This is a genomic window from Vibrio diabolicus (assembly GCF_011801455.1).
GTDB classification, from domain to species: domain Bacteria; phylum Pseudomonadota; class Gammaproteobacteria; order Enterobacterales; family Vibrionaceae; genus Vibrio; species Vibrio diabolicus.
Genome location: NZ_CP042452.1, coordinates 1,210,392 through 1,325,734, shown reverse-complemented (window position 1 = coordinate 1,325,734; position 115,343 = coordinate 1,210,392). Strand labels below are relative to the sequence as shown.

Annotated in this window: 107 protein-coding genes, 1 tRNA gene and 2 pseudogenes (1 of these 110 only partly in view); 61 read left to right on the top strand and 49 right to left on the bottom strand. The window is 44.0% G+C overall.

Annotated elements, in window-relative coordinates; translation table 11 throughout:
- Positions 1 to 75 precede the first annotated feature (75 nt).
- On the top strand, positions 76 to 423 hold the full coding sequence (locus FR741_RS21190) for a hypothetical protein (RefSeq protein WP_074189907.1): 348 nt from the start codon (positions 76 to 78) through the stop codon (positions 421 to 423).
- Between the two features lie 153 nt (positions 424 to 576).
- On the opposite strand, the gene FR741_RS21185 is transcribed toward FR741_RS21190, so the two are convergent.
- From FR741_RS21185 to FR741_RS21170, 4 genes are all read right to left on the bottom strand, one after another.
- A complete protein-coding gene (locus FR741_RS21185; RefSeq protein WP_048625268.1) occupies positions 577 to 2,448 on the bottom strand; it encodes a methyl-accepting chemotaxis protein in 1,872 nt (623 codons plus the stop codon).
- A gap of 448 nt (positions 2,449 to 2,896) precedes the next feature.
- A complete protein-coding gene (locus FR741_RS21180) occupies positions 2,897 to 4,261 on the bottom strand; it encodes a YjiH family protein (RefSeq protein WP_041853121.1) in 1,365 nt (454 codons plus the stop codon).
- 455 nt (positions 4,262 to 4,716) lie between these two features.
- A complete protein-coding gene (locus FR741_RS21175; protein WP_006742080.1) occupies positions 4,717 to 5,388 on the bottom strand; it encodes a YoaK family protein in 672 nt (223 codons plus the stop codon).
- 152 nt (positions 5,389 to 5,540) lie between these two features.
- Entirely contained in the window at positions 5,541 to 5,942 is a 402-nt protein-coding gene (locus FR741_RS21170) for a GFA family protein (RefSeq protein ID WP_080955925.1), read from the bottom strand.
- Between the two features lie 203 nt (positions 5,943 to 6,145).
- On the opposite strand from FR741_RS21170, the gene FR741_RS21165 reads away from it, so the two are divergent.
- Both FR741_RS21165 and FR741_RS21160 read left to right on the top strand, forming a co-directional pair.
- Positions 6,146 to 6,775 (top strand): hypothetical protein, encoded by a 630-nt coding sequence (locus FR741_RS21165; protein WP_167427647.1) that lies wholly within the window; start codon positions 6,146 to 6,148, stop codon positions 6,773 to 6,775.
- Positions 6,776 to 6,899: 124 nt separating this feature from the next.
- A complete protein-coding gene (locus FR741_RS21160) occupies positions 6,900 to 8,183 on the top strand; it encodes a peptidoglycan DD-metalloendopeptidase family protein (protein ID WP_074189911.1) in 1,284 nt (427 codons plus the stop codon).
- A 107-nt stretch (positions 8,184 to 8,290) separates the two neighbouring features.
- Here the strand turns inward: FR741_RS21160 and FR741_RS21155 are convergent, their stop codons facing one another.
- Entirely contained in the window at positions 8,291 to 10,111 is a 1,821-nt protein-coding gene (locus FR741_RS21155) for a putative bifunctional diguanylate cyclase/phosphodiesterase (RefSeq protein WP_006742077.1), read from the bottom strand.
- Positions 10,112 to 10,294: 183 nt separating this feature from the next.
- Positions 10,295 to 11,182, bottom strand: a complete 888-nt coding sequence (locus FR741_RS21150) for a LysR family transcriptional regulator (protein ID WP_005391202.1) — start codon at positions 11,180 to 11,182, stop codon at positions 10,295 to 10,297.
- A gap of 105 nt (positions 11,183 to 11,287) precedes the next feature.
- Here FR741_RS21150 and FR741_RS21145 point away from each other — a divergent pair, with 105 nt between their 5' ends.
- The 3 genes from FR741_RS21145 to FR741_RS23730 all read left to right on the top strand — a co-directional run bounded on the left by FR741_RS21145 (position 11,288) and on the right by FR741_RS23730 (position 13,275).
- Complete coding sequence (locus FR741_RS21145) at positions 11,288 to 12,481, top strand: multidrug effflux MFS transporter (protein ID WP_167427646.1); 1,194 nt, start codon at positions 11,288 to 11,290, stop codon at positions 12,479 to 12,481.
- 178 nt (positions 12,482 to 12,659) lie between these two features.
- Complete coding sequence (locus FR741_RS21140; protein WP_005391198.1) at positions 12,660 to 13,007, top strand: hypothetical protein; 348 nt, start codon at positions 12,660 to 12,662, stop codon at positions 13,005 to 13,007.
- Positions 13,008 to 13,140: 133 nt separating this feature from the next.
- Entirely contained in the window at positions 13,141 to 13,275 is a 135-nt protein-coding gene (locus tag FR741_RS23730) for a hypothetical protein (protein ID WP_005391196.1), read from the top strand.
- 126 nt (positions 13,276 to 13,401) lie between these two features.
- Here FR741_RS23730 and FR741_RS21135 read toward each other — a convergent pair whose 3' ends face one another.
- The 3 genes from FR741_RS21135 to FR741_RS21125 form a co-directional block, all read right to left on the bottom strand.
- Positions 13,402 to 14,016: a glutaredoxin domain-containing protein gene (locus tag FR741_RS21135; RefSeq protein WP_053809571.1), complete on the bottom strand. Its 615-nt coding sequence runs from the start codon at positions 14,014 to 14,016 to the stop codon at positions 13,402 to 13,404.
- A gap of 44 nt (positions 14,017 to 14,060) precedes the next feature.
- The gene (locus FR741_RS21130) at positions 14,061 to 14,918 is read right to left on the bottom strand and encodes a DMT family transporter (RefSeq protein WP_167427645.1); all 858 of its coding nucleotides are present in this window, start codon (positions 14,916 to 14,918) and stop codon (positions 14,061 to 14,063) included.
- Between the two features lie 465 nt (positions 14,919 to 15,383).
- Positions 15,384 to 16,355 carry a porin gene (locus FR741_RS21125; RefSeq protein WP_048625262.1) on the bottom strand — a complete coding sequence of 324 codons (972 nt, stop codon included), beginning with the start codon at positions 16,353 to 16,355 and terminating at the stop codon, positions 15,384 to 15,386.
- Between the two features lie 74 nt (positions 16,356 to 16,429).
- Between FR741_RS21125 and FR741_RS21120 the strand changes: the two genes are divergently transcribed.
- From FR741_RS21120 to FR741_RS21110, 3 genes are all read left to right on the top strand, one after another.
- The gene (locus FR741_RS21120; RefSeq protein WP_167427644.1) at positions 16,430 to 16,618 is read left to right on the top strand and encodes a hypothetical protein; all 189 of its coding nucleotides are present in this window, start codon (positions 16,430 to 16,432) and stop codon (positions 16,616 to 16,618) included.
- 348 nt (positions 16,619 to 16,966) lie between these two features.
- Positions 16,967 to 18,025 (top strand): porin, encoded by a 1,059-nt coding sequence (locus FR741_RS21115; RefSeq protein ID WP_046873713.1) that lies wholly within the window; start codon positions 16,967 to 16,969, stop codon positions 18,023 to 18,025.
- 221 nt (positions 18,026 to 18,246) lie between these two features.
- Positions 18,247 to 18,861, top strand: a complete 615-nt coding sequence (locus FR741_RS21110) for a fumarylacetoacetate hydrolase family protein (protein ID WP_005391187.1) — start codon at positions 18,247 to 18,249, stop codon at positions 18,859 to 18,861.
- Here FR741_RS21110 and FR741_RS21105 read toward each other — a convergent pair.
- The 3 genes from FR741_RS21105 to FR741_RS21095 all read right to left on the bottom strand — a co-directional run bounded on the left by FR741_RS21105 (position 18,858) and on the right by FR741_RS21095 (position 20,786).
- On the bottom strand, positions 18,858 to 19,169 hold the full coding sequence (locus FR741_RS21105; RefSeq protein WP_006742072.1) for an AzlD domain-containing protein: 312 nt from the start codon (positions 19,167 to 19,169) through the stop codon (positions 18,858 to 18,860). The two genes, FR741_RS21110 and FR741_RS21105, sit on opposite strands and share 4 nt — an antisense overlap.
- Entirely contained in the window at positions 19,169 to 19,879 is a 711-nt protein-coding gene (locus FR741_RS21100) for an AzlC family ABC transporter permease (RefSeq protein WP_046873712.1), read from the bottom strand. Before FR741_RS21100 ends, FR741_RS21105 begins: the two co-directional genes overlap by 1 nt.
- Positions 19,880 to 19,958: 79 nt before the next feature.
- Positions 19,959 to 20,786 (bottom strand): AraC family transcriptional regulator, encoded by an 828-nt coding sequence (locus FR741_RS21095; protein ID WP_006742070.1) that lies wholly within the window; start codon positions 20,784 to 20,786, stop codon positions 19,959 to 19,961.
- A 230-nt stretch (positions 20,787 to 21,016) separates the two neighbouring features.
- On the opposite strand from FR741_RS21095, the gene FR741_RS21090 reads away from it, so the two are divergent.
- Together FR741_RS21090 and FR741_RS21085 are read left to right on the top strand one after the other, a co-directional pair.
- A complete protein-coding gene (locus tag FR741_RS21090) occupies positions 21,017 to 21,649 on the top strand; it encodes a LysE family translocator (RefSeq protein ID WP_167427643.1) in 633 nt (210 codons plus the stop codon).
- Between the two features lie 79 nt (positions 21,650 to 21,728).
- Complete coding sequence (locus FR741_RS21085) at positions 21,729 to 22,151, top strand: GNAT family N-acetyltransferase (protein WP_104980822.1); 423 nt, start codon at positions 21,729 to 21,731, stop codon at positions 22,149 to 22,151.
- Positions 22,152 to 22,251: 100 nt separating this feature from the next.
- Here FR741_RS21085 and FR741_RS21080 read toward each other — a convergent pair whose 3' ends face one another.
- Positions 22,252 to 23,946, bottom strand: coding sequence for a phospho-sugar mutase (locus FR741_RS21080; protein WP_167427642.1), 1,695 nt, complete (start codon positions 23,944 to 23,946; stop codon positions 22,252 to 22,254).
- Between the two features lie 330 nt (positions 23,947 to 24,276).
- On the opposite strand from FR741_RS21080, the gene coxB reads away from it, so the two are divergent.
- The 4 genes from coxB to FR741_RS21060 are packed head-to-tail and all read left to right on the top strand — an operon-like array spanning position 24,277 to position 28,564.
- Positions 24,277 to 25,440 (top strand): cytochrome c oxidase subunit II, encoded by a 1,164-nt coding sequence (gene coxB, locus FR741_RS21075; protein WP_167427641.1) that lies wholly within the window; start codon positions 24,277 to 24,279, stop codon positions 25,438 to 25,440.
- Positions 25,437 to 27,068: a cytochrome c oxidase subunit I gene (gene ctaD, locus FR741_RS21070; RefSeq protein WP_085344326.1), complete on the top strand. Its 1,632-nt coding sequence runs from the start codon at positions 25,437 to 25,439 to the stop codon at positions 27,066 to 27,068. Before coxB ends, ctaD begins: the two co-directional genes overlap by 4 nt.
- Positions 27,069 to 27,088: 20 nt before the next feature.
- Positions 27,089 to 27,628, top strand: coding sequence for a cytochrome c oxidase assembly protein (locus tag FR741_RS21065; RefSeq protein ID WP_005391173.1), 540 nt, complete (start codon positions 27,089 to 27,091; stop codon positions 27,626 to 27,628).
- A 51-nt stretch (positions 27,629 to 27,679) separates the two neighbouring features.
- Positions 27,680 to 28,564: a cytochrome c oxidase subunit 3 gene (locus tag FR741_RS21060; RefSeq protein ID WP_085344324.1), complete on the top strand. Its 885-nt coding sequence runs from the start codon at positions 27,680 to 27,682 to the stop codon at positions 28,562 to 28,564.
- Between the two features lie 13 nt (positions 28,565 to 28,577).
- Here the strand turns inward: FR741_RS21060 and FR741_RS21055 are convergent, their stop codons facing one another.
- Positions 28,578 to 28,814 carry a DUF2909 family protein gene (locus tag FR741_RS21055; RefSeq protein WP_167427640.1) on the bottom strand — a complete coding sequence of 79 codons (237 nt, stop codon included), beginning with the start codon at positions 28,812 to 28,814 and terminating at the stop codon, positions 28,578 to 28,580.
- On the opposite strand from FR741_RS21055, the gene FR741_RS21050 reads away from it, so the two are divergent.
- Genes FR741_RS21050 through cyoE form a run of 4 tightly spaced genes read left to right on the top strand, consistent with a single transcriptional unit; the run spans position 28,762 to position 32,054 of the window.
- Entirely contained in the window at positions 28,762 to 29,604 is an 843-nt protein-coding gene (locus FR741_RS21050) for an SURF1 family protein (RefSeq protein WP_174856111.1), read from the top strand. The two genes, FR741_RS21055 and FR741_RS21050, sit on opposite strands and share 53 nt — an antisense overlap.
- Entirely contained in the window at positions 29,594 to 30,130 is a 537-nt protein-coding gene (locus tag FR741_RS21045) for a cytochrome oxidase biogenesis cluster protein (RefSeq protein ID WP_167427638.1), read from the top strand. The genes FR741_RS21050 and FR741_RS21045 overlap by 11 nt, the downstream gene beginning before the upstream one ends.
- Positions 30,131 to 30,142: 12 nt before the next feature.
- Positions 30,143 to 31,162 (top strand): COX15/CtaA family protein, encoded by a 1,020-nt coding sequence (locus FR741_RS21040; protein WP_104973833.1) that lies wholly within the window; start codon positions 30,143 to 30,145, stop codon positions 31,160 to 31,162.
- The gene (gene cyoE / locus FR741_RS21035; RefSeq protein ID WP_167427637.1) at positions 31,155 to 32,054 is read left to right on the top strand and encodes a heme o synthase; all 900 of its coding nucleotides are present in this window, start codon (positions 31,155 to 31,157) and stop codon (positions 32,052 to 32,054) included. The genes FR741_RS21040 and cyoE overlap by 8 nt, the downstream gene beginning before the upstream one ends.
- 81 nt (positions 32,055 to 32,135) lie before the next feature.
- Here cyoE and FR741_RS21030 read toward each other — a convergent pair whose 3' ends face one another.
- Together FR741_RS21030 and FR741_RS21025 are read right to left on the bottom strand one after the other, a co-directional pair.
- On the bottom strand, positions 32,136 to 32,609 hold the full coding sequence (locus FR741_RS21030) for an FKBP-type peptidyl-prolyl cis-trans isomerase (protein WP_005391162.1): 474 nt from the start codon (positions 32,607 to 32,609) through the stop codon (positions 32,136 to 32,138).
- A 13-nt stretch (positions 32,610 to 32,622) separates the two neighbouring features.
- The gene (locus FR741_RS21025; RefSeq protein WP_139060015.1) at positions 32,623 to 33,255 is read right to left on the bottom strand and encodes a thiol:disulfide interchange protein DsbA/DsbL; all 633 of its coding nucleotides are present in this window, start codon (positions 33,253 to 33,255) and stop codon (positions 32,623 to 32,625) included.
- 278 nt (positions 33,256 to 33,533) lie between these two features.
- Between FR741_RS21025 and FR741_RS21020 the strand changes: the two genes are divergently transcribed.
- Complete coding sequence (locus tag FR741_RS21020) at positions 33,534 to 34,160, top strand: OmpA family protein (protein WP_167427636.1); 627 nt, start codon at positions 33,534 to 33,536, stop codon at positions 34,158 to 34,160.
- 196 nt (positions 34,161 to 34,356) lie between these two features.
- On the opposite strand, the gene FR741_RS21015 is transcribed toward FR741_RS21020, so the two are convergent.
- The 4 genes from FR741_RS21015 to FR741_RS21000 form a co-directional block, all read right to left on the bottom strand.
- Positions 34,357 to 34,716, bottom strand: a complete 360-nt coding sequence (locus FR741_RS21015) for a glutaredoxin family protein (RefSeq protein ID WP_053809555.1) — start codon at positions 34,714 to 34,716, stop codon at positions 34,357 to 34,359.
- Positions 34,717 to 34,827: 111 nt separating this feature from the next.
- Positions 34,828 to 35,370, bottom strand: a complete 543-nt coding sequence (locus FR741_RS21010) for a hypothetical protein (RefSeq protein ID WP_124007598.1) — start codon at positions 35,368 to 35,370, stop codon at positions 34,828 to 34,830.
- Positions 35,357 to 35,902, bottom strand: a complete 546-nt coding sequence (locus FR741_RS21005; RefSeq protein WP_005391156.1) for a YaeQ family protein — start codon at positions 35,900 to 35,902, stop codon at positions 35,357 to 35,359. Before FR741_RS21005 ends, FR741_RS21010 begins: the two co-directional genes overlap by 14 nt.
- Positions 35,903 to 35,993: 91 nt before the next feature.
- Positions 35,994 to 36,203, bottom strand: coding sequence for a cold-shock protein (locus FR741_RS21000; RefSeq protein ID WP_005375625.1), 210 nt, complete (start codon positions 36,201 to 36,203; stop codon positions 35,994 to 35,996).
- 365 nt (positions 36,204 to 36,568) lie between these two features.
- On the opposite strand from FR741_RS21000, the gene FR741_RS20995 reads away from it, so the two are divergent.
- The 9 genes from FR741_RS20995 to FR741_RS20955 all read left to right on the top strand — a co-directional run bounded on the left by FR741_RS20995 (position 36,569) and on the right by FR741_RS20955 (position 46,688).
- Positions 36,569 to 36,910: an alternative ribosome-rescue factor A gene (locus FR741_RS20995; RefSeq protein ID WP_046873700.1), complete on the top strand. Its 342-nt coding sequence runs from the start codon at positions 36,569 to 36,571 to the stop codon at positions 36,908 to 36,910.
- A 142-nt stretch (positions 36,911 to 37,052) separates the two neighbouring features.
- Positions 37,053 to 38,495, top strand: a complete 1,443-nt coding sequence (locus tag FR741_RS20990) for a transporter substrate-binding domain-containing diguanylate cyclase (RefSeq protein WP_167427635.1) — start codon at positions 37,053 to 37,055, stop codon at positions 38,493 to 38,495.
- 117 nt (positions 38,496 to 38,612) lie between these two features.
- On the top strand, positions 38,613 to 39,359 hold the full coding sequence (locus FR741_RS20985; protein WP_167427634.1) for an outer membrane lipoprotein-sorting protein: 747 nt from the start codon (positions 38,613 to 38,615) through the stop codon (positions 39,357 to 39,359).
- Between the two features lie 35 nt (positions 39,360 to 39,394).
- A complete protein-coding gene (locus FR741_RS20980; RefSeq protein WP_005391149.1) occupies positions 39,395 to 40,624 on the top strand; it encodes an ABC transporter permease in 1,230 nt (409 codons plus the stop codon).
- Positions 40,614 to 41,849: an ABC transporter permease gene (locus tag FR741_RS20975; RefSeq protein WP_150917920.1), complete on the top strand. Its 1,236-nt coding sequence runs from the start codon at positions 40,614 to 40,616 to the stop codon at positions 41,847 to 41,849. Before FR741_RS20980 ends, FR741_RS20975 begins: the two co-directional genes overlap by 11 nt.
- Positions 41,849 to 42,565: an ABC transporter ATP-binding protein gene (locus tag FR741_RS20970; RefSeq protein WP_005391145.1), complete on the top strand. Its 717-nt coding sequence runs from the start codon at positions 41,849 to 41,851 to the stop codon at positions 42,563 to 42,565. Before FR741_RS20975 ends, FR741_RS20970 begins: the two co-directional genes overlap by 1 nt.
- A complete protein-coding gene (locus FR741_RS20965; RefSeq protein ID WP_167427633.1) occupies positions 42,555 to 43,763 on the top strand; it encodes a hypothetical protein in 1,209 nt (402 codons plus the stop codon). Before FR741_RS20970 ends, FR741_RS20965 begins: the two co-directional genes overlap by 11 nt.
- Positions 43,764 to 43,907: 144 nt before the next feature.
- Entirely contained in the window at positions 43,908 to 45,908 is a 2,001-nt protein-coding gene (locus FR741_RS20960; RefSeq protein WP_167427632.1) for a HAMP domain-containing methyl-accepting chemotaxis protein, read from the top strand.
- A 300-nt stretch (positions 45,909 to 46,208) separates the two neighbouring features.
- Positions 46,209 to 46,688, top strand: a complete 480-nt coding sequence (locus tag FR741_RS20955; RefSeq protein ID WP_167427631.1) for a Dps family protein — start codon at positions 46,209 to 46,211, stop codon at positions 46,686 to 46,688.
- Between the two features lie 99 nt (positions 46,689 to 46,787).
- Here the strand turns inward: FR741_RS20955 and FR741_RS20950 are convergent, their stop codons facing one another.
- The 5 genes from FR741_RS20950 to FR741_RS20930 all read right to left on the bottom strand — a co-directional run bounded on the left by FR741_RS20950 (position 46,788) and on the right by FR741_RS20930 (position 51,060).
- Positions 46,788 to 47,408: an HAD family hydrolase gene (locus tag FR741_RS20950; protein ID WP_046873693.1), complete on the bottom strand. Its 621-nt coding sequence runs from the start codon at positions 47,406 to 47,408 to the stop codon at positions 46,788 to 46,790.
- Between the two features lie 142 nt (positions 47,409 to 47,550).
- Positions 47,551 to 48,627, bottom strand: a complete 1,077-nt coding sequence (locus FR741_RS20945) for a PQQ-dependent sugar dehydrogenase (RefSeq protein ID WP_046873692.1) — start codon at positions 48,625 to 48,627, stop codon at positions 47,551 to 47,553.
- Positions 48,628 to 48,765: 138 nt separating this feature from the next.
- On the bottom strand, positions 48,766 to 49,914 hold the full coding sequence (gene yiaY / locus FR741_RS20940) for an L-threonine dehydrogenase (RefSeq protein WP_167427630.1): 1,149 nt from the start codon (positions 49,912 to 49,914) through the stop codon (positions 48,766 to 48,768).
- Between the two features lie 333 nt (positions 49,915 to 50,247).
- A complete protein-coding gene (elbB, locus tag FR741_RS20935) occupies positions 50,248 to 50,898 on the bottom strand; it encodes an isoprenoid biosynthesis glyoxalase ElbB (RefSeq protein ID WP_046873691.1) in 651 nt (216 codons plus the stop codon).
- A 12-nt stretch (positions 50,899 to 50,910) separates the two neighbouring features.
- Complete coding sequence (locus FR741_RS20930) at positions 50,911 to 51,060, bottom strand: hypothetical protein (protein ID WP_167427629.1); 150 nt, start codon at positions 51,058 to 51,060, stop codon at positions 50,911 to 50,913.
- Positions 51,061 to 51,180: 120 nt separating this feature from the next.
- Between FR741_RS20930 and yddG the strand changes: the two genes are divergently transcribed.
- Positions 51,181 to 52,083 carry an aromatic amino acid DMT transporter YddG gene (yddG, locus tag FR741_RS20925; RefSeq protein WP_167427628.1) on the top strand — a complete coding sequence of 301 codons (903 nt, stop codon included), beginning with the start codon at positions 51,181 to 51,183 and terminating at the stop codon, positions 52,081 to 52,083.
- 91 nt (positions 52,084 to 52,174) lie between these two features.
- On the opposite strand, the gene FR741_RS20920 is transcribed toward yddG, so the two are convergent.
- Together FR741_RS20920 and FR741_RS20915 are read right to left on the bottom strand one after the other, a co-directional pair.
- Positions 52,175 to 53,071 carry a cation diffusion facilitator family transporter gene (locus FR741_RS20920; RefSeq protein ID WP_046873689.1) on the bottom strand — a complete coding sequence of 299 codons (897 nt, stop codon included), beginning with the start codon at positions 53,069 to 53,071 and terminating at the stop codon, positions 52,175 to 52,177.
- Between the two features lie 176 nt (positions 53,072 to 53,247).
- A complete protein-coding gene (locus FR741_RS20915; RefSeq protein WP_006742040.1) occupies positions 53,248 to 54,126 on the bottom strand; it encodes a LysR family transcriptional regulator in 879 nt (292 codons plus the stop codon).
- 171 nt (positions 54,127 to 54,297) lie between these two features.
- On the opposite strand from FR741_RS20915, the gene FR741_RS20910 reads away from it, so the two are divergent.
- Positions 54,298 to 54,873: a class I SAM-dependent DNA methyltransferase gene (locus FR741_RS20910; protein WP_006742039.1), complete on the top strand. Its 576-nt coding sequence runs from the start codon at positions 54,298 to 54,300 to the stop codon at positions 54,871 to 54,873.
- Positions 54,874 to 55,028: 155 nt separating this feature from the next.
- On the opposite strand, the gene FR741_RS20905 is transcribed toward FR741_RS20910, so the two are convergent.
- Positions 55,029 to 57,002: an acetoacetate--CoA ligase gene (locus FR741_RS20905; RefSeq protein WP_167427627.1), complete on the bottom strand. Its 1,974-nt coding sequence runs from the start codon at positions 57,000 to 57,002 to the stop codon at positions 55,029 to 55,031.
- Between the two features lie 222 nt (positions 57,003 to 57,224).
- Here FR741_RS20905 and phhA point away from each other — a divergent pair, with 222 nt between their 5' ends.
- A complete protein-coding gene (phhA, locus tag FR741_RS20900) occupies positions 57,225 to 58,019 on the top strand; it encodes a phenylalanine 4-monooxygenase (RefSeq protein ID WP_005391119.1) in 795 nt (264 codons plus the stop codon).
- The gene (locus FR741_RS20895; protein ID WP_167427626.1) at positions 58,009 to 58,347 is read left to right on the top strand and encodes a 4a-hydroxytetrahydrobiopterin dehydratase; all 339 of its coding nucleotides are present in this window, start codon (positions 58,009 to 58,011) and stop codon (positions 58,345 to 58,347) included. Before phhA ends, FR741_RS20895 begins: the two co-directional genes overlap by 11 nt.
- A gap of 68 nt (positions 58,348 to 58,415) precedes the next feature.
- Here the strand turns inward: FR741_RS20895 and FR741_RS20890 are convergent, their stop codons facing one another.
- A complete protein-coding gene (locus FR741_RS20890; RefSeq protein WP_167427625.1) occupies positions 58,416 to 60,185 on the bottom strand; it encodes a choice-of-anchor I family protein in 1,770 nt (589 codons plus the stop codon).
- 199 nt (positions 60,186 to 60,384) lie between these two features.
- On the opposite strand from FR741_RS20890, the gene FR741_RS20885 reads away from it, so the two are divergent.
- A complete protein-coding gene (locus FR741_RS20885) occupies positions 60,385 to 60,729 on the top strand; it encodes a HopJ type III effector protein (protein ID WP_065646937.1) in 345 nt (114 codons plus the stop codon).
- A gap of 38 nt (positions 60,730 to 60,767) precedes the next feature.
- Here FR741_RS20885 and FR741_RS20880 read toward each other — a convergent pair whose 3' ends face one another.
- Positions 60,768 to 61,076 carry a cysteine-rich CWC family protein gene (locus FR741_RS20880; RefSeq protein ID WP_167427624.1) on the bottom strand — a complete coding sequence of 103 codons (309 nt, stop codon included), beginning with the start codon at positions 61,074 to 61,076 and terminating at the stop codon, positions 60,768 to 60,770.
- A gap of 143 nt (positions 61,077 to 61,219) precedes the next feature.
- On the opposite strand from FR741_RS20880, the gene FR741_RS20875 reads away from it, so the two are divergent.
- Both FR741_RS20875 and FR741_RS20870 read left to right on the top strand, forming a co-directional pair.
- Complete coding sequence (locus FR741_RS20875) at positions 61,220 to 61,435, top strand: DUF3820 family protein (RefSeq protein WP_167427623.1); 216 nt, start codon at positions 61,220 to 61,222, stop codon at positions 61,433 to 61,435.
- A 40-nt stretch (positions 61,436 to 61,475) separates the two neighbouring features.
- Positions 61,476 to 61,721 (top strand): hypothetical protein, encoded by a 246-nt coding sequence (locus FR741_RS20870; protein WP_046873683.1) that lies wholly within the window; start codon positions 61,476 to 61,478, stop codon positions 61,719 to 61,721.
- A 139-nt stretch (positions 61,722 to 61,860) separates the two neighbouring features.
- On the opposite strand, the gene FR741_RS20865 is transcribed toward FR741_RS20870, so the two are convergent.
- Positions 61,861 to 62,109 (bottom strand): hypothetical protein, encoded by a 249-nt coding sequence (locus FR741_RS20865; RefSeq protein ID WP_046873682.1) that lies wholly within the window; start codon positions 62,107 to 62,109, stop codon positions 61,861 to 61,863.
- 771 nt (positions 62,110 to 62,880) lie between these two features.
- Positions 62,881 to 64,485: a S8 family peptidase gene (locus tag FR741_RS20860; protein WP_167427622.1), complete on the bottom strand. Its 1,605-nt coding sequence runs from the start codon at positions 64,483 to 64,485 to the stop codon at positions 62,881 to 62,883.
- A gap of 421 nt (positions 64,486 to 64,906) precedes the next feature.
- Between FR741_RS20860 and FR741_RS23670 the strand changes: the two are divergent.
- From FR741_RS23670 to FR741_RS20820, 7 genes and pseudogenes are all read left to right on the top strand, one after another.
- Positions 64,907 to 65,213, top strand: a pseudogene (locus FR741_RS23670) (IS1-like element transposase); the annotation flags it as partial.
- Positions 65,214 to 65,701: 488 nt separating this feature from the next.
- Positions 65,702 to 65,956, top strand: coding sequence for a hypothetical protein (locus FR741_RS20850; protein ID WP_167427621.1), 255 nt, complete (start codon positions 65,702 to 65,704; stop codon positions 65,954 to 65,956).
- A 162-nt stretch (positions 65,957 to 66,118) separates the two neighbouring features.
- Positions 66,119 to 66,784 (top strand): SLATT domain-containing protein, encoded by a 666-nt coding sequence (locus FR741_RS20840; RefSeq protein WP_167427620.1) that lies wholly within the window; start codon positions 66,119 to 66,121, stop codon positions 66,782 to 66,784.
- A 131-nt stretch (positions 66,785 to 66,915) separates the two neighbouring features.
- Positions 66,916 to 67,665: a hypothetical protein gene (locus tag FR741_RS20835; RefSeq protein WP_167427619.1), complete on the top strand. Its 750-nt coding sequence runs from the start codon at positions 66,916 to 66,918 to the stop codon at positions 67,663 to 67,665.
- Between the two features lie 396 nt (positions 67,666 to 68,061).
- A complete protein-coding gene (locus FR741_RS20830) occupies positions 68,062 to 68,541 on the top strand; it encodes a YehS family protein (protein ID WP_015728478.1) in 480 nt (159 codons plus the stop codon).
- 576 nt (positions 68,542 to 69,117) lie between these two features.
- A complete protein-coding gene (locus tag FR741_RS20825) occupies positions 69,118 to 70,761 on the top strand; it encodes a P-loop NTPase family protein (protein WP_108678927.1) in 1,644 nt (547 codons plus the stop codon).
- A gap of 264 nt (positions 70,762 to 71,025) precedes the next feature.
- Positions 71,026 to 72,027, top strand: a complete 1,002-nt coding sequence (locus FR741_RS20820; RefSeq protein ID WP_233059812.1) for an alpha/beta hydrolase family protein — start codon at positions 71,026 to 71,028, stop codon at positions 72,025 to 72,027.
- A gap of 122 nt (positions 72,028 to 72,149) precedes the next feature.
- On the opposite strand, the gene FR741_RS20815 is transcribed toward FR741_RS20820, so the two are convergent.
- Positions 72,150 to 72,956, bottom strand: coding sequence for a sulfite exporter TauE/SafE family protein (locus tag FR741_RS20815; protein ID WP_104972747.1), 807 nt, complete (start codon positions 72,954 to 72,956; stop codon positions 72,150 to 72,152).
- Between the two features lie 122 nt (positions 72,957 to 73,078).
- On the opposite strand from FR741_RS20815, the gene FR741_RS20810 reads away from it, so the two are divergent.
- On the top strand, positions 73,079 to 73,873 hold the full coding sequence (locus tag FR741_RS20810) for an AraC family transcriptional regulator (protein ID WP_104972746.1): 795 nt from the start codon (positions 73,079 to 73,081) through the stop codon (positions 73,871 to 73,873).
- A 256-nt stretch (positions 73,874 to 74,129) separates the two neighbouring features.
- On the opposite strand, the gene yidZ is transcribed toward FR741_RS20810, so the two are convergent.
- Positions 74,130 to 75,086 (bottom strand): HTH-type transcriptional regulator YidZ, encoded by a 957-nt coding sequence (gene yidZ / locus FR741_RS20805; protein WP_167427617.1) that lies wholly within the window; start codon positions 75,084 to 75,086, stop codon positions 74,130 to 74,132.
- Positions 75,061 to 76,266 carry an MFS transporter gene (locus FR741_RS20800; RefSeq protein WP_167427616.1) on the bottom strand — a complete coding sequence of 402 codons (1,206 nt, stop codon included), beginning with the start codon at positions 76,264 to 76,266 and terminating at the stop codon, positions 75,061 to 75,063. Before FR741_RS20800 ends, yidZ begins: the two co-directional genes overlap by 26 nt.
- A gap of 568 nt (positions 76,267 to 76,834) precedes the next feature.
- Here FR741_RS20800 and FR741_RS20795 point away from each other — a divergent pair.
- The gene (locus FR741_RS20795) at positions 76,835 to 78,085 is read left to right on the top strand and encodes a DEAD/DEAH box helicase (RefSeq protein WP_167427615.1); all 1,251 of its coding nucleotides are present in this window, start codon (positions 76,835 to 76,837) and stop codon (positions 78,083 to 78,085) included.
- 150 nt (positions 78,086 to 78,235) lie between these two features.
- Here FR741_RS20795 and FR741_RS20790 read toward each other — a convergent pair whose 3' ends face one another.
- On the bottom strand, positions 78,236 to 78,649 hold the full coding sequence (locus tag FR741_RS20790; RefSeq protein WP_005391068.1) for a VF530 family protein: 414 nt from the start codon (positions 78,647 to 78,649) through the stop codon (positions 78,236 to 78,238).
- A 486-nt stretch (positions 78,650 to 79,135) separates the two neighbouring features.
- On the opposite strand from FR741_RS20790, the gene FR741_RS20785 reads away from it, so the two are divergent.
- Positions 79,136 to 80,593, top strand: coding sequence for a DUF3360 domain-containing protein (locus FR741_RS20785; protein WP_005391067.1), 1,458 nt, complete (start codon positions 79,136 to 79,138; stop codon positions 80,591 to 80,593).
- Between the two features lie 196 nt (positions 80,594 to 80,789).
- Here the strand turns inward: FR741_RS20785 and trpB are convergent, their stop codons facing one another.
- From trpB to FR741_RS20765, 4 genes are all read right to left on the bottom strand, one after another.
- Positions 80,790 to 82,013, bottom strand: coding sequence for a tryptophan synthase subunit beta (trpB, locus tag FR741_RS20780; protein ID WP_048625224.1), 1,224 nt, complete (start codon positions 82,011 to 82,013; stop codon positions 80,790 to 80,792).
- Between the two features lie 401 nt (positions 82,014 to 82,414).
- The gene (gene rnr / locus FR741_RS20775; RefSeq protein ID WP_167427614.1) at positions 82,415 to 84,661 is read right to left on the bottom strand and encodes a ribonuclease R; all 2,247 of its coding nucleotides are present in this window, start codon (positions 84,659 to 84,661) and stop codon (positions 82,415 to 82,417) included.
- A gap of 294 nt (positions 84,662 to 84,955) precedes the next feature.
- Positions 84,956 to 85,168: a cold-shock protein gene (locus FR741_RS20770; RefSeq protein WP_005375644.1), complete on the bottom strand. Its 213-nt coding sequence runs from the start codon at positions 85,166 to 85,168 to the stop codon at positions 84,956 to 84,958.
- A 307-nt stretch (positions 85,169 to 85,475) separates the two neighbouring features.
- The gene (locus FR741_RS20765; protein ID WP_005375646.1) at positions 85,476 to 85,724 is read right to left on the bottom strand and encodes a hypothetical protein; all 249 of its coding nucleotides are present in this window, start codon (positions 85,722 to 85,724) and stop codon (positions 85,476 to 85,478) included.
- A 288-nt stretch (positions 85,725 to 86,012) separates the two neighbouring features.
- Here FR741_RS20765 and pcp point away from each other — a divergent pair, with 288 nt between their 5' ends.
- From pcp to FR741_RS20745, 4 genes are all read left to right on the top strand, one after another.
- Positions 86,013 to 86,651, top strand: a complete 639-nt coding sequence (pcp, locus tag FR741_RS20760) for a pyroglutamyl-peptidase I (protein ID WP_167427613.1) — start codon at positions 86,013 to 86,015, stop codon at positions 86,649 to 86,651.
- A 197-nt stretch (positions 86,652 to 86,848) separates the two neighbouring features.
- Positions 86,849 to 87,112: a hypothetical protein gene (locus FR741_RS20755; RefSeq protein WP_005391057.1), complete on the top strand. Its 264-nt coding sequence runs from the start codon at positions 86,849 to 86,851 to the stop codon at positions 87,110 to 87,112.
- Positions 87,113 to 87,175: 63 nt separating this feature from the next.
- A complete protein-coding gene (locus tag FR741_RS20750; protein ID WP_085343608.1) occupies positions 87,176 to 88,162 on the top strand; it encodes a CobW family GTP-binding protein in 987 nt (328 codons plus the stop codon).
- 170 nt (positions 88,163 to 88,332) lie between these two features.
- Positions 88,333 to 89,625 (top strand): DEAD/DEAH box helicase, encoded by a 1,293-nt coding sequence (locus FR741_RS20745; protein WP_005386186.1) that lies wholly within the window; start codon positions 88,333 to 88,335, stop codon positions 89,623 to 89,625.
- Positions 89,626 to 89,690: 65 nt separating this feature from the next.
- Here the strand turns inward: FR741_RS20745 and FR741_RS20740 are convergent, their stop codons facing one another.
- The 3 genes from FR741_RS20740 to FR741_RS20730 all read right to left on the bottom strand — a co-directional run bounded on the left by FR741_RS20740 (position 89,691) and on the right by FR741_RS20730 (position 94,606).
- The gene (locus FR741_RS20740) at positions 89,691 to 92,717 is read right to left on the bottom strand and encodes a DUF6701 domain-containing protein (protein ID WP_167427612.1); all 3,027 of its coding nucleotides are present in this window, start codon (positions 92,715 to 92,717) and stop codon (positions 89,691 to 89,693) included.
- Between the two features lie 308 nt (positions 92,718 to 93,025).
- Positions 93,026 to 93,865 carry an arginase family protein gene (locus tag FR741_RS20735; protein ID WP_167427611.1) on the bottom strand — a complete coding sequence of 280 codons (840 nt, stop codon included), beginning with the start codon at positions 93,863 to 93,865 and terminating at the stop codon, positions 93,026 to 93,028.
- Positions 93,866 to 93,871: 6 nt separating this feature from the next.
- Positions 93,872 to 94,606 (bottom strand): IclR family transcriptional regulator, encoded by a 735-nt coding sequence (locus tag FR741_RS20730; RefSeq protein WP_005391048.1) that lies wholly within the window; start codon positions 94,604 to 94,606, stop codon positions 93,872 to 93,874.
- 348 nt (positions 94,607 to 94,954) lie between these two features.
- Between FR741_RS20730 and FR741_RS20725 the strand changes: the two genes are divergently transcribed.
- Positions 94,955 to 96,427, top strand: a complete 1,473-nt coding sequence (locus tag FR741_RS20725; protein WP_167427610.1) for an EAL domain-containing protein — start codon at positions 94,955 to 94,957, stop codon at positions 96,425 to 96,427.
- Here the strand turns inward: FR741_RS20725 and modF are convergent.
- Entirely contained in the window at positions 96,415 to 97,869 is a 1,455-nt protein-coding gene (modF, locus tag FR741_RS20720) for a molybdate ABC transporter ATP-binding protein ModF (RefSeq protein WP_167427609.1), read from the bottom strand. The genes FR741_RS20725 and modF overlap by 13 nt on opposite strands.
- A 284-nt stretch (positions 97,870 to 98,153) precedes the next feature.
- Between modF and FR741_RS20715 the strand changes: the two genes are divergently transcribed.
- Positions 98,154 to 99,704 (top strand): methyl-accepting chemotaxis protein, encoded by a 1,551-nt coding sequence (locus tag FR741_RS20715; protein ID WP_167427608.1) that lies wholly within the window; start codon positions 98,154 to 98,156, stop codon positions 99,702 to 99,704.
- A gap of 162 nt (positions 99,705 to 99,866) precedes the next feature.
- On the opposite strand, the gene FR741_RS20710 is transcribed toward FR741_RS20715, so the two are convergent.
- A tRNA-Ser gene (locus tag FR741_RS20710) sits at positions 99,867 to 99,957 on the bottom strand.
- Positions 99,958 to 100,286: 329 nt separating this feature from the next.
- Here FR741_RS20710 and FR741_RS20705 point away from each other — a divergent pair.
- Entirely contained in the window at positions 100,287 to 100,967 is a 681-nt protein-coding gene (locus FR741_RS20705) for a MaoC family dehydratase (RefSeq protein ID WP_114322926.1), read from the top strand.
- Positions 100,968 to 101,026: 59 nt separating this feature from the next.
- Here FR741_RS20705 and FR741_RS20700 read toward each other — a convergent pair whose 3' ends face one another.
- Positions 101,027 to 101,851, bottom strand: coding sequence for a phosphate ABC transporter substrate-binding protein (locus FR741_RS20700; protein ID WP_005391035.1), 825 nt, complete (start codon positions 101,849 to 101,851; stop codon positions 101,027 to 101,029).
- 266 nt (positions 101,852 to 102,117) lie between these two features.
- On the opposite strand from FR741_RS20700, the gene FR741_RS20695 reads away from it, so the two are divergent.
- Entirely contained in the window at positions 102,118 to 102,471 is a 354-nt protein-coding gene (locus tag FR741_RS20695; protein ID WP_167427607.1) for a DUF3024 domain-containing protein, read from the top strand.
- A gap of 40 nt (positions 102,472 to 102,511) precedes the next feature.
- Here the strand turns inward: FR741_RS20695 and FR741_RS20690 are convergent, their stop codons facing one another.
- Positions 102,512 to 103,321 carry an AraC family transcriptional regulator gene (locus FR741_RS20690; protein ID WP_084742270.1) on the bottom strand — a complete coding sequence of 270 codons (810 nt, stop codon included), beginning with the start codon at positions 103,319 to 103,321 and terminating at the stop codon, positions 102,512 to 102,514.
- A 72-nt stretch (positions 103,322 to 103,393) separates the two neighbouring features.
- The gene (rnb, locus tag FR741_RS20685; RefSeq protein WP_167427606.1) at positions 103,394 to 105,397 is read right to left on the bottom strand and encodes an exoribonuclease II; all 2,004 of its coding nucleotides are present in this window, start codon (positions 105,395 to 105,397) and stop codon (positions 103,394 to 103,396) included.
- A gap of 413 nt (positions 105,398 to 105,810) precedes the next feature.
- Between rnb and FR741_RS20680 the strand changes: the two genes are divergently transcribed.
- On the top strand, positions 105,811 to 107,745 hold the full coding sequence (locus FR741_RS20680) for a DEAD/DEAH box helicase (protein ID WP_047009310.1): 1,935 nt from the start codon (positions 105,811 to 105,813) through the stop codon (positions 107,743 to 107,745).
- Between the two features lie 73 nt (positions 107,746 to 107,818).
- Here FR741_RS20680 and FR741_RS20675 read toward each other — a convergent pair whose 3' ends face one another.
- Complete coding sequence (locus FR741_RS20675) at positions 107,819 to 109,357, bottom strand: putative bifunctional diguanylate cyclase/phosphodiesterase (protein ID WP_031780182.1); 1,539 nt, start codon at positions 109,355 to 109,357, stop codon at positions 107,819 to 107,821.
- A 363-nt stretch (positions 109,358 to 109,720) separates the two neighbouring features.
- On the opposite strand from FR741_RS20675, the gene FR741_RS20670 reads away from it, so the two are divergent.
- The 6 genes and pseudogenes from FR741_RS20670 to FR741_RS20650 form a co-directional block, all read left to right on the top strand.
- The gene (locus FR741_RS20670) at positions 109,721 to 110,914 is read left to right on the top strand and encodes an acetate/propionate family kinase (protein WP_006742422.1); all 1,194 of its coding nucleotides are present in this window, start codon (positions 109,721 to 109,723) and stop codon (positions 110,912 to 110,914) included.
- Positions 110,915 to 111,268: 354 nt separating this feature from the next.
- Positions 111,269 to 112,048, top strand: a pseudogene (locus FR741_RS23795) (PAS domain-containing protein); the annotation flags it as partial.
- Positions 112,046 to 112,582: a methyl-accepting chemotaxis protein gene (locus tag FR741_RS23790; RefSeq protein WP_370687804.1), complete on the top strand. Its 537-nt coding sequence runs from the start codon at positions 112,046 to 112,048 to the stop codon at positions 112,580 to 112,582. The pseudogene FR741_RS23795 and the gene FR741_RS23790, both read left to right, overlap by 3 nt.
- Positions 112,583 to 112,872: 290 nt before the next feature.
- Positions 112,873 to 113,475 (top strand): ABC transporter permease, encoded by a 603-nt coding sequence (locus tag FR741_RS20660; RefSeq protein ID WP_005391019.1) that lies wholly within the window; start codon positions 112,873 to 112,875, stop codon positions 113,473 to 113,475.
- 24 nt (positions 113,476 to 113,499) lie between these two features.
- The gene (locus tag FR741_RS20655) at positions 113,500 to 114,669 is read left to right on the top strand and encodes an ABC transporter ATP-binding protein (protein ID WP_167427605.1); all 1,170 of its coding nucleotides are present in this window, start codon (positions 113,500 to 113,502) and stop codon (positions 114,667 to 114,669) included.
- Positions 114,666 to 115,343 carry the 5' portion of an ABC transporter permease gene (locus FR741_RS20650; RefSeq protein ID WP_006742426.1) on the top strand. It continues 57 nt past the right edge of the window, so only the first 678 of its 735 coding nucleotides appear in the window; it begins with the start codon at positions 114,666 to 114,668; the stop codon falls past the right edge of the window. The genes FR741_RS20655 and FR741_RS20650 overlap by 4 nt, the downstream gene beginning before the upstream one ends.

The following is a 115,343-nucleotide window of genomic DNA, read 5'->3' as shown; positions in this document are numbered from 1 at the left end:
CTTGGCGTAAGACTGACATGTGCAGTGATTCACCTACCTATTATGTTGCTATTGATATGAATAAGAGGCTCTGTTGTGTCAAAGCAATTATCTTTTGCCATGGTTGGCGTTATATTGTCTTTAGGTGTGTTTAGTACAGAAGTGATGGCTGACCCGAAACATAGGCATGGTCATCGATATGATCACCATCATGAGCATCACCATCATCATAAACGCAAGCACAAGCATAAACATAAACATAAGTATAAACATCGTGACGTTATTTATGTGGAGTCTCGACGACCAAGACGCAGTTACTACTACCACGACCGAATTCCTCGTAATAGTACCTACATAAAGATTGGAGATTTCACCTATTTAAAAGTGGATGATCGTTTCTATCGTCGCTCCAATGACCGCTATATCCATGTTGAATTCAACTAGAGTGGGAAAGGCAGCATAGCAAGCGTGATAACAGTTTTGAGCCGAGTGGCGACAACACTAAAAACTAGGCGCTCTAAGTCTAGATACCACTGCGATAGAGGTCTAAAAACAAAAACAGCGAGCATTGGCTCGCTGTTTTTGTTTAGGCGAAGACTAGACTGTAAATCGGTTTAATATTTGATCTTGTTTATGCACATCTTCTTGCTGTGCCTGCATAGCATCGTTAGTTCGATTTGCAGATTCGGCGACTTGAGTCGATAGGTCTTTAATATTCACCGTATTGTTGTTGATCTCCTCCGCAACTAAGCTTTGTTCTTCCGCCGCTGAGGCGATTTGTAAGTTCATATCAGAAATACGCTGAATCGCATCACGAATACGTTGTAGCGCGTTGTTTGCCAAGTCTGCTTTTTCTACGGCTTCTACAGCGCTACCCTTGCTTTGATGCATAGCATTTGCCACAGATGATGCGCCAGATTGCAGCTGCTCAATCATAGTACGAATTTCTGTTGTTGATTCTTGAGTTCGTTGCGCCAGTGTACGAACTTCATCAGCAACGACGGCGAAGCCTCGGCCAGATTCTCCCGCACGTGCGGCCTCGATTGCGGCATTCAGCGCGAGTAAGTTCGTTTGGTCCGCAATATCGTTGATGACTTTTAGAATCGTTTCGATGTTGGCGGTTGCAGATTCAAGCACTTGCACTTCTTCGACAGCAAGGTCAATGCTATCGGAAAGCATGTTGATCGTTTGTGTCGATTCACCGACCACAGAAGAGCCCTCAACCGTTGCTTGATCAGCTTCTTTGGCTGCACTCGCTGCGCCTTGCGCATTATTGGCAACTTCAGTCGCGGTAACAGACATTTCGTGCATCGCGGTGGCTAATTGTTCTAGCTCTTGTAGCTGAGTTTGAATAGCACCTGCCGAATCTTTTGCACCCTCAGCGGTGATTTGAGTGCCATTCAAAATTTGATCAGAAATACTCTTCGACTCAATAATTTGCTGTTGCAAGTTTTCCATGAACGTATTGAAGTTTGTAGCAAGCTCTGAGAATTCTTGGTCAGTATCAGTTTCAAGGCGCTGTGTAAGATCGCCTTTCCCAGACGCAACACCTTTAATCGCGTTGTTTAAAGTGTCCAGCGGACGCATGAGTGTGCGAATGAGCAGAGTCAGTGCAATAACAGAAGCAATCACGGCAATGATTGAATAAATAATAGCGCTGTTGCGAAGCTCTCCTACGGCAGAGTAGGCGATAGCTTCATCAATAACTGAACCCACGTACCAGTTCTCGCCCGGGATGTGAGTCAAGTTAATCATATAACGATCGCCATCGATCTCAATGTGTTGCGTTGATTGTGTAAGATCGACCTGTGGTAGGTAGCTACCAACTTTTTCACCGTTGTATTTGCTTTGAGGGTGAGCAATAGTTGTTCCATCAGCGGTGACCAAAAATAAGTAACCAGCGTCAAACAGATTCACTTGGTTGACGAGGTCAGAAAGGGTAGTTAGCTCAAGGTCATAAAACATACCAGCTAAGAACTGGCCGTTTTCTTTTACTGGTGTACCAACAGAGATGATGACGTTTTTTGAAGACGCATCGACGTATGGGTCTGTTACGACCAAATCGCCTTTGTTTTTAGCTGCGATGAACCAAGGACGTTGACGCGGATCGTAGTCTGGTCCTGCTTCCCAGCCGTCGTCATTTTCAATCACGAAGCCATTGCTTTCATAACCAAAGCCAATCGCAAGAAAGCTGGCTTTTGGTGTTGGTCGCTCAAGAATGTTCTGAACGTAGTTGTGTGAACTTGGATTAAGTTCGATAACTTCAGTAATAGAACGAGCGAGATCCTTTTTAGCATTCATTTCTGATTGCACGGTATTGCCAACACTGGTCAATATCTCGTTCACACTCGAGTCAATGTGCTCCTGCGTTTGGGAGCGGATCGTCATAACTTGTTGCGTCGACAGTAGTGACACGGTAATTAGCAGCAAAAATGACGAGGCTGTGACAACCTTATGTCTAAATTTCATGAGCTTTCCTCTGATTCTCCCGGTTGGCTTCACTATGCTTTCACCTCTTTTTGAACGGGCGAATTCGGCATCAAGAGAAACCTATTGTGTTTGGTTATCTTTTTTATCGACATCTTTGTCAAAAACATGAGTCTATTTGTTGTCTTTTTTAACCAAATTTAAACAAAACGGTAAGTTACGACAAAAACCGTGAGTTTGATCAGATTTGTGCGCTCTGTTAATGAAAGCGTAATAATGAAAAGAATTGCGTAAAGCATAGTGTTTCAGGTTGGCGTTATTGGTGAGATGAGAGCGACTTAACTGTCGTAAAAGGGGGCGTGATTGGAGCTGTTCGTTGTAAGTTATGAGCGTTTGCTAATTAAGTGATCTGAATAGAGCTGTAGATAGAGTTTTAGACCTAAAAAAAGGCCCCGACAATGCGGAGCCTTTGTTGATTGATGCTTTGATTTTAGAAAATCAGATGAGCAACACCAGCAATCACAGGTAATGTGATTAGCGTACGCAGAATGAAAATAACGAACAGTTCTACAATGTTTACTGGAATTTTGCTGCCTAGTAGTAGGGCGCCAACTTCTGACATGTAGATAAGCTGAGTTACTGACATTGCTGCAATAACAAAACGTGTCATTTCATTATCAATTGATGCCGCTAAAATTGCCGGGATAAACATATCCGCAAAGCCAACAACAATAGTCTGTGATGCGGCGACAGCTTCTGGAATTTGCAGTAGCTCTAGGTATGGAATGAATGGCTGACCTAGAATTTCAAATACAGGAGTGTACTCTGCAATCACTAATGCCACGGTACCCAGACCCATAACCACAGGCAGTACACCAAACACCATGTCGATTGCGTTATGTACGCCCTCTTTAAATACCGACTGAACAGATGTTACCTGACCCGCGCGCTTAAGTGCTAGATCCATACCCCATGAGAATGTGGTGTGGCCTTCTGGTACGGCGTCAGCATCTTTATCTGGGTTGCTGCCATCAATGTAGCGATCTTTCTTCAGGCTTAGCGGCGGTAAGCGAGGAATGATAACCGCAGCGACAATACCTGCTAAACAGATTGCGCCGTAGAAAGGTAGGAACAGATGCTCTAACTGTACCTGAGCGATAACCACTAAGCTAAACGTGATCGATACTGCTGAGAACGTTGTCCCGACAACAGCGGCTTCACGCTGAGTATAGAATTTATTTTCGTACTGTTTGCTGGTTAGCAAGATACCAACACTGCCGTCGCCTAACCAAGACGCCATACAGTCAATTGCACTACGGCCAGGCAGGTTGAATACCGGGCGCATGATTTTACTCAGTAATGCGCCAAACAGCTCAAGAAGACCAAAGTTCAGAAGAAGCGGAAGGAGTAGGCCCGCAAAAATGAACACCGCAAACAAAGTTGGTAGAAGACCGGTAAGAACAAGGCCACCTGTGTTTTCTTCCCAAATCGCTTTTGGACCCACTTGGAAGAATGTCATTAATACGGCTGCACCGCCGATTAAGCGAACAACAAGCCAAAGTGGCGATGGATTGAAAAGACCGTTTAAAAATCCATTACGTAAAATCGCTGCAGGCTTGAAAATTTTGCAAAGAACAGAAGCGACTGCCATGAAAGCGATGATACTGGTGACGATAGCGATCAAGGTATCGCCTAATACTGCCGGGATGACTTTTGCCATAACCGCAACAGGGATAGTTAGGCCGCCATCGTATGAGATCGGAGCCATAAAGAGTAGAAGACCGATTAGGGAAGGGATGAAAAACATCCAAAAGTTGCCCTTAGGAGCTTCAGTAGCATTAGTGGTGTTATGCATAGTTGTCTCGTGTTACTACTAGTCAATACTTGCCATTTCCATGACATAAATATTCACTAAACATCCGTATTTAATCACAGTTTTGCGGAGGGTACCCGCAAACTGCATCCATTGCAATACTATTCATTAAATACATCTAGTTATTCAGCCGATTTGTCGGGTAATTGGTCAAATAACGTATAAGTGTATACGAATATGTTGCTTGTGTTAGAAAATTGTAGCACGGAGCGCGGGCAGCGCAGAGAATTATGGGGCGCATTGTGACTGGAATAATAAAACGGTAAACAAATGTGACTTTGATCTAACTAACTTTTTGCCGGGAGCCCTGTTAGCCCTAGCTGTTATAAGGTTTTTTAGCTGCGTTACAACACGATAAAACGTTTATTATGATGTGCAGTGGTGAGAGAGTTGATCTACAACCGATTGAAGCATTCGGCCTCAATCGGTTCGAGATTTTATGCTTTTTGTTGGCGACTAAGCATGTAAAGGTAACTCCAGTAGATCAGAGCCGTAGCGAAAGCCAATATTGCAGGGAAAACGAGCGTATATAATCCATATACCACGAAAAGTGCGGCTCCTGCGACACCGCCAAGCAAGAATCCGAAGAAAATGAATAGGAATAGCTTTGCTTTACGTCGATCAAATTGGCGACCTCTTAAGCTTTCTCCAATCATAATCCCCAGATCGGTGATGATCCCAGTCATATGTGTGGTTCTGACTACTGCGCCGCTGAATGTAGTGATCATTGCGTTTTGTAATCCACATGCTGCTGACGCTAGATATTGGCCGTACAAATCCCCTTGCACCAAAAAGCCCAAACTGAGTAGGAGCAAGCTCCCTTCTATGCACAGTGCAACACCATATCTTCGCCCTAGTTTTAACGCACTGCTCTCAATAAAAAAACCGCTAAAGGCAGCACCGATCAAAAAGCTAAATACGATGAAGAGCAGGTGAATGGAGCTATCCACACCTGTTAGCAAGCTGTTCCCTAGCTGAGTTACGGTTCCCGAAAGATGTGTTATCGCTTGATGTTGAAAGCCGAGAAGACCAACGGCATTGACGCAGCCCGCGAGAAGGGCAAGTAGAAACGCGCCATATTCCACCCAACGAGGAAGTCTGGAAATCACAATAAAACCCCACCAAATGTTAGGAGCCGATTATAACGCTCACACCGCGTTACGAAACCCCTTACAGTAAAACTCGGTTGATCATTCTCAAAAAAATCTCACTTATCGAGCTTTTGCTTTGACCATGATAACGACATAGAGGGGGATTTCCCCTACCTGATGTGTTCCATTGTACATTCGAAACTCACCCATCCATGTTTCCTCTGTTCATAGATTGAAACCGTTGGTTGGTGGAACTCTTTATCAGTAAAAAGACCGACGGGAATGATCATGATTTCAGGAAATGTAGAGACCAATAAGCGCATTGTCGTGCCGCAAGAAGGGCAAAACTCATACTGAACCTCGCTGCCATCATCCCCCATTCGGGTATAGCAGGTGACTTCACCGTTTAAGGTTACGTGCTCTTTATCAAAGCGAGCCTGTACCCCAAACACACTGCCTGTCCGCTTTTGGCATTCAAAACAATGGCAGACAGATGTACGGATGGGTTCTCCCTTACAACGGATCTCAACTAAACCGCAGGCGCATTCGCATGTATGAATGGTTGTTGTCATCGTGATTACCTATTCTTCCCAATACACCAATGAATTTGGAACACTGAGAGCAGTGTCAGTGGCCAGTTATGAAATCTGGGCTTGAAAATCATTTGGATACAGTCAGTTTAGTTTAATTTTGAAACCCTTGAAGGGATGAAATCATTTGGGTATACAATGCTATACTCGCTTTTTCATTTATACCTTTAAACAAGGAAGTCTTCATGGCTCACAAAAGAATCCTGCCGATACCACTTATTCTTCTTATTCCGATCGTATTATTGGTCGTGGTTGTGATCGCGGGTGTTTATCGCTTTAGTTTGTCTGATGAAGAGATCATGGCTAAGTTCCCTCAATCGGAAGCAGAAACCAATGTTATTGTGCAAGAGACGCTGGGAATTACTTCACGCAACCCATGGACGATTCAAGTACCAGAGCAGGGAGCGGTCACTTTTCTTGATGAGTGGGATAAAGAAAACGGCTATTTGATAGGCGATTATGATGCAGGTGCGACAAAAGGTCAGGTACTCGTTCCAACTGCGTTTATTAGTCAGCGTGAGATTGAGAGTGTTTCATGGATTGCTGCACCGATGATTGTAACGACACAAGGTAGCGGTTCGTTTAACTATGTTGGCTTGTTCAAGTTTGACCCCGTGCCGAGCCGAGTTGTCCTTTTAGACAGTATTTTTGTCGGTGACCGCGTTAAATTTACCCAAATTACATGGGAAAGTGATGCCATTATCACGCTTTCATATTTAGCGCATGGTGACGATCAAGCAATGGCAGATACGCCAAATCAATTAAATTCATCCACATTAAAGCGTGTAGGGAATAACTTACATATGCAACAGTGATGAATTTTTTTTGAGTTCTGTAAAAATTCAGTGTTTTCTGCGCTAGATCTCGAAATTTCATAGTGATTTCTTATACGGGAATGCATAAGCTATGAGCCTTGTTTGAAAGGAGATAGTAATTCCCGTGTCTACAAATGAAATTACAAGACGGTTGCCGAATCTGACAAGTCGTAGAGCGCTGCTGTTATACTCCTTGCCAGTTTTAGTTGCGATTGGTGTTTCTCACTCTCTCAAAGAGTCATCTTTAACCAAAACCATCGCATTGAACCTGCCTGAATCTCAGGTCGTTGAAAAAATTCTTGATGCGACAACTGCCGAAGTTGTCACTCCCCCGAACTTCGAATATCAAATCCAAGCAGGTGACAACCTAAGCACTATTTTTAGCCAGCTCGGTTTCGGTTACAGCTCGTTAATGAAAGTAATGGAAACGGATTTGAACTACCTTGCACTTGATACACTAAAGCCGGGCAATACGCTCCGTTTTTGGCGTGATGATGCGACAGGTGAGTTAGAGAAAATGGAACTGCAATTTTCTATTGCAGATAAAGTGGTCTACCAACTAAATAGTGATGGTAGCTATGACTTTACCGATATCTCGATTCCTGGCGTGTGGCGCCAAGAACCATTGGTTGGTGTTATTCAAGGCAGTTTCTCTTCTTCTGCAAGTCGACTAGGTCTAACGTCGGCAGAAGTGAGTCAAGTTGTGAGCTTACTCAAAGAACAGCTCAACTTTGGGCGTGATCTTCGTGCAGGTGATCGATTTGAAGTCGTTCGTCGTTCGCAAAGCATCAATGGTGTGCCAACGGGCAAGAACGAAATTGAGGCGATTAAGATCTACAATCGCGGACGTGAAATCACGGCTTACCTTCATACCGATGGTCAATTCTACAATGCTAAAGGCGAGAGCTTGCAACGCGCATTCCAGCGTTATCCTGTAAGTAGCCGTTGGCGTATCAGTTCTGGCTTCAATCCTAATCGTTTACATCCAGTAACGGGGCGTGTCGCACCGCACAACGGTACTGACTTTGCCGTGCCAACCGGTACACCAGTCGTTTCTACTGGTGACGGTACAGTAATCATGACTCGTAAACACCCTTATGCGGGTAACTACGTGGTTGTTGAGCACGGCAGCAAATACAAAACCCGTTACTTACACCTAAGTAAGATCCTGGTTAAGAAAGGGCAAAAGGTTTCTCGAGGCCAGCGTATCGGTCTTTCCGGTAAAACAGGTCGAGTGACAGGGCCACACCTTCACTATGAATTGATTGAATACGGCCGTCCAGTTAACGCTATGCGAGCAAACATCCCAATGGCGAGCTCTGTTCCTAAGAAAGAGATGGCAACCTTTGTCGCGAACAGAGATGAAATGGATAAGCTATTACGCGATAAAGAGAAAGCAGTGCTGTAACAAAGTACTTCGCTCAAAAAATAAAAAGAGACTAAGCATAGCTTGGTCTCTTTTACTTTGTGCATTAACTAGATTTACATTCCATGACCGTCGCTTGTTTAGAGCTCTTAGGCGCTCCGCACTTCACGTTCATTTATCAGGTGTACGATTTCATCAACACTGTGTGGGCGAGAGTAGAAATAGCCTTGAATGTAGTGGCAGCCCATTTCAATTAATTTTTGTAATGCTCTATCGTCTTCTACGCCTTCGGCAATCAAATCCACATCAAGCAGTTCTGCTAATTGTGCTATCAAAAACACCACTTGTTCAGAGGTTGTATTTGAGAGCATGTTTTGAACGAAGGTTGCATCGATTTTAATGCTATCAATCGGATAATTGTGTATATAGTTCAAGCTTGAGTAGCCAGTACCAAAATCATCCAACGCGACCTTAAAACCTAAGTACCGCAATGAGTTAAGTACCATCTGTTCACGGCCACTTTGCGAGAGTAAAACGGTCTCGGTGAGCTCTATAACAAAGTCTTTTGCTTCATGCTGATACTTTTCAACCATGTTAGTTAGGTGGTTAATATAGCGGTTAGAGTCGACCAGCTCATACGCAGAGCAATTGATAGAGAGTTTAACTTTGTATCCTAAGTTGGCCTCTAGCTCTTGTTTTGCGATACATGCGAGCTCAATAATACGTTCACCCAACTCGATAATCAGGCCTGATTGTTCGGCAGCTTCAATGAATTCCGCAGGGGAGATGTTTCCGTAAACATTGCTGTTCCAGCGGGCTAGGATTTCAAAGTAATTCCAGCGATCGCTTGTGATATCTACGATTGGCTGAACAACGACATACAACTCTTCGCTATCATGTATGTCAGCGCTAAGTTGAATGCGCATAGCTTCAATAAGCTGCGTTCTACGGTGATAAAGGGCGCTAAGGTGTGTGTCGTAATGCTGAATTCGTGTATCGCGATGTTTTTTACAGTCTTTGAGAGCGAGACTGGCATTCAAAATTAGCTCATCGCTGTTCAACATATGTACTGGTGCGCGCGCGATACCAATACTAACAGTGAAAGAAATTCGGTTAGATTTGTCGCTGTAGCCGCTTTCAATTTTGTCGAGTACTTCCTGACACACGGCGACAGGATCTTCGTCGTAAGTAATGAAGGCGAATTCATCTCCTGCTACACGAAAAGCGTTGTTTGGCGATGACAAGCTTTGTTGAATGGCGTTCGCCGTAAACTTAATGATTTGGTCGCCGATGTAGTTTCCGTTGATATCATTGATCGATTTAAAGTTATCGATGTCTAGGTAAGCCAAACTGAATGGACGAGTGGCCTGTTGCGTCAATGTCTCCAAGGTATCAGCTAAACAGCTACGGTTGAGCAGTCCAGTTAGGTTATCATGCGATACTTCATAGCTAAGCTGATTAAGAAGCTTATCTGAACGTTCACTGACCCACTTTTCACGTAAGCTGTGAATAATGACATTGGCATAAAAGCGGTGGAAGTCGAGGATATCTTGCGCTTCCTTAGCGTGGATGCTTCGGGTAAACGTAGACAATAAAATTCCCAGAACCTCGCCATTTTGTGTCTTCAATGGCAGGCCAATGTAAGCCTGAATGCCATCCTCTTGAAACATCTGATCTTCAGGAAAGCGTTTGTAAACTTGGTCCTGATAGAAAATATGTTCGCCAATGTCTTTTGCCACTTTTTCACAGGGGGTGCCTGAAAGGTGGTAGCTTAGATTGTCTGTAATTTTTCCATTGCTAGCGAAGGAGATGGTATGAGCCGAATGCTGAAGATGCGCAACTTCTACAACGCAAGTGCAATGGCTCTGCAATTGTTGATGAATATCTAACGTGACTCGGTTTAGCTGAGCCGTGCCGTTTAGCTTCAATATTTCATCAATTTTGTGGAAACTGATTTGTACCTGACCCATTGAGCATTTCACCTAGCGTTGTGATTACCATATCGTGTGAGACACGAAGAATTATTATTTGATATGCATCAAATAAACTATCGGTTACTAAGGCGAATTTTTCAAATTTTGTGAACGAACAAATCATTATTTTCATGTTTTTATGCTTGAACCTTTTAAAGGTATAGCGATAAAAACGCTAAGCTAGGCGCGCTTCTCCTCTTCTAATCGCGATTTGAGATAATCGAGGAACAGCTTAGTTCGGGTATGCTGATAATCCAGCTTTGGATAGTAGGCATATACAGTGGCTTTATCCGCTGTGATATCGGGCAAGATAGGCACTAAAGCTCCGGATTTGAGATCATCTTTGATCATGACGTTATTCGTCATCAGAATACCCATGCCTCTTTTGGCACCATGAAACAGCGCTTCTGGGTTGGTCGTGGCAAAGTTACCGGACAAGCTGATACGTTTGCCTCGATTGGTTTTGATTTCTCGTGAGGGCTTTTCACCCCAAATCAGGACATTATGCTCTGTCAGATCCTCAACGCATTGTGGGGTGCCATATTTTTTTAGGTAACTAGGCGCGGCGTAAAACTGGGCTTTATGTTCGAAAAGTGCGGTGGCTTTGAAACTTAGCGAATTAAGTTGCTCTAATTCCCGGCTAATAAACAGGTCTAAGCTTAGCTCTGGCAATTGGCCCGGTAGCGTTGTCGTTAATTGAAGCGTAATGTCTGGATATTTCTCAAGAAAATCATCTAGGTAATGCACCAAAAACTTAGAACCAACCGCCAGTGTCGCGCCAATTTTCAATAACCCCGCTGGTGATTGATTGACTGAGCGAGTTTCATCTAATACTGATTGCCATGAATCCAACTGATTTTTTGCTCGTTGATAAAACAGCGCACCAGCTTCGGTTTGGCTAATAGAGCGGGTCGTGCGTTTAAGTAGCTGAACGCCAATTTTATCTTCTAGCCATTGAACTCGTTTACTGATAGCTGAGCTGGTGGTATTGAGTTTCCGCGCTGCAGCATTAAAGCTACCTTCTTCGACCACACGAATATAACTCTTCACGCTTTGAATCCAGTCCATTGTGTCTCCTTGGGAATTAATTCCTTTCCAACTTAGCTGATTATCATCTTTGAGTATCAAATATACACTGTTTGCCATCAATCTGTCACAAAGTAGGAGGAACGTTTGCGTAAAACACCATTGTTATTAGCGATGATGATCATTGCCACAGGCCAAGTTGGCGTTAGTATTTATCTTCCTTCTTTACCATTGATTGGTCATGACTTGAATTTGCCGCAACATTCGATTCAGAATCTCGTCACACTATTTCTCGTTGGTTTCGGTATCTCTCAGCTTTTTTATGGCCCATTGTCTGATGCGATTGGTCGTCGACCAGTATTTATTCTGGGCCAAAGTGTGTACCTAGTTGGTACGGTTATTTGTATCGCCTTTTCGGACAACATTATTGCTCTTGAAGCGGGGCGGTTACTTCAAGGTTTGGGAGCGGGCAGTGCCTCGGTGCTTGGTCGCTCCGTATTGCGTGACAGTTATGACGGTATGCAATTAACCAAAGCGCTATCTTATATTTCAGTCACGGCATCTGTGATGCCAATTATTGCTCCGCTGTTTGGTGGTTGGATTGCTTTTCACCTGAGCTGGCATGCTGTCTTTGTGTTTGTGCTGATTTACTTAATGGCAATTTTTACGCTTGGTTTATTGGTGCTGCCAGAAACGCTGCCTTACCCGAAGCGAAAATTTAAAGTAGGCCAGGTGAGTGCAAATTATTTGCGCCTGTTAACGAATACTCAAGTGATTGGTAGTGCGAGCTACAACTGGCTTAGTTATTTGTCGGCTCTGGTAACGCTTTCCTTGTATCCATTTTTAATGCAACAAGAGTTAGGCTTAACGGCGGCAGATTACGGTTCTTTGATGATCATACCGTCAGTTGGTTTGCTGACGGGCAGCTTGGTGCTTAATTTGATCAACGCTCGTTACAAAGCTCAGCAAATCTTGCTGATGAGTTTCGCGATTGTTGCTATTGCTGGCTTCATATTGTTGGTTACACCCTTCAGTGTATTTTCATTACTAGTGGCATTTACGTGTTTAAGTTTTGCCCAAGGCATGTCGTTTCCGGTATCAATTAGTTTGTTGCTGTCGCCACATAAGCAACAGGCCGGAGCGGTTTCTGCGCTATCTGGATCAATTCAAATGTGTTTAGCCGGGTTGTTTGGCGGATACTTGGTAGATTCTTGCGTCACGAATCAAAGCCAACTCGGGGTGTTTTATTTGTTTATTGCGTTACTTTCTTGTTGTGTGCTTGCATTGAGTCAATTTCGTAAAGTACCCAAAGGGACGATTCAAGCAGAAACTTCCACCTGAATATACTTGCAACGAAAGAGGCAGCTTTCTAAAATGCGCTGCTAAATTAAGTCAGGATCATTGTGTATATTGAATGACTCAGTTTGAGAGGAAGAGGGCAATGCCTGATGCTCCTCTCAAGCTTGGGGATACATTTCTGCCCAAATGACTATCCGATCTCTAATCGTTAGGTGAAAGAATGCAACAAAACGAATTTGAAACACTGGTAAAAGAAATTACTCAGCAAGAAAGCATGCCAAAGGCACTCGAAGTCTTGAAGGCGTGTGAGGAAGAAGAAGTTGCACAAGCGGCACAATCCCTAACGGGTCAGTTTGGTCTTGCAGAAGTTGATGGCGAGAAACGTATTTACCATATTACCACTCAAGAAGACGAGTCCGGGGAAGAGCAAGAATACGTGGAGCACGTCATGAATGAAGGCGATCACTTGATCAAATTTGCTGCGTGGTTCTTTGAAACATTCTTTGAAATCAAACAGAAAGATACGTACGTCGCAGCGGGTAAAACATACCAGCAACCTAAGCGATAGGCGCCCGTTTCGAAAAAGTAATCAGAACTAACCTGAAAGTTAATTACAAAATAAATGTGACGCCAGTCTTGTTTTTATCTAATTGTGGTGTAAAATTACAACATAGTTAAGTCAATACATTCAGGAGAAGGTCATGGGTAACGAACTTGGTGGTGCTTATATTGGCCAGATGATTGCAAAAGACGCGATGCACAAAGCGCTTTACGGTAAAGCGAAGAAGAAAAAAGCTTCTGTTTTTGCTCGTGTTATGAAAAAACTGGCGAAATAATTTAAAAAGCCCTGATTGAAGAATCAGGGCTTTTTGCTTTTATCTGTCTTGTTTTTAGTGGCAGCCTACATATTGAACAACATTGGTAAACCACTACTCAAAGACGGATGGCATTTGAATCAAACGCTAAGCGGATTGGCTTGGTATCTCCACGACATTATTAGGCACTTTATCTAGCCCCTTTGCTGCTAACCACTTTTCTAAATCGTCAGCGCCTCCAACATACTTTCCATCCAACCAGATCTGCGGCACTGTTACCGGCGTTTTTTCTCCAATGATGGCTTTTACTTCGGGGATCATGCGATACAAAGCGGCGCTGTCTTTAACCACGTCATGATACTCGTATTGAACACCAGCATCGTCAAGTAGTTGTTTCGCTTTGACACAGTAAGGGCAGGTGGCTTTACCATAAACAATGTTGCCTTTTAGCTCATCGCGTTTGACCCATTCAGCGATAACTGATTGCACAAGCACGCCCCGGTTTAGCGCTTCTCCTTGGCTGACCACTTTTCCTTCGACAATAAGAATCGGTGCATGCCAGGCCCCTGCTTTTAATGGTTCCCACCAATGTGATAACCAATCTTTTACTTCCAGTTCAACGGGGACATCAGCGAGTTCGTTTTTAAAAGTATCCGTCAAAATATCTTTAGTTAACGTACATTCACCACAAGGAATATTGACTTTGAATGGACCCCAACTACCAGCCCAGCGGTACAGTGTAATTTTGATTGGTTGACTCATATGGTGTTCCTCATTTCCTTTCCTGAAAATATAGAACCTTGAAATTAGACTTTTCTTTCAACTAGCTTTGTCTTTTTCGATTCCCAGTGCGTAATAAACGCAATGGAGGCAATAATAATCGCGGCGCCTAGCCATAAACGACCAGGTGGTACCCAGCCAAACACCAACCAGCCAGCAACGACATTCAAAGGCAGTTTTGCGTGATCAAATGGTTGCACAAACGAGGCGTCTGCAATTGCGTACGCTTTAACGATAGCCCATTGAGCGAGTGCAGTAAGCGCGCCTGCGGCTAAAAGTACGCCCCATATCGTCCAGGTATTTGGCATAGTAAATGTCGGTATTGCCAATAAGATATTAAACGGCGTTATCAGCAGTAATAAATAGACAACCATGGTTGAGGGCGGATCGTTGACCGACATTTTCTTTACCATCAGAGAATACGCTGCCCAGAAAAATGCGGCGCCAACAGGAAGCAGGGTCGCCCATGTAAATGAATCTGCCCACGGCTCAAGAATGATCATAGCACCAACGAACCCTGTTAATGTCGCTAACCAGCGTGCAGTACCTACTTTCTCTTTGAGTAACAAGCCAGATCCAACCGTTGCAAATAATGGAGAGGTCATCAGCAGCGCAATGCCTTGCCAAATCGGAACTGGATAAGCGAGTGCCCAAAGCCAAAGCTGAATCCCGATAACAGAGAGAAAAATACGGAAGGTATGCCAACCAAAGTGTTGGGTTCTTAGTGAGCGTCTAATTCCAAGTGTACGCAGATAGGGCAGAATGACAAATAAGGCAATAGCGTATTGGAATAATGCGAATGTGGTGGAAGAGACACCAAAGTTGATGCTAGCAATTTGGGCGAAGCTGTTCACTATGGCGAATGCCAAGCCAGCTGTTAGCATCCAGGACGCACCTTGAACAGGATGATGATTCAATTGAAAAATTCCAGTTTGATAGAGGTGGCGGGATCATACGTCCTATTGTTTTTCGCGCCAATAAAAAAATGCCTCCCAGAGGGAGGCGACATTACCAATTCAAAGGACGTGCCTGTTATAACAGGTACAAAGAACGAGAAGCACAAACGCTGCCATGCATTTGCATAATTGGTATTGCAGAACGCGTGCCAGTTTTTATCTATTTGATTTTAATTGTCTTTTTTATTTTAGTTCGGTTGGCTATTAGGAGAAATGCACTAACTTAGTGACAAATCGCATTAAAAGAGGGCAGAGGCAGGAGTCACTACGCTCGTTTTTCATTGCAGAGCGACGTTTGGATAGTGTGAAAACTTATTGAGTTATGTTGGGTTACACAAAAAATGGCCAGCAAGCATGCTGGCCAAGTGGACTCGCTCTTAGGACAAGAGTGAATTAGAAATCGTAACGTACGCCTAGGCGCAGTGTATCTTCGCCTTCTGTTACTAGACCTGTTGTTGCATCTTTTGCTTCATCAAGTTGGTTGATGTAGTAAGACAGGTAAGTACGGAAGTTGCTGTTTAGTTTGTAGTAACCAACAAGCTCGATACCTTCAACGGTGTCGTACTTTGAACCGTTGTCTGGATCATTCTCTTGAGCTGTGTATAGCGCAGCAAGTGTCACTTTGCTCGCTACTTTGTAGCTTGCGACTAGCTCGTAAGCCGTAAAGTCTTCAGCGTCAGTCAATGAACCTTGAGAGTAAGTACCTGCTAGGTAAAGGTTATCCATCGAGTAAGCGATACCACCTAGAATTTGATCTTCAGAGTTGTCTTTATCTACGTCGCCACCAGAATATGCAAGACCGAGGTCTAGGCCCATTGGCAGTGAGTACATTCCAGAGATGCCGTATTTATCTTCGTTATCACTAGAGTTTGCTTGGTAGGTTGCTTGCAGTTGTAGCGCATCAAACGCACCACGGTATGCGAAAACGCTGTCTTGCTTATCAGAAGAGGAATCGATAACTTGCTGAACACCAGAGAACTCAGTGATATCCGTCATGTCAGAGATGATGACTGCAGCCATGTCTTGACGACCTACAGAGAAAGCACCGATATCAGAGTCGACACCCGCATACATGTAGCGGTTTTTGAATTCACTCTTGCCCGTTTTTTGTTCGGCTTCGTAAACACCGAATGCAGAAAGGCCATTGCCGATGTCCGTTTTACCTTTTAGATTAAGACGAGCGCGGCTTTTATCTTCCATTGAGCCTTCAACTTCAGCACCACCTGAACCGATGAAGTCACCACGGAACTCAACGCGGCCGCCAACTTTTAATTCAGTACCGTCGTTTTTGTATACTGTTGCTGCGAATGATGGTGCTGATACCAATGCTGTAAGAATTGCAGTAGTTAGTGCTGCCTTTTTCATTTTCTTATTACCCTAGTTGTAATCGATGGGCTTTCTTGCCCGATGTGTTGATGACGCTAAGGTAAACGCTGAAAATGAAAGATAGATTTCTGTTAAGTTATGATTTGATTGCACTTTTATTGCTGGCGAGAATAAGTGCCCCTTCTTATATCTCTTATAAAAAGAAAGGTTTTATCTTTTTTGAGGTTTTTCTGCCTTCTATTGGAGACCGTGCTTTTTTCAAAAAAGTTCCTGAACCTATTTTTGTTCCAAAATGTAAGTAAATATTTCATTTTGACGGGAAAGTTATTTTCAAAAGTTGGGGTTCATCAAGTATTTGTGAGCACTATCTCGTTAAAGCATTTCTTTTTGTAAGGTTTTTACGCCTGGATTTTTTTTCGGATAAGTAAACGTTTGCTTTTTAGTTTTTTGCTGAGAATTTTTCACTCGGTTATCAGGAACTAATCAAATAAAGTGTCGGCAGTTGTTACACAAAGGTAAATCCATTCTGGCGGAAAAGATGCCCCAGAGGGCCTTTGTATTCCTTTCTGTGTTCATCATTTCGTTTTACGAAAGTGAATCAGAGCTGGGTCTAAAACTGACTAACCAACTAATAAGTAATGGATTTAGAAATGAATAAAAAATTATTAGCAGCGGCAATCGCAGCAGCAACTTTCGGCACTCAAGCAGTGGCAGTGGAACTTTATAATAACGATGGCACAACATTTTCGATGGGCGGCCACGTTTCTGTTAACTTAAATGGTTCAGAGCAAGGTGACACGGATGTTGGTACTAACTCTCCTCGTATCAATATCTCTGCGACACAAGATTTAGGCAATGGCTTCACCGCAGACGCACGTGGTGAATGGGCTCTAAACTACTTAGATGGCGGTGAAGAGTCGTTTAAAACTCGTCTAGGTTACTTAGGTTTAACACATGAGGTTTACGGTCGTGCAGTAGGTGGTACGCAATGGTCACCTTACTATGATGTAGCAGGCATCGCGGATATGCCAATTGCGTTTGCGAATGACTTCATTTACGACGATCACGGAAACCTAGGCACTGGTCGTGCGGATAAAATGCTGTCTTATCGAAATGGCTTTGATTTAGGCGAAGCAGGTGCAATTAACGTTGGTCTTGGATGGCAAGGCGCAAATGATGAATACACGCGTAACGACGCAGGTACTATCACTGGTGGTCTTAAATACGATGACCGCATGCAAGTTGCGCTTTCTTACGCAATCATGGGCGCGAAAATTGGCTACTCATACAACGGTGGTGACTTCCAACACCCTGCTTACACAGGTAAACACACCGCGGAATCACATGTTGTGTCTGCATCTTACGGCGCTTACGGTCAAGGTCTGTTCCTTGCCGCGGTATATGGTTCAAATGAAAATATGAACTTCAGTGTAAATGGCGACCGTTTGGCGGAAAGTGATGCGTACGAAGCGATCATCGCATACGCTCTAGCGAACAGCTTAAACTTGAGCGTTAACTACGAGATGGTTGAAGGTAAAGAGTTCAAAAATTCTAAAACAGAAACCGCTCGTGAGGAAATGGCACTGCAGGCAGAGTACAACTTCACGCCTAAATTTGTTGGTTACGCGGGTTACCAGTTTGACCTAAATGATGACCATGGTCGTGAAACTGATGACAAATGGGCGATAGGTGCTCGTTACTACCTATAATAGGATTTAGCGAGAACAATCATTCACCCTTATTGATTTAAAGCCAGCCTCGTGCTGGCTTTTTTGTCTATTTGTTTTGTAAATACCGTGATGTTTCAATTAGATGATACAAAACTCAAAACGGGGTGAATGTCTTATTTTTCACACTAGAGGATGGGATTTAGTGTCGTTAAGTCAATAGGTTAGATTATGATGAGGTTTTTGTTTTGCAGGGAAGAGCGATGAGCGTTATTCAAGTTGAAGAAAAGAAAGTAGAAGTGGGTAAAGTGCTTTGTGTTGGGCGAAATTACGTTGAACATATTCATGAGCTTGATAATGCGATACCTGAGCAAATGGTGGTATTTAATAAACCCGCGACTTCCGTATCGACGACTCTGCGTTCATTTCATCAAGAGCCTCTTCATTACGAGGCTGAAATCTGTTTTCTGATCAAAGATGGACGTTATTCAGCGGTCGGTTTGGGATTGGATCTGACCAAGCGCGGTTTGCAGTCTTCACTTAAACAACAAGGGTTGCCCTGGGAGCGTGCTAAAGCGTTTGATGGCTCCGCAGTGTTTAGTCGATTTGTCTCTTTGGATAACATTGATATTAATGATCTTAACCTAGAGCTCTTGATTAACTGCGTTCGTGTACAAAAAGGTCACGTTAACCAGATGCTCTATCCGCCGCTAACCATTTTGGATGAATTAACGAGTTACACAACACTTCAAGATGGCGATGTGGTAATGACCGGCACACCAAAAGGAGTTGGTGAGGTGCATCAAGGTGACATCTTCCTTGGACGATTAAAGTGTGGTGATGTCACCTTGTTGGAGATTGAGTGGGTGGCGAATTAAAGCCAAATTCGCAGAACGAGAAATACCACCATGCTGATCACCGTCGTTAAAAGAACATTTTTAGTAAAGTACGCGATTAACGCAGCCAGCAAGGCAGCCAATAAAAATGGGTTGTGCACATTCACGCTGAGTGCTCCATCGGGAATGAAAACGATAGGCGCCCAGATCGCAGTGAGTACCGCAGGGCTGGCGTAGTTGAGCACTTTTTGTGTACGTGTCCCTAATCGCAGTGGTAGCTTGGGTTCTAAAAACAAGTAGCGGCTGGTGAAAACAAGTCCCGTCATCAGTAAAATAGACAACATGATCATTAGTGTTTCTCCTGTACTTGTTCCACAAAGTAGCCTGTAAGCATGGCTAAAATGCTCGAAATCATCAAACTTCCTTCCACTTGGTAATAGGTTAGGGCGACCGAGCTCACTAATGCCACGACAACACTCGCGAGCACCGCCATATTTTTAATAGTCGGAACTACAATTGCGATAAAAGTCGCGGCCACAGCAAATTCCAATCCCATTTCGTTCAGTTCAGGGATCAGGCTTCCCGCAATAATGCCCGTCAATGTCGCGATATTCCAAAACAGGTAAAAACTCAAACCAGCCCCAAGCGCATACCAGCGATTAAATTGTTTATCGGAATGATGACCTACAATCGCAAACAGCTCATCAGTGAGTAAGAATCCGAGTGATAACCGCCATTTAAGAGGAAGTGGTGCAATTTTACTGCGCATCGATACACTGTAGAGGAAGTGTCGAGAGGTGATAAAAAACGTTGTTAGTAACATGGTTACTAGGCCTGCCCCCGATTTAATCATCCCCATCGCGACGAGCTGCGCGGAACCTGCGAACAGAATGGCGGATAGTGCTTGTCCTTCCAAAGGGTGAAGCCCAGTATCAATCGCGAATGAGCCTGCGAGCAAACCCCAAGGTAACACCGCGATACTCAGTGGCATCATCGCAAGTGTGCCTTGCCAAAATAGCGTGGCTTTTGATTCTTCTTGTAACGGCAAAGTATGGTCCATAGTTTCTTCTTAGTTATTCCTAAATCAGGCTACCAAGATAGCTCGGTAGTCGCATAACGCCTTGTACAATATTGCTGCTTTAGCTGTGACGGACGTATTGGCCGGGAGTGACGCCCATGGCTTTTTTAAAGTGTCGATGCAGATGGCTTTGATCATGGAAGCCACATTCTTGTGCCACATCTGAAATTTTTTGTCCCATTTTTAGTAGCTTCTTCGCCATACGTAAACGTTGCTGAATTTGATAAGCATGGGGAGGGAAGCCAAACTGTTTTTGAAACTCTCTTAGCAAATGAAAAGGGCTTAACCCAGCCAGTTTTGCGAGCTCTTCTAGCGAGACGTCCGTTTGCGGGAAGTCTTCCAAAAACTCTTTGACCAACTGTATTTGTCGCTGAGCTCTGGTTGATTCTTTGAGCGGTGCCCGGTGGGTGCTGTGTTTGCTGGCTAGTTTGATCAACGTGCCGTAAATCAAAGTTTCTCGTAGTAGTCGGTTGTCTGATTTTTCTAGCGTTTCAAACACCAATCGCAACTGACTAGCCAGCTCAGGATCGTAAACCACAGGTTGAGGAAAATAGGGCAGAGCTACATTTGGTGAACCAAGCTCTTGCCCCAAGGTCTGAAACTGCTGTGGTACGGGGTACATTGCTTTGTATTCCCAACCGCCTTCTGAGGCCGAATGCCCGTTGTGTACTTCATCTGCATTTACAAGGATGATGCTGTCCTGTGGCGCGATATGATTTCCGCCTGTTCGAAAGAACTGCTGTGCTCCCTTCTCGATGACGCCAATAGTGTAACCCTCGTGACTATGGCGTGAGAAATTCTGCTTCTCATACTTTGCATCGAGAAGTTCTAAACCGCCGAGCTCTTGAGCTATCTTGAAGGTAGCGATTTCCTTATTCTTTTCTTTCATCTTTATCCGGTCTGCTCAAGAAAGTCATCTTAGAAGTGTAACGGATCCATCGTGCTTATTTTTGTACAAAATTGCTATTCGATTTTTATAAATAGGCGAATTGATTGTTATTTTGCAATCTAGCGAACTATGATTTTTATTTTCTGAATCATCTTGGTGATTTTGGGCTGGCTGTTGTTATTTTGTTGGTATAACATTCGCCGCTTTGTTGTAGAAAAAGCGGTTCCATCATGATTGATTTATCTGTACTTCCTGTTTATCTCACCGCAGTAGTGGCTTTGTTGCTGTTACCAGGGCCCGATATGTTGCTGATCGCGAGCTCTAGTATGAGTTACGGTAAGAAGGTCGGTCTTTTTGCTAGCTTAGGCAATGCGACGTCTGGTGTTATTCTTACTTTGCTTGCTGCAATGGGCGTATCTACCCTGATTGCAATGAGCCCAATCGCCCTTAAAGTCCTTCATCTATTAGGTGGCGCTTACTTGCTAAAAATGGGCTGGGACTGCTTACGAGCTGAGGCATCAGCGGCTCCAGAACTTGATAATCAAAACAAAATGGCATCGACTTATTATCAACGTGCCTTGATGAGTAATTTGCTTAACCCTAAAGCGTTGGTATTTTTTGTGATGTTTTTGCCGCAGTTTGTCTCAAGTAATATCACAGCGTCTTCTGGTGAGCAGATGCTAGCACTAGGGTTATTGTTAAACGTCCTTGGCTTATCATTCAATTTATTGCTTGTTGCGCTGGCAGGCACATTGGGTAAGGGGCTGATCGAGAACGAAAAATTCCGCACTTATCAACATAAACTAATGGGTTTAGTGTTCGTTATTCTCGCGTTGTGGATGCTGAGCAGTTTCGCCTTATAAAGTTATCATATTCCATCAGAAAGCCAGCAATTGCTGGCTTTTTGTTTTAGGATATTGGTGTTTCCTAAGGAGAGGATGTATGAAGCTTGAATTTTGTTTAAATCCAGATCAAACAGACCTTGATTCTGTTCGTCAAGGTATTCGATCTTATAACCGGATGCATTTGCCTGAAGGGGAAGTGCATGCTGTGGGCTGTTTTGCTAAAGATGAGAATGGCAAGACCATGGGTGGTCTGACTGGCGAAATGTTTAAAAACACGGTGTTTGTTGAGTTTTTGTGGGTAGATGCTGAAAGTCGGACATCTGGTCTCGGTAGCCAGTTAATGTCAATGCTAGAAGACAAAGTAAAGCCTCACGGGGTTACCCATGTTTATTTGGATACCTACAGCTTTCAAGCTCTTGAGTTCTATCTCAAATTAGGTTTTGAGAAAGTAGGGCAGTACTCAGGCTATCCTGCAGAGGGCATCCACAAGTACTTTCTGCAAAAAGAAATTGTAGGCTAGAGATAAATCGCATTTAACTTGTATTGCTCTAGTAAAAAATCAAAAAAGAGGCGCGAATTTGCGCCTCTTATTGTATCAGGTGTCTCTACTTCTCTTTGACTTACAAACTTGTCTGATGCGCGTCAATAAGTTCGTTCATCTTCGCCTCTGCCGCTTGCTGTGCTTGCGCGTAGCTCATATCCGCAGGGAAGAGGTTGATGACTTCGTAGTAACATTTTAGTTTTGGCTCAGTACCCGAAGGGCGAACAATCACGCGAGATTGATCTTCTAGGTGATAAATCAATACGTCACTTGCTGGTAAGTCAATGGATTCTTCAGAGCCGTCGTCAAACATGCGAACCGATGTTTTTAGATCTTCGGTTACTGCAACTTTTTTACCAGCAATCTCTGTTGGTGGATTTGCTCGGAGTTTGTCGCCGATTGGTGGAGAGTTCGGGTCGAGAGCGATGCTGCGCTGCGCGTTAAAGTAGAAACCGTGCTCGCGGTACAGTTCTTCCAGTTTATCCCATAGTGTTTTGCCTTGAGCTTTAAGTTTACCTGTTAGCTGAGCAAATGCGACGATTGCAGATAAACCATCTTTATCCCACACTTTGTTACCCACGGTATAACCGAGCGCTTCTTCATAAGCAAACAAGAATGGATTGGCTTCTGTCTCTTGCTCCATGGCAACGTTAGTGAGCCATTTGAAGCCTGTTAACGTTTGGTAGTATTGGGCGCCATGCGCTTTGGCAATGCTACTCAGCATTCTTGATGATACGATGGTGTTGCCAACCAGAGCGTTAGGTTGCTGTTCTAGCAAGTAATCGCCAAACAGTGAACCCACTTGGTCGCCGGTTAACATTTGGTATTCGCCATCTGGGCGTTTGACCGCCACTGCAAAACGGTCGGCATCTGGATCGTTGGCACAAGCGATATCAGCATCTACGGACTTACCTAACGCCATCACCATATCCATTGCTCCCGCTTCTTCAGGGTTTGGGAAGTTGACGGTTGGGAAGCTACCATCAGGTTCGCGCTGTTCCTTAACACTTGCCACTTTTTTGAAGCCAGCGTCTGCGAGGAGCGTTTCCGCCATATTCGCGCCAACGCCATGCATCGCAGTGTAAGCGATAGAAATATCGGTGTTGTTGTCAGGAGTAAGCAGCGCGTTTTCGTTCATCGTTTTACGGTAAGTTTGGTAGTAGTCGTCTTCCAACCAAACTAACAAACCGTACTGTTTTGCATCATCGAGAGACATTAAAGGTAATGGCTTCGTTGTTGCGTCATCAATTTTCGCTGCGATTCCAGAGTCGTGTGGAGGAATGATTTGTGCGCCATTCTCCCAATATACTTTAAAGCCATTGTACTCTGGTGGATTGTGGCTAGCGGTAACAACAACAGCGGCCGCAGCATTCAATGTACGGACACCAAATGCAACAATTGGGGTTGCTGCAACGTCATACGTTAGGTAAACCTTGATGCCAAGGGCAGTCAGTACGGAAGCGGTATCATGCGCGAATTGTTTCGAATCAGGACGACCGTCGTAGCCAATAACGACACCACGACTTGTGGCATCTTTGACTTGCTCTAGCAAATAGTTTCCTAGGCCAGTGGCTGTCTCTTGGATCACCAAACGGTTCATTCGGTTTGGACCTGCGCCCACTTTGCCGCGTAACCCTGCTGTACCAAAGGCAAGGCGCGATCCAAAGCGATCAGTAAGCTCTTGTTCATTATTTGTATCGACGAGGTGTTGTAGCTCTTCGCGAGTCTTAGGATCAGGGTCTCGTTCTAGCCATTGAGTAATTAGTGCTGTCATATCAATCATTCCTTAGTAGGGGGCGCCTACTTTCTTGGACACTTCGTTTTGTAAGTATCTCAATGTTTTCTTTTAAATTAATGTAAATGGTTCTCAATTACATTTCAAAGAGGGCAATCGATAAACCGAATTAATTTTTCTTATCCGAACAAAATTTAATCATATTTAATTTCTTGAAGAACCTTGGAACTATAACTAGCCTTTTAACATAAATATAACAAACCGTGTCGAAATCGTAGTTTTTGTGATTTTTCGTAAAGTTGTTCGATATTTGCATCGGGACGCAAGGAAGCTCGCGCAAGCGTAGCGGCTGAGCAGAGGAGAGATCTTTTGAAAAGATTAACGACTACTCTAGCCTTATCACTGAATGTGATTTTAATCACATTCTCCTCTTTCAGTTGGTCAAAGGAAAGTGACTACAACATGACCAAAGGGGTCACAGCGATAAGTGGGCAAGTGTATGAATTACATATGCTGATTTTCTATATCTGCTGCGTAATTGCTTTGATTGTATTTGGCGTCATGTTCTATTCCATCTTTCGTCATCGCAAGTCAAAAGGAGCAGTTGCCGCACATTTCCACGAAAGTACAAAAGTGGAAATTATTTGGACAGTCATACCTATCATCATTCTTGTCGCCATGGCGATTCCCGCAACGAAAACTTTAGTCGCAATGGAAGACACAAGCCAATCAGATATCACGGTCAAGATCACAGGCTCGCAATGGAAATGGCATTACAGCTATTTTGGTGAAGATGTTGAGTTCTTCAGTTTGCTTGCTACCAGCCAAAAGCAAATTGATGGTATCGAGACAAAAGGCGCGCATTATCTATTGGAAGTAGACAACCCTTTGGTGTTGCCTGTGAATCGCAAAGTGCGTTTTTTGATGACTTCTGATGATGTCATTCACTCATGGTGGGTGCCGGATTTTGCTGTCAAGAAAGACACCATCCCTGGTTTTATTAATGAAGCATGGACAAGAATTGATGAGCCAGGCGTATATCGCGGTCAATGTGCGGAGCTATGTGGTCGTGCACACGGGTTCATGCCGGTGGTGGTGCATGCGATGGAAGAAGAAAAGTTTGATGAATGGTTAGCGAGTAAGAAGGAAGAAATCGCACTTCAAAAAGCGGCGGCACAAGAGGAGCTCTCTCAAGACTTATCCATGGGTGAGTTGATGTCGCAGGGCGAATCGATATACACGGCGCGTTGTGCTGTGTGCCATCAGGCTAATGGTGAGGGGATTCCGGGTGCATTTCCCGCGATTAAGGGCAGCCCTATCGCAACAGGCCCAATTTCAGAGCACATTGATGTGATTGTGAATGGCCGTCCGGGCACTGCAATGCAGTCTTTTTCGAACCAGTTAAGTGACAAAGAAATTGCTGCGGTCATCACATACCAGCGAAACGCATGGGGCAACGACACTGGTGATAGGGTGCAAGCATCCGATGTGAATGCCTTTAAGGCACAAGGCAGTGCTAAGGAGGAAATATGAGTAAGCCAACAGATAAGGCAGTGAAGTCTGCTCCAGCGGAAGCCAGTGCAAACAGTACCATTGCGATTGATGATGGCCACGATCATCATGCTCCCCAAGGTATTGCTCGTTGGCTGTATTCCACAAACCATAAAGACATTGGCACCCTGTACCTTTGGTTTAGTTTCGCGATGTTTCTGACTGGTGGTGCGATGGCGATGGTCATTCGTGCCGAACTATTCCAGCCTGGACTTCAGCTGGTTGATCCACAGTTTTTTAATCAAATGACTACGGTACACGGTTTGGTGATGGTGTTTGGTGCTGTGATGCCAGCATTTACGGGCCTTGCTAACTGGATGATTCCAATGATGATCGGGGCTCCAGATATGGCGCTACCTCGCATGAACAACTTGAGCTTTTGGATTCTACCTTTTGCATTTCTTATTTTATTGAGCTCGTTGTTTTTACCTGGCGGCGGCCCCGATTTTGGCTGGACGTTCTATGCTCCGTTGTCCACGACTTATGGCCCAGATAGCACCGCGCTGTTTGTATTCTCTGTTCACATCATGGGTATCAGCTCCATCATGGGCGCGATAAACGTTATCGTGACGATAGTAAATATGCGAGCTCCGGGAATGACTTGGTTCAAGTTACCAATGTTTGTTTGGACTTGGTTAATCACCGCTTTCTTGTTGATCGCGGTTATGCCGGTATTAGCGGGTGCGGTGACGATGGTTCTTACTGACAAATATTTCGGGACTAGCTTCTTTGATGCAGCTGGTGGCGGCGACCCGGTGATGTTCCAACACATCTTTTGGTTCTTTGGTCACCCAGAAGTGTACATCATGATTTTACCGTCGTTTGGCATCATTTCTGCCATCCTTCCTGCTTTCAGTGGCAAGAAGCTGTTTGGTTATCATTCGATGGTTTACGCGACGTGCAGCATTGCGTTGCTGTCTTTTCTTGTGTGGGCGCATCACATGTTTACAACGGGGATGCCAGTTTTTGCAGAGCTTTTCTTTATGTATTGCACCATGCTGATTGCGGTACCAACAGGGGTGAAAGTCTTTAACTGGGTCGCCACCATGTGGCGTGGGGCTCTGACATTTGAAACGCCAATGTTGTTTGCCATTGCCTTTATTGTGCTCTTTACGATTGGCGGTTTCTCAGGGTTGATGCTGGCGATTGTGCCGGCGGATTTCCAATATCATGACACTTACTTCGTGGTTGCGCATTTCCACTATGTGTTGGTATCTGGTGCTGTATTCTCGATTATGGCGGCTGCGTACTATTGGCTACCTAAGTGGACAGGCAATATGTACGACCACAAACTGAGTTTGTGGCATTTCTGGTGCTCGATTATTTCAGTTAATGTTTTGTTTTTCCCGATGCACTTTCTAGGTTTAGCGGGTATGCCAAGACGTATCCCGGATTACGCTATTCAGTTTGCTGATGTCAATCAAATCGTCTCCATTGGTGGATTTGCGTTTGGGTTGTCACAATTAATCTTTTTATGGGTGGTGATTAAGTGTATTCGTGGCGGTGAAAAGGCCGCTGCAAAACCGTGGGAACGTGCGGAAGGCTTAGAATGGACAGTGCCAAGCCCGGCGCCCCATCATACGTTTACTACGCCGCCTAAAGTTGATTAGAAACGAACGGGGTGAGTGAGATGAAACCGAATCCATCAAACAAAAAGCTCACTGTGAAGTTGCTTTTAGCGACCCTTTTGATGTTTGGGTTTGGCTACGCACTTGTCCCATTGTATGACGTAATGTGCGACGCACTGGGTATCAATGGAAAAACAAGTGAAGTGGCCGCCATTCAACCAACTGGTATGCAGCCAGATATGAGTCGAACTATTCGCGTGGAGTTTATGGCGCATGTAAGCCCCGATATGCCTTGGGAGTTTAAACCCAAAGTGATTTCGATGGACGTTCATCCCGGAGAAGTCGTGCAAACCGAATACCTTGCATTTAATGAAAGCGGGCAGAAGTTGGTAGGGCAAGCCGTTCCCTCTGTTTCTCCCGGGAATGGTGCCGCTTATTTCAATAAGATTGAGTGCTTTTGTTTTAACCAACAGCCTTTGGATGGCAAACAACAAGCTCAAATGCCGTTGATTTTTTATATCGAACCGGACTTACCGGAGTCGATACACACGTTAACGCTGTCTTACACACTCTATAAACTTCCCCCTCCTACAGGTTCTTAGCCACTCAAGGAGAGAGATACAGACCAAGGCTGGTCAGTAAGGAGAGAAATTATGAGTAACAAGCCAGGAACATATTATGTTCCCGCTCAAAGTAGCTGGCCGATCATCGGTGCGTTTGCTCTATTTTTAGTTGCCGTTGGTGCAGGAATGACCGTTCAGGGGACACAAAGTGAAGGGGCTGTGGGAACCATTGGTAGCATTGTGCTAGCGGTAGGTTTTCTGTTCTTGCTTTACATGTTGGCGGGCTGGTTTAGTAATGTGATTACTGAGTCACTGAGTGGAAAGTACAGCTCACAAATTACTCGTTCTTTTCGCCAAGGGATGAGCTGGTTCATCTTCTCTGAAGTGATGTTTTTTGGTGCCTTTTTTGGTGCGTTATTTTACGCCAGGATGATTTCTGTGCCTTGGTTAGGTGGGGCAGATAACAACTTCATGACCAACGAGGTTTTGTGGCCAACCTTCGAAGCGATGTGGCCACTCACACTTACTCCGGGTGGAGAAACAACACAAGCTATGCCGTGGCAGGGCATTCCCCTTACTAATACTGTTTTGCTGCTATTGTCGTCGATTACGCTACATATGGCGCACATAAGCCTTGAAAAAGACAAAAGAACGGCACTGATTGTTTGGTTGGAAATCACCATCGTGCTTGCGGGCTTTTTCCTATATTACCAAGCGGTCGAGTATGCTCATGCTTATCAAGAAATGGGGCTCACGTTGCAATCTGGTATCTACGGAAACACCTTCTTTATACTGACTGGTTTTCACGGTTTGCACGTTTGTCTTGGGACGATTTTCTTAATCGTATTATTGCTCCGAATCGCTAAAGATCATTTTTCACCAAAGAACCATTTTGCCTTCCAAGCAGGTAGTTGGTATTGGCACTTTGTGGATGTGGTTTGGTTATGTCTATTTGTGTTTGTGTACGTGCTGTAGGTGCATTGGGCGATTAGTAAGGACGGGGATTCGGAGCCAGCCAGCCTGAACTGAGCGCAATAAGTAGAAGGATAACTACTAAAACGGAGAACATGACTCGACGGCCTAAGTAATGACTCATAGGTTTGTCTCTTTTTTCGGGATTATCTGGGTCTTCACGAACCATTTCGATAAGCGCTTTTGCGAGGTTGAAGATAATGAAAAGCAGCAAAAGGACAAGCGTCAGTTTGAATAGAAATACGGTGGACATAGCACCTCCGGTTTCATCGTTGTTGTTATCAAGACAATTATGGCTATCGAAACGGTTTTGGGTTGCAGTTGGTTTAACTGTGGTTGTGTTTTCTCTTTTGGTCAAACTGGGTTTTTGGCAGCTTGAGAGAGGGCAAGAGAAACAGGCTTTGGAACAAGCCATTCTTGCGCGAGCGGATAGTGCGTACCAAACATTAGGCGAAGTTCTTGAAGAAAACGATTGGAGAGAAGGCAGCATTCTCGGGAAAAAAGTGGAAGCTAATGTTGTTCCTCAGGCGTTTCCCGTGATTTTACTGGATAACCAAACGCATCAGGGCAATGTGGGCTATTTAGCATTTCAGATTGTCTCTATGAGTGATGAACTAGGAACCTATGCATTATTAGAGCTTGGTTTTGTGGAGGGAATAGCAGATCGTTCAATATTACCAACCGTCACAACACTCGAAGTGTCGAGCTTTATCACGGGACGTCTGTACAGAAAATCTGCTAACCCACTGAGCTCTGAATTAATGCCAGAAGTTGGCGATGCCATTCGTGTGCAGAACCTGAATATCGCGCAACTGAATCAGCTACTTAATATTGAACTTATGCCCGCAGTCTTGCAGCCAGACAATCTAAAAAATTGGCCTTACGACTTTCCTTGGAACCCATTGCCGCTCAACAGCGCCAAGCATTTCGGTTATTCGATTCAGTGGTTTTCGATGGCGGGCGTTTTCTTATTATTGACCTTAATTGTTTTTGTTCGTTGGCAAAGAAAATTGCGTCATATGGAGGTGAAGCATGACATCTAAAGTAACCAAAGGGCGGCTAATGTTGATTGCGTTGGTGTGTACGTTTGCGCTTCCTGCCGTCATCGCTAAGGTCATTCTCACCCAAGGGTGGTATCAAAGCGGTGTGACCAATAGAGGTGTGTTAGTTGAACCATACACAACGTTAGAGCTACTTGGTCAAGAGTCACCGCTCAAGGAGCACAGGTGGCAACTCGCTTATGTTTTACCTAATGAGTGCACAGAACAATGCAGGCTGCAGCTTTACCTGCTTCAGCAAAGCCATGTCGCTTTAGGAAAATATCAAGAGCGTGTGGTGCCGGTGCTTTGGCAGACAGAGTTGTCCGGTACCGTAGATGTATCGATGACGACAATGCAAATGAATCAATCGGTTACCGCCAAAGTGAAACCTGGACAAATGTTAATCGTTGATCCTCTGGGGCAATTGGTGATGTCTTACTCGCCAAAACCGAATGAAGATTTAGTCTCGTTCAACAAAGGTATGTTGGCGGATTTACGCAAGCTCTTAAAATTGTCACGAGTTGGTTAGAAAGGGGCGTATATGAAGTTAATTCAGTTGGTTAAATTCAGTTTGCTCCTAACTTTCGTGGTGATCATGTTAGGCGCGTATACTCGCCTTTCTGATGCAGGGTTAGGTTGCCCTGATTGGCCCGGCTGCTATGGGCACCTTGGTGTGCCTCATCAAGAAGAAGACGTAATACGTGCCAATCTTAATTTCCCTGAACGGGCTGTCGAGCATGAGAAAGCATGGCTTGAAATGATTCATCGCTATTTTGCGGGAACGCTGGGTCTGGTCATTTTTGCTATGACAGTGATATCAATGAGGTCTGAGCGCGTGAATCCTACTATTCCGATGCTGCTCAGTGTACTGGTGGTCGGGCAAGCACTTTTGGGGATGTGGACCGTGACGCTCAAATTAATGCCAGTTATCGTAATGCTTCATCTGCTTGGTGGCTTTACTTTACTGGTTCTGCAGGCGATTTTTTACTGCCAGTTAAAAGCGCAAAATAATCTCTATTTCTCTCCATCTTCCAGCTCGCTGCGAGGCTTCTCACTATTGGTTTTTCTGGTTGTTTTTATGCAGGTGCTGCTAGGAGGGTGGACTTCGTCAAACTATGCCGCGCTCATGTGCACCTCACTGCCTATTTGTGAGGGAGATTGGATGAGTCATCTCTCATGGAAAGAGGCGTTTTCTTTCTGGCAAACCGGATTCGAGAATTACGAGTTTGGTGTATTGGAGTATCCCGCAAGAATGACCATACATGTTACGCATCGCCTCGGTGCGATGGTCACCGCCACTGTCGTATTGGCTTATAGCATTATGCTCATGAGGCAAGATTCCCATCATTCACAGCGCATTGGAGGATGGTTACTACTCACTTTAGCGTGTCAAATTATGTTGGGCGTGAGCAATGTCGTATTCCAACTTCCTATTTATGTTGCCGTGGCACATAACTTGGGTGCCGCCATTATGTTAAGTCTTGTTTGTGTGAGTCAGTTTTATTTGTGGCAGGGCAAAAAAGCTTGGAGTTACACCGCGAAAGGAGTTCGCTATGAGTAAAGAAATCGCACTGTCGTTAAATGAGCGAAAGCGACTAAGTTCCGTTTATTTGAAGTTAACGAAGCCTAAAGTAGTCGCATTAATGCTGGTGACGGCCGTTGTCGGGATGAGTTTAGCGCCTGTTACTGAGTTTCCTTGGTTGCAGGCGGCGGTTGGCCTAACAGGCATTGGTTTGATGGCAGGCTCCGCGGCAGCGTTTAATCACCTGATTGACCGCCGCATTGACGCGAGAATGGCTCGCACACACAAACGTCCGTTGCCATCGGGTGAAGCTAAGCCGTTATCGGTGATAACCTTTTCGACGGCTTTAGGCGTCATAGGATTTGTTCTTTTGTATGCGCTGGTTAACCCACTGACGGCATGGCTGACTTTGATGAGTTTACTCGGCTATGCGATGGTGTACACCATGTACCTCAAACGCGCTACTCCGCAAAATATCGTAATTGCAGGTATTGCGGGTGCGATGCCACCTCTTCTCGGTTGGACTGCCGTAACAGGGCACTTGCATGCGAATGCTTGGCTGCTTGTGATGATCATTTTTATCTGGACGCCACCACACTTTTGGGCACTCGCAATTCATCGCGTAGAGGACTATCGTAAGGTGGATATTCCAATGTTGCCAGTGACACATGGTATCGAGTACACCAAAACTTCCATTCTGTTGTATACAGTATTGTTGACGTTGGTTTGTGTGCTGCCGGTGTTGGTTGGAATGGTCGGCGTTGTTTATCTTTTTGCCTCGTTACTACTTAACGCTGGCTTTATGTACCATGCATGGAAGCTAAAATACGCGCCAGAGCCCAATACCGCGATGGAGACGTTTAAATTTTCTATCTATCACCTTTTTGCGTTGTTCATTGTATTGCTTTCGGATCACTATATTGGCTTGTAGCCTCTCTTTAAACAGAAAACGCCGCGTGGTTCGCGGCGCTTTTGGTTTTGATAGTTTGGCTTTAATGCAAAGTTTCTAGAATTATTGAATCTCTAACAATTCAACATCAAAGATCAAAACACTTGCTGGTGGAATTGGGCCTGAGCCACTTTTGCCATAACCGAGCGTGCTTGGTACGAAAAGGCGGATTTTTTCACCTTCGACCATGTATTGTAGGCCTTCTTGCCAGCCTTTAATGACTTGGTTAAGACCAAACGAAATTGGCTCACCGCGATTAACGGAGCTATCAAACACAGTGCCATCAATCAACGTACCGTGGTAGTGCACTTTGACTTTGCTTGTCGCGGTTGGGTGAACCTCACCTTCGCCTTTTTCAAGAACAATATATTGAAGACCACTTTCTGTTGTAATGACGCCTTCTTTCTTCGCATTCTCGAGCAAGAATGCTTGGCCTTTCGCAAAGTTTTCATCCGCTACTTTATGGTTTGTCCAAGTACGGTAAATGAAAAAGCCCGCCAGAATGAAAATAATGAGAGGAAACAAAAATTTAGACACGTAAGCTCCTTGTCTATTTAGGTTGTTTTAGCAAATAGTTAATGGTTTCTGCCATGGCTTCGACGCTGTCATGACCACCAGTAATGACTTGGTATTTTCCATTAACGATAAAGGCTGGAACGGAGTTAATTTGGCCGCGAGTTGTGATCGCTTCTGCCTTAGTGATGTACTCAAACAGCGTTTTTTGCTGTGCTTCATCTAAATGGTAAGGGCTGATAAGGTTGCGAGACTCAAAGGCTTTCTCTACGGCGATTTGACGTTCCTCAGCAGTCGCATCAGGACCCATTTGTACGGCAGCAAAAAGATCCGCCATAAATGCTTTGTCAGGTGTCGACTCTAGTTGCATGACTGCAGTGTAGAAGATGATGGCGCTTACTTGTGCACTCTCATTGAAAGTTACATGCATTTTTTCAACGCTTTGCTCGGTCAATGATTCAATTTGAGGGACAAACTCTTCCATTGAACGGCAGTGGCCGCAAGTTAGGGCAAAAGCTTCTGTCAATGGCGCCAAATCATATTCTTGAAGAGATACAGGCAAAACTTCGTATTGCTTGCCTTGCTGAGGCTGAGTGTTGCCGCTATCGCATGCCGACAAAGCCATCATGGCGGCAATCACAGCAAAGCCTTTAGATATGGTTTTTAACATAATAATGCTCTAAGTAAGAAATTTGCGTTAGTTTATCGGTTAACGATAGTGACTAAAACCATTAAATAACAATAAAGTGAGACGATTGGTAACAGACTTTTCCTGATGTGTAGGCTGCAGGGAGGTATTTTGGCATCGCTTTTTATTTGAGAGAGACTTGATATTGATTCCAGTGGCATGAACGCTGCATATACAAACCAATCGGTGGATAAAAGCGCTAAAGATTCGGCGTGTTTTGTCGACACAATGGGCAAGAGTTTTTCTACGTTGGTAATGGTATGAAGCAGTGGTTTTTAATTGTTTGCGGCATTCTGACTGGGTGCAGTAGCCTTGATCAAGACATGGTTCCTGGCGGGAACATTTTAGATACAGCTCCTAAAACAAACACCGAGCTGAGACATCCTGAGTGGGGCTATCCGAGTGCCTCCAGTGTGGCTTCTTCACCTCGCACGTATCAGACTGAGAGGGCATCAGTAAAAAAGTCGCAAAATGTGACCTCTCTGGAAATGTTTCTGAACAGGCACAATATTCCTCATGAGACACTCAGTGGCGGTCACTTAATGATACGTTTGAAAGAGCAAGTGCATTTTCAAACTGGCTCTGCTCAGTTATCAGCGCAATCTCAACACTGGATTCGAAACATTGGTCACTATCTAGCAGGAAGAACGGATGTGGATGTCGTGATCGATGGCCATGCCGATAGCACGGGAGCTGCCAGCTTTAATGACACGTTGTCAGAAAAGCGAGCTCGTGAAGTGGAAAAGCAACTGCTGGCGACGAGTATTCCTCGTCAACGCGTGTTTTCTAGAGGTTTTGGCGAGTATGTGCCGCAGTGCAGTAATTCGACAGCCAGTGGCAAAGCTTGTAATCGACGCGTAGAGCTAACGCTGATCGTTGATGAGTAAGGCGATGGTTGGTCGATAAACTACGTCGTGTTGTTTGCACTAAGCCCTTATGTGTTTACTGGCGTTTCCGTCTGGGAATGAGCAAGAAGAGTGAACCCAAAGGCTAGGAATAGCAACGAGCAAGCAGCTAGACTGAATAGAAAAGAGGCACCTGTATGGTGCCTCTTTTACATCCGCCAATGTTCATAGGGGGAACTTAGGCAAATTCTTTTTCAACGTAAGCGACGATGTCAGATGACTCGTATAGCCACTGTGTTTCGCCATCTTTTTCGATACGCAGGCAAGGGACTTTAATTCGTCCACCACCTTGCTCTAGTTCAGCTCGATGAGTCGGGTTATTTTTTGCATCACGTAGCTCAATATTCACTGATTGACGCTTCATTGCACGGCGGACTTTTACGCAAAAAGGGCAAGCTTCAAATTGGTAAAGTGCGTATTGCTTTGCTTTTTCATCAATACGTTGTTGTTCTTCTGCACTGCGTTTAATACCACGAGGTGAGAACACGGCGTTCAGCAATAAGATAACCTTGCCTAAAATCCAACGGATAAACTTCATAATGATCCCTTGATGTTCATTGGGTAATTGTCCTTTAAAAATGCAATAATGATGCTTGTTGCATTGAGCGTGAAGTCTATCAGTTGTTTGAAATGGATAAAACCATGTATTTTATGCGGAAAATAAGCGTTTTAACCTGCCCCAAAAACCGCTAGTCGAAGCTGGACTGGCTTCTCTACCTAGATAAAAGCTTTGCATCAGTTCGGTTCTGAATGCATCAACATCCATGCGTTTTACAACAAGCTCGTGTTGCAATGTATTCTGAGTTTGCTCGGCATGATCGTGCGCCAAGCTAAAGTCCATATTCAAATAGCCTTGAGTATAAAGCCAAAGGTGGGTTATCAAGATAAGGTCTTCAGCGGACTGGTTAGTGAACTTATCCGCGTGCTCATCACCCAAGGAGTCAGTCAGCACTTGCTGCATTTGCTGGGCAGAATGCGCATGTTGCTCATAGTTAGCGCTGGCTTCAATATGCGACTTAGTCAAAAGACCAAGCAGGTGAAGAGTAGGCGCCGTGGCGGGTTTGTTCTCACAAACTTTTGTAAACAGTTGTGACTGTTCTTTTAACCAACGTCGCTTTGCCGCTTTATGTTCTTTAACGAAGGGAATTTCTTTGAATCCCATCTCTTGACTCAGTTCACTAAGAGACGTCATGGCTTTTTAGTTCCTTCACCGTTACTTCGACGTGTTGATCGTTGATATCAACAAAAATAGAGCTGCCGGTAATCATAACAGAAAGGCTAGTGCCTCGGTCAAGGTGCTGACAAATCAAGTCGATAGCGTCGTAGTCAAAGCTTTCTACATTGACGGGAAGCATTGAGAACTTTCCTGACATTTTATCCCACCATACCGTCGCTTTAGTGTTATAAGTGTAAACTTTCACATGCTTTGCTAGGCGAGAGGCTTTCTTGATTCTTTCTGGTTCTGGTTCGCCAATTTCAATCCAGTGAGTAATGCTTTGATCATCGCCAACATGCCATAAATCAGGCTCTTCAATTGTAGAAAGCCCTTTCGTAAACTCTAAATTACTTTGAGCGTTTAAGCAGTAAGCTAAAACACGAGCCAGCATTCGTTGAGGTTTTTCTGAAGGGTGAAGGGCGATAGTTAGATTTTTAGAATCGTAATAGTCGTTATTCATATCGGAAATGGCGATACGAAATTTATAAATAGTTGGTTTAAGAGCCATGGATTTATATCGTTTTTGTTGGCAAAAATAAGTTATAGACAAAAAAATAGCCAGCTTTAAAAGCTGGCTATCGTATCAAATTCTTTAAGAATTAAAGTACTTTGATTTGCTCTGCTTGAGGGCCTTTTTGACCTTGAGAGATAACAAATTCTACTTTCTGGCCTTCAACTAGAGTACGGAAGCCGTCACCAGTGATTGCAGAGAAGTGAGCAAATACGTCAGGACCGTTTTCTTGTTGAATGAAACCGAAGCCTTTAGTTTCGTTGAACCACTTAACTGTGCCAGTAGCTGTGTTAGACATGTCTATTTCCTAAATATCTAAATAATGTAATCTTTCGCCTCAACGGCGCTTATAGCGTGGAAAAATAAATTGCTATTGCGTACCACAGGACGACGGGTTACAAGTAATCCAACGAAATGTGAAAACAAAGAACTTTCTTTCTAGCCGTGTTTGAGTCTAGGTTAATTCCACGAAGAGTCAACATATATTAGTGCTTTATGGACAAATATTTGTATTTAGTCACTATTTAACCAGCATGTTTTTGATTAAATTTCAAATAAATGACGGTGATGTGAAGTTTTTCAGCATAAAATTCAACTAAATCTATAAATTTGACTTATTTATATAATTATTGTCCAATCTGGTTCGACCATTAAGGAGGATTTATGGCAAAACCTAAAACCAGTCCTCAGCCGAATGAGTTACAACACGAGACCGATTTCGGCAGAGGTGAAATCAAGGACAATGCGTTAAAAGCGGTTGTCACCAGTCAATTGTTCAGAACACGAGTCGTAAAAGCGAAAAAAGGTAAAGGCAGCTTCAGTCGGAAAATGAAGCATAGAGGCAAAGAGCCCTATTCAAAGTTCTCCCCGATGTGGATTTTGAATAGGGCTTTTTTATTGAAGCTGGTTTTTATCAAACTATTCAAATTCAATGGGTTAGTGTTAGTTAAATCACTCTTACCTCACCTTATACTGGCTAGCTTTCTTCTTAAAACTAGACGCTGAAAAGTACCAAATAAGTACTAAAACCTACTAAGTTAGATTCATATCAATAGGAGCCACTTCCTGTCCGACACCGCTCTGCTATATCTTTAGATCAGACAAAACAGCCGAGATTATGGTTTAAAAAGACTGGTGAGAAGTAGGTATGTCATCGACGAGTTATGGTACTTATGGTTGCAAGTGTACAAAAGCGTGTGCTTCTTTGTTACTACTATGGCTGTCTATTTGCCCGATGACGTATGCGCACAAGTCAGAGTCTCATTCTTTAATTGTTTCTAACTCCAAAGCTTGGAAGCCATTCTCTTACCTTAGCCCAGACGGTGAACCCAAAGGCATTTTGATCGACTTCTGGAAAGCGTATGCGGCGGACAACCAAATTGATGTTCAGTTTCTGCTTCTTGATTGGGAGGCTTCTTTACAGGCCGTAAAAGAGGGGCGTGCTGACTTTCACGCGGGATTAGTTTACTCATCGGAAAGAGCCGATTACTTGGATTTTGGCGCAGTTATCATGCCCATTCAAACTAAATTATATGTCAATCAAGACGTGCTTTCGATTGATGTCAAAAGTGTTTTAGCTGGTGAAATGACGTTGCCAATTGGTGTCGTTAAAGGAAGTTACGAGTCTGAGTTTATTAAGATGAATTATCCTAATGCGCCTATCGCGGAATACATCAATAACGACACGATGATACAGGCTGCTGTCGATAAGAAGGTGCTGTATTTTGTCGCGGACCTTCAAGTGGCTAACTTTTATATGGCAACTATGCCGGGAGCAGGCATGTTTGTTCCTGTAATAAATTTATATAGTAAAGACCTTCGGATTGCAGCAGGGTTGCATAGTTCTGCTTCCATTTTGGATGTCTCTCGAGCGTTTGAAAAAGTTATCGATACAGATCGAGAAAGGATCCTCAATCGCTGGAGTGTGGTGAAAACGGTCTATCCTCTTTATCTCCTACCTATTGCGATTTTCGTTATGGCGGTCGCGACGCTGTATCATATCTTCGCACTCAAACGCATGGTTGCGCTGCGCACAAGACAATTGACGATTGCTAACCAGCAATTGCTGGAGATGACGTTAACGGATTCCCTAACAAAACTCTACAACCGTAGACACTTGATTGAACAATTGGCGCTCTTGAATCACTTGCAGCGAAGCTTGACGGTAATGGTATTTGATATTGATGATTTTAAATCAATTAATGACCAATACGGTCATCTTGTCGGAGATAGAGCGATAGTGGCCGTGGCTGAAACAGCAAAATCAATGACTGATGAACGTATGACATTAGCGAGAATTGGCGGAGAAGAGTTCGCACTCGTGACGGCATCGCTCTCTGAGCGAGAGGCGCGCAACTTTGCTCAAATGCTCTGCAAAGCCGTGTACGAACAACCTATTATCCTTGGCGGGCAAGCGATTCATTTGAGCATTAGCTTAGGCTGCGCATACTACCCTGAATTTACTCACATCGTGAATTTACAAGACGCTGATCAACTGATGTATCAAGGTAAGTCTGAAGGTAAAAATCGCTCGGTGTTTCAAGTCATAACAGACAGCCAGGTTCAACCTGAGCTTCGTCAAGTCCCTTAGTATTTTTGAGTCACCAATCGCTATTTCTAAATCCTCACTTGCTATACTCAATTGAATTTAAAATTATTATACCCGTTTCGCTTCAAATTCTAGGTCGTGTCGGTACGGAGGGAAGGTATGTATAAAACGTTTTGTGTTATCGCTTGTGTACTTCTCTCTTCTTTTTCTTACGCTGAGAGCGCTTTTGATATAGTCCAAAAGTCTGATCAAGCGATGCGCGGAAAATCCAGTTATAGCGAAGCCACCATGAAAATTGTTCGCCCTGACTGGTCACGTTCAATGACTATGAAGAGTTGGACGAAAGGTACGGAATTATCTTTGGTCTTGGTGACTGCTCCGGCGAAAGATAAAGGTAGCGCCTCGTTAAAACGTCATAGAGAAATGTGGAATTGGGTGCCGAGTATCGAGCGAGTGATTAAAATTGCGCCATCCATGCTCAGTCAGTCTTGGATGGGATCAGACTTCACGAATGATGATTTAATTAACCAATCTTCTATTGTTGTCGATTATCAACATCAACTGCTTCAAAGTGAAACCTTTGATGGTGACAAAGTTTGGGTAATTGATGCACTTGCCAAGCCTGACGCCCCAGTGGTTTGGAGCAAAGTCAGACTGTGGATCTCTCAAACGAGCTTTTTACAGCGCAAAGTCGAGTTTTACGATGAATTTGATGAACTGGTAAATGTTTTGACGACTTACGATGTGCAAACGTTGGGTGGGCGAGACGTTGCGACTCGCATGGAGATGCAGCCGATAGATAAACCAAGAAATAAAACGGTTTTGATTACGCACGAAGCGCAATTTGATTTTGATATCGATGATGACTTTTTCTCCCAGCAGCAAATGAAGGCTCTGCGAGATTAGGGTGGATTTTGGTTTAGATAAGAGGTGAGAATCGGATGCTCATCAAGCTCGCATGGCGAAATCTATGGCGGCAAAAACGGCGGACATTGTTAACCGCTTCTGCGTTAGCTCTTGTTCTGTTTCTCTCCTTACTGACTCGAGCGTTCCAAGAAGGAAGTTACTCCTCAAATATTAAAAACGCTGCGAAGTTCTATACGGGATTAATTCAGCTACAACATCCCGATTTTGGGGACTCCTCCAGCATTGATGATGTCCTTCCACAAACGCCAGCGTTCATTGCATCTGCTAAAAACAACCCTGATATCGACATCGTTCTGCCGAGAATTGAGTCATTTGCGCTTGCCGCCAAAGACGAACGATCCAAAGGCGTGATGGTGCTCGGCGTTGAGCCTGACGCTGAAGATAGCTACTCCAGCATTAGTGACAAAATCGTACAAGGGCGCTTTATTGCATCTGGACAAAACTCGGTGCTTGTTGGTGAGGGTTTGGCAAACTACCTTCATTTGAACGTTGGTGATGAACTGGTGTTGTATGGTTCGGGTTATCGTGGTCAAACGGCGGCTGGACTGTATCAGGTGTCCGGTATTTTGCACTTTCCTTTGCAGCAGTTAGATTCTCAGTTGGTCTACATGCCTCTTGATACCGCACAAGCGTTGTATTCGCTTGATAACCAAGTCACCGCATGGGTCCTTAACACTCAAAGTTTACGCGTGTTGCCTGACATTGTTAAACAACTAAAGCGCCACTACGGGAATGGCGTCGCAGTAAAAAGCTGGCAGGAGCTGTCGCCAGAACTTTCTCAACAGATAGCCTTGGACAAAGCGGGTGGGATCTTTTTGATCTATATCTTGTACGGCATTGTTGGTTTTGGCCTGTTTGCCACGATTTTGATGATGACGTTAGAGCGCCAGCGTGAATTTGCGGTGATGCTCGCGACGGGTATGTTGCGCAGCAAGCTGATGGGGCTCGTCGCCATTGAATCGATGTTTATCTCCGTTATTGGTCTTGTGCTCGGTGTCTTGATCAGCGCGCCTGTGCTTGCGTATTTCTATATCAATCCGATTGAGATTACAGGCGATGCTGCACAAGTGATGCTGGAGAGTGGCTTTGAACCAATCGTACCTGTTTCGCTAGACCCGTATTTGTTAATGGATCAAATTCTTGTCGTTCTCGTTATTTTATCGTTATGTCTGATGTATCCGATGGCTAGACTTCTTCGCTTGCCCATTGCTAGTGGGCTAAAAGGAGGCGCGCATGTTGATTAAATTGGCGTGGCGTAATTTATGGCGGAACAAGCTCAGAACTTCCATTATGCTGGGAGCGATGGTGTTCGGCTTAATGGGCGTTGTTGCCATGATTGGATTCATGAACGGTTTGGTCGACAGCATGATCAAAAACGCGATTGCGTGGCAAACCAGTCATCTACAAGTGCATCAGAAATCCTACCTTAATAATCCTGACCTTAGTGACACAATAACGAATTATCAAACGATAACGGCCGCTTTGGCTGCACATCAAGATGTTAAAGCGGTATCGGCGCGATTTCTTGCTGATGGCATGATTGCTTCTGCGCGTAGTACGAGAGGCGTTCGGATCAATGGCATCAATATTGAACAAGAGCAAAGTATCACACCGCTTACAAGCCATGTGATAGACGGAGAATGGTTAAACGAAGTGGGAAGAAACCCCATTCTTGTTTCGCAAAAAACCGCAAATCGGTTGAAGCTGCGTGTTGGATCGAAAGTGGTTTTAACATTATCTGACATCAAGGGTGATGTATCTGGCGCAGCTTTTCGCGTTCGAGGTATTTTTAAAACGCCATCCACCACGTTTGATGACGGTAATGTCTACGTCCGTAAAGTCGATCTCGAAACAATCGCAGGCTTGTCGGGTGCGCATGAAATTGGCGTTTTGTTGAACTCCAACGAGACTGAACAGCTAGAAAGTGCAGAGGCATTTACGTTATCAATATTGCCACAAGCCAACCGTGAACAATTGATCGTGAGAAAATGGCAAGAAATACAGCCTTTACTCGCAACAATGATGAGCTCAATGGATATCTCTAACCAAATTATGTTGGTCGTTTTCGTACTTGCCATGACTCTCGGAATCATCAACATCATGCTGATGTCAGTTTTTGAAAGAACGAGAGAGTTTGGGGTGTTAATGGCGGTTGGCATGCAGCAGCATAAAATTCGCACACTGATTATTTTGGAAACGCTATTCCTTGGTTTGAGTGGTTGCGCGCTAGGGTTATTAGGAAGCGCAGTCATGTTGAAAATACTGAGTATTACTGGCTTATCGCTTGGCGCACTTGCTGATGGGTTAGGTGCTTATGGCGTCGATACCTTGCTTTATCCAAGAGTGTCGTTTTATGAATATCAATTGATTATTGTGGCTATTTTTGTCGCGAGCTTATTTGCGGCTTTGTATCCAGCAAGGCAAATTCTCAAGCATCGACCTGCGGATGCCATGGCGGAGAAAACGTAATGACGATTAAATTGGAAGGCTTATCCAAGACGTACAACCCAAAGAGTGACTTCCCGGTACATGCGGTTCAGAGCGTAGATTTGGAGATCAAGCAAGGTGAGTTTGTCGCTATTATGGGACCTTCTGGTTCAGGGAAAACGACCCTACTAAACATGTTGGGCGGGATCGATTCTCCTACATCAGGACGCGTGGAAATTGATGGATGCTTAATCTCTGATATGTCAGAAAAAGAGTTGATCGCTTATCGACGCGATAACATTGGCTTTATCTTCCAAGATTATAGTCTGCTCCCCGTACTGACAGCTCTTGAAAACGTCGAGTTTGTTATGCAATTGCAAGGGAAAACAGAAAGGGAATGTCGTGAACGCGCCAGCGCGCTACTGCAACAGGTTGGATTATCACAGCAGATGCATAAACGTCCGAGTAAAATGTCTGGAGGCCAACAACAGAGAGTTGCGGTTGCAAGAGCATTGGCACCAAAACCAAGGTTTGTAATGGCAGATGAGCCTACCGCCAACTTAGATGCAAAAAGTACAGCCGAGCTGCTTGATATCATGGAACAACTCAGTGAAAAAGAAGGCACGACATTTATCTTTTCTACCCATGATCCTAGAGTTATTAAGCGCGCACATCGAATCATAGTATTTGAGGACGGGCGTTTGGCACGAGATTTTGCCAACATTGATAACACCATAGAGAAGAGCCATGCGTGGTAGAGTAGAAGGCGTAAGCTTACTATCCAAGTTATTGCGGCTTTTTTTTGCGTTAAGTCCTGCGGTAATTTGCATTAAAACTAATGCCAGCATACCGGGTTTGGAGCCTGAAAAAGCATGGGATATCAATGGCTATGTGAAATACATGGCGACCTATAGTATGCCTGACGAGCAGGGTAATACCCTTGACCATCTACTCCATAACCGGATTAACGTTGAATATCGCTTTTCTCCTGAATGGCGAATAAATCTTGGTATCAGGAATAGAGCATTGTGGGGCGATGCGCTTGAGATTCCTCGATATGCAGAACTCGTGGCGCTTGATAATGGGTATTTTGATCTAAGCAAAAATTGGCGAGAAGATAATGCAATCCTCAATACCCAACTGGATCGACTCTACGTCTCTTGGAGTGACCAAGATTGGAGTGCAAGGTTAGGGCGGTTCCGGGTCAATTGGTCAATGAACACCATTTGGAACCCAAACGACATCTACAACGCCTATTCTATTTACGACTTTGATTACGAAGAGCGGGCGGGCACCGACGCTGTCATGGTGAGTAAAAAACTTGGGTTTGCCGATGGGTTAGATCTCGTTTTCTCTCCGTCAAAGCAGTCTAAAGAAAACAGCACGTCACTACGATATTTCTCCAACGTTTCTGGTTGGGACTATCAAATCATTGCGGGTCGATCTCGGCAAGACTATGTTCTTGGAGCAGGGTTCGCGACTGATATCTATCAAGCCGGGTTTCGAGGCGAGTTAAGCTGGTTTGATCCTATTGATACAAAGCATCAAGGTCAGCCTACTGAGGATACGACAGTCGCTAGTTTGGAATCAGACTACAGTTTTGGTGGTGTGCGTAACTGGATGGTGAGAGGTGCTTGGTTGTTTATTTCTGAACCAAAGCCAGCGAGCAGCGCATTAACTTACCTAAACCTCCCTCTCTCTGCGAAAACCTTGAGCTTCACGGAGCATACTGTTTATGCCGATGCTAGCTTCGACTTAACGGCGCTCAACCGCGTCACCTTATCGGCTAGTTACTATGATGATGGCTCTTACTTTGCTGGATTATCCAGCAGCTATTCACTCAGTGATAATTGGCAACTGCTAACTGTAGTTCAACATTTTAACGGTACGGACGGCAGCTTATTTGGAGAAACACCTGCAACTTTGGTGTTTGCTAATATCCGGTATAGTTACTAGAGATGCCTTTCATTTAGCTGCTATCCCTAAATAATGCAATCAATCACAAATAATGCCTTGTTCTGAAGTTGTTTTTGATACAAGCATTTAACATTTTTATAAACATCGTTATATTTAAGGCTCATCGTTGTCAGGAGTTTATGGATGAACCTTACGATATCAGGGAAGTTGCAGCTCAGTTTTGTGCTGCTAGCCGTACTTTTTATGGCATCAGCGGTATTCACGTATCGCAACGTCACCACCGTAGAGCAATACGCCTCTTCGTTACTTAAATCTGATCTACCGACCGTCGACACCAGTCGCGGTATCCAACAGTCCGTTCAAGCGTCGCTGTCTTCTATTCGAGCCTACATGTTGTTAGGTGGCGATGAAGAGGCGAGTGCACGTCTGAGTGAGGACGTGCGCAATATCATGGCATCTACAGACGAGTCGCTTCCAACGTTGCAGGCTTTGATCTCTGAACAGGACTTTCAAGCGATTCAAAGCCAGTGGGACGCAGTAAAAGCCTCTCTAAACAAGCTGATTGAGCTCAGCCACAGTGATGAGAACTTACCCGCGCACAACCTCTTTATTAACGAAGCGGCACCCATTGCAGAAGTGGCACTTGATCAGCTTCAAAGCTTAATCAACGAAGAGTCTGGAAACCCATTTGGTGGAGACAGAAAGCGTCTGTTTAAAGTTTACGCCGACAGCTATACCTCGCTCGCCAATGCATTGTCTGCTCTGCGAGATTTCCTGTTGTACGGGCAACAAGATCATCTGGACAAATACCACGACTTGATTAAGTACCACAATCAGTCTGTGGCGGAAATCGACAGCAAACTCGACAGGCTTACTGATAACGACCAATCATTGTGGTCACTGTTTAAAGAAATGCAGCAACTGTACTTTCCTTTAGCAGAGCAGGTGATTGCATTACGTCAGTCACCAGAATGGAACGAATCAAACTTGCTGATGGCGAACGAACTGTTGCCAGCAGCAGATGCCCTAGACCAAAGCTTAGAGACGATCGTATTGGCGCAGCAAAGTCGTGCTGATCAAAGCGGACAGGGCATTAATCAGTCCATCAAGAACGTACTCACCACCATGCTGATTGCGGCAGCGTTGGTTTTGTTTGCCGCAGTAGCGATTTCAAAATACATGGGCAACACCATTGGTCGCCGAGTGAAAAACTTATCGGAGCGAGCAAAGACGATCGCTTCAGGGGACGTTTCTCAGCCTTCGCTCACTGTTGTTGGGAAAGATGAATTGGCAGACCTTACCGATTCGATTAACCGCATGAACCAATCGTTAGCGAGCATCGTGGCCGGGGTGAGTGAGAAAGCGCATCAAGTGGATACCAGTATGGGAGCTTTGTTGGAATCGGCGCAAGTCACCTCATCGAATGTGGAACAGCAACAGACCAGCATTGTTGAAATGGGAAGCCAATTGGATGAAATAGCTTTGGCCGCGCGTAACACCCTAGATCAAGCCAATCAATCGGTGCAGAAGCTTTCTGATTCAAAAGGCGAGATTGAACAAGGTCGTGATGCTTTAGAGCAAAACAAAGTCACCATGGAAAGCTTGCATGGCAGCATTGAAACCGCGAGTACGCAAGTGACACAGCTAAGCAAAGAGAGCGAAGCCATTGGTCGAGTGACGGAAGTAATTGAAGGTTTGGCAGAACAAACTAACTTATTGGCATTGAATGCCGCGATAGAAGCGGCGCGTGCGGGCGACCAAGGACGAGGCTTTGCGGTTGTGGCGGACGAAGTACGTATGTTAGCGACTCGCACTACTCAATCGACGACAGAAATCAACGGCATCATTAATGCGATTCAACGCTCTACCAATTCGGTGGTTGAGGAAATTGAACACAGTCAATCACTTGCGGAGCAGGGCGCTGAGCACATTGAAAAAGCGGTAACTCGTTTGCTTGTTACTACTGAGCAAATAGGTTCCTTGAATGAGCAAATGGCAGAACTTGCGGCAGCGGCAGAGCAGCAATCTCATGCGACCAATTCGATCACTGGATTAATGTCCGATATTACTCAATCAGTGGATGAGGTTTCGAATAACAGCCAACGTGCATCAGAGACATCATTGCAAGTAAAAGAGCAAGTTACCGAGCTGAATCAACAGATGGCAACTTTTAAAACGGTGTAGATAAGGTTTACGTCTGTTCATCGACTTTTGAACGTTAACCAAATAGTAAAAAAGCCCCAATCCTTTTTACACAAAAAGGGTTGGGGCTTTTTGTTGGATGATACGCCGATATTCGTCTACTTGCTCATTGGATTTAGCTATTTAAATCATAGCTAAAACCAAATTCTCTTCACCGAGCCGGAGTCGTAATATGACTCCATCGGCAGCAAATACTGCAAAAGAATTTTTAAACTTTATACCAATCCCGGTAAGAGAATCGTTCGTTACTACGATTGGTATCATCCTTCTAGGAGCAAGATTATGAACAAACAAGTAAGCCTAATTGGTCTAGACAGCGAACAATCAGCACAACTAGCTCAACAGCTAAATCAACTGCTAGCGCATTACCAAGTGTTGTACATGAACTCTCGCGGTTACCACTGGAACATCAAAGGTGCGCAATTCTTCGAACTGCACGTAAAATTTGAAGAGATCTACACGGATCTACAAACAAAAATCGATGAGCTTGCAGAGCGGATTCTAACCTTGGGTCATACACCAGCGCACGCATTCAGCCACTACTTGGAAGAAAGTGAAATTAAAGAACATCAAAACGCGACTTCTGGTGAGGAGTGTGTACAAGGTCTGGTTCAAGGCTTTAGCGTTCTACTTCTAAAACAGCGTGAGATTCTACAAAACGCGGGTGAAGCAGGTGACGAAGGTACCGCGGCATTGATGGGTGACTACATCCGTGAGCAAGAAAAATTAATGTGGATGCTTAACGCTTACCTACAAGGCTAAGCGACGCATCACCCGAGCACTCACTTGGGGACGCATAAATAAATCGGGAATAAGTCAAAGGAGCACGCGAGTGCTCCTTTTGTTTATGAAAGTGCCTAGTTAGTCGTGAATGTGCTTAAAAGACTGAAAATGTTCGAGTAAATCGGTCAGCTCTGTTACAGCAAGAGAGGCGGAGTCGTGGAATTGTGCAGTCGTATTGTGGTGAACAAGGCAGGATGGCATTTGGGCGTTGTATGCGGCTTGTAGGTCATAAAGGAAATCGCCCACATAAAGCACTTCATCTGGCATTAATCGCCACTCTTTGGCTAGGACTTGGAGCGATAAAGGATCAGGTTTTGCTGGGTAGCATTCACGAGTGAGGACATGTTCAACATCAATTCGGTTATGTTCCAACTTACGCTGCGTAGCGATCAAACAGTTGCGCGTTACTATCGCGGTTTTAACTTTATGCTGATGTAAGTATGCCAAAAGCTCGTGGCAACCCAGCATCGGAGATGATTGCTCAGCATCAGAAATTTCATGATCAAAGATAACATTATGGGCATGCTCTCTCTGATGTGGATGGTCAAGCTTATCAACAAAATCCAATAAATCTTCGTTTTGTGGACAGCCTAGTTGCTGACGAAGATCTTTGAAGTTCATATCGGAGCTGACGAGTGTATTGTCTAAGTCGAAAATAACGGCTTTGACTCTTTCAAGTTTTAATGGAAAAGGAACCATGATGACCTCGTACGACTTAAACCAAGCTATCTTTCTAAAAACAAAAGGTTATTGTTAATTTTAGATTCAAACGTGTTACTTGTACGAAAATAAATCACTGATACGTCACAAATTAAATAGTCTCAATGATGTTGGTGTTTGATTACTTCTCTTCAAGACGGAAAATTTTGCCTGTATCTGTTGAAAAATAGACATAGCCATCCGGACTGATGGTGATATCCCTGACTCGCTCGCCAAGATTCTCCATCAATCTTTTTGATTCGGTGAGCTTGCCATTCTCAATAGAAACCACGTTGATGTGCGCCAGCTTCAAGGCACCGGCGAGGATTTTTCCATCCAACTCTGGGTACTTATCACCACGATACACCACCATATTGCTTGGCGCGATAGACGGAATATAAACCAACTTTGGGTCTTCCATATTCGGTAAGCTTTTCGCTTCTCCAACGTCTAACGGTCCCCAATACTCTTTACCCTGAGAGACTTTTGCCCAGCCGTAGTTTGCACCTTTCCTAATCAGGTTGATTTCATCACCACCACGAGGGCCATGCTCAATCGACCAAAGCTGTTTTGTTGCTTCGTCGTAAAACATGCCTTGTGGGTTACGGTGCCCGTAACTCCATATTTCAGGGCGAGCCTCAGAAGTCTTGAATGGATTATCTTGTGGTACCGAGCCATCAAGGTTGAGGCGAAGAATAGTGCCTGCATGGGTTTGAGTGTCTTGCCCATTACCACGTTCGCCACGGTCCCCAATTGAGAAGTAAACCTTGTCATCGACAAACGCAATACGGCTGCCGTAATGACGACTGGTGTCCGTGATGGCGTCGGCGACAAAGACGTCTTTCCAACCCACAAGTTGATTGTTTTTCAATTGTGCGGTCGCTAAGGCTACAGTATTTCCTTTATCGGTACGTTTGCTGTAAGTAAAGAAAACCTGTGGATTTTGTGGAGCGGTATTCGGCACTAGAGCTACATCTAATAAACCAGCTTGCCCACTGGTGTTCACATTCGGTACTTTGAAGAGGGTTTGCTGTTTTCCCGAAGCAATATTAAGTAATGAAACGGTGCCGTTTTTTTCATTCACGATCATTTGTTGCTTATCGAGAAATTCAATTCCCCATGGGATTTGAAACCCATTGGCGACCTCATTGGCACGATAGTCCGCAGCATCGATAGAAAAAGCTAGGCAAGCGAGTAGGGTTGCAGTGATCGTTCTCATGGTTCCTTCCAATATGAATCCAAGATACTTAAAAGCTAACACTAAAGGAGGACGTTTGGCAGGGTATGCGAACATAAAAAATCCCCAATACGAGATCGGGGATTGAATTAAGACTAGAGAATTGTTTACTTAGCGAGCCTACATCGCTTCTTCGAAGATCTTAGAGATCTCTTCGTGCGTTGCTTGTTTCGGGTTAGTGAAACCACAAGCGTCTTTTAGCGCGTTGTCCGCTAAGGTTGGGATATCTTCTAGCTTCGCACCAAGTTCTTTAATGCCTGATGGGATGCCGACATCTTTAGCGAGCTCAACGATAGCGTCAATGGCCGCCGCAGCACCTTGCTCTGCTGACATACCTTCAACATCAACACCCATTGCTTTAGCAACGTCACGTAAACGCTCTGGACATACTTGCGCATTGTAACGTTGTACGTGAGGTAGAAGAATTGCGTTACATACACCGTGTGGTAGGTCGTAGAAGCCGCCTAGTTGGTGCGCCATTGCGTGAACGTAACCAAGAGATGCGTTGTTGAATGCCATACCTGCCATGAACTGTGCGTATGCCATTTGCTCGCGAGCTTCAAGGTTTTCACCGTTTTTCACTGCTGTGCGAAGGTGAGCTTGAATCAGTTCAATTGCTTTGATTGCTACCGCGTCAGTGATTGGTGTCGCAGCGATAGATACGTAAGCTTCAATCGCATGTGTTAGCGCATCCATACCTGTTGCGGCAGTAAGAGACGCAGGTTTAGCAAGCATCAATTCAGGATCATTCACTGACATCAATGGTGTTGTGTGTTTGTCCACAATCGCCATCTTAATGTGGCGCTCTTCATCTGTGATGATGCAGAAACGCGTCATTTCAGAAGCAGTACCAGCCGTTGTGTTGATTGATACGAGATGCAGCATTGGTTTTGCGGATTGATCAACGCCTTCGTAATCGCCGATCTTGCCGCCGTTTGACGCCACTAAAGCGATACCTTTTGCACAATCGTGCGGTGAGCCGCCTCCGAGTGAGATAACGAAGTCACATTCGTTTTCTTTTAGCAAAGCTAAGCCATCATTAACGTTGGTGATAGTAGGGTTTGGTTGAGTGCCATCGTACACAACGGTTGCTACGTCGCGTTCAGTGAGAAGGTCTTGAACTTGTTTGACTACACCGATTTGGTTAAGGATCTTATCCGTAACGATCAAACCTTTTTTAAAGCCTTGAGATTGGATGCTGTCTGCTGCGTCTTTTAAACAACCAGCGCCCATTAGGTTTACCGTAGGGATAAAAAATGCACTTGTCATATTGGATAGCTCCGTCGTTATTTTTAATAATCTTTCTTAATTTGCCATTTACTGTCGCACACTCGTTTCCAGATTGAAGTTGATCTGAAGCAAGTTTACCTATTTAGAGGTATTTGCAAGAGAAAAACTGTGACAGTGATCTTGTTGCACAGCGTATAGGTGCAACACAGATATAAAGTAGAACAAATATGAAACCAGTGACGCAATCGATTGGCAAAAATTGATATCTAATACGGATATATCTCTAAATTAGACTAAAGTATAAAAAATCCCCATTAATAACTTAACTATCAATGGGGATGGGAGGTAGGTTTATAAGTTATCTATCAATAATTAGGCAATATCAATCAGCTTTGATACTAACTTTTCGATACCTGATGCCGCTTGAGAGATATTCTCTGCCAACATATAAGCTGGGGTTGATAGAACGAGGTGTGTTTCATCAAAAACGATATCCTCGACAGAGCAAGTGATGTGCTCACCGCCCATTTGATTAAATGCTATCGAGATCGCTTCATCGTTGCCTACGGTGCCTTTCACGCCTTGATCATAAATCATCGGAATAATGACAGGTGAAATACACAGATAACCTGCTGGCTTTTTCGCATGAGCGAATGCGCGACATGCTTGAGCTACGTGTGTATTAATCGAGCACTCAGCTCCTGATACAGCGAAGTCAGTGAGGTTTTTAGCGGCACCAAAACCGCCAGGTAAGAGTAGGGCATCAAACTCATCTGGGTTTAATCTTGCAACATCATCAATATTGCCACGTGCAAGGCGTGCAGATTCCACCAACACATTTCGTGTTTCGTCCATCTCTTCGCCAGTTAGATGATTAATCACGTGTAATTGATCGATGTTAGGAGCAAAGCAATGCCATGATGCACCTTCTTTTTCAATGGCATGGAGTGCTAATACGGCTTCATGCAGTTCTGTGCCATCGTAAACACCTGAACCACTGAAGATAACTGCGACTTTTTTCATTTGAGAATTCCTTTAGTCTGAGGTTTCCGTTTGTTGCTCTGTTACTTTTAGATGTTGAGTGCTCGAATCAGTTTCGGCGATTTCGCTATCGTCGTCTTCTTCATCATAGTAGCGCACAACAAAAGGTGTAAGCATAACACTCGAGGGCAGAAAATGTTTCATATCGACTCCAACTGCGTAATGGAGTGATTTTTATACTGATTTTTATAAAACAGTACGTTGAACCTGATCATTTTTGAGTTAAGCTGATGTTTCCTTTGGCATTCGTGAGTGGTAGGTCACATGAAATCAGTGCAATTTCGTTTCACACTTTATGGTTGTATTGCCATCCTCTCTTGGAGTTGCTTACTTGGCATGGCCAGGTTGGTTACCGAGAGCCTAGGTCCCGTGGGCGGGGCGGCCATGTTGTACTCTCTCAGTTCTATTTTCCTTCTTATCGTAGTTGGCATTCCGAAGTTATCGTACTTTTCTCCAAAGTATCTCGTGCTTGGTGGCGCGATGTTCGTTTGTTATGAAATATTTCTCGCTTTATCTCTGGGATATTCCAACTCGCGTGCGCAGGCTATTGAGGTGTCGATTGTCAATTACCTTTGGCCAGCACTCACCGTTTTGTTTGCGGTTTTAGGCAGTAACAAAAAAACAAACTGGCTGCTTTATCCAGCGGTTGCGCTGGCGTTTATCGGAGTCGCGTGGACGGTGAGTGGTGAAAATGGCTTATCCGTTACTCAGATTATGTCCAATGTCAGTAGTAACCCTTTGGTTTACTTTATGGCTTTCGCAGGAGCAGTTATATGGGCTTTTTATTGTAATTTAACCCAGAGGCAGCAATCCAAACATAACGCGATTACGTTGTTTTTCATTGCTACTGCTGTTTCGTTATGGGTGAAATATGCGTTTGCCGATGAGCCAGAGATGACTTTTTCATGGGAAGCAATGGGCTACCTTTTTGCTTCTGCGGCGTTGATGGCTGGTGGTTATGGTTTGTGGAACATCGCGATTGTTGGCGGAAACATGGTCTTTCTTGCGACACTTTCTTACTTTACGCCCATTTTCTCTGCGCTATTTTCTTCCATTATTCTTGGTGTGACGTTGAGCCCGAGCTTTTGGCAGGGGGTTGTGATGGTTACGGTGGGCTCTTTGCTTTGCTGGGTTGTCACCAAGGAGAAGCGTGAAGCTGCAGGTTAAACCAAAATTATCTGATTTTATCTTTGCGCTGTATGCTCAAATGACAGAAAGAAAAAAGCTCCCGACCGAGGGAGCTTTTTTCTTTCGTGTTCTAACAGTTTGCGACGTTTAAATGGAGTTGCAGTTTGAATCTGTGCTTCGACAGACGTTTCGTTAACTGAGTACGAGTTTGTTCCAATTTATCTAATGCGATGGTGTCGTCATCGACGTGCAAATCGATGTTAATGCGAAGCTCTTGGCCCACTTTAGTGATACCCGCTAACTTTAGCTGGTGGTCAGATGTTTTTTCTATCTCTAGTACATCATTGCCAACGACCTGACATAGCTCTTTGCTTGGTGTCATCATTAGTAGCTCACGTAGTGCACCAACCAACATATCAAAAGGAACTTTCAGAAAGTAGAAGCCCATTAGCACCATCATCATAGGATCGGCATAAACCGCATATTCAGCGAATGGCGTTAGTGATACAGCCCAAGCTGCAACAAATCCTACCGTCACTGCCACACTTAATAGCGTATCCATCTGCCACTGTTTTTTCTCTGCTTCAATCAAGCCTGATGAGAAGCGACGGCTGCGTTTAGCCATAAACCACCAAGCGTAACCACAACCGATGACGTTTACGATGCCGAATAGAGTGGCAATAGAAGCATCGACTTCACGGCCTCCGGACATCAATGCTGAAATTGCAGAGTAAAGAGAAAAGCTTACAACCACTAAAATAACAGCCGCTTTTATCGCAATAACGATTGGCTCTAAGACCGCTTTTCCAAATGGGAATACAGATTTTGAGGGCTTGTTAATATAGTAGGAAGCGGCCAGTGACAATAAAGTTAACAGTAAGCTGACCAAAGAGTAAACACCGTCAAAAACGATGACAATTGATCCTACAAGCAAGCCAAGTACCATACCACCAGCAGCGAACCCAGATGCTAAAAGGGCTGAAATGGTTAGAATACGGTTTTCGTTTTTGCTTGTCCTGTCACACATAAAAGATGCCTTTAAATTTTAATACCTTACTATTCTTCTCGCATAAGGTAATTTAGGCAACCACTAAGTGAGCAGGTTCTAATCTAAAAAGTTGCGTTTTTGTTTATGTTCTTATAAAACAATAACTTGCCGCATTATCTTGGTGCCAATAAAATTGGCGCTCACTGATAAAATGTTTAGAAGTCAAATAAATACTCGCTCAATTTATCCGCTAACCATGTCATTGCTGGGTGCTCAGTTTGACCGTTAGGTGAAAACATACAGTAGTCTTCTTGTGTCAATCCGTATGTATGCTTGATAACGGCGAGCTTTTGCTGGCGAAGGTAATGGCGGATTAATGGTTCTGGCAGTACACCCCAAGCGTCTTCTTCTAAGATAGTGTTAAGCATGTAGTCAAAACTTGAAAAGCCAATGTATCGAGTCGAGAAAGGCTGCAGTTCAGGGTTGTCTTTCTCATTTAGGTACACCATCAATGCTTGCATCTGACTGCGTAGATCTTCGTCTGAGACTCGGCGCATCTTACTTAGGCGATGTTCCGCACTGCATACTGACATCATACGTATCTTGCCTAGCGGGTTATACACGATACGAGGATCGTCGACGCGCTCATAATCAACACCAAAGGCAAAATCCACTTGGTGGGTACTAACTAAGTTGGCCAAGTCGCCACTGGATGCCAAGATTAAGTTGAAGGTTGTGGAAGGGAAGCGGTTATTCAGTGTATGAGAAAGCTCCTGCCAGAGATCATCAGGCAAGGAGTCGTCACGTGCAACCCAAACTTCCGCGTTAAAACCTTCCGAGATTTGAGCACAGGTTTTTCTTATCCGCTGTGCGATGATAAGTAGGTGTTCGCAATCTTTGTAAATGGCTTTCCCAGCTTCAGAGAGAGTGAGCTGGTTGCCAGTTCGGGTAAACAACTCAACGTTGAGATCTTTCTCTAAAGCCTTAATCGACATACTGAGTTTGGTGCGATTACAATCGAGTTGCCTTGCTGCTTCAGAAACAGAACCACACTCAGCGATGGTGCAGAAGGCTTCTACTTGAGTTAAGTTCATGATTTGACACAACCAATAAATGAATTCAAATAATTTGGGTATTATGCAGATGTGCTCCCAAAGCCGTGAAAGATTATCGAAAAAAACGCGAATCCGCCAGATAAGTCTATGGTCTTTTAACGGTTTTGCGGTAATCTATGTGGGTTACAAAAAGTGAACATGGAGGCCACGATGGCACAAGATTGGGACGGCTTAGCAAAAAACTGGGAATCAAATCCAGCAACAGAGCAATTTGCGCAGTCGGTGTTTGAGCAGTTACAACAGCTAACTCAGCTTGATGGCATTAAAGTACTAGATTTTGGATGCGGAACAGGGCAGTTAAGTCAACGATTGTCACCGATGGTTAAAGACATCGTAGCATTAGACGCATCGGAAGCCATGATTGAAGAACTCGATAAAAAAGAGCTTGCCAATGTAGAACCTGTCGTAGATGCATTGTCTCGCGGCTTGGTCGCTCAGCATCCAGCGTTTCGTGGACAGTTTGACCTAGTAGTTGCATCGTCAGTTTTAGCGTTTGTGGAAGACTTAGACGCGTCATTAAAAATCTCGCATTCTTTACTTAACCACGGCGGTTACTTTGTTCATTTTGATTGGATTGCAGAATCTGAACAAGACGGTTTTACCCTTGCGAAGTCTAAACGTGCTTTGAAAGATGCAGGTTTTACTGAAGTGGAATCACAACACGTTTTTGACATTACATCTGACGGTAAAACGATGTCGGTATTAATGGGGCTTGGTCGCCGTTAAGACTGAATAAAGAACACCACATGATAAAAGCGAGCTACCTAGCTCGCTTTTTTCTTATCGGTTGAGGGTATGTACCCAAGTTAATCTCATTTGTTCTTCAACCTGTCGTTGCGTGTGTAAGCAAAGTGGTTCTCTAACAATCAAGTGTTCTGAGGTTATTTTTGGGCGACTATCCTGCGTATCTCCTCCAACACTTCAGGATTGGCTATTGCACCTAAATTTTCTACGCTCCGGTTGTTAACGACTTGCTTAACGGCTAACTCAACCAGTTTTCCCGAACGGGTCTTAGGAATATCGCTTATTGCGTAAATCGCACTAGGTACATGCCTTGGAGAACATGCAGACTTTAGCTGTGCTTTGATGGAGGCGATCATCTCGTCGTTGAGCTCTATCCCTTTCATTAATTGGACAAACAGCCATATTTGTTCGTTGCGATCGACTTCTTTTCCTACTGCGATGGAATCTAGAATACCGTCTATACTGTTCACTTGCTGATAGATTTCGGCCGTGCCGATTCTTACGCCACCGGGATTCAACGTGGTATCACTTCGACCATAAAACACGTATCCACCAACGCTGGTCTGTTCAACATCGTCGCCGTGGTGCCAAATATTGTCGAACTTATCCCAATAAGCACGATGATATCTTTCCCCGGTGTCGTTCCAAAAGCCAGCAGGAAAGTTGGGCAATGAATTGGCACAAACCAACTCACCGCGCTCTCCGATTACGCTATTACCCTGCGGGTTAAAGACTCTGACATCGACCCCTAATCCCGCTGATTGGCACTCTCCTCGATAAACGGGAGAAATAGGGTTGCCTAACACAAAGCAGCCACAAATGTCTGTCCCGCCTGAGATCGATGCGAGGTGGACATCTTCTTTAATGTGCTGATAGACATAATCAAACTGTTCTGGATACAGAACTGAGCCCGTTGAGCAAATGGTTTTAAGACTTGGAAATGCATCACTTTTCGGCGGAGAAAAAGAAACTTTTTCCAATGCCTCTAGGTATTTCGCCGAAGTTCCAAACAGCGTCACTTCGGCTTGTTTAGCGAGGTCCCAAAGCACGTTATGAGCGGGATAAACAGGGCTACCATCAAAAATTACTAAACATGCGCCGCTCGCGAGTGAAGAAACGTGCCAGTTCCACATCATCCAGCCGCAGGTCGTGTAATAAAACACTCTGTCGTTAGGTTGGATGTCGCAATGCAGTTGGTGCTCTTTCAAATGGTTAAGCACTGTTCCGCCGACGGAATGAACGATGCATTTCGGTTTGCCTGTCGTGCCTGAAGAATAGAGCACAAATAGCGGATCGTTAAAATTAACACGAGTAAAAGTCAGCGCTTCGGGTGTGTATTGATTCAGGACGTTTTGCCAATCTTGAGTGCAGACGTCGCATTCAAAAATGTGTGGTTTCAGGTAGCTAATTTGGCAAACCTGTTTAAGACCATCAAGATGATCCGCAATATGCTGGTTTTTCTCAGACATATCGAAAGTTTTGCCATTGAATGTATAGCCATCACAAGTAAACAGGATTTTAGGTTTCACTTGACCAAAGCGCTCCAAAACGCTTTCAACGCCAAAATCAGGTGAGGTAGAAGTCCAGGTTGCCCCTAAACTGGTGGTTGCTAACATGGCTATCACCGTTTGAGGTAAGTGAGGCAAATAGCCAGCGACGACATCACCTTGCTTGATTCCACATTCTTTCAACCATTGCTGGACACTCGAAACTTCTTCACACAATTGTTTCCATGTGTAGGTTTGCTTTTCTTCACGTTCATTTTCAAACCAAATCGCGAGATCATCGGGTTGGTGACACGCGTAGGTTAGCAAGTTTTCTGCGTAGTTAATTTGTGCGTTTGGGAACCATTTTATGTCTCTATTTTCGACGGGTTGCTGCCAGCGACTTTCTGCTTGCTCCTTTACGGTCTCTCCTTGAGTACCAATGACGTCGCAGAATAACCAGACTTCTTGCCAAAATTTTTCCACATGATCGAGCGACCATTGATGCAGATCGGCGAAGTTTTCAATGGTATTTCCTTGTCGATTAATGTGTTCAATAAACTGTGTGATGTTGGCTTCTTCGATACGACTTTCGCTCGGTTGCCATACTTTGCTGCTCTCGCGCATAGGTCCCTCTATAACAAAGTGGTAACAGATTTTAGTTTGAGAGGAATACACGATAAAGTCAAACAAGCTAGATATTATATCGTGTCATAAAAATCATGCAGTTACGATGCGTTGTAAACAATATGTTACATCGAGTCGATACTGAGAAAATCGTGTAGGGATTGGAAGCTCTTAAGACTGAAGATAGGCTTAATGTAAAGGATTTGTTAATGGAGATGTGCCATGACTCAGTATCGTTCTAAACCCGTAAACCAGGAAGGCAGGGTTGAATGGAGCCGTGAAGAAGACGCCATTTGGCGAGATTTGGTAACACGACAAATGGGTGTGATCCAAAACAGAGCTTGTAAGGCTTATTTACACGGTTTAACGCTGCTTGATTTACCTCAAGACCGCGTTCCTCAATTGCCAGAAATTAATCGTGTCCTGATGGAGACAACAGGTTGGCAAGTGGAGCCCGTTCCCGCGCTTATTGATTTCGACCGTTTTTTTAATCTGCTCGGTAATAAGCGCTTTCCCGTCGCCACATTCTTGCGTACCAGAGAAGAGTTCGATTACTTGCAAGAGCCGGATTTCTTCCATGAAATATTTGGTCATTGTGCGATGTTAACCAACCCAGATTTTGCTGCATTTACCGAGCATTATGGTCAACTAGGGCAAGCCGCTACACCAAAACAAAGAGCCTATCTTGCTCGTCTCTACTGGTTTACCGTAGAGTTTGGCTTGGTCAAAGAAGGGGACAAAACCAAAATTTACGGTGGTGGTATTCTCTCATCTCCTGGCGAAACCCTCTACGCATTAGAGAGTGATGTAGCAATTCGCGACCCATTTGAGTTACAAACTGTGCTGAGAACGCCTTATCGTATAGACATCATGCAACCGAAGTATTACGTGATTGATGACTTTTCTCAGCTCTTTAAAATCAGTCAGTTAAATTTATTGAAACAAGCCGATCTAGCGATTGAAGCTGGACTGCTTCCTCCACTTTTTGAACCAAAGGAACCTGCTCATGTTGAATGAACAAAAATGCGAAGCTTGTAGTATCGATGCTATTGCACTAAGCAAAGAAGAACAACAATCTCTGTTGCTGCAATTGTCTGATTGGCAGATCATTGAAAGAGAAGACATACCTCAACTAGAAAAGGCGTATAAATTTAAGAACTTCAAACAAGCATGGGCTTTCAGTAACAAAATCGCGGAACTGGCAGAAGATGAGTTCCACCATCCTTCTATTTTGTTGGAGTGGGGTAAGGTCACCGTAACGTGGTGGAGTCACTCTATCAAAGGTCTGCATAAAAACGATTTTATCTGCGCATCAAAGTGTGACGCGCTCGCATCGGCAGAGTAGGAATTACCTCATACAAAAAACGCCCGGCTTACGTCGGGCGTTTTGGTTCTAAATGACTTTAAATTACTTTATAGATTGATTCGGAAGACGGATGTCGTGCCCGATACCTCATTGCCAACGGCGATAAAATGACCACCATTACGGGTAAAGTAATTAATGGATTCTGGACCTAAATCGCCTGCTTTTGGATTGTATGTATCGTTCATGCATTCGCCATCTTCGACTTCTGTACACACTGGCTGATTGTAATCACGGCGGTTTACGTAATGCAGAAACTGCGCTTGTTTCGGGTCTGTGATGTCATAAATCATGACACCGCCTTGACGCTCCAAGCCGATAAACGCGTAATGACGACCGTTAATTTGTGCTACTTCAATCGCCTCTGGCTCAATGCCTTTATCATCGCTTCGGTCATCGCTACTATTATTGTTATCGTTGGTACTGTTGAAGTGCTTGCCTTCATTCAGCAGCGCGATAGTCGCGAAATCGTCATCGCTATCAAAGACCAACTTGCCGTTTTCATCCCAAATCGAGAATGAACGCGCGCCAAATGCTTGAACCTTATCTTGTGCAGAAAGCGTTTGTTCCGGCTTAATCACTTTTAAACGCGCGAGTTGTTTGTTGTCTTTTAGTGCCTCTGCCAATGGGTGTTCTGCTGCCACTTTCAGCTTCTTACCGCGCACTTCATCAATATGGCTTAAACAGGTTCCTTGCTCAGATGTGTATTCATCTGTACCAAGGAAATCGTCTTCATCCCACATAAAGCCTGCTTTGTCGCACAGTTCTTGAGTGGTTTTGAATCCGTACTCACGTCCGTCGCCTTCATTTGCAGATACGATGTAAGTACTGCCATCCACTGAGTAGCTGTCGATGGTGTCAGGCATAAATAAGCCAACCAGTTGTGGGTAGCTTTTCAAGTTTCCAATAATTTTGTCTTTGTTAGACGCATCGAGTTTAGCGTCCGACCAAGACTTCTCACCTAAGCCAACAATTCGCTCTACTGATTTGCTCTCTGGATTGACGATTGCCATGGCGTTATTTTCTTGTAGCGCGACATAGATTTTACCGTTATCTGCAAAAGTGAGGTATTCAGGCTCTAGATCTTGAGCGATGGTGGCGTTTGGCCCCGAAATACGCACATTCATTGGAAGCTCTGCTTTTCGTGAGCCATCAAATTCGTTAAAGCCAATTTGTGTCACTTCTGTTTGAGTAACGCCAAGGTTCAGATCGATCAAAGAGATACTACCTTCAGGATCGACGCTGTAATCGCTGTTTGGTTCGCCCTCATTAGCGGTTGCAATATATCGGCCATCTTTCGAGAAGCCTACCATGTCTGGCAAAGCGCCTGTTGGGAAAGTCGTGACTAATGACAAATCGTCGGAGCGGTACAAACCAACAATACCATTCGCTTGTTTATTACTGTTTTCAATCGCAACCGCGACCAAACCATTGAATACAGCGACACTGTTTGCTGCGCCAATTTCAATGCCCGCTGCTTCGCCAGCGCTGTTGAGGTCAATGAATGCGCTTTGCGTTGGTACGCCGTTGTCATCCATAGAAAGTACATCGACACGTTTTGCTTGAGCATTGACCACATAGAGCTTATCCGTACAGGCGTCATAACTGACGATTTCAGCTGCCGATGTGTCGAATGGGGCATCAGCAACGGATGTCCCGATAAACGTTAACCCTTGAATTGAAGTTTCCCCAGCAACGGGCGCAGTGGTAGGTTTGCATTGTGTAGCGAATGAAGCCACGGTATCTTCGGGTTGTGATGAACACGCGATGGCAAGTGATGACAATGCGAGTGCACCGATTGCCTTTAAAGGGGTGATCATGATATCTCCTTATCAATCCGATACGTTGTCAATCAGCATGGGGTTTATGCTTCTGTCCATTTCCGCAATTGGAATGATGGAACGCTGAATGACGTGTGATTTGGTAAGGCTCTGAATATATGTATGATTGATGACTCTTATATTGGCTTTTTATGAAACTAATGTGTCATCAAAATGATGAAGTAGGGATTGAGGAATAATGGAATTAAAATCGTTTTTAGATTTATTGGCAGCTTCACCAGAGCAGGTCGAATTTGAAGCAACGATGGCGGTGATCGAAGATAACTATACGTTTGAGCCAACCGCTTTTGTTAATGGTGAGACGCAAAACAACGCGGGTGAGAACAACGGTTCGTGTAAGATCTTCGCTTTCGGCTTGCTAAATAACCTAGACAAAGAAGCGACACTAGCCTGCTTTGGCCGTTTTTATCGTGAAGATGTATTGCAGCATCCAGAGAATAGCGATCACCAGAATATTCGTAATTTTATGGTAACAGGGTGGGATGGTATTAAGTTTGAAGCACCCGCTTTAACCGCTAAATAAACACCAGTCAGAAAACGCAGAACAGTAAGCCAGTCGTATTATGCGACTGGCTTTTTTTCTAGACATTTTCGGCACAAACACAGCTGGTTGGCGCTTGGCTTGGGTAAATCACGGGTTTCAATAGTAAAGCACCAACAGGTTTCTTTGCCTGCGGCGATATCACAATGGGCTTGAGTCCCGCACTCAGGACAATTGTGCGTTGAATCTTCCCCTGCGATTTGTTCGATAATTGTATCTCGTTGGAGATTGGTTTTGTCTTTCCATTGGATGATTTCATCCATCGTTCGGTGACAACCAGAGCATATTCCGGCGTTATTTTTACATGCTGCTCGACAAGGTGACTTCATTGCTTTCTCGTTCTCATTTTTTATGCCGCGTACTCTAGCACAAAGCGAGTCAAAGCCGCCAAAATAAACGTGAGTGCGATTTGCTGGTGAGGAGAGGGCGGCAGTGATATTCTTGGACGAGTTACCTAAAATCTTTGTCACTTATGTTAGAAAAAGAAAACCTCATTAAACTCGCTAGAATGCAAATGCCATTTGGGAAATATGCAGGGCGAGTGTTAATCGACCTACCTGAAGAATACTTACTGTGGTTCGATAAAAAGGGCTGGCCAAGCGGCGAACTAGGGGATTTGCTCAAGCTGTGTTTAGCGCTCAAAATTGAAGGCTTAGATAGTGTCGTGAAGCCTATGAAGCGTATGTAACTAGCCACAGAAACTCCCACTTTTAATGAAAAGACTTATTATGAATTTTGATATCGATGCACTGAAACACCACCAATTGGTCGAAGATGGTAAATTAGAGGGATGTTACATTCATCAGCCAGCTCAAGGTAGCCAGCAAGATGACAAAGCTGTTTTGGCAGAGCGCCAAGCGTTGGAAAAAATGGGGTATAAGGTAATACAGGTGAAAGCTAAAGGCGGGACAACAACGTTTGCCGAGGCGATGCAAAAGCTTGCGAAGGAAACTGGTCACCTGCCTAAGGAGTAAGTGAGTGTAACCTGCCACAGCCTCCCTAGTTATTCCACGATACCATGTGTTTTCATCAAAAGAGCCAGACCGTTAGGCTGACTCTTTTTTGCTCCAAACCCGTTGAGAGCTTAAACATTTATCGTATCAATAAAGTCCGTCAGTAGAGAAACCAGTTAGTTGCATAAATAACGAGAAGGACTAGAAGACCTAGAAGGAATGGGAAGGTTAGCATCATTGCGAACTTTTTCTTGAAGCTTGGTTTATCGAATACCACGCCTTCGGCTTCCCTTACTCTTCGCTCTTCATCAAAATGCCATTTAATAGCTAAGTAGGCTCCAATACCTAGTACAATAAGCTTAAAAGCGCCAGCAAAGTACGGAAAGAAGTTAGCCCAACTGTCGTTCATTATCCATCTCTCTCAAATTAAATATGGGCTTTACGGTAGCAGAATCCAAGGCTCATGTTTAGTGCGCTCCCAAAGTCAGGTGCCCTGGCTAGCACAAGCCTACAGCTCGAGCTAGCTGTCCACAACTCTCTTTGTAACATCCTTGGTTATTAATGATTTAATAGAAAAGGACTAGAGCATTTATATCCAGAGGCGTGTCTGTATGGTTTGTAACGTTTTTGCCCCATTCCAATTTACCTCGTTTGATCGTCTCTTTGCCTAATAGTTCCCATTTATAATGATCTTGCCGTGGTTCAAGGCCCATTTCATCCAATGTTACCGTTGCCAGCCCATCAACATGTGCAGTATAGGGTCTGAGTTTTGAGTGGATACAATCTTCTCGGATTAGCCACCATATCGTTCACGATGACCAACAGCCAAGGTCAGGTCATGCGTTTGTCTCACAGCCTAAAAGTGCAAGTGAGAACCGCGGTCACAGTAAAGAATTTGTTTTGTATCATATTGGGTTTGCCATCATGCCAAGATTTATGATGGAGAAAGAGTTAGCTCGAGGAGATTAAGTTCGCATCCTATTTGATGTACACGACTTGGAGAACCCGACTTATGCGGGTACTACTAATAGAAAGCTTCGATGCCGTTTCGAGTTGAGTTCTTGAAGAAAAAGGCCGGTGCGTTTGAATAGTATCGAACGCCACCTATTAAACTCAGTATTCCCAAAGCAAAGCCCACCGACAAGTGGGCTTTGTTCTCTTTCAATAACGAAAATAATAACTAGTAGCTCGCTTGAATGCTGACACCGCTATAGTTTGAGTAACCTTGAATCATGACGTGGTAACGTCCACTTTGTGTCGCGCTGACCGTACATGTTTCATTGTTACCGTATTTGAAAGGTCGGCAGTCCCATGCATTCAGTGTCGGTTTTGCACCAAAACGGAGATACAAATCCGCATCACCGCTGCCACCATACATTTGTACGGTTAAGCGCTGCCCAGCTTCTACATCAACATAGTAATACGCGACTTGACCGGTTGAGCCACTTAAACCGCTCACTGGCACACCCGAGGTTAACTTACCTTCTGGATCCGGTGTTGGATCTGGGCCACCACAGTCTTGGCCACAATCAGCATCCGTTAAGCTATAAAGTAGCTTGTTCACGCTGCCTCTTGTGTCCGTCACCTTTCCGCTAGTTGCGCGGCTAACGATCAAGGCCTCTACTTGGCTTGGCGACAGCGAGCTGTTTTCTTGAAGATACAATGCCGCTACACCCGCCACATGTGGCGTCGCCATCGATGTACCACTAATGGTTTTGTAACCACCGTCATACCACGCAGATTTGATTTGTGAGCCTGGTGCAAACACATCCACACAACTGCCCCAGTTTGAAAAACTCGAACGTGCATCCGTGCTGGTGGTCGAGCCGACAGTTACACCAGTAGCAACGCGCGCTGGAGAGTAGTTACACGCATCGGCATTGGAGTTACCTGCTGCTAGCATAAAGCTGACACCTGATTGAACCGCACTTTGCACCGCGCTATCGAGAGCGACAGATTGACCGCCACCCAAACTCATATTGGCAACTGAAGGTCCGGAAGCGTTCGCAGCCACCCAATCCACACCGGCGATAACACCAGACGTGGAACCCGATCCGGTACAGCTCAATACTCTCACGCCGACAAGGTTGACGTTTTTCGCAACACCATACAAGCTGCCGCCAATGGTGCCCGCAACGTGTGTACCGTGTCCATTACAGTCACTTGCATCTGCATCATTATCGACAAAGTCATACCCAGAAACCGAGCGCCCACTAAACTCAACGTGTGCATTGTTCACACCAGTATCGATAACATAAGCCGTTACCCCAGTCCCATCAAAGTTGGCACTGTAGTTGTTATCGAGTGGCAAGTTACGTTGGTCGATTCGATCTAGTCCCCAAATGGCATTGGTTTGATTTGCGTCTGCCGAGACTATTGGGTCAAGAGATAGGATTCTGTCTTGCTCAATGTAGTCCACACGAGGATCAGAACGCAGATCTTTTAGTTGCTCAGGACTCAAGTTAGCGACAAATCCACTGATCGAGTGGTCAAAAACCGACTCCACTTGTATCGAATATAAACCGGACATGCGGTCTACAGACTGTTGCGTGAATTGCTCGAATTCCGGTGAGCTGCTCGCCATCATTTGCGGTTGTTGAAATACCACTATATATCGATCTGCAATGGCGATGTCGTCCGGTGCAAGCATTAATGTGGCAGGCAATGTGTCGGGAGCTTGTTGCAACTCTGCACTGTCCGCAATCTCATTGGGTTGCGAAAAAGCGAGAGAAGAATGAAAACAGAGCGCGGAGGTGATACAACAACTTAGTAGTTTCTTTAACATAAAATGTTCCTTGAAATCATAGTCTTGTTGAATTTTACCTAGTACCAAACTGTCAACACGAAAACACAGACAATCAGCGAGTACGCTCAATACGTGCTGCAGTGACGTTACACAAATCAAACTAGACAATGAGTAATCATATGCATAATTGATAATAATTCGCATACTCAGAAACATGATCAATAACTAAGCTTTATTGAAATTGAAATGCAAAGATTCATTTAGATTTAGAGCAAAATCCCTAAAATAGAATAATTCTACACACCTGGCTTATTGCCTGTTATATGCACTATTCTTACCGATAATTTACGCAATAAAAACCTAACTATCCTTTCATCGGTCATGACTCAAATTGGTTGATAGATGTTAATATAGCCACCTGGTTTCTGATGTTTTTTAACTCATGGCTACTATCTAAGTTCAATGTCGTCTCTGTAATAAAACAGAGCCCGTCCGTGAACATGGAAAAGGGCATTCTGGCTTTCCTCGTTTCAGGTGTATCGAATGTCGAAAGGGCTTTCAACTCGATTAAGTTTACGAAGCCCGCAAGCCAGATGTAAAAGAAAAAATTGTCGATATGTCAATGAATAGCTCTGGAGTTAGGGAAACAGCACAAGTGTTGAATGTCTCATACAACACGGTATTGAGCACTTTAAAAAATCTCGCCAAGGTAAGTAACCTCAATACCTTTCGATAGAGCAAATATCAGACTAATTTGTAAACTTGAAAGGCTAGCTGCATTGGTTGAGGAATATGAGGAAAACACTTCCCCATTTAAGAACTGCAACACACCTTTGCCCCTTTGTGTGTCAGTGGCACCCAACTTAAAAAACTAGAGCGAAGCGGTTTGACCTACTTTTTCTTATCTGAGCAATGGGGGCTCGCCAACTGTGTTTATGGAGCTTATGAGCGTTTGCAGGGTCGTGAATCTTTATGTGTAAGGTCATAGATAAAGTCACAATGAGCAGTCTATACCGTCATATTAATGATAGAGGGTAATTTGCTGCATTGTGCAACAAGAGGCACAGTGAGTTGTTCGCTAATGCTCTGATTGACAGTGGCTTATTAGTGCTGCGTTACTAATTGGTAGGGGTAATAGGCGGTAGGATTCGAGTGGGAAAGGCGGCTTGTTGCTGTATATAAAGAGTTAGACTTTTACAGAGCATTATACTCTACTAGGCTCTTATCGTGGTTTATGGTAATTAGGAGATATAGGATGGCTGCGAGTAATGAATGGCAAGAGCAACATTTGACACCCAAAGGTTGGGTTACTGGGAATGCCAAGTATGACAATGGATATAAGGACAGCCCAACTCCAGAAGACGTAGTGTTGACTGTCAGGAAATCTATGTATCTCGGAAGTTCTCACGGGAAACCTCACATAGATTTGGAAGAAACGTTTCGTAGTAAGGATAGTGTTCTCGTTCAGGAGCTGTTGGATCAATTTGGTGAACCTACTTTTGGAGTGTAACAAAAGTAAAAGTCTAACAATCTGTTTAAGAGTGATTCGCAACACTTGGCATTTTTGCTATGCGTTGCGTTTTGTGTTTAAGGTGGTATGCAGTAGCATCGGTATTGCGTTGCTCACACCTCAACAGGGTGTTAGTCAAATAGCAGACACAAGGAGGAAAGTATGTGTGTTAGTAAATGGTGGGGGGTTGATGATTTTCACGGAGAGAAAATTAGCCCTAAGGAAAAGTTTAACAATACACTGAAGGCTTCAGCAAAATGTAGGTTTATCGCTAGTGATAGGCTTAAAAGGCTTGCTTTCTCAACTTCATATGCAACCACCATACTTTCGCTAGTTATGATTCTTCTATCATTATTGCAGGTTGGTGGAGTTAGCTTTAAGTACTCAATGGAATTATTTACGTCAGTTCAGATATTTCTGACAATTTGCATACTTGTTTACTCTGTTATTAACACTCAAGCTAAGTATGCAGTCCGTGCTGAGAAGCTCAATGACTGTGGCAATAAGATATTACAGTTACAGAGAAGCGTAGAAGAAAAAATCTGCAATTCTGAAGACTTTGATTTGAGCAAGTATCGTGCTCTGTATGATGAAATTGAAGTTGACTCTGAAAACCATGCCATGTCTGATTTTTATTTTGCCAAGCTTCGATTAAAAAGTATATACAGAGTAACTGGATTACGAAGATATCTACTTCGGCTAAATGCTATTTTTAGAGCCTCGTTGGAATATTTAGATATGGCTATCTTATATTTATTAGTGTTATGTATTTTAAGTGAGCTGTTAACAGGAACAGCTCCAGTTAAAATTCTCGGGTCAATTGGATAACAAATTGCTTAAGTTGACAGCTAACGTTCGGCATTTTTGGTTTGGTTGAGCTGAGTGATTACATGGCTTTGCTCAGGTGTTGTGTTCGTTAGCTGCAACTTGGCAAGGCGTTATACAGCAAGGAGAGTACAGTGATAGATAAGCCATTTAGGAGAACGTGTAGGATCTTTTCTGACGGCTCATATGCTAACTCGGGAAAAGGTGAGTATATCAAACATCCCTTGTATGCTAACTCACCAGCTCAGTACATTCGAGCTTATCTGGTATTGCAAAAAGATCTAATAGCACTATTAGATTATGTTGAGCCCTCTGCTCAAAACTTACAAACTCATTCCTTCCGTATCCATGAGCTGTTAATGAGGTTTTGCGTAGAAATAGAGGCAAACTGTACGGCTATTTTAAAAGAAAATGGTTATAAGGTGTATGGACGTAATTTGAATATGGGGGATTATAAAAAAATAGAACAAAGTCACTTCTTATCTAAGTACGAAGTTATGGTACCTAATTGGCATGGCGAGCAAGGGATCAGAACTCCTTTCCTTAAATGGGCTAAAGGTGGAGGGTTAGATTGGTATCAAGTATATAACAGTACTAAGCATGACCGACATGGTAACTTTCATCAGGCTACATTTAACACTCTGATCGATGCAGCCTGTGGACTGTGTGCCTTGATTTCTGCACAATTCTGGACATATAGCTTTACCTCCTCAGACTACCTTATAACTGTTTCAGGAGATGAAATTGATGGTTTTGAGTCTGCTATAGGTGATTTTTTCAGAGTGAAATTTCCCGCAAATGTTCCACCTGATGAAGTGTATGAATTCAATTCGAGTGATATTGATACAAGCAAAGATATCTTTGAGGAGTTTCAATACATATAGAGCGTATAACAAACGTTTAAGGTTTCAAGATACTTTTTCTAATCTGACCAAAATGGTTTAGACCAGCACACCTAAAACGTTTCTGTCCAGAGGTTTGCTGATAGTGCATGAAATACGGAATTGCCCCATTCCTTACCAGTAACCTTCTACCTCACAAATAACAGTGAGGTGGTTTGACCTACTTCTTCTAATCAGCATAGTGTCTATGAAAGTGGGGTCTTACCAACTTAGCCAACTAGTTCGAATAGGCCGTCTTATTTCTATTTTTTAACCTACCGAAGAAACGTGTTCTCTGTTAGAGTCACCGTCAACTACGCTATTGAATAAAGACACCCACAGATCGCATGTCATTGATGGATTTTTATTCACCCTTAGAACTCATTTTAGGAATCCCTAGTGACTAACAACGAAATTTTACGTCGTATCCAACACGCGTTAAACCTTAAGAACGCGCAGATAATGAAAGCTTTCGGGCAGGCCGAAGTCACTGTGGCTCACGATAAAGTAGCAAACTGGTTAAAAGATGAAAGCGACAAATCTTGCGTTAAGATGAAGGATCAAGAGTTAGCGGTATTCTTAAATGGCTTTATTAACCTCAAGCGAGGAAAAAAAGACGGCGAGCAACCTAAGCCAGAAGTCACGTTGACCAACAACATGATTCTCATGAAGCTGCGCATTGCGCTAGACATGAAAGCAGAAGATGTGTTGGACGTATTAGAAGTGGTTGGGATTAGTTTAAGTAAATACGAAATTGGTGCGTATTTCCGCAAGCCAAACAACAAAAACTACAAACAGTGTGAAGACCAACTGCTGTGCGACTTCTTAAATGGTGTGCAGTTTACCAATCGTCCCGATTCTGAAGAGTTTACTGGGTAATTTTTATCTCGAATCGAACGTGGTAATTGATTAAAAAAGCGAGAACCATTTTATTTGGCTACTCGCTTTTATCATGTTAAAGACCGATATTAGAGCTTCACAATCACGTCTACTCTTTGTCTTTCTTCAGTAGATACCTATCAAACCACGCTGAAATCTGGTCGGCTTTTAGAATCAAGACACACACCGCCCCCTATGACCCTACCAAGATAAACTCAAGCTAAAACCTTAAGCCAGTTAGGGGCCACTATTCTGGTCAAGATGTTCCAGACATCTTGTAGTGATTAACTAAAACTGGCCACGTATATAGAGTTTTTCCATACTTTTGGTCATGCGTGCAGAGTCACGACTGACGCCATTGGTAACACGAATTTGCCCCAAAGTGAGTTAGAACGAAAATACACCTCATTCTGCTTGTCGGTTTTTTCTACTAAAAATAATGGACAAGCAAAAGATCTGTCCCCCCTGCGCTTTTTTGATGAATGCCTATGAACACACCTTTTTCTATTCAATATATTGATTAACAGGCTTATAGTTGTCGGAGTACCATTCTGTTTTGTAAGGAATTTTGCATACATGTCAGTTGAATTAGTTAAAGAGCAAGTTCGAAGGTTCCTTTCCACCGATACTCCCGAAGTACTAGCTATCAAAGGCGATTGGGGGGTCGGTAAGACTTATAGTTGGAAGCAGTACATCGAAGAGTTCAAAATCGAATGCGCTTTAAAATCATACTCCTACGTTTCATTGTTTGGGATTAATTCTATTGCTGAGCTAAAGCAAACTACGTTCTTAAACACTATTGATACAAATCGAATTGGAGAAGCGCCAAACATCAAAGGCTATTCAAAGAAAGTTGCTGACTTGGTGAAGGATACAAAAATTCCCTATGTGAGTAAGTATGTTGGAGGTATTGGCAGTCTTATTGATTCAGTTTCTCAGCTGGCGATGAACAAGACAATAATTTGCTTTGATGATTTAGAGCGTCATAGCAAGGGAATCACTATCAAAGACTTCATGGGGTTAGTTTCTTTCTTCAAGGAGCAAAAAGGTTGCAAGGTTGTCTTGTTGCTTAATGAGGAAGCTGGTGACGATACTTTCAAAGATTACAGGAAGTACAAAGAGAAAATCGTAGATAGACAACTTCACTTCGAACCAACCGCTGAACAGTGCTTCGATATAATGTTTGCTGACGACTTCGAGTTTAGAGATTATGTTCGTGATTGCTGTATTGGATTGAACATCAAAAACAAACGAGTCATCAGAAAGATAGTGGAGCACACAAATGAGTTTTTGGAGCTTGTTGATGGCTTCGATGAAAGCATCAAGAAGCAAGTGATTCACTCCACTATATTGCTCAGTTGGTGTTACTACTGCCATGGTGCTGATGAGGTGCACATTCCAGAGTTTGCGTTTGTAAACCAATCAGGGACTAGAAAGGAAAACGAAGAATCGGGATGGACGAAAGAAATAACCGATCGTTGGAATATGACGCTAAATCGATATGGTTACAGATATACCGATGAAATCGACTTGGCTGTTGCTCGTGGTATTGAGCAAGGTTTTCTTGACAAAGAAAAGTTGATTCCTCTTTGTAGACATAAGCAGAAAGAGTTAGAAATTCAACATGCTAGTGCTAAATGGGATGAGGCTTGGAAGCTTTTTCATGGCTCATTCGATTCTAACGAAGAAGAGGTTGCTGAAGCAATGGAAGCGGGTATGAGGGATATCGCACGCACAACATCATGCTCACAATATGCCACTGGTTTAGCTTTGCTAAGAACTTTGGGGAAAAATGAGAAAGCTGATGAGCTTATTGAACTCTTCATCGAATCTAGAAAAGATAATCCAGAAGTGTTTAATATCGATAGCATAGATGCAAATCCTTTTGGTATTAAAGATAAGAAGTTCGCAGAAAAGCTAAGGAAGCAGTACCTAGAGTTAAAACCTGAACCAACGGTTATGGATATTCTTGAGTTGAGGAAAGGCTCTAATAGCTATAACTCGTCAGAAGTTGAAGTGCTGAATAAGCTTTCTCAGGAGCAGTTTGTTGAGCTATTCAAAGGATTTAAGGGGGAAGACCTAACATCATATATCAGAGCCTGTATGTTACTATCCTCTGGTAGCCAAGAGCTAGCTGAGAAGATTGGTGGAGCTATAAATGAAATAGGAGAGTCTAGCCCATTGAACGAATATCGAATGGGTAAATTCCGAATTCGATAATTTTTGGAGAGCTATTCGAGCTTTACTACTCCATAATTTAGCTAATCCTGAACTATCTAAATTAGGTATTTCACTGACTCACTTTTGTCCAAAAGCTTGCTGGCGTAGTTCAAAGCAGACACTTGCTTTGGGTTACTCGACTCCGAGTAACTTTATTGCTATGTTTCGCAAAATATATGGAGAATCTCCTGCGCGTTATTTTTCCAGATGCCGTGCAGAGTAATGTATTGATCGGCTGGGGTAAAAATGAAAACCAAAATAATAATGTCGTTTCTACTCGCTTCATTGTGTGTCAGTGTCAGCGCCAGTACGAATGAGCCGAAATACCATTCTGCGCTAACAGTCAAAACGGTATTCAGTGAAGACAGAGACAAGCCTGTAGAAGTCTACTACTGGTATCCCACAACGAACGGGAAAACCAACTTCACGTTTGGTAGGGGTAACATTTTTAAATCAGTCGAAACGCAGTTAGATGCCCCTTTAGCAAGTGGAAAATTTCCCGTTGTGCTTTTGTCGCAGGGCGGAACACGGTCAGCATTTTCTCATAGTGGTTGGATAGCTTCAGGCCTAGCGAAACAAGGTTATATCGTTGTTGTACCAAAGCCTCCTGCACCAAACGAAATCAATGCAGAAATGGCTGTTGATGAAATCACTTTCAGGACTAGTGATTTGGTGCTTGGGCTGAACGAATTAAGTTCGGTCGGGATACTGTCCGGAGGTGTAGATACTGATGAAGTGCAGGGTGTTGGCTTTTTTCTGGGTGGCACATCTATGCTGATGCTCTCCGGAGCGCAAATAAGCCCGGAAAAATATCGAACATCGTGTCACAACGTCACCAATGTAGACTGTCATTGGTTACGTGAAAATAACGTTGATATTACCAACATCCCGGATCAAAAATTCCCCCGATTTCAGTCTGAAAGCAAACTGAAATCGGTCGTCGTTATCAACCCTGAGCTAACGAAAACTTTTGTCCCTGAAACTCTGGCCTTGATGAACAATGCTATCACCGTGGTGACGCTTTCTGATCGGCTACATCCCGCACTGACACCAGCCGAATCACTTGTTGCTCTTCCCAATGTGACATTTCAAGAGATTCCCAGTGCGAGTCAGTTTAGTGCGTTCGCAGAATGTACTGAGCGTGGCATTAAAATTCTCGCATCAGAAGGGGAGGAAGCACTTTGCCAGGAGCGTGACGAGGTTTCCAGAAAGGACAATCATCAGCAAATTTTGGATGTAATTCTGGCTAGGTTAACAAAGTCATAAGAGTGCAACAATGCGGAGCTTTCTTACACATTGTGTGCTTGGACCAGCAAAGCGAGGAGTAAGTTTTTCAGGCTTGTCCCCACACCATATTACAAGACCTACTAATGACGGTATTATTTGCCCTAATGGAGTACTTGTACCAGCATTTTAAAACTTAGAAGAACACACAAAATACCAACGATTTTCTTAAGAACTTTATTTGGGAAATACTCTGCGCAACGCACGCCGAGGCTAGTAGTTAAGTAGCTACTAATGGAGAAGCTGATCATTGCAGGAAGATATATGTATCCTAATACTAAGTTGTTCCAATCTGTATTTTCCCATCCGTTTAACATGTAACCGAGGCTTCCTGATAGCGCGATAGGGAAACCTATCGCAGCAGAGGTGCCAATAGCTCGTTTTACCTCAAAATTTTGCTGGACAAGATAGGGGATGATCAACCCCGCACCGCTTATAGAGACAAGTGCTGATACAGAGCCAATCACCGAGCCTACAGTGATATTACCGATAGCCCCATGTGGGTTCGGGTTGTACTCATTCTCAGTGTTGAGAAACATCTTATAAGCTACATACAACATGAATACGCTGAAAAAACCTGCCAGATAGACCCCCTGTAGATACGATGCCACGAATGTGGCGCAAAATGTTCCGACTAGAACTCCGCTCAACATTTTTACTACCATTGTCGAGTCTACATTCTCTTTTTTGTAGTGAGCGCGCATGCTGCCCAATGTTGTAATAATCATCGAAGCCATTGATGTCCCTAACGCAAGATGGACCACTTCTGTATCAGCTATTCCCTGTAGTGAAAACAGAAACGCAAAAATAGGGACGGCCATTCCACCACCACCCACACCAACGAGTCCAGCGAGAAAGCCAATGCCCAAGCCTGCTGTAATGTAATAGATAATAAAGATAGGTTCGTTCATGATGGTTCTGCCTTCGATAAAATGGTCGTTGCTAAAATGTTACTCGAACGCTAACTTGCTATGGTAACGTTAAGAGGACAGAAAATAATGAATAATGGCCAAAATGGAATTGAGTAAATAAAGTGACAAACTCTGATTACAGCGAATGGAAAAATGGCGCCGCACTGATCGCTAAGGAGTGGCAGCATGAAAGGAGCGACTTCAACCATTTGGATCAACGGCCACATAATTGGCACAGCCATCATCGAGGCCAGTTACTGTGTATAGATGAAGGGCTAATTCAGGTCAAAACCGATGAAGGAACGTGGATACTACCACCTCACCGAGCTGGTTGGATCCCCCCGGGTGCGATGCACAGTGTTTATTTTTGTGGTTCTCTGAAAGGTCGTTCATTACTGTTTACTCCAGAGAGTTGTGAGCGGTTTCCAATGAGACCTTGTGTGATCCAAATGAGCGATGTGTTGAAAGCCCTATCGGTTAGAGCATCGATATGGAGCAAAACAGACGATCTATCCATACAGTCTTTACGTATTCTTGCCGTAATATCCGATGAAATCGTCAATAGCCCTCATGAGTCACTCCACATCCCACTGCCCAGAGATCCGAGACTGCAAAAAGTTACTCAAGCGATTTTAATAGACCCAAACAGCAAACATTCTGTGGAGCATTGGGCAAATATCGGGGCAGTCTCATCTCGGACGTTAAGACGATTGATTCGAAGTGAGTTAAACATGAGTTTTAGTGAATGGCGGCAACAAGCACTGCTAATACATTCGTTAGAAATGATGGCTCGCGGAGAATCCGTAGGAGCGGTTGCACATGCTTTGGGTTATTCGACGCCCAGTAACTTTATCGCGATGTTTCGTCGGGTCTATGGCGATTCACCCACGCGTTACTTTTCGAGTCGTGGCATATAGGTGCCAAGAGCTTACCTAAATTAGGTTTGTTATTATGTACTGAGGTTTTGCATACATTTACTCACTCAACATAAGCAAGTGCTTCTAGCTTCTTTCTGCCCAATGAGCTGAAATCAATTTCGAAGTGGATAATAGAGTTCAAGATTTTAAAATACTTAATCTAATGGAAGGCAAGACCTCACTTCTACGGCTATTGATAGCTTAAAGGGGGAGACTGTTCATTCCTATGTTTTAAATGTACTTCAAAATTACCCGTTCAACTTGTGCCATACAGGCTCTTTATCGTCTCCCTCAACCACACGATTTTAGGGTTCTGGTTATTGCGCTTGTGCCAAATCATAGTAAATGGAATCAGTAGCTTGTGCTGATAGTCTTCGGTAATTGGGATAGGCAACGCTATTAAGTTGGGGTGAAGCTGTTCGCAGTATCGCTGACAATACTTTGGTGCTGTGGTTAACATTTGATGGTCGGGCTTTTCTGCAACAAATAAAGCTTGCTCGAAACTCGCCATCGTTAGGCTAACGTTTCGAGTATATCCCTGTTCAGCCAAGATCTCATCCAATGCCCAACTGTCATTTTTCTCCCATGCTACATTGATGTGGGCATAGCTTAAGAAAGTATCCAAATTCCACTCTTGCTTGAGCGCAGGATGATCTTTGCGGACATACACCATAGGTAAATCTGAAAACAGCACTTCGAAATTAATAAAATACGGGAGCAGTTCTAACGACTCTTTGGAGCGAGGATGGCTTTCACGGCCAGTAAAACCAATATCCACTTCACCGATGGTAATGGCGTCTAACGAGTCGTAATCCCAGTTATGGAACTTTACCGTTGAGTCTGGATAAAAATCATGGATTCGTTTGGTCAGTTCATCCGCCATGATGAGTGACAATGGCGACTCTACTCCAAGATGAAATTTAACCCCGCTTGGCGCATCATCACCTCGGTGTGAAACAATCTGGTTACCGATCTGCATCCAGTCTGACAAAAGCACTTGCACGTTTGTCGCGAGATTTGTTGGCTTTAGGCCTTGCGGCGTATTCACAAAAAGCGGGTCATCAAACCAAGCGCGCAATTTGCCTAAAGACTTACTCACGGTTGAGGGAGTTACATTAAGTTTTTTCGCCGTTTTAGTAACACTCTGCTCTTGCAGTAGCAATTGCAGAGTGAGCAGTAAATTAAGATCAAGTCGGGCAAGAGATTTCTTCATGAGGCTCACTAACGTTCTGATTTGGAAATAATAATATTATGGAGAGTCCAATAACGCTACTAGCAACCAACGCTATCATTAACATCATCACAGCCGACACACCTAACGCCGCCATCAACCAAATGTAAAGTGCAGACCAAGAAACCTGACCTATGCCAAGCATAGAGCTTGCAAGTCCAGCTTTGCGTGAGAATTGGCTTAACGCTTGACTCATCGCCACACCAAACCCCATAGGGAAACTCATGCTGAGCAGAGTGAATCCTACCATATAAAGTGTCGGACTATCGCTATTCAAGTGAGCCGCGAGAATAACGATAGCCGACAGGAAATTGGTCATTTGTGCAGCGAACATCAATGTGGTTTGTTTGAAGTAAGACAAAGCAAATGGTACTGAAAACGATGTTGCCATACCTACCATTGCGAGTAGTGCCATCGTGGTTGAGTAATCGCCTCGAGTAAAGCCAATCGAATCCATTATTATCATTGGTGACGTATTTACATAAGAGAGAATCGCTGTGACGCCTAAAGATGTGTAAATAACGCGCGATATAAAAAAACGGTTATATAGTGATTCGTTCGAATCTTCACTCACATCTAAAAGTGTGCGCTTGGTTTTAGGCAAGGTTTCTTTTAAGACAAAGCAAGCAATTAAGCCTATCGCAATACCCATCATCGCCATGGCAGTGAATAACACGGGCCACGGAAACTTGATCATAATCAGATTGCCGATCACGGGGGCAAGTACTGGGATAGAACAGATAATTCCATTGAGCATCGATAGAACCTTAGCTCGCTTTGGGTCACCTAAAGTGTCGCGCAAAATGGCGAAGGCCACTACATAGCAACATGCGGCACCTACACCTTGAAAGAAGCGCATTATTAGGAAGCTATTACTGGTCTCAGCAGAGCCCGCGAACATTGATGCAAGGGTAAAAATCACTGCACCGCAAATGGCAACAGGTTTACGTCCAAAACAATCAGCAGCTCGCCCAACAAAAACCATAGTCGATGCTAGACCAGCAAGGTAAATAGAAAAAGCAATATGAAGCTGTGATTCGCTCGCAGACAGGTCAGTGGCGATTTGTGGTAAAGCAACCAAGTAGAGATCTATTGCCGTAGGATAAAGCAACACAAAGGCGAAGCTACATATCAGATATCGGGGCAAATTAATTTGTTCCATTACTACCTCGTGAAGGAATTGGGCTTACGAGGATGATATGCAACATTACTCATCTTGGCGCGTTACCTTTCTGACAACAGGTATTTCCATATACGACAACAGTAACGATTGTGGCTATAGCAGTTAAACTTGCCCTAAGAAGAACCGTGGTATCGTGCGAAAGTAATCTATACAACCGAGTCCACAACATTAGCTAAATAGATAACGATGGACATTAGTGAGCTGGAGTTTTCTCAAGCTATATTAAGCTCTCAACACCGAAGGTTTAGATAGTATGATTAAGCCTTTCAAGCGGAGCTGGTCTGTCTCTGCAACCTTAATTTTTCCAAGATACAATGTGTTTTGGCTTTACAGGAGTCAGACTGGCCTGGCTTCTTTTTCCAGTGTTCGTCGCGAACGCTACCATCGTGAGGGTTATAGAAACCATTAACTCATTTTAGTGAAAGGAAATTCCTGCTCCCTACAGTGCTTCTCTCACCAGTCTTCTGTTTGGCTCATTATCTCTAACATCCAGACGCGAAATAGCATAAGATACACGGCCTTTACTAGCACTGAGCCACTCATCGTAATGACAGATAAAACACAGCAAGCGACATTTGCCGATCTTGGCCTGACTCCAACCTTAGTCGAGCGACTAGAAGCGTTAGAATACAGCCAACCGACGCCCATTCAATCTCATACCATTCCTTATATCCTTGAAGGGAAAGACATTGTTGGCGGTGCCAATACGGGCTCTGGTAAAACCGCTGCTTTTTCGCTGCCAATTCTGCAAAAAATTGTTCAGCAAGACGAAACAAATCATCGCCGTGGTAACTTCGTTTCTCACCTGATTTTAGTTCCAACTCGTGAGCTGGCATCACAGGTGGCATACAACGTCAAATCTTACTCATACCATCTTAGAGATAAGATCAAAACGGTTGCCGTATTTGGTGGTGTATCGGTGAACCCACAAATGCTGGCGCTTCGTGGTGGCTGTGACATTATCGTAGCTACGCCGGGTCGATTACTTGATCTGGTATCCAGTAACGCGATTAAGTTGGACCAAGTAAAAACGCTCGTGCTCGATGAAGCTGACCGTATGTTGAGCCTCGGATTTACCGAAGAACTTAATAAGATTCTTGCGTTACTGCCAGAGAAGAAACAGACGCTGCTATTTTCTGCTACTTTCCCTGATAAAGTCACGACGCTGTCTCAGCACTTGCTCCGCGACCCTGTTGAAGTTCAGTTGCAGAGCGCAGAAGCCAGCACTTTGGTGCAACGCGTGTTTAGTGTAAATAAAGGTGAGAAAACGGCGGTACTTGCGCACTTAATCAAACAGCATCAGTGGCGACAGACTTTGATTTTTGTGAATGCTAAGAATGCCTGTAACCATTTAGCTCAAAAACTGTCAAAACGCGGTATTACTGCTGAAGTTTTCCATGGTGATAAAGGGCAGGGCGCTCGTACTCGTGTACTTGACGGTTTTAAGTCTGGCGAGATTCAAGTTCTTATTGCTACCGAGATCGCAGCGCGTGGCCTTGATATTGAAAAGCTGCCAGTGGTGATTAACTTCGATCTTCCACGTAGTCCTGCTGACTATATGCATCGAATAGGGCGTAGTGGTCGTGCTGGTGAAGTGGGTCTAGGGTTATCTCTTATCGATTACGATGACTACCACCATTTCAAAGTGATAGAAAAGAAAAATAAGTTCCAACTTGAACGCGAGCAGGTAGTAGGTTTTGAAGTGGAAGACGATCAGAGTGAAGCCTACTTTTTACCAATGAAGCCGCGAGCAAAGCCGGCAGGTACGGGTAAAAAGAAGAAAAAGCGTAGTCAATAGAATACGTAAACAACCTGTGAGTTTACTTACGGGAGGCGCTGGAGAAGGGTGCGCACTAGCTTGAGTATTCGCTTCTAGCCATTTCTTTAAAGAACAATAGAGCCTTGCTGGAGCTACCAGTAGGGCTCTATTGCTTTTCAAGGTTATGTACTATCGACGCGTCGGACGTCCACGAGGTGAGCGTTTTTTAAATGCGGATGCAGCTTTAGCTTGTGACTTGAGGATAGAGTCAACGGTTAGCGGCATTGGCTCTTTAGGTTCAAGACCATGAGGGAACGTACGAGCTCTCGGTGGTAAATCATATTCTTCTTCACTTGCGCGTGGCATGCGCTTAAAGCGATAAAGGTAAAAGTTTTCTAATTTTTCTCTCGCCCATTCGGTCTTCTTTAAATACTTCACACTACTTGCAATCGAAGGCTTAGTGTTAAAGCAATTAAAGCGCATTGCTGTATCTAGAATGTCCCAGCCATAAAAATCCACCAACTCTTGCAACATAGTTTCTAGCTTTAACCCGTGCAGAGGGTTGTTTCGTTGCAGTTCGATTCTTTCTTCGTCAGTCATCATTTTAGGGGCCTTACTCATCAAAGGGTGGAGTTTAGCAAAGTATACATTACAGAGATATCTATAGTTAGGCAGCGATGGTTTGGATTGCAACTCGATTTGATGTTGTTGGTACGTACTTGCATGAGCACAATTAACCATTTACCTGTGTGAATTCAGATATGTTTTTCTACCTTGAAAAGCACAGGTGGAGTTGCGACTGTTCCTCTTCTTGAATTGCTGTTCAAAAACTCTCACTAAAGATCAGCGTACTCTAATGTGATGTTAAATCTTTGTGTAATAAGTGAGATTTTTGTTGTCCTTTTACTAATGTCTAATATTCCTACCGATAGCAACACATGCTTAATAGGTTCAAATCAAAAATTAGCCATACCACTTTCTTGGTGTGGCCTCGATGTTTGATGTGGGTGTTGTCTCGTATTGGTCTGTATACCAAGCGAAACTCTAGTTGGCATAGTTCAACGTTGAAATATAACAAAGGATAGCTCAATGTCTGACTCAAGTAAGACCTTTTACAGGGATGTGCGCAAAAAACCGCATGAATTTGAAAGTCGTGAAGACTTTCTAAACCATGATTTAACCATCATGAGCTTTCGTCGCTGGGGTATTCATTTGCCATCACGTGATTACAGTATTGAAATCGAAGACTGGGTGCCTGCATTAGCCGCAACCATTGGTAAAGTGGTGATGGTCACCGCTATGGTTGCTGCCTTTGCTGCTCAGTTCGGTTTATCTCCGGAGTTCGTTGCAGAAAACGTGCGTTACGAATTGCTTATCGCGGGTGCTCTGTTCGTTATTTTGTTTTCTGCCATCCTAAACCCGAATGCAAACTTAGCCGGTACCCACGGCCCAATGATACCGTTGATTCCCATGATTGCTGCCGCAGGAGGGCATCCTCTGGCGCTTGGCTTGATGGTATGTGCTTTTGGCTTAATTCTCGCTTTGACTAAAGGCGGTTCTAAACTCATGACCTTGACTGGCATTGGAGTTCGAGGAGGGTTATTGATCTACCTAGGCGCTGTTGGGTTGCTCGGACAAATTAATAAGACTGAGGCGTGGGCTGCAAGTACAGACCAAGGTTACATTTCGTTTGTTGTCATTGGTCTAACGGTTATGGTTTATGCCTACCTAGCTAAGATCAACAAGCGTTGGTTGGCAATCCCACTGTGCTCTGCACTCGCGGGTATTGTTGCTTATTTGATGGGCGCTGAGTTTGCTTTTACCACAGAACCGGGCCTGCCTAATTTCAGTCCATTCTACTGGTGGGGTGAAGATACAGGCTGGCAACTAGGTTGGCCAACCTTAGAGCACTTTATTGCCGTGACTCCATTTGCGCTACTGGCAGTCGCTATGTGGTCCCCTGATTATCTCGGCCATCGTGTATTCCAAGAACTTAACTACCCAAAAGAAGCGAAAGGCGTACTCATGGATGTCGACGACACGATGGTCGGAGCGTCTGTTCGTCAGGGGGTTGGCTCACTCTTAGGGGGCGGTAACTTAGCTTCTTCTTGGGGGACGTACATGATTCCAGCCGCAATTGCTAAACGTCCTATTCCAGGTGGCGCACTGTTAACGGGTTTCATGTGTATTGCCGCGGCGGTAATTGGTTACCCTATGGATCTAGCGATGTGGGAGCCTGTTCTGCGTGTTGCTTTGATTGTCGGTGTATTCTTACCGCTTTTAGAAGCGGGTATGCAGATGATCCACAAGCATAAAGATTCACTCAGTGCCGGTATCTGTATTTTTGCCTGTGCATTCGTTAATCCAGTCTTTGGCTGGGCAATCACGATGCTGCTGGATAACCTTGGACTTATCGGCGACCATGAGCGTGCCAACGAACTCTCGAGAAAAGATAAATACCTGATTCCTGGTACTGCATTTATCGTCTGTGCAGGCTCGCTTGCTGTCGTTGGTCAACTTCCGGGCATTCCTGCTCTGATCGGTTAATCGAATTATGCTCTAAAGGCATAGTTGGAGTGGTGAGTGAGAGGGCTTTCTCAAGCTATGCCTATTTCTCAAAAGTAAAAGGTTTGAACTGTGTAGTTAAGCCTTTAAAGCGCATGTAGGGAAAGTAAGGCGCAAACAAAAAGCTACCTAGTAATAGGTAGCTTTTTGTATAGACAGTTAGCCTACGAAGTAGTGACTAAATGATTGATTCAATGCCGTATTTTGCGCCGTAGTGTTCAACGACAAAATCAATGTCTTTGTCACCGCGACCGGATAAGTTGATCAGAATTGAGCCAGTTTCTCCTTGCTTCGCGAGTTTAATCGCGTAAGCGACAGCGTGTGAGGATTCAATCGCTGGAATAATCCCCTCTTCGCGAGACAGTTCAAAGAATGCATCAATCGCTTCGTCATCGGTGATTGAGCCGTAATTGACACGGCCAATGTCTTTTAAGTAACTATGCTGAGGCCCAACCGATGGGTAATCTAAGCCACTTGCTACAGAATAGACTTCCTGTGGTTCGCCTTGCTCATCTTTAAGCATGTAAGACTTAAATCCGTGCATAATACCTGGCTCACCAAGTGTGAGTGTTGCAGCATGCTCGCCAACCTTTTGCAAAGAGCGGCCCGCTGGCTCGACGCCGTGAATGGCGACTTGTTCATCGTCTAAGAAAGCAGTAAATAGCCCCATCGCGTTAGAACCACCTCCAACGCATGCGACGAGATTATTGGGTAACTTGCCTGTCATTTCTTTGAATTGAACTCGTGCTTCGTTACCGATAATTGATTGGAAATCTCGTACCATTTTAGGGAATGGGTGAGGGCCAACGACAGAGCCTATCGCATAAAGTTGTGTGTCAGGATCTTTTAGGTAGGCTTCGAAGGCAGAATCAACCGCTTCTTTGAGAGTCTTACGCCCGTGAGTGGCAGGGATGACATTGGCACCAAGGATTCTCATACGGACGACATTCGGGTGCTCTTTGGCAATATCAACTTCACCCATGTAAATATCGCACTTTAAGCCGACCAGTGCGGCGGCTGTCGCAAGCGCGACCCCATGTTGCCCTGCGCCAGTTTCAGCAATCAGTTTCTTCTTACCCATCTTTTTAGCGAGAATGGCTTCTCCTAAGCAGTGGTTAATTTTATGTGCGCCTGTATGGTTTAAGTCCTCGCGCTTTAGGTAGATGTCTGCTCCGTATTTCTTAGACAAGTTTTCCGCATGGAAGATTGGGCTAGGTCGTCCAACAAAGTGCTTATACAGGCGAGCAAGCTCCGCTTTAAATTCAGGATCTTTGCTGCATTCCTCATAAGCTGCGTTGATGTCACGCATGATTTGTTCAAGCTCCGGCGGCACGAAGCTACCACCGTATTCACCAAAGTATCCTTCTTCATTGGGCATGGTGAGATCAAACGAGTTTTTCATTATTTACATCCTAGTTAACGAAAGTATTGATACTTTTATACCCAAAATTTGGAAGAGGTTGTGTGATCAGTTGCTTAAATCAGAATTCGCGATCTAGTGAACTAGTTAAAAAGTACAATTTGTGTAGTTGTTAACGGGTTGGATACAACATAAGGTGGGGTTTAAGAGGCGCAAAAAAGCCCCGAGAGATCCTAGGCTGTCATAAGAACCTCTCGAGGCAAACAGAGTGCTGGAAATACACTCTGCGATGGTGTCTGGAAACAAAAGTTAGATTCGTTTCCTTTGCCAGATATTAGGGTTTTAGAATGAGCTGATGTCAGCGAAATGTCACAAGTTAATCGCGGTATCTAAAGCTTATTTTTTATTTTTGAACAATGGGTTAGAAAATAGACTACAACAGACTAACCTACCGTGTGTTCTGCATCTTTTAAATTGAACATGATCTTTCTTTGTTTCGAATCGACGTCTTTAACTAACACGTGCACTTTCGTCCCTAAAGTAAACGTGGTGCTCTGGCTAGAAATTTTTTGTTTGACTGCATCAAATTCGAACTCACCATTTTGAAAACTTGATAAAGGAATGAGACCTTCGATTCGGTTTTCCTCTAACTCAACAAATACCCCGAAGTGTGTGACTCCAGACACCGTCCCCATGAAGTGTTGCCCGATAAATGGCTTCATGTAATGACATTTCAGTGCTGACTCAACCTCTCGACTCACTTCATCTGCCTGACGAGATTGATGCGAACAGTGCACGCTTAGTTGCTCGATTACTTTTGTATCGTAAGGGTAGTTGTTCGCAGCACCTGTCAATTGACGAATAGGTTTTAGTTTCATGAGCAGACTGCGTAGCTTGCCTGTTTTTTGCTCTCGAAGTTTAGCGCGAATGGCGCGGTGAACGAGTAAGTCTGGGTAACGACGAATTGGCGAAGTAAAGTGTGCGTATGCGTCATAGGCTAAACCGAAGTGACCCATATTCTTCGGCGAATACTCGGCTTGACTCTGAGAACGTAGCAGTAGGGTACGAATCACATCACACTCATCTAAATCTCGTACTTGTTCCAGTAATGCGTTGTAGTCATGAGAAGTTGGTTTATCACCACCCGCAAGCGTTAGCCCTTTGTCTGCAAGCATCATTCTTAATGAAGACAGTTTTTTCATCTGAGGACCAGAGTGCACGCGGTATAAGCTCGGTATTTTTTGTTGCTGCAAAAATTGAGCGGTGGCAACGTTGGCACACAGCATGAATTCTTCGATCATTCGGTGGGCATCATTTCGAACTACAGGAACGATGGACGCGATTTTCTTTTTATTGTTTAACGTGAATGAAAGCTCTTGCGTGTCAAAATCAATGGCACCACGGACTTGACGTTGACCAGATAGGTTCAAATACAAGCGATGGAGATTCACCAGATGCTGTTTGATGTTTTGTTGTAGGTTATTACCTTGGTATTTTTTTGCTTCCGTTGATTGGGAAACAATGCGGTAAGCTTCGTTATAAGTTAAACGAGCATGCGAGTGAATGATCCCTTCAGAAAACTCTGAATCTAGCATGTTACCTTCGTCGTCAAAGGTCATCTCACATACCATAACCAATCTGTCTTCATTCGGGTTAAGCGAGCACAAACCGTTAGATAATGTTTCTGGTAGCATTGGTACAACGTATCCGGGGAAGTAAACGGACGTTGCACGAGATTGCGCCTCAAGATCTAAATGGTCGTTTGGCTGAACGTAGTGAGATACGTCTGCAATCGCAACGAATAACTTCCAATGCCCATTGTCCATTTGGTATGCGTAAACGGCATCATCAAAGTCTTTCGCGTCGTCCCCATCGATAGTGACGAACGGTAAATCTCGATAATCCACTCGGGACGTTTTGTCTTTTTCTTCTACGTGATTGCCAAATGCGGAGGCGGCGTGAAGAACTTCATCATCCCAATGATCATTGATGCCATGTCGACGTAACGCCAATTTAACTTCAATCCCTGCTTCTCCCGGACGCCCTAATACTTCAGCCACTTCAACTGTTGTTGATTGTCTGTGATCTGGATAGGCCGTGACTTTACAATGAACGAGTTTACCGGCATTTTTGGCGATAAGATCATTTGGTGTGACATGAATGGTTTGAGTCAGTTTCGTGCTTTCTGGCACTAGATAGAAGTTCGAACCTTTTCTCTTTAACAAGCCCACGATGTGGGTTGTTTTTCGTTCCACTATTTTGATGAAACGATGATTTGAGCGTCCTTGATGCTGAGCATTGCCTTTCAGAACCAGTACGATATCGCCATCAAACACATGAGTAAGTTGGTGTTTAGGTAAGAAAAGGTCTTTTTCATTACTGTCGTAAGTGACAAAACCAAAGCCGTCTGCGTGAATGCTGACCTTTCCAGAAACCAAAGCGGTTTGATCGACTTTTTTATAACCACGGCGATGTGTGAAAATCAACTGGCCATCGCGCTCCATAGCGCGTAAACGTTTTTTTAAAGCGTCTTTTTGTGGTTTCTCATCTAAGCCAGTAGAGCGAGAAATTTGCTCGTGACTTAAGTGATTTTTAACTTTATCGAATAGGCTAAGGATAACGTCTCGGCTAGGGATAATGTGCTCGTAATTATTAGAATTTATTGATTGTGCGGATATATTTAATTTCATTTTTTTCTCTTATATTCGCCAATCGCTTTTATTTTATAAACTTTATTTATATGAGCAAAGCATGAGGCGAAGTGATTCAGATATGAATCAGATTAATTTAATTCCAAACTGGAATTGCAAGATAGGTAGTGTGATTACCTAAAGATGTATACCAAAGTGACTTTATTGAAAGTGATTAATGACGGTGTGGGAGAGGTAAGTGATTTGGGTATATAAACTTAGATAGAGAATAGTAAGGGCGGCAATAAGTGGAAGGGGATGGTGGCACCAACAACGTCGATGCCACACAAAGAATTACAGTGCAGTTACTTCAGCAGCTTGTAAACCTTTGTTACCTTGTTCAACAACGAACGATACTTTTTGGCCTTCAGTAAGAGTTTTGAAGCCTTCAGAAACAATAGAACGGAAGTGAACGAATACGTCATCACCGCCATTGTCTTGAGAAATAAAACCAAAACCTTTAGTTTCGTTGAACCATTTTACTGAACCAGTTAATTTATTAGACATAGATACCTCTATATTTGATTGTTTTAAATATTGAATTTTTAGCTAATATCAAGTGCTACTATATGATTTTAGAGATAACTATTTTGTCGCAGGAACGTAAACGAGGAATTCGATGTGGAACTGAGAGAAACTTTGATCTTTAATTACATTAATAGCTCTTTCCGTAAGAGCTGATGTGCAGTATACCGACAAAATTAATAAAGGCTAGCCTTTTCTTTTTTTATTTTTTAAGTACACCAAGCGCATTGCATTCAAAGCATACGCTTGGTGTATAAGACGTCATGGTGTTATAGATGGTGCGGAGCGCTTAGTGTTTTCTGGTTGGGCCGTTACGAACGATGTCTTTACCATTGTCATATACGTGCTGCGAAACCCAGCGGCCAAGGAGCAATTGGTGCTTTTCTCCTAATACGGCAACAAATGGACGGCCATCGGTATTAGAGGTGGCTAGCGCAACGCCAGTGACACCTTCAAGACCCAGAGCGCCGCTTTCTACTAAATGCAGAAATGCCTCTAACTCTTCAATCGTTTCGATTACATGGTTATCAATATTCATTGTATTCAATCTCTTCGAATTGCATTGCGGTCGCGTACTCTACCTAAGTTAAGCGTGGAAACCAAGTTTCTGCGTGAGTCATGTAATGAGAGAGCCTTGTCCTGCCATTAATTATCAATGGTTAGTCTCGATAGTCCGGAACTTGTCTAGATTCAATAAAGGTGAAAACCCTCGCTGGTTAGACATGAGTCACATAATGTTGCCTGGTTTATGTCAACAATACTTTTGCTATTGGATGGGGTGAAGGGGAGTGCAATAATTTGTGAAACTCTTTTCCTAAAGGCTGTTATGAAGAAAGTCCTGATTACCGGTTTTGAACCTTTTGGTGGTGACACCATTAACCCCGCCTTAGAAGCGGTGAAGCGATTAGAGGCTGCGGCAATAGAAGATGCCATGATCGTTACTTGCCCAGTTCCTGTGATTCGGCATGAATCAGTGAATACCGTTATTGATGCAATAGAAGCACACCAGCCAGATTGTGTGATTACCGTTGGGCAAGCGGCCGGACGTGGCGCGATCACCCCAGAGCGTGTCGCAATTAATGTGGATGATTTTCGTATTCCAGATAACGCTGGTCATCAGCCGATTGATGAATCTGTAGTGGCTGATGGCCCGGATGCTTACTTCTCGACGCTGCCGATAAAGCGTATTGTTCAAACGCTGCAAAAGCAGGGGATACTTAGCCAGATTTCCAACAGTGCCGGAACATTTGTATGTAACCACCTTTTTTATGGCATCCAACATTATCTAAAAGACAAACCTATTCGTCATGGGTTTGTTCATATCCCATTATTGCCAGAACAAGCAGTAGATGGCAGTCAGCCTTCCATGTCTCTGGAGATGATAGTCGAAGGGCTAAGGCTGGTGGCTCAAGTTTGTATTGCCAATGAAAACGACATATTGGTCAGCGGCGGGTCGATTTGCTAGTAAGTGTTTTACAGTCCACTAAGTGTCTGAAAGCTAGTAATAAGTTCATCGTTTGATGTTGTAATAAATGTTAGCTTTGTCAAATTTCACAAGTAGCGAAAGGAGTAGCATTGAATAGTCAGGTTGGATGTTGTTCAAACTGGCACTTCCCTAATACAGGAGGTATTAGGGGCTACCCTTACGAAAGGCGAGTTATCATGAAAAGCAACAAAAGTAAGTCAATCGCACTTATCTCTGTCGTTGTTTTCGCATTGGCTATCGCTGCGCTTAAATTCGAAAACACGCTCGGAGTTCTTCCCATCGTAGTCGCTATTATCGCGTTTTTTACCTGCGTCATTTACACCAGTATGTATCTTTCTGATATGAAGCGTTCAGAGTTGATAAGTCACTCTGATCATTCTCAAAAAATGTGTACCCACGCATCACGCAATGAGCTTGATGAGCGCGATAAAAAGCGTTGAAGCGAGTCACATTCTCCGTATACTTTGCTGGAGCATTAATGCACTAACGTGTCGGAGATAAGCATGTCAAATCGAGTACCAACCAACATACTGACCGGATTTTTGGGTGTCGGTAAAACGACCACGATTTTAAATCTACTGAAGAACAAACCGGAAAACGAAAACTGGGCGGTTTTGGTCAATGAATTTGGTGAGATTGGCATCGATGGTGCATTGATGACAGACCAAGGTGCGCTGATTAAAGAAGTGCCGGGTGGCTGTATGTGTTGCACGGCGGGCGTGCCAATGTCGGTCGGTATTACCGCGTTACTGCGCCAAAAACCGGACCGTTTATTGATTGAGCCGACAGGCCTTGGTCATCCAAAACAGGTTATCGCGACGCTTACCTCAGAACAGTATGAACCTTACGTTGATCTAAAAGCGACGATCGCTCTGGTTGATCCGCGTAACTTAAGTGATGAAAAGTACCTTTCTAACCAAAATTTCGTGGACCAGTTAGACAGCGCAGACGTGGTTATAGGCAGTAAGGTTGACCTTTGTACCAGTCACGACATTGATGTGTTTAATGACTGGGTGACGGACCAATCTCCCTCAAAAGTATTCAGTAAGCTTATTCATGACGGTGAGTTACCGATAGAAATCTTGGATATCGAACGGGTTTACGGCAGCGCTTCTTCCCATATCGAGTCACACCATCATGACCATGCTCACCAAGAGCCTCAATTCCAGTTGCCGCCAGGTGAAACCTTTGTGCGTAAAGAGAACAAAGGGCAAGGGTATTTTAGCTGCGGGTGGTTGTTTGGGGCAGAGTACACGTTTGATTTTGATAAACTTTTCTCAATGCTTTCGGACTTAACGGCGGAACGCGTTAAAGCGGTGGTCAACACGGATCAGGGGTGCTACGCGTTTAATGTTGCCAACCGAGTCGTGTCGGTGAATGAAATCAGCTTAGAAGGGTTTGAATCACGATTAGAAGTGATAGATTCTCAGCTGTTGCCATGGGATGAACTTGAGCAAATTCTCCTTCAGCTGTCTGGCATTAAGCGTTAAATCGAACAAATATTAAACGGAAACGGTGAGCCTGCAATCTGTCTGCGTTCGCCGTTTTTGCTTTTGTAGCGTTTCAATGAGAAAAGTGAGATAAATCACTCAAATTCGGGTATAGTGCACGGCTAAATTTTTAAAGCTATTTTTAGTGGTTTGTTTAAGGAATACGCTCAATGTCATTTTCATCTCAAGGTTTTGCGCCAGAAGTGGTTAAAGCACTGGCAGAATGCGGTTATGAAAAGTTAACGCCAATTCAACAGAAGGCGATTCCAATGGCTCGCAAAGGCCATGATATTTTCGCTACAGCACAAACAGGTACTGGTAAAACGGCTGCGTTTTCTCTGCCTATGATTCAGCAGTTGTTAGACAGTAACCGTAGCGCTTCTCGTAAGACTGCTCGTGCACTTATCTTGGCTCCAACTCGCGAGCTTGCTGAACAAATTGCTGACAACATCAAAGCTTATACGAAGTACACCAATCTGTCGGTGGCGGCGATTTTCGGTGGCCGTAAAATGTCTTCTCAGGTTGCGGCACTGGAAAATGGTGTTGATATCCTTGTGGCTACACCTGGTCGATTGGAAGAACACATCGAACAAGGTAATGTCTCGGTGGCACACTTAGAGTTTTTGGTGTTTGATGAAGCAGACCGTATCTTGGATATGGGTTTTATTCATGCAGTTCGTAAGATCATGCTGGATGTGGATACAGATCCGCAAATCATGATGTTTTCGGCAACGACTTCAAGCCAGCTAAATCTGTTAGCGAAAGACATTCTGCGTAAACCAAAACGTATCGAAGTAGAGCGTGCAAATACTACGGCACAAACAGTTGCTCACGTGCTATATCCAGTTGATCAAGAGCGAAAAACGGAACTGCTTTCAGAGCTAATTGGTCGCAAAAACTGGAAACAAGTGTTGGTATTTGTGAACTATAAAGAGACCGCAAACGAAGTGGTAAAAGAGCTGAAACTTGATGGTATCAAAGCGGTGGTTTGTCATGGTGACCGTGCTCAAAGTGCTCGTCGTCGTGCGCTAGAAGAGTTTAAGTCCGGTAAAGCACGTGTCATGGTGGCTACCGATGTCGCTGCTCGAGGTCTAGATATTGAAGACTTACCTCACGTTGTGAACTATGACATGCCTTTCCTAGCGGAAGATTACGTTCACCGAATTGGTCGTACGGGCCGTGCAGGTAAACAAGGTCATGCTGTTTCATTTGTAAACCGAGATGAAGAGCTCACGGTGGTTCAGGTTGAAAATCTAATCCAGCAACGCATTCGCCGTATTGAGCTTGCAGGCTATGAACCAAAACAGCGTGAATCTTACATTGAAAAGCTGCACTCAAAACCAGCATTCAAGAATCGTCAAGGTCGTCGTAATAATCCGAACCAGTCAGCAACAGACCAAGGGTCGGCAGAGCGTCGTCTTGCTATGGTGAAGCGCCTGAAAGCGCGTCGTGGCGCAAAGTAAATTACATCAGTTTGTGATGAAAAGAGCCCCTCAATTGAGGGGCTCTTTTTGTTTGCCGTTTCGTGTTAATTTAGGCCAAGCATATTGGGTTCACCACGATAAATAATGCGATCGTTTCCTCGGTGAATACCAAACGTAACAATGACGGGTGGGTTTTCCTCTTCACTTGTAGAGCTATCCCAGTCGTATTTCAGCCAAGGGATGCGATTGCCTGAGCTGTCTAAATCTAGGTGGAATTGTATTTGCTCGCGCGCTGAGTCAATTTGGCTTGCAACGATATCGGTCATTCTGCCAATACTCATCGTTCCAACGCCAGAAAGCAGGGCGTTGTTTGCTGGCGCATGCGACCAAATTGGCGTGCTGAAGTAATATTCACCATTCGCCGTTGTTGAGCTGTCATCGAAGTTAGTCGTAAATCGACCGTTTTGCCAAATTTCCACATCAAGTGGCACTTTGATCACCATGCCTTGGTTGCCACCCACATCTTGAAAGTTCAAACGACCGAATCGAATGTCCGGTTGTTGAGTGAGCACTTCGCTGTTATCAAAGAAATTTACCTCATCAACGGCTTTAGTCGTGACTATACCTATTTTGCTGCTGTCACTGTTAGTCCCATTATTAAATGGACCATCAGGGTATTGTTTATCGGTTGTGTTCTTTTTCCAACATGGGCTATTGTTACAAGTCGCATTGGTCGAGGGCTTCTCAATCACAAACGTTCCAACACTCGCGTTACCCAGTAGTTTCCAGTCTACCTTCTTAGGCTTAGGCGGCAAAAACCGTTCGGAGTATGAGCTTAGTTCGCCTAAGTCGAAATGTTGTTGAAGGTTAGATGAAAAGTGGACGTAGTTCTTCACGTTTTCCTTATTCGCATTGAGTGCGACAACATCGTAAGTGACTTTCTCAAAAGGTTGATTCATGTAAGCAAAAGTTTGGCCATGTGGGTAGTGCCATTCTTGGTCTTGCACTTGAAAATATTTTGGGTAAAAACGACCGATGTAACGATAGCCTTCGTTAACAGTCATACCTAGATATTTACTTTCTAGGTTTGTTTTTACTCTCAAGCTCCCGACTTCTTCCCAATATAATCCATTAAAGACGAATTGATCATTCTTGGCTGAATTATGCGCCTGAGCCAGTGAGTCACTACTTTTTAGCAATTTCGAGGTTTGGTTCGCTGTCTCTGATGGCGTATGTTGCTCACTCGACAAGACAACGGATGCTGCTGGAGCGTCATCAAGCATAAAATTACGGGTGATAGAGGCATCACAATAACGTGCTGATTCAACAGAACCACTTACAGAGCCGTCAGTTTGCCAAATGATCGGCTTCACTGTTAGAGAGAAAAATTCTCCGGCGGCAATAAACCCATCTCCTTGTTCAGAGGTGCCAGAAGGCAAAGCACGTTGGTTGTCACAGATAGCCAGTGTCCATGGTCGCGAGTACACATTAAATGTTCCTTTCACTTCCACTTTGCCTTCTTCTGGGCACTCTTCAAATCCCTCACATTCAAAATGATCGGACAATGTCACTTCAAATATGCCGGACTCGTTCGTGATAAGACCATGCTCAGACAAGCCGTCTTTAAATTCCGCTGAATAGCTAAAGTTTCCTTCACTTCCTCCTAATGGTTGAACCAATGGATGAAAAACCTTAGGAGTACCATTGTAGTTGCTTGCGACTACAGGTTCGCCGGTGGAGGCACAAGCCAGCAATCGCGTATGCACGTTTTCTGGTTTACCTGCAATAACGCGTATTTCATTTAAAGTTGCGCTTTTCGTCTTTGAGTAGGCCTCAAACATAAATGGCGTAAACATAAAGCTAACCGTTTGATGCTTGCTGGTGTCTTCTGCCATAGTGAAAGTCAGCGTGTAGTTAGTACCTAACGCGATGGTATCAATATCGTTCGGGACCACTCGAACAACGAGCTCACCATTGTCGTCAGACATAAATTGGTTTGCTTTTAATATCTGCTGACCTTTGACCACCTCTAAAGTGAACAAGTCAGGGTGTGATAGGGCAGCACTGACTTCTGCGCTTACAACTTCTCCATTATTGGTTGTTGTTGCTGTAAATTGCGGAAGATCGTCGCTGCACATCAGTGCCATATCGTCCGATGGTGTGACGCTTAGGTCGAAGTCGTTCTCTGATGGAGGTTGCATGCTGCAATTCGGAACATCTTGAGGGGTAATCGGACAGACCTGAGAGGAGTAATGACAATCAGTGTCGTCTAATCCACAGTATTGCGTGTATTTGTTGTCTTGTGCTTTCGTTTGTGCACTTCCTGGCGTTTGTTGGATTTCACCACAAACTTGACTTGGCTGATTTGGAGCGTTGTTGAAGTTCAATGTTTGGAAGTATTTAATTGCTGTAGTAGAGCCATAGAACGAACCGTTCAATGCGGCAGATGCTCCTTTAGTCTCAGTAGTGCCGTAGATCTCCATGTCATCAATAAGCAGAGAACTGTGCGCCACAATGTCACCGACGACGAAATGTCGTTGGAAAGGGTTCTTCGTCTTGAGATGCAATTGATGGCCTTTTGATTCAATGGTGCCACAAACGTTAGCGTTGAATATATCGGTCGTACTGTGAGTCAAAATGTCACCAATAATGGTGTTGTACTCACCATCAATATGAAGGGCCTCACCTGTTAGCTCTATATCCCCATCGATGAGAACGTTATGCAGCTTTGTTGGATAAGCCGATAGAAGATCACCATAGATAACCGTGTGCTTGTTTTGGTAATCGTCAATGCTTGAAGCTTTCTCATTGTTAACCGTTAATCCGGTTGCGAGTGCGTGTAGAGAGATACGCTTATTGGGTTCACCAATCGTATTGTGCCCCTCTAACACAATGCCATGAGCTGCTTCTAGCGTTATCTCTTTTTCCGGTAATGAGGAGACAATTTTGTCACCTGCGGGTAGGACTAGTTTCCCTGTACAGTGATAAGTCGTACCATCACTTCCGATACTAAAGCTCTTGTGTGAGCAAAGTTGACCTAACTCAGATAGATCTTTGACGTCATAAGTGGTGGCGTGTGAGGCTAGCGGTAAAACAAGAACCGCAGCGAAAATACTGCAAAGACGCATCATCAAATGTCCTAAAAAAGTGGAACAAGATGGCATCAAGCGATCGTGAGCAAGTGCTCACAAAAGTTGGAAATGTCGGCGGTGTTTTTAGTTTTTAATCCGCTTACTTATTGAACTTTGGCTATTTTTATTTCGTATGTCATACCAAAGCTTAGTGGCGTTATTAGAACGTAAGTATGAGATTAGTTCAATAGCTAAGTGTGACATGAGTCGCTTTATTCATGTAACTATTTGTTGGTAAAAGATAATAATTAACCATGTTGATTCAGAATCAGTAGCTTGAGCGTCCTGATTCTGAACCGAACTTAATCCTAGGCTGCGTGAACAATGAGTGGGGCCATTTGATATAACTCTTCTAGTATGGCTTTCGTTTGTCTCGAATAGACCAGACGATCGCGATCACCAACGAGTTGAATGGCTCTGACTTTACCTGCAACCAGGCATTGCCTAATGGTGCGTAGAACCATTTGGATATCAATTTCTGAGGTACCATCAAGGCTGTTTTTGGTTTTTAGGGAGCCAAGGTCGATACTGAGGATTATTTGGTCGCAATGGTCGAGGTAATTGCCGATCAACTGCTTTACATTATTGCGATGACGAAAAGAAAACTCTTTATCGGTTACCCAGTCACAACCTTGATCCTCCGCGTATTCCCACGTTTCTTGCTTTGTATCTTGTTCGCTAACACCAGCAAAAAATAATCGCACGTTTTGATAGCGAGAAAGAGCAAAATGGAATGCCGAGCCTAAACGTGGTTCAAGTGTTGGCTTCAAGTTCATGTCATGTCCAATATTTACCACACCCACTTCGTCTCGATAGGACACGACCACAGGTAACATGGACAAGATTGCCTCGGTACAGTTAGTTACTAAAACAGGAATTGAGTGGCGAGAAAGCAAAAGGCTTAATGCTTCCTGAAACTCGCCATTTTCCAGCTTGTCGTGGTTGAAGTGACCAAAGTTTTCAGCGGTTTCATGATCATGCTGTTGGTATAGCCAATCGCTAGCATTTTCCAAACTTTGATCAGCTAATTCAAACGCGCCTTTAGACATGGGTGGCAAATACTCACACACTGTCATAAAAGAAAAAGGGTAATGCTGCGGCTGTTTCACGGTGTGGTGGAGTTTATAGCGTTTGAAAAAGCTTAACATGATGAATTACCTTTCTGGTGGTAGTGCCCTTGCCGCTTGCAACACATGCAAAATAATGCGCTGCTTATCCTTTTCGACTCGGTGGGCCGGAGCCATCACCGAGACCGCGCCGATCAGTTTGCTTCCTTTCATCACTGGTGCACTGATGCCAGAAACACCCGGGTCAATTTCAGAAGTACTGACGGCATATCCGTGTTTACGGATGGTTGTGAGCTCTTGTTCCCATTCGTCTCGTCGGTGATCTTGATTAAAGTATCTCAAGATTTTCTCGCATCGACTTTGAGGCATAAAAGCGAGCATCACTTTAGATGAGGCACCACGTAGCAGAGGTTGACTTTGACCCTGGACGAAGCTGCAACGTAGCGCCTGCATACTTTCTTTTTGTCTGACACAAAGCGCGCGATACCCTGCAGGTACCATATAAGCGGCCATTTCCCCTGTTTGTTGTACCAACCGAGCCAGTATGGTTTCGACCATATCTAACCCATGCTGTGCGGTCTCATAGCTATGCATGAGCAGCAATGCTGCCGGGCCAACGACAAATGTCTTGTCGTGTACGCTTTCTTCAATCAAGTTCCACTCTTTGAGTAGCTTCAAGTGTCGGTAGAGACTGCTCAAAGGAACGTTCAATTGCTCGCTTAGCGTTTTCGCAGAGACTGGGAATGGACTAACTGCAACTTGCATTAACAACTGCAGTGCTTTTTCGTTTACCTGGTTCGCATTAGCTTTGTTTGTCGTCATGAGAGTGTTGTAACGTGTTATATGAATTACGACAAATATAATTCTTAATCACTGAGAAAAGAAAAATAATTTTAATGGGTAATTCTCGTAGAGTGAGAATTTGACGACTGAGGGCTTACCTCGGTACCGATAGGCTCAAAAATGATGTCGTATTGACGTCTCAGGTTTGAGTCGTTTGATGCTAAATTGGAACAGGAGGGATTAAGGCATTGTTTAGTTTGCGGTATTACCAAGTGTTTCGCATACTGAGTTAATCTAAATAAATAATATTATAAACGAGAGTTGCTAGTGGGTATCAGAATCCAGATACCATCTCAGTAAATCGGTTTTATAAAAGGTTACTTTTATATGCTGAATAAGGCGCTTTTTAAAAAAGCCATCATTTTTTTGTTGCCCATTCCTTTGATTGTAGGCGAGGTCTTGTATTTAGCTCGTGAAAGCGTGCAAAACAACCTCAATCATCTATTAGAAAAAAACGTTCAAATCGCAGACGAAATTTTATTCCAAATAGAGACCGAAAACCGCACGGCTTTGTTGCATCCTAGACGATGTGAAGAGCTTCAGCAAAACTTGATGTTTGAACGAGATATCGAAGAAATGCTGATTGTAAAAGATGGGATCATTACGTGTTCTTCTAAACTGGGCGTAACTTCTAAGCCGTTAGCCGAGCACATTACATTTCCTGAGGGACAAGCGTTAGCACTGGGAAACGTGGATAGCGTATATGACCAATTTTTGCTCGTCGTGACCAAAGGAGAGCACGGTTATCAAGCGGTGACGATTATTGATCATGACTACTTTAATGCGAAGATAGGATTTAATAACGATTTACGTTTAAAACGCTCTGCCTTATTTATTCATGACCAAGTTGCACCTGAAGAAGCGTTGAGAACGGGAAGTAATCCTATTGGCATCAAATCGTCGCAAATGTTTGAGTATGAAGCTTTGAGTGAAGCTAGCGATCTATTCGTCAAACAGAGAACACTTTCCTATTTTTTGTATTCAATTCCAATCATTTTTGTTATCTATCTTTGCTTATATGCGTTAAATAAATTTATCGATCCTCATCGAAGCTTGGTCCTGGATTTAAAGAAAGCCATAAAGAAAGGCGAGTTGACTCTGTATTACCAGCCCCAGATTAACGTCGATACTGGTCAACTATTTGGTTTTGAAGCCCTAGTGCGATGGGAACATCAGAATAAAGGGTTCATTTCTCCTGATGAGTTTGTGCCAGCGGCGGAGCAAAGTGGATTGGTCTTTTTGCTCACGGATTACGTTCTCGATAAAGCGGCAGAAGACTTTAGTAAATTAGACTTTAATCAGTCTGTTCACCTTGGTATTAATGTGCCGCCCGGTTACTTAGTTGGGCCAAACGCGATTAGAAAGATTCAACTCATTGATAGGAAGTTAAGTCGAAATAACGTCTCATTAGGCATAGAGATAACAGAACGTCAACTCATTGATGCTGAAGCCAGAAAGTGCATCGCAGCGCTGCGGGTACATGGCATTGATGTGTTGATCGACGATTTTGGTACCGGTCAAACCTCGCTGGCGTTTCTGCAGCACATGCGTATTGATTACCTAAAAATCGATAAATGTTTTGTCGAAACTATTGGTATACCTAGCCTAAGTGCTTCTGTTTTAAAAGCTATTGTTCACTTTGCGGAAGAGCTGAAAGTACAACTCATCGCTGAAGGTGTAGAAACAACGGCGCAAGCCGACCATTTGAAAAAAATGGGAGTGCGATATCATCAAGGATATTTTTACTCCAAGCCTTTACCTTATGATCAACTTGCTCAGCGAAGTCATTATGATTGGTAAACGTTAGCCCGATAACATTGGTTATTGTCATCAAAAATAAACTCTAACTCATTCTTGATGCTATCCAAGCGGTCTTCTTGGTAATGAGATACATACAATAGCTGGCTTAAATTCTCTCGGGCGATGAGCTCAAGTGTATTCTTAACTAAACGCCTACCAAGAAAATCTAACCCTTGATATGGCTCGTCCAAAATCAGTAATGTTGGTTGTTTAACGATGGCTCTTGCAATCAACAACAGGCGCTGCTGACCGTACTCTAATTGCTTGAATGAGGTTTTTCGGTATTGGCTCATATGTAGGATGTCGAGCCATTCGTTTGCGATGTCCACTTCTTTACGAGTAGGTTGGTTATACAACCCTATGGAGTCGTAAAAACCGGACAAAATCACGTCTAGCGCACTGCAGTTAACGCGGTATTGAAGGTGTAACGCTGAAGATACCATGCCTATGTGCTGCTTAATTTCCCAGATTGTCTCGCCAGACCCTCGCTTTTTACCAAAGATATCAATGTCATTGCTGTAGCACTGAGGATGATCACCAAAGATTAACCCAAGCAAGGTGCTCTTCCCACAGCCATTTGGACCTTTGACCTGCCAATGCTGACCTTTGTCTATTCGCCAGTTTAAGTCAGTAAAGATCTTCTTATCAGTGTATTCAACAGACCCATTTGTTAGTTTAAATATTGGGTTGTCGAAGTGTGTCGAGTGCTGATGCTGACGTATCAAGTTCATCATTTCTTCACTCTGTTGCTCGGACTGAGATTTAAGTTGTCCAATGATTGGATGATTATCCCAACTGGATTTATCCATTGTACTGTCCAGTTTTCCTGCACTGAAAAGCGCAACGCGATCAATCCACTCAGGCATATCAGACTCGCGAGAGAAGGTGACCAGTAGCTGTACGGTTTGAGAAAGCGAGTGTAAATAGTGAGCGAGAGCTGCTCGATGGGCAATATCTAAACCAGTAAATGGGTTATCTAGCAGTAACAAATCAGGCTGTGTTGCTAAAGCGCGAGCTAACATCACTCGTCTTGTTTCCCCTGTAGAGAGAACACGAAAGCCACTGTGTTTAAGGTGAGTTAGGTCGAGATCGGTAATCAGTTGATCTATTAAATTAGCGTCTTGGCTGCGCTCCTGAATGAGTGAGTAAACGGTACTGCCTTGATCGATACGATCAAGAAAGTCTGTATCGTCCTTTTCTAACTCTCTTTCCAGTAATCGCTGTTGCTCTGATAACGACACTTGAGCAACGGACAGCCCATCAAGCTCAAGTTTCCCGCTTATTGGTAAAAGTTCACCACAAATAAGGTCTCCAAGTAGAGAACCAATATCCCCATCCGCGCTGAATATTCCCCAAGATTGCTGAGTGTCTATTTTCCAATCGTCAATAAATAGGTGAGCCGTGTTCCCTTGAGCGGCAAGCTGACTAAAACGAATAGTCATATGTTTGTCTTCCTTGTTTTCATTGTAATCGTTTATTTATAACAATTTACGAACTCAGTAAGGAAGCGCTTTTGTGTATTAATTTTAATCAATGCAGCATCTTGTGAGCACTCAAGGGTAGTGCTATTTGAGAGTGAAACCGCCACTATGTTTGCAGGTAATAAATTGACCTATCAGTAATTTTATTGAATTTTACAATGAGCTTATCATTATGCGCATAAATGTTATGCTGCTACACTCATACTTGCCGTTTATTTAATTAATCAATGTAAGGACACATGTTTATGAGTGAAACGGAATATGATTACCCTTCGAGTTACAGCCTAGTTTCTATCACCGATACGTCCAGCTATATCAAATATGCCAGTGAAAACTTTAATGAAGTCGCGGGGTTTGGTGATGGTGAACTTATCGGTAAGCCTCACAATGTTGTACGCCACCCCGACATGCCGAAACAGGCTTTTAAAGATTTATGGACGCACCTAAAAGCCGGAAAACACTGGATGGGAATGGTGAAAAACCGACGTAAAAACGGAGGGTATTATTGGGTTGATGCGTTTGCTTCTCCTATCAAATCCAATGGCGAAGTTGTTGAATACCAATCGGTTCGATTTAAACCTGAGCGTATACACGTTCAACGAGCGGAAAAAGCGTATTCAAAGCTTCGGAATAACGGTAAACCATTGCAAATGTATCTTCCTCGTACGCGTTTGTGGATGAGATCAGCCTTCTTTCTTTTCATTTCAAACCTTCTTGGCTTGCTCACTCTACAAATGAACCAATCACCAGCGGTGGCCTTTGGCATTGCTGCATTACTTTCCGTTTTCTCAATTTATGTATTAACCAGGCCAGTTGAGAAGCTTGCTAGACAGGCTAGGCAAGACTTCAACAATCCGCTAATGGAGTATATTTATTGCGGAAAAATTAACGATCTGGCTGAAATTGAGCTGGGTATGAAGATGCGTAAGCAATTTGCAGATGCGCTATTAGGGCGAGTCGGGGTGTCTGTAAAAGACTCTTGCGAAGAAACGCGTGCAAGTGCCAACAGTGCTGCGACTAATAGCCAGCAAGTGACGGAAAACTTGAGTGCACAGAAAGTAGAGATCGACTCGGTCGCTACAGCGGTCAACGAGATGCAAGCCTCATCATCTGAGATATCAAATAATGCTCAAGCGACTGCCGATGCTACGCTAGAAGCGCAGAACACGATGACAGATAGCCGTAGCGTTATCGATAATGTTAATCACTCGGTACTAGAGCTGGTGGATGAGCTCGGCGAAATCTCTAAAGTGGTCATGCGTTTGAATCAACAAACCGAGCAAATAGGAACTGTTATTGAAGTGATCAATGATATTGCTGAACAAACCAACTTATTAGCGTTGAATGCAGCAATTGAAGCGGCGAGGGCAGGCGAACAAGGGAGAGGGTTTGCAGTCGTTGCGGATGAAGTGAGAACCCTTGCTAAAAGAACACAGGAATCGACAACAGAAATTAAAGCGGCCATTGAAGGAATTCAAAAGGGCAGTAAATCAGCGGTTTCTGCGCTAGAGAAAGGTAATGAAATGTCGACCGGAACGGTAACATTATTAGGCACGGCTTTAGAGAGCATCCAACAGCTGCAATCTCTCGTTCAGGATGTAGTCGAGCGAAATCAACAAATTGCGGTAGCGATAGAAGAACAGGTTTACGTAACGGATGAGATTAACGAAAACATCCAGTCGCTTAACTTAAAGTACAGTGAATCGTATGATCTGATGACAGAAACGAATCAGATGAACTCTAAAGTGCAAAGTTGTACCAATGACCTATCTGAAATGATTAAGAAGTTTGCTTAAACACTAGAAAATAGAAATAAAGAGCCCGCTAATTTTTAGCGGGCTCTTTATTGGAATGTGGTGAAGTTCTGGGGCCGTATACGACTAGGGGTTCGAACCTCCGTCATTTTACAAGCACTAAAACGACGAAAGCTCGCAATAAATGCGAGCTTTCTAAATAAGTGGCGGAGAGATAGGGATTTGAACCCTAGATACGCTATTAACGTATGCCGGTTTTCAAGACCGGTGCTTTCAACCACTCAGCCATCTCTCCGTTGCGGAACGTATAATAGGGAGCATAGTCCGACTTGTAAAGTGCTGAATTATAATAGAAGTACTGTTTGCTCGTTTTATAGTCGCTGATGTGATGTTAAACAGTTTGAAAATGGGGTGAAAAAGAGACAAATAGTAGCAATTTATAGAGTTTTTACTTTATCTTGGTGCAAGTCAATAAAATGGTGTTTTATTGTTATCTTTATGATATTTAAGAAATAACTTGCTTTTAGGGTACAGGTGTTCGCCCGAAAGTATTTGCAAGACTTTGTGAACTAATTCAAAATTAACTGGTATAGCCAGTTGTGCTTAAATTTTTTAAGGGTGTTTATGAAGGTCACAAATCTATTTAAAGACAAAGTTGATGCGATTTCTGCTCATCAATCCGAGTTTATGAATTGGATGTCTCCAACGTTACGCGATTATTGGAGTGACTTTTTGGGAAAAGCTCAGAATAGCTTTCTTTTCTCAAAAGTTCGTGATCACCAACAGCCAGCTGTTAACGAAGAGGTTGCGCCTCAACCTACACCAATCGTAATGGCACCTGAGGCTCAAAAGCTGTATGACGAGTTAAGTGAAAAAATTGGTGAAGTGATTCACATTGGTGACTGGGTGCATGTATCTCAAGAACGTATCAATCAATTTGGTGCGGTAACGGAAGACATGCAGTGGATTCACACAGATCCAGAACGTGCGTCAGTTGAATCTCCATTTAAGACAACCATCGCTCATGGCTTTTTAACATTAGCATTGTTGCCTAAATTGACTGATTCAGTGGACCCTGATAAGCCAATGTTCCCAACAGCCAAAATGGTCGTTAACTTAGGCTTAAACCAAGTTCGTTTCCCTTACCCTGTTAAAGCAGGAAACAACGTTCGTGCTGTCAGCACGTTGACAAAAGTAACGCCGATCAAAAAAGGTTTGGAGATCGAGCGTGAAATTAAAGTGGAAATCGAAGGTATTCGTCGACCTGGTGCTGTTGTCGTTTCTGTTATTCAACTGCATTTCTAATTCCAGAGCCAGATAGAAAACATATAAAAAGAGAGCATTAATATGCTCTCTTTTTGGTTTTATTGATTAAAGCTTTTTACTGGAGTGTAACCGTAATCAGCAATCGCTTTTTGTCCTTGTTCTGAACGAAGGAAGGTGACGAATCCTTTACCTGGTTCGCTAATCTTATTGACTTTGTAGAGTACTAGGAATGGCCGCGCCAATTTATATTTGTGATTGCTAATGTTTGCCGAAGTTGGGTCAATACCATCTAATTGAATCGCTTTTATTGAGCGATCTACTGATCCCACAGAAATAAACCCAATTGCACGAGTATTATGGTTCACGATGGTTTTTACCATGCTGTTGCTATTTACAACCAAGTTGTTCGGGCTGATATCTGAGACGAGGCGATCATTTACGATTTTGGTTAGCCCTAGCAGACTTTCAAAACTGTAGCGTGAGCCTGAAGACGCCTCTCTAGTGACAACAGCGATAGGTTGATCTGCACCACCAACCTCTTTCCAATTCTTGATTTTACCTTTGTAGATATCAAACAGTTGTTGTTGAGAAAGGTTTTTTACAGAGTTTGTACGGTTTACAACAACAGCTAGGCCATCATAAGCGATAGGATATACGTTGAGATCTTCACCTTTTTCGCTTTCTGTCAGATAGCGAGAGCTCATCCCAATCTCGGCTACACCTTTATTAACCATTGTAATACCCGCACTAGAACCAATACCTTGAACTGCAATGTAATCGTCCGGGTGTGTTTTGTTGTATTCCTCTGCAAGTACATCCATTACGCGAGCAACCGAGGTTGACCCAGAGATATTAATTTCTTTTGCAATGGCGGGGAGGGAGACTGCTATGGCCAATAACGTCGCCACAGTAAAACGTAACATATTAAACTCCATATACGGTATAAAGCAGCGTTTATGATATTGCGTTCAGGTTACACTTTTGTGAACTGTCAGGTCTAAACAAGGGAATTCTTTCTAACCAAGAGGTGATGTAGGTAGCGTTTCCAAGCAAAGTGAGATGATAATCTGAGTAAATGAGAATATAGCCACCCTTTGTTTGAGGTAGGCAGATAATCACCATCGGTGGTGGTGTAAAGGTTATATACTAGGATCGACAGCTCTAACTATCATCCATCGGGAGAACGTTGATGTCAGTGTCCCAAATGGCGACAAGTCGCTTATACAAATCAGTTCAATCGCTCTGCTCTGCGCGTAATGCTAACCTGCCTGTCGAGCAGGGTAAGTGCCTATATGAGCCAGTGGAGAATGGTGTCGAGCTTCATAGAGCGCATTTTCTTCTTGATTCACAGCACAGCGAATATACCTCTCCCGTCGCGAAGATCGTGTTTGATGAGGGCAATCAGCTTTGGTATTTCTACGTCCCAACGTACCGCAACGAATTATTAAGGTGGATACCTTATAAGCCACTTCCATACAGTCAAACGCTCGAAGACCTACTCACTGAGTTGGAAGGCGATCCTCAAGCGTGTTTTTGGGAATAGGGAACGCTCCAACTCTAACAGCTGTCAATGTCACCATGATTTATGCTTTGGATTTAACGACTTGGTTTCTAAAGTCTTTCGGTGTCATGTTGTAAACCGATTTAAATGCGGTACTGAAATGCGCTGCACTTTTAAATCCGGATTCAAACGCTATTTCTGTTATAGATTTTTCTGACATGCGCAGCTGGGTCGCGGCGAAGTTAATCCGCTTCACTTTTAATATCTGTGAAAATGAAAGATCCTCTGCGGCGAGGCGGCGTTTTAAGGTCGCGATAGACATGCTCATATGAGCCGCTAAGCCTTCCAGAGTGATATCTTTCTCGATATTGTTCTCAATATACTTGATGGCCTTTTGAGAGTCGCTTAGGCTGCTTGCATCATCTATGATTGATAAGATGTTTGGCTCTACCTCCACCATTAACGACAGCAGTGCCATTGCGATATGACCTTGTGTGTAGTCTGGAGCATTGCGACTCGCTAAGTTGACCAATGTGTCTTTTAGTTGTGCTACTTCGCTGCTGGCTTGCGCTGAAAAAGGATAGAAGCGCCTTTCTTCCGTCTTGGAGCGTAGCATTGGGTGTGCTTTTTTAAAGTCACAGAATAGATTTGGGTTGAAGACTAGAGCCAGTGCTTTAAAGCCATTTTCACTAGGGATGGCTTCTGCGCTGCTCAAATCAGCAGAGTTGTAGAGAGTAAAATCTCCTGCTTTAAGTTCAAACTGTTCACCATTTGGTTGATGAACTAACAGGGCACCTTCTTCAACAACATATAAGCCATTATGTGTTGCGGTGTAACGCTCACTTTTGCGCGCAGTGAAGTGATTAAAGCGAATGATCTCAATGTTCGGCATATTCGTTCTTATCATTTTTACATAACAAATAAAAAAGGCGCTCAATAGAGCGCCTTTTAACTTCATTCGGTATTATTCACTTACAGTCTGTTCTGCTTGTGCTGCTGGTTGTTCAGCAAATACCTGGGTTGGCTTTGCAACTAAACTGCGGTTCTCTTGGCTTACGTCCGCAAGGACAATTTCCAATGTATCACCAAGTTTGTATACGACCTCTTTATCGATAGAGATGGTACCGTTGTCGCCATTGCACTCAATTCTTTCTTTATTATCAAGAATTAGTGCACCAGGAATAAAGGCTGCTGCGCCATTTTCGAGAAGTCGGACACGTGCACCAGCACGATTAATATCGAAAATCTCACCTGTGAAACAAGTTTTCTTGTTCGGCTCATCAGCAAGCGTACGTGCATATAACCAATCTGAGACATTTCGCTCAGCAATTTTATGATGTTTACGGTGCAGAGCTAGTTCTTCACCGACTTGATCATCAGGTTTTTGCACTGGCTCTTTGCCTAGGATGACGGCCTTCAACATGCGATGGTTGATCATATCGCCGTACTTACGAATTGGTGATGTCCAAGTCGCATAGATATCCAGCCCCATAGCGTAATGAGGAAGAGGCTGATTACCTACTTCACTGTAGGCTTGGAACTTACGAATACGATTATCTAGGTAAGAGGTTTCTTGCGCAGCCAACCAGCGACGCAATGCAGCAAAGCCTTCTAGAGTGGTAATTGACTCCGCTGTGAATTCCAGTTCACCTTCTGGGTTGACAAGTTGAACAACTTCTTCAATCTTCTCAGTCTTAATGCCAGCGTGAGTATTGAAAACACCTGTTTCAAATTTATCGCGCAGTGTACGACCAGCACAGATGTTTGCGGTAATCATTGATTCTTCAACCAAGCGATTTGCACTGCGGCGCATATCTGCATGGATAGCAACCACATCGTTGTCTTCACTCAGCTCAAAACGGTAGTCAGGGCGGTCTGGGAAGACCACTGCGTTTTTCTCGCGCCATTCTGCGCGAGCAAGGGAAAAGTCGTAAAGGTCACGAACGATCGTCGCGATCTCTTCAGATGGTTGCCATGCTTCTGAGCTGCCGTTTTCTAGCCAATCAGACACATGATCGTATGCTAGGCGTGCGTGTGACTTGATGTTTGCTGCAAAGAACTTGATATCATCGCCAATTACGCCGTCTTTATTTACGGTTACGGTACAGCAAATAGCAGGGCGGATTTCGCCTTCAATCAGAGAGCATAGGTTGTCTGCTAGATCGCGAGGCAGCATTGGAATATTGCGGCCCGGAAGATAAATAGTATAGCCACGCTCACGTGCTACTTTATCCATTTCATCTTCTGGTGTGATGTAGGCGGTTGGATCTGCGATAGCGATAGTCAGTTCGAAATCGCCAGATTCGGTTTTCTTCGCGTACAGCGCATCGTCCATATCTTTGGTTGATTCACCGTCGATAGTCACGAAAGGAACGTGTGTCATGTCTACGCGTTCTAGATCGGCGTCGTCTTTTAGTTCCCAGTTCTCGATGCCTGCTGGCTCAGAGTTTGGTAGATCGTTTTGAGCAAGCGTTACCCACCAAGGTGCAATTTTGTCGTTCGCGTCTGTGATTTTTTCAGAAATTTCTACGAAGAAAGAGTTATCGCCTTTTAGAGGGTGGCGAATAAGATGTGCGACAACCCAATCTCCCTCAGCGAACTCGTCAGGTTTTAGACCTTTCTTTAGTTTCGCTTTAAGAGAAAGCTTTTTAAGCTGCGGGTGATCAGGTGCTACGTTTAGCTTGCCTTTGAACATTTTGACTCGACCAATAAAGCGAGTCACGGCTTGTTCTAACAGCTCTTGTGGCTCTGCAACTTCGCGTTCATTTTCTGTGCGGATAATGGCGACGACTTTGTCACCGTGCATGCACTTTTTCATGTACGCAGGTGGGATGAAGAAGCTAGTCTTGCTGTCCACTTCCAAAAAGCCAAAGCCTTTATCTGTGGCTTTTATTGAGCCTTCTTTTTTCGGCAGGTTTTCTTGGATTTGCTGCTTAAGCTGAGCGAGTAGTGGGTTATCTTGAAACATCTTTTCTTAAATTACCTATGGAGTTGGGCACACTATAATCATTGCGAGCTATTATTACTACCTGTGGAGCGCAATTTCGCCGTGAATTTTGCTGATCGAATTGCAGGAAATCGGCTTAAATATTGATGAAAAACTCATCTGCGAGCTGCGCAAATCTACGGGGAATGGTGGGGCTGGTGGAAAAATATGCTAAAAATGCCATTATTGAGAATAAATTGTGATGTAATTCAATTTTTTCTGGCTTTTTTTATGCTTTTAAGGAATAATCCGCCTCCCTTAGTCGTCCCTAATGGCTTATCGCGGTTGTGTACTGTGCTGTGTTCCTGTCTGAATGGAATCAGTAACTGGATGAATCAGTATCGAATTGGAAGAGCATATGGGACTGTTTTTTTGTTTAATTAAGTAGGATCCCAATGCAAGATTCTGTTATTCAATTCAGCGATTTATCTCTGAATGATTCTATCCTTTCTGCTCTAGACGGAATGGGTTTCGTGTCACCAACTCCAATTCAGGCTGCGGCAATCCCACACCTGTTGGAAGGTGCTGACGCGCTGGGTAAAGCTCAAACAGGTACAGGTAAAACGGCAGCGTTCTCTCTGCCTCTTCTAAATAAGATTGATCTCAACCAACGTAAACCACAAGCTATCGTTCTTGCGCCAACGCGTGAGTTAGCGATCCAGGTTGCGGCTGAAATGAAAAACCTTGGTAAGAACATCAAGGGTCTTAAAGTTTTAGAAATTTACGGTGGTGCTTCTATCGTAGATCAGATGCGTGCTCTTAAGAGTGGTGCACAAGTTATTGTTGGTACTCCAGGTCGTGTACAAGACCTTATCAACCGTGAACGTCTACACCTAGATGAAGTAAACACGTTTGTACTAGACGAAGCTGACGAAATGCTAAACATGGGTTTCGTTGATGACGTTACTGCGATCATGGAACACGCACCAGAGTCTGCTCAACGCGTTCTATTCTCTGCAACGATGCCTCCGATGCTTAAGAAAATCGTTGAGCGTTTCCTACGTGAACCTGTAATGGTTGACGTTGCTGGTAAGAACCACACTGTAGACAAAGTTCAACAGCAGTTCTGGGTAGTGAAGGGTGTAGAGAAAGATGAAGCGATGTCTCGTCTTCTTGAAACGGAAGAAACTGATGCGTCAATCGTCTTCGTACGTACTCGTCAAGACACTGAGCGTCTAGCTGATTGGCTATCTGCACGTGGCTTTAAAGCGGCCGCTCTGCACGGCGACATTCCTCAGTCTCTACGTGAGCGTACTGTTGATCACATCAAACAAGGTGTTATCGACATCCTAGTTGCAACTGATGTTGTTGCACGTGGTCTTGACGTTCCACGTATTACGCACGTATTCAACTACGACATCCCATTCGATGTTGAGTCTTACATCCACCGTATCGGTCGTACTGGCCGTGCTGGACGTAAAGGTAAAGCGATCCTTCTTGTTCGCACTAACCAAATCCGTATGCTTCGCACCATCGAGCGCGTAACTAAGTCATCTATGGAAGAGATTCAACTTCCTCTACGTGACCAAGTTGCTGAAGCTCGTCTAGCTAAGCTAGGTGCTGAGCTTGAAGCAGAGAAAGAGCATAAAGCTCTAGACAAATTTGCTGAGCTAGTAGAGAAACTACAAACTTCTCTAGAAATCGACCCAGCAACGCTTGCTGCTATGCTTCTTAAGCGCCAGCAAGGTAAACGTCCTCTGTTCTACATTGGCGAAGATCCAATGGTTGAAGCGATTGAGCGTGATAAGCAACGCCGCAAAGAGCGCCGTGAAGGTGGTCGTGACGGCGGTCGTAACTTCAACAACCAAGATTGGGATACTTACCAGCTTCAAGTTGGTCGCGAGCAAGGTGTTCAAGTTAAAGACATCGTTGGTGCTCTAGCGAACGAACTAGGTCTAGGTAAAGGCTCTATCGGTGCGATCAAGCTGGCACAAGGCCACACATTCGTTCAGCTACCAAAAGCAATGACTTCTGAAGCTGCGGGCAAGCTAAGCAAACTACGTATCCGTCAACAAGATGTTGGTGCTGTAGTATGTGACTTCGATGACTTCCGAGAGTCTCGTGGTGGTCGCCGTGACGGTGGTCGTCGCGATGGCGGTCGTCGTGATGGCGGCGGTTACCGTGGCAACCGCGAAGGCGGTAACCGTGGTGGTGATCGTCGTGAAGGCGGTCGTCGCGAAGGTGGCTTCCGTGGTAACCGTGACGGCAACCGCGATGGTAACCGTGAAGGTGGCGAACGTCGCTTCGATCGTAACCGTGGTGGTGATCACCGTGGTAACCACCGTGGTGAGCGTGGTCACGGCCGTGGTCGTCGCACTCAAGAAGCATAATCACGAATCAGTGATTAGAGCAATTGATTAAATTGCCGCAAGAATTGAAAGCCGAGCGAAATGCTCGGCTTTTTTATGCGCGTCGAATACGGCTTTGTTTTTCATCGTGCTCATTTACCCAGGTTATTACTTCGTTTAAGGGTAGGGCTGGGCAGAACAAGTAGCCCTGAATGATGTCGCAGCCACGACTGCGTAAAAAATGCAGTGTATCCATGTCTTGAACGCCTTCTGCGACGACTGAATACCCTAGGCCATGCGCTAACGCTATTGTGTTCTCAACGATAGAGCGAGTGCCCTCTGTCCGGCTTGCGGTACAAAGAAATGATCGGTCGATTTTAATTTGATCAACTGGGAGATCTCTCAAAAGCGATAGAGATGAATACCCGGTGCCAAAGTCGTCCAAGCTGATCTTAATACCTAATCCTTTGATTTGGTGAATGAGAGGGTTGAGCTCAACAACTCTATCAATCGCCATCGTTTCAGTAATCTCTAAGCTTATAAGGTCAGCAAATTGAGGGTTTACTTTGAGCAGTGTTTCCAAGCGGTTGAACAATAAATTAGACGAGAGATCTTTTGCAGATAAGTTAACGTGGACAGGAAGCTTGATGTCTTTTTCTATAAAGGTCTGGAGGTCTTTTTCAACTTGGTTGAGGACCCACATGGTGATGTTGTGCACTTGATTACTTCGCTCCGCGATGGGGATGAAGTCGTTAGGCGAAATCGTTTTACCATTTTCGTCATGCCAACGGATCACGGCTTCAAAGCCGACAGCTAAGTTAGTATGTGCGTCAATCAACGGTTGGTAGTACAGCTGGAACTCCTCTTTTTCCAGCGCACATTGAATACGAGAAGAGATTTCGAGCTGGTACTTGGCCCCGACGTTCATGTCCTCATTATAAAATGCAAAGAGGTTGCCATTTCGTTTGGCGTGATACATGGCAATGTCCGCATGCTTTATCAATAGATCATTGGATAGAGCGTCATAAGGGTAGGTACTGACACCGAAAACAACGCGGGAAGAGACTTGAAACTCATCTAAATGGAAGCGATTAGACAGTGCCGAATCTAACTCTTCGATGAGACTTTTGCCTGTTTCCTCGCATGCTGACGAGGTGAGGATGACAAATTCATCGCCACCAACGCGGAAAATCTTGTCACTGCCTTTAAGTTTCTCTTGGAGACGTTGCCCAATTTGAATCAGCAGTTGGTCTCCACAAAAGTGTCCCATAGCATCGTTGACTTGTTTAAAGTTAACGACATCGAAAAGGATCACTGAGAAAGGGTCTCCAGACTGTATTCTATCTTCGATTAACTCAAAGCAGTATTTACGGTTAGGGAGTCCAGTAAGTGCGTCGTGAACGGCATTACGCTTCTCTTTTTCAGCAACGGTATGAAGTTCTAGTATGGAGTCGTTGCTCCATTTGATAACCAGCACCACAAAAATGCTGCCACCGAATAGAATGAGAGAAACTCCGGTTTCCAAGAGGGAAGCGATAGGTTTTTGCATTATAGCGTGTAAAAAAGCGGCATACGCAAAAATGAAACAGCTGATTAACAACAATAGGAAAGTCCACCCGGGTACATCAGTTCTCGAGCAGATGTTTTTTGTCATCTGCCATCCCCAGCAGAGCAAAATCAAACCTAAGATCACTAATAGAAATGCAATAGTGGGCACATTATTACCCCGATTTATTGATTGGTTTATTATTTTTGTTCACCCAATAAACAACGTAGCTCATATCTCTGAATTTGTACAAATTGACCTATTCATAAATTATGTTTAACAAGTCATATTTTTTAGTCTTCAAATAAAATCAAAACTTGCTACAGATCAACAAAATTTGTTCAATCAAATCGCTTTTACTAAAAGATTGTTGAAAGATTAAAAAATTATTGAATAATAGAGGGGCAAACAAGAAGTACGCAGCGCACAAGCGCTATTACAACCTCTGCTCTACAACAGGATAACTATTTCATGTCTAATTCGTTTGTACTGGTGATCAACTCTGGTAGCTCTTCATTAAAATTTGCTGTTATTGATTCTGAAACCGGTGAAGCTTTGGTATCAGGTATTGGTGAGTGTTTTGGCCTACCTGAAGCTGAAATCAGTTGGAAATATCAGGGAGAAAAAACCGTTGAAGCAATTCCTGCTGGCGGTAACCATCATCAGTACGCTGTTGAGCGAGTGGTAAAACTACTCGAGACTTTGGGTTTGAGCTCAAAATTTGTAGCTGTAGGCCACCGCATTGTTGCTGGTGGCGAAACCTTTAAAGGCACAGTAAAAGTCGATGAAAAAGTTATTCAAGAAGTTGAGCGTCTTGCTGAGCTAGCGCCACTTCATAACAAAGCGAATGCAGAAGGCATGCGAGCAGCAATGGCAGCATTCCCTTCACTGCCTCAATTCGCTGTGTTTGATACTGCTTTCCACCAAACAATGCCTGCAAAAGCGTTTATGTACGCGCTTCCTTACGAGCTTTACGAAGAGCATAAAGTGCGTCGTTACGGTGCTCACGGCACAAGCCACTACTACGTAAGCCGTGAAGCAGCGAAAATGCTAGATAAACCGGTTGAAGAAAGCAGCTTTATCACCGTGCACTTAGGTAATGGTGCATCAGTGAGTGCGGTTAAAAATGGCGAATGTGTTGATACAAGTATGGGTTTGACGCCGCTAGCTGGCCTAATGATGGGCACTCGTTGTGGTGACCTCGACCCAAGTGTTATCGAGTTCCTTTTCCGTAAAGGTTGGGAAAAAGACGAAGTGTTCGAGATGATGAACAAGAAGTCAGGCTTCTTAGGTGTATCCGGTGTAACAAGTGACGCACGTGGTGTACTAGAAGCCATGGAAGCGGGTAACTCACGTGCGAAGTTGGCATTTGAAATCTTCACTTACCGTGTTGCGAAATACATTACTTCTTACCTAGCTGCTCTGGATTCATTAGACGGCATCATCTTCACTGGTGGTATTGGTGAAAACTCACTACCAATTCGTCGTGAAATCTTGAAAAACCTAAAACTGCTAGGTTTTGTTGAAGATGAGAAAGGAAACGAAGATGCAAGATTTGGCAACGCAGGTGTTATTGCAACATCTGAGTTGCTCGGTGCGAAAGCACTAGTTATTCCTACCAATGAAGAGTGGGTAATCGCTCAACAGTCGGTGGAACTGCTGTAAAACGGCAAAAATTTTGGGAACTAAGTCAAAGCCCTTTCCTTTATGGAAAGGGCTTTTTTTGATCCAAATACATTATTTCTCCATACAACTATCCGCATTAATACGGATCTATAATAGCTGCCAATTGTCTTAATATTGATAAATATATAAACAACTTGGGCGGTGAAGAAATTTCAGTATACTGCGCTTAAGTCATAACAAAGAAAAATAGCCTTATGTCATGTAGGTGTCTCAGCTCGGAGACAGGAATTGCGTTTGAAGAACGATCAAACGAAATCGGATCTTTGCAGGCTATTGGGCATATAAATAATAAACCGTTGACTAGTTCGAAGATTAGTCAAATGAGAGAAAGTCATGTTTTTTAATAAGTCGCTTCAGCAAGAAAACCAACGATTAAAGCAGGATCTGCAACGCTTGCAGCAAATCCAACACAGTTTAGATGAAGAAATGCTTCGCTTAACGCTGGATAAGAAAGGCTGCATTACCTCTGCAAATACAAAACTTCAGCAACAACTCTTTTTCACTGATGCGGATATTTTAGCGAAACCGATTACCGAGTTGGTTCCATCAAATTCGCGTAATACAGAGCACTTTCATCGAATGAAGAGAGCCGTTCAAGACAAAGTATTTTGGAATGGCGCGATGCAAGTACTTAAAGGCAACGGCGAAGAAGCGTGGTTACGAACGGTTATCCAGCCTGTTTTAAACGAACATCAAGAAGTTGAAAGCTTTTTTGTGTTTGCTTCTGAGCTTACGCGAACGATCAAAACATCGCGTGAGCAAGAGGACATGCTGAATGCGTTGAGCCGTTCTATGGCGGTTATTGAGTTCACGTTAGATGGTAATGTATTAAAAGCCAATGATAATTTCCTTAGTACGATGGGTTATACACTGGATCAAATTAAAGGAAAGCATCATCGTATGTTCTGCGATCAGGAAGAGGCTGGTTCTGAAGCTTATCGCGAGTTCTGGCAACGTTTGGCAAAAGGACAGTTTGCTTCAGACCGATTTAAGCGAGTTAACCGTTACGGTGAAGAGGTATGGTTAGAAGCCTCCTATAACCCTATCCATAACGATAGAGGAGAGCTCTACAAGGTAGTCAAGTTCGCGACCGACATCACCCAGCAGGTGATGCAAGAGCAGCAAATGGCTCAGGCTGCGCAATTGGCTAATGAAGTTTCTCAAGAGACCGGAACACAAACACTGCAAGGTCAGCAAGTGATAGGTTCGACGCTAGAAAAGGTGCAAACACTGTCTGACCAGATGCAGCAAGCGAATACGGCCATTGACGAGCTCAAAGCGCACTCATCACGCATTAGTGAACTGGTTAATAGCATCAGTGGTATTGCAGACCAAACTAACTTACTAGCGTTAAATGCGGCGATAGAAGCAGCTCGCGCGGGTGAGCATGGTAGAGGCTTTGCCGTTGTTGCTGACGAGGTCAGACAGCTTGCCACAAGAACCAATGCGACCACTGATGAAATTGTCACAATGGTAACTGAAAACTTAGAGCGAACCGATAATGCTGTCCAACTGATCGCCAAATGCCAAAAAGAAGCACTAGATACGCTAGAGCTTTCAGAAAAAGCGGGGAATGTGATGAACGAAATACAAGATGGCGCTAGCCGTGTCGTAGAGGCTGTGGAGCAATTTAACCGCTCATTGTAGTTGGTTCTTCATGCTATCAATGGCTGTTTTCAGTTCCGATATAATCAACTTGTTTACTACTGCTGCTCATCGCCAATAAAGCGCTTTTTTTGGTGATGAGAAAGCTAATTATTTCCCTCCTTAATATTTCGTATTTCTATCTTAACGTGTCGCTATTTTACAACACTGTTAATAAAAAGTAGCGTAATTTAATCTCCTGTTAACTTGGTTGCGAATCACAGTTGGGGGAGACCTACTTGGACTTACTAAATTTCACCATAGATAACTTAGCGCTGCTAGGTACGCTTACCATGGAGCACATCTCTTTGGTCGCTTTGGCTGTTGGGCTTGCCATCCTAACTGGCGTACCTATCGGCATTCTTATCACACAAAATGAGCGCGTTGCGAAAGTGGTGCTTTACGTAGCGTCCATCATTATCACCATTCCTTCAATCGCACTGTTTGGTTTGATGATTCCTCTCTTATCGACCATTGGTCATGGGATTGGCTACGTGCCCGCCGTGATTACCGTACTGCTTTATTCTCAGCTGCCTATTATTCGCAACACTTATACCGCGATTCACAACGTAGAACCGTCACTCCGAGAGGCAGCTCGCGGCATCGGGATGACGCCTTTTCAGCGTTTGAAAATGGTGGAAATTCCATTGGCGATTCCGGTGATTATGGCGGGTGTGAGAACGGCAGTAGTAATGAATATTGGCGTTATGGCGATCGCCGCGTATATCGGAGCAGGAGGGCTAGGCGTGTTTATCAGTCGTGGCATCTCGCAAAGTGATCCTCGACAACTGATCGTTGGTGCCATCGCCGTCAGCCTTCTGGCTATCATCGCGGATTACGGATTGATTCGACTACAAAAAAGATTAACGCCACCGGGCTTAACCGCTGCTCGATAAAGGATAAATAATAGGGACATTCAAATGATCAAAATTGACAAGCTAACCAAAATTTTTGAAACGCCTAATGGCCCGGTGACTGCCGCAGATCACATTGAGATGGAAGTTCCCAGTGGTGAAATATGTGTGTTACTTGGCCCGTCTGGTTGTGGCAAAACCACCACGCTGAAAATGGTCAACCGAATTATTCCCGCGACATCGGGCAAGATCTATCTTGGCGGTGAAGATACTTCAGGGATGGATACAGTCACTCTGCGCCGCAACATTGGCTATGTTATTCAGCAAATTGGCTTATTTCCCAACATGACGATCGGCGAAAACATCGCGGTGGTTCCCAAGTTATTAGGATGGGATAAGGCAAGGTACATGACGCGTGCAAAAGAGCTATTGGAGATGGTGGCTCTTGATCCTAGTGTCTTCCTTAATCGTTATCCAAATGAGTTGTCTGGCGGACAGCAGCAACGAATTGGTGTTGCCCGAGCGCTAGCAGCGGATCCTCCTGTCATGCTGATGGATGAACCTTTTGGCGCGATTGACCCGATCAACCGTGAAGTAATCCAGGATGAGTTCCTTAAAATGCAGCAAGAGCTCAACAAGACCATCATGTTTGTCAGTCATGACATTGATGAAGCGGTCAAAATGGCCGATAGAATTGCGATTTTCCGTGATGGTCACCTGGTTCAGTACGATACGCCTGACGATTTGCTCGCACACCCGAAAGATGATTTCGTGAAAAACTTTGTCGGAGATGATCGCGCACTTAAACGTCTTCGCTTAGTGACGGCTGAATCCGTCATGCAGACCACCTTTGCACACGTGAAACCTAACGAGACGCTTGCCGACGCTTTAACCAAAATTGACGCGTATGGGTATCGCGACGCCGTGATATTAGTGAATGACCAACACCAACCTATCGGCTATGTGCCAAAAGCTACCGCAATCAATATGAAGGGGTACTGCGGCGAACATTATGTCGGCCTGAAAACAATCGCCCGAACCACGGATGATCTGCGTAAAGTCGCGTCGAAGATGTTCACGCACGACATTGTTTGGATGCCGTGTGTTGACGAGAGTGGCCGCTTAGTGGGCGAAGTCACACAGCGCGGCATTACTCATTATCTAGGCGCAACTTATCAGCGCGATACCTCTCCTAGTCAGCCGCAGCCATTGCATCAGGCTAAGGAGGCATCGTGACCAATCAGCTAAAACAAACTTACTATTTCGTTTTATTGGCGTGTGTCTTTGCATTGGGTATTTATTTACAAGGCGCGGGTACGATCGATGATTTTCTTTACTACCAAGAAGACATTGTTTATCTGACGGTTCAGCACATTGAACTGGTGCTGCTGTCTGGTGGATTGGCGATCCTAATCGCGATTCCCGTCGGCGTATTGCTCAGCCGTCCTCGTTTTCAGAAAGTCGCAGAATCGGCGATGCAGGTTTTGAATGTGGGGACCACGATTCCTACTTTAGCCATTCTCGCCCTGGCGATGAGCTTTCTTGGCATTGGCACCGTGCCTGCGGTATTTGGGCTGACGATTGCCTCGTTGTTGCCGATTGTCAGAAACACCTACATCGGGCTGAAAGAAGTGCCCGCTCATTTAAAAGAAGCGGCGTCAGGCATTGGTATGACCGAGTTACAAATGTTGTTTCAGGTTGAAATTCCTAATGCGCTGTTCGTCATTTTTGCAGGTATCCGCACGGCGTTAGCTGTCAACGTGGGCACCGTTCCACTGGCCTTCTTAATTGGTGGCGGTGGGTTAGGGGAGCTCATTTTTACCGGTATTGATCTGGATGAACCCATCATGATGCTGGCAGGCGCTATTCCTACAGCGATGCTGGCTATCGCTATCGACAGTGTGGTAGGA

What these genes read in the sequence shown, in the direction of transcription:
- ctaD (WP_085344326.1), top strand. Translation starts at nt 25,437, where the DNA reads ATGAGTAAGCCAACAGATAAGGCAGTGAAGTCTGCTCCAGCGGAAGCC.
- yidZ (WP_167427617.1), bottom strand. Translation starts at nt 75,086, where the DNA reads ATGAAGAAATCTCTTGCCCGACTTGATCTTAATTTACTGCTCACTCTG.
- FR741_RS20690 (WP_084742270.1), bottom strand. Translation starts at nt 103,321, where the DNA reads ATGCCGAACATTGAGATCATTCGCTTTAATCACTTCACTGCGCGCAAA.
- FR741_RS20850 (WP_167427621.1), top strand. Translation starts at nt 65,702, where the DNA reads ATGGCTGCGAGTAATGAATGGCAAGAGCAACATTTGACACCCAAAGGT.
- FR741_RS20820 (WP_233059812.1), top strand. Translation starts at nt 71,026, where the DNA reads ATGTCGTTTCTACTCGCTTCATTGTGTGTCAGTGTCAGCGCCAGTACG.
- FR741_RS20740 (WP_167427612.1), bottom strand. Translation starts at nt 92,717, where the DNA reads ATGATGCGTCTTTGCAGTATTTTCGCTGCGGTTCTTGTTTTACCGCTA.
- FR741_RS20995 (WP_046873700.1), top strand. Translation starts at nt 36,569, where the DNA reads ATGGCAAAACCTAAAACCAGTCCTCAGCCGAATGAGTTACAACACGAG.
- FR741_RS21055 (WP_167427640.1), bottom strand. Translation starts at nt 28,814, where the DNA reads ATGTCCACCGTATTTCTATTCAAACTGACGCTTGTCCTTTTGCTGCTT.
- FR741_RS21090 (WP_167427643.1), top strand. Translation starts at nt 21,017, where the DNA reads ATGATTGATTTATCTGTACTTCCTGTTTATCTCACCGCAGTAGTGGCT.
- FR741_RS20770 (WP_005375644.1), bottom strand. Translation starts at nt 85,168, where the DNA reads ATGTCTAATAAATTAACTGGTTCAGTAAAATGGTTCAACGAAACTAAA.
- FR741_RS21120 (WP_167427644.1), top strand. Translation starts at nt 16,430, where the DNA reads ATGAAAGATAGATTTCTGTTAAGTTATGATTTGATTGCACTTTTATTG.
- FR741_RS21135 (WP_053809571.1), bottom strand. Translation starts at nt 14,016, where the DNA reads ATGAGTCAACCAATCAAAATTACACTGTACCGCTGGGCTGGTAGTTGG.
- FR741_RS21165 (WP_167427647.1), top strand. Translation starts at nt 6,146, where the DNA reads ATGGCTCACAAAAGAATCCTGCCGATACCACTTATTCTTCTTATTCCG.
- FR741_RS20890 (WP_167427625.1), bottom strand. Translation starts at nt 60,185, where the DNA reads ATGATCACCCCTTTAAAGGCAATCGGTGCACTCGCATTGTCATCACTT.
- FR741_RS20870 (WP_046873683.1), top strand. Translation starts at nt 61,476, where the DNA reads ATGAATTTTGATATCGATGCACTGAAACACCACCAATTGGTCGAAGAT.
- FR741_RS20715 (WP_167427608.1), top strand. Translation starts at nt 98,154, where the DNA reads ATGAGTGAAACGGAATATGATTACCCTTCGAGTTACAGCCTAGTTTCT.
- FR741_RS20865 (WP_046873682.1), bottom strand. Translation starts at nt 62,109, where the DNA reads ATGAACGACAGTTGGGCTAACTTCTTTCCGTACTTTGCTGGCGCTTTT.
- FR741_RS21110 (WP_005391187.1), top strand. Translation starts at nt 18,247, where the DNA reads ATGAGCGTTATTCAAGTTGAAGAAAAGAAAGTAGAAGTGGGTAAAGTG.
- FR741_RS20885 (WP_065646937.1), top strand. Translation starts at nt 60,385, where the DNA reads ATGGAATTAAAATCGTTTTTAGATTTATTGGCAGCTTCACCAGAGCAG.
- FR741_RS21140 (WP_005391198.1), top strand. Translation starts at nt 12,660, where the DNA reads ATGCAACAAAACGAATTTGAAACACTGGTAAAAGAAATTACTCAGCAA.
- FR741_RS20750 (WP_085343608.1), top strand. Translation starts at nt 87,176, where the DNA reads ATGTCAAATCGAGTACCAACCAACATACTGACCGGATTTTTGGGTGTC.
- FR741_RS21080 (WP_167427642.1), bottom strand. Translation starts at nt 23,946, where the DNA reads ATGACAGCACTAATTACTCAATGGCTAGAACGAGACCCTGATCCTAAG.
- FR741_RS21150 (WP_005391202.1), bottom strand. Translation starts at nt 11,182, where the DNA reads ATGGACTGGATTCAAAGCGTGAAGAGTTATATTCGTGTGGTCGAAGAA.
- FR741_RS20705 (WP_114322926.1), top strand. Translation starts at nt 100,287, where the DNA reads ATGAAGGTCACAAATCTATTTAAAGACAAAGTTGATGCGATTTCTGCT.
- pcp (WP_167427613.1), top strand. Translation starts at nt 86,013, where the DNA reads ATGAAGAAAGTCCTGATTACCGGTTTTGAACCTTTTGGTGGTGACACC.
- FR741_RS20915 (WP_006742040.1), bottom strand. Translation starts at nt 54,126, where the DNA reads ATGAACTTAACTCAAGTAGAAGCCTTCTGCACCATCGCTGAGTGTGGT.
- FR741_RS20975 (WP_150917920.1), top strand. Translation starts at nt 40,614, where the DNA reads ATGTTGATTAAATTGGCGTGGCGTAATTTATGGCGGAACAAGCTCAGA.
- FR741_RS21155 (WP_006742077.1), bottom strand. Translation starts at nt 10,111, where the DNA reads ATGGGTCAGGTACAAATCAGTTTCCACAAAATTGATGAAATATTGAAG.
- FR741_RS21100 (WP_046873712.1), bottom strand. Translation starts at nt 19,879, where the DNA reads ATGGACCATACTTTGCCGTTACAAGAAGAATCAAAAGCCACGCTATTT.
- elbB (WP_046873691.1), bottom strand. Translation starts at nt 50,898, where the DNA reads ATGAAAAAAGTCGCAGTTATCTTCAGTGGTTCAGGTGTTTACGATGGC.
- FR741_RS20800 (WP_167427616.1), bottom strand. Translation starts at nt 76,266, where the DNA reads ATGGAACAAATTAATTTGCCCCGATATCTGATATGTAGCTTCGCCTTT.
- FR741_RS20860 (WP_167427622.1), bottom strand. Translation starts at nt 64,485, where the DNA reads ATGTTAAAGAAACTACTAAGTTGTTGTATCACCTCCGCGCTCTGTTTT.
- FR741_RS20695 (WP_167427607.1), top strand. Translation starts at nt 102,118, where the DNA reads ATGTCAGTGTCCCAAATGGCGACAAGTCGCTTATACAAATCAGTTCAA.
- FR741_RS20965 (WP_167427633.1), top strand. Translation starts at nt 42,555, where the DNA reads ATGCGTGGTAGAGTAGAAGGCGTAAGCTTACTATCCAAGTTATTGCGG.
- FR741_RS20875 (WP_167427623.1), top strand. Translation starts at nt 61,220, where the DNA reads ATGTTAGAAAAAGAAAACCTCATTAAACTCGCTAGAATGCAAATGCCA.
- FR741_RS20795 (WP_167427615.1), top strand. Translation starts at nt 76,835, where the DNA reads ATGACAGATAAAACACAGCAAGCGACATTTGCCGATCTTGGCCTGACT.
- FR741_RS21065 (WP_005391173.1), top strand. Translation starts at nt 27,089, where the DNA reads ATGAAACCGAATCCATCAAACAAAAAGCTCACTGTGAAGTTGCTTTTA.
- FR741_RS20910 (WP_006742039.1), top strand. Translation starts at nt 54,298, where the DNA reads ATGGCACAAGATTGGGACGGCTTAGCAAAAAACTGGGAATCAAATCCA.
- FR741_RS20755 (WP_005391057.1), top strand. Translation starts at nt 86,849, where the DNA reads ATGAAAAGCAACAAAAGTAAGTCAATCGCACTTATCTCTGTCGTTGTT.
- rnr (WP_167427614.1), bottom strand. Translation starts at nt 84,661, where the DNA reads ATGAAATTAAATATATCCGCACAATCAATAAATTCTAATAATTACGAG.
- FR741_RS21085 (WP_104980822.1), top strand. Translation starts at nt 21,729, where the DNA reads ATGAAGCTTGAATTTTGTTTAAATCCAGATCAAACAGACCTTGATTCT.
- FR741_RS20700 (WP_005391035.1), bottom strand. Translation starts at nt 101,851, where the DNA reads ATGTTACGTTTTACTGTGGCGACGTTATTGGCCATAGCAGTCTCCCTC.
- FR741_RS21130 (WP_167427645.1), bottom strand. Translation starts at nt 14,918, where the DNA reads ATGCTAACAGCTGGCTTGGCATTCGCCATAGTGAACAGCTTCGCCCAA.
- FR741_RS20955 (WP_167427631.1), top strand. Translation starts at nt 46,209, where the DNA reads ATGAACAAACAAGTAAGCCTAATTGGTCTAGACAGCGAACAATCAGCA.
- rnb (WP_167427606.1), bottom strand. Translation starts at nt 105,397, where the DNA reads ATGTTTCAAGATAACCCACTACTCGCTCAGCTTAAGCAGCAAATCCAA.
- FR741_RS20970 (WP_005391145.1), top strand. Translation starts at nt 41,849, where the DNA reads ATGACGATTAAATTGGAAGGCTTATCCAAGACGTACAACCCAAAGAGT.
- FR741_RS21060 (WP_085344324.1), top strand. Translation starts at nt 27,680, where the DNA reads ATGAGTAACAAGCCAGGAACATATTATGTTCCCGCTCAAAGTAGCTGG.
- yddG (WP_167427628.1), top strand. Translation starts at nt 51,181, where the DNA reads ATGAAATCAGTGCAATTTCGTTTCACACTTTATGGTTGTATTGCCATC.
- FR741_RS20815 (WP_104972747.1), bottom strand. Translation starts at nt 72,956, where the DNA reads ATGAACGAACCTATCTTTATTATCTATTACATTACAGCAGGCTTGGGC.
- FR741_RS20785 (WP_005391067.1), top strand. Translation starts at nt 79,136, where the DNA reads ATGTCTGACTCAAGTAAGACCTTTTACAGGGATGTGCGCAAAAAACCG.
- FR741_RS20730 (WP_005391048.1), bottom strand. Translation starts at nt 94,606, where the DNA reads ATGACGACAAACAAAGCTAATGCGAACCAGGTAAACGAAAAAGCACTG.
- FR741_RS20920 (WP_046873689.1), bottom strand. Translation starts at nt 53,071, where the DNA reads ATGTGTGACAGGACAAGCAAAAACGAAAACCGTATTCTAACCATTTCA.
- cyoE (WP_167427637.1), top strand. Translation starts at nt 31,155, where the DNA reads ATGAGTAAAGAAATCGCACTGTCGTTAAATGAGCGAAAGCGACTAAGT.
- FR741_RS20960 (WP_167427632.1), top strand. Translation starts at nt 43,908, where the DNA reads ATGAACCTTACGATATCAGGGAAGTTGCAGCTCAGTTTTGTGCTGCTA.
- FR741_RS20790 (WP_005391068.1), bottom strand. Translation starts at nt 78,649, where the DNA reads ATGATGACTGACGAAGAAAGAATCGAACTGCAACGAAACAACCCTCTG.
- FR741_RS20765 (WP_005375646.1), bottom strand. Translation starts at nt 85,724, where the DNA reads ATGAATATTGATAACCATGTAATCGAAACGATTGAAGAGTTAGAGGCA.
- FR741_RS20945 (WP_046873692.1), bottom strand. Translation starts at nt 48,627, where the DNA reads ATGAGAACGATCACTGCAACCCTACTCGCTTGCCTAGCTTTTTCTATC.
- FR741_RS21015 (WP_053809555.1), bottom strand. Translation starts at nt 34,716, where the DNA reads ATGAAGTTTATCCGTTGGATTTTAGGCAAGGTTATCTTATTGCTGAAC.
- FR741_RS20655 (WP_167427605.1), top strand. Translation starts at nt 113,500, where the DNA reads ATGATCAAAATTGACAAGCTAACCAAAATTTTTGAAACGCCTAATGGC.
- FR741_RS20980 (WP_005391149.1), top strand. Translation starts at nt 39,395, where the DNA reads ATGCTCATCAAGCTCGCATGGCGAAATCTATGGCGGCAAAAACGGCGG.
- modF (WP_167427609.1), bottom strand. Translation starts at nt 97,869, where the DNA reads ATGACTATTCGTTTTAGTCAGCTTGCCGCTCAAGGGAACACGGCTCAC.
- FR741_RS20985 (WP_167427634.1), top strand. Translation starts at nt 38,613, where the DNA reads ATGTATAAAACGTTTTGTGTTATCGCTTGTGTACTTCTCTCTTCTTTT.
- yiaY (WP_167427630.1), bottom strand. Translation starts at nt 49,914, where the DNA reads ATGACAAGTGCATTTTTTATCCCTACGGTAAACCTAATGGGCGCTGGT.
- FR741_RS20880 (WP_167427624.1), bottom strand. Translation starts at nt 61,076, where the DNA reads ATGAAGTCACCTTGTCGAGCAGCATGTAAAAATAACGCCGGAATATGC.
- FR741_RS20895 (WP_167427626.1), top strand. Translation starts at nt 58,009, where the DNA reads ATGTTGAATGAACAAAAATGCGAAGCTTGTAGTATCGATGCTATTGCA.
- FR741_RS20905 (WP_167427627.1), bottom strand. Translation starts at nt 57,002, where the DNA reads ATGCGCGAGAGCAGCAAAGTATGGCAACCGAGCGAAAGTCGTATCGAA.
- FR741_RS21115 (WP_046873713.1), top strand. Translation starts at nt 16,967, where the DNA reads ATGAATAAAAAATTATTAGCAGCGGCAATCGCAGCAGCAACTTTCGGC.
- FR741_RS20930 (WP_167427629.1), bottom strand. Translation starts at nt 51,060, where the DNA reads ATGAAACATTTTCTGCCCTCGAGTGTTATGCTTACACCTTTTGTTGTG.
- FR741_RS21020 (WP_167427636.1), top strand. Translation starts at nt 33,534, where the DNA reads ATGAAGCAGTGGTTTTTAATTGTTTGCGGCATTCTGACTGGGTGCAGT.
- trpB (WP_048625224.1), bottom strand. Translation starts at nt 82,013, where the DNA reads ATGAAAAACTCGTTTGATCTCACCATGCCCAATGAAGAAGGATACTTT.
- FR741_RS21000 (WP_005375625.1), bottom strand. Translation starts at nt 36,203, where the DNA reads ATGTCTAACACAGCTACTGGCACAGTTAAGTGGTTCAACGAAACTAAA.
- FR741_RS21105 (WP_006742072.1), bottom strand. Translation starts at nt 19,169, where the DNA reads ATGATCATGTTGTCTATTTTACTGATGACGGGACTTGTTTTCACCAGC.
- FR741_RS20840 (WP_167427620.1), top strand. Translation starts at nt 66,119, where the DNA reads ATGTGTGTTAGTAAATGGTGGGGGGTTGATGATTTTCACGGAGAGAAA.
- FR741_RS20660 (WP_005391019.1), top strand. Translation starts at nt 112,873, where the DNA reads ATGGAGCACATCTCTTTGGTCGCTTTGGCTGTTGGGCTTGCCATCCTA.
- FR741_RS21025 (WP_139060015.1), bottom strand. Translation starts at nt 33,255, where the DNA reads ATGTTAAAAACCATATCTAAAGGCTTTGCTGTGATTGCCGCCATGATG.
- FR741_RS21185 (WP_048625268.1), bottom strand. Translation starts at nt 2,448, where the DNA reads ATGAAATTTAGACATAAGGTTGTCACAGCCTCGTCATTTTTGCTGCTA.
- FR741_RS21045 (WP_167427638.1), top strand. Translation starts at nt 29,594, where the DNA reads ATGACATCTAAAGTAACCAAAGGGCGGCTAATGTTGATTGCGTTGGTG.
- FR741_RS20950 (WP_046873693.1), bottom strand. Translation starts at nt 47,408, where the DNA reads ATGGTTCCTTTTCCATTAAAACTTGAAAGAGTCAAAGCCGTTATTTTC.
- FR741_RS23790 (WP_370687804.1), top strand. Translation starts at nt 112,046, where the DNA reads ATGCAAGAGCAGCAAATGGCTCAGGCTGCGCAATTGGCTAATGAAGTT.
- FR741_RS20990 (WP_167427635.1), top strand. Translation starts at nt 37,053, where the DNA reads ATGTCATCGACGAGTTATGGTACTTATGGTTGCAAGTGTACAAAAGCG.
- FR741_RS21095 (WP_006742070.1), bottom strand. Translation starts at nt 20,786, where the DNA reads ATGAAAGAAAAGAATAAGGAAATCGCTACCTTCAAGATAGCTCAAGAG.
- FR741_RS21125 (WP_048625262.1), bottom strand. Translation starts at nt 16,355, where the DNA reads ATGAAAAAGGCAGCACTAACTACTGCAATTCTTACAGCATTGGTATCA.
- FR741_RS20670 (WP_006742422.1), top strand. Translation starts at nt 109,721, where the DNA reads ATGTCTAATTCGTTTGTACTGGTGATCAACTCTGGTAGCTCTTCATTA.
- phhA (WP_005391119.1), top strand. Translation starts at nt 57,225, where the DNA reads ATGACTCAGTATCGTTCTAAACCCGTAAACCAGGAAGGCAGGGTTGAA.
- FR741_RS21040 (WP_104973833.1), top strand. Translation starts at nt 30,143, where the DNA reads ATGAAGTTAATTCAGTTGGTTAAATTCAGTTTGCTCCTAACTTTCGTG.
- FR741_RS21010 (WP_124007598.1), bottom strand. Translation starts at nt 35,370, where the DNA reads ATGACGTCTCTTAGTGAACTGAGTCAAGAGATGGGATTCAAAGAAATT.
- FR741_RS20725 (WP_167427610.1), top strand. Translation starts at nt 94,955, where the DNA reads ATGCTGAATAAGGCGCTTTTTAAAAAAGCCATCATTTTTTTGTTGCCC.
- FR741_RS21050 (WP_174856111.1), top strand. Translation starts at nt 28,762, where the DNA reads ATGAAAAGCAGCAAAAGGACAAGCGTCAGTTTGAATAGAAATACGGTG.
- FR741_RS20745 (WP_005386186.1), top strand. Translation starts at nt 88,333, where the DNA reads ATGTCATTTTCATCTCAAGGTTTTGCGCCAGAAGTGGTTAAAGCACTG.
- FR741_RS20675 (WP_031780182.1), bottom strand. Translation starts at nt 109,357, where the DNA reads ATGACAAAAAACATCTGCTCGAGAACTGATGTACCCGGGTGGACTTTC.
- FR741_RS20825 (WP_108678927.1), top strand. Translation starts at nt 69,118, where the DNA reads ATGTCAGTTGAATTAGTTAAAGAGCAAGTTCGAAGGTTCCTTTCCACC.
- FR741_RS21180 (WP_041853121.1), bottom strand. Translation starts at nt 4,261, where the DNA reads ATGCATAACACCACTAATGCTACTGAAGCTCCTAAGGGCAACTTTTGG.
- FR741_RS20680 (WP_047009310.1), top strand. Translation starts at nt 105,811, where the DNA reads ATGCAAGATTCTGTTATTCAATTCAGCGATTTATCTCTGAATGATTCT.
- FR741_RS20735 (WP_167427611.1), bottom strand. Translation starts at nt 93,865, where the DNA reads ATGTTAAGCTTTTTCAAACGCTATAAACTCCACCACACCGTGAAACAG.
- FR741_RS23730 (WP_005391196.1), top strand. Translation starts at nt 13,141, where the DNA reads ATGGGTAACGAACTTGGTGGTGCTTATATTGGCCAGATGATTGCAAAA.
- FR741_RS21170 (WP_080955925.1), bottom strand. Translation starts at nt 5,942, where the DNA reads ATGACAACAACCATTCATACATGCGAATGCGCCTGCGGTTTAGTTGAG.
- FR741_RS21005 (WP_005391156.1), bottom strand. Translation starts at nt 35,902, where the DNA reads ATGGCTCTTAAACCAACTATTTATAAATTTCGTATCGCCATTTCCGAT.